This is a genomic window from Micromonospora sp. NPDC048930, from assembly GCF_043197935.1.
GTDB lineage: Bacteria > Actinomycetota > Actinomycetes > Mycobacteriales > Micromonosporaceae > Micromonospora.
Window position 1 is genome coordinate 1 of sequence record NZ_JBICUB010000013.1, and the last position, 111,820, is coordinate 111,820.

Annotated in this window: 105 protein-coding genes (1 of these 105 cut by a window edge); 71 read left to right on the forward strand and 34 right to left on the reverse strand. The window is 73.9% G+C overall.

The window, feature by feature from the left end; translation table 11 throughout:
• Positions 1–227: 227 nt before the first annotated feature.
• The 4 genes from ACGFI9_RS27935 to ACGFI9_RS27950 all read right to left on the reverse strand — a co-directional run bounded on the left by ACGFI9_RS27935 (position 228) and on the right by ACGFI9_RS27950 (position 1,997).
• Positions 228–575 (reverse strand): hypothetical protein, encoded by a 348-nt coding sequence (locus ACGFI9_RS27935; protein WP_393182505.1) that lies wholly within the window; start codon positions 573–575, stop codon positions 228–230.
• Between the two features lie 383 nt (positions 576–958).
• Positions 959–1,336, reverse strand: a complete 378-nt coding sequence (locus tag ACGFI9_RS27940) for a hypothetical protein (RefSeq protein WP_393182507.1) — start codon at positions 1,334–1,336, stop codon at positions 959–961.
• Between the two features lie 23 nt (positions 1,337–1,359).
• Positions 1,360–1,737, reverse strand: coding sequence for a hypothetical protein (locus ACGFI9_RS27945; RefSeq protein ID WP_393182509.1), 378 nt, complete (start codon positions 1,735–1,737; stop codon positions 1,360–1,362).
• On the reverse strand, positions 1,725–1,997 hold the full coding sequence (locus tag ACGFI9_RS27950) for a hypothetical protein (protein ID WP_393182510.1): 273 nt from the start codon (positions 1,995–1,997) through the stop codon (positions 1,725–1,727). Before ACGFI9_RS27950 ends, ACGFI9_RS27945 begins: the two co-directional genes overlap by 13 nt.
• A 193-nt stretch (positions 1,998–2,190) precedes the next feature.
• Here ACGFI9_RS27950 and ACGFI9_RS27955 point away from each other — a divergent pair, with 193 nt between their 5' ends.
• Positions 2,191–2,943, forward strand: a complete 753-nt coding sequence (locus tag ACGFI9_RS27955) for a GntR family transcriptional regulator (protein ID WP_393182817.1) — start codon at positions 2,191–2,193, stop codon at positions 2,941–2,943.
• 1 nt (position 2,944) lies between these two features.
• Here ACGFI9_RS27955 and ACGFI9_RS27960 read toward each other — a convergent pair whose 3' ends face one another.
• A complete protein-coding gene (locus tag ACGFI9_RS27960) occupies positions 2,945–3,184 on the reverse strand; it encodes a hypothetical protein (protein ID WP_393182512.1) in 240 nt (79 codons plus the stop codon).
• Positions 3,185–3,481: 297 nt separating this feature from the next.
• Here ACGFI9_RS27960 and ACGFI9_RS27965 point away from each other — a divergent pair, with 297 nt between their 5' ends.
• Positions 3,482–3,718, forward strand: coding sequence for a winged helix-turn-helix domain-containing protein (locus tag ACGFI9_RS27965; RefSeq protein WP_393182514.1), 237 nt, complete (start codon positions 3,482–3,484; stop codon positions 3,716–3,718).
• A gap of 264 nt (positions 3,719–3,982) precedes the next feature.
• The gene (locus ACGFI9_RS27970) at positions 3,983–4,333 is read left to right on the forward strand and encodes a hypothetical protein (protein WP_393182516.1); all 351 of its coding nucleotides are present in this window, start codon (positions 3,983–3,985) and stop codon (positions 4,331–4,333) included.
• A gap of 75 nt (positions 4,334–4,408) precedes the next feature.
• Here the strand turns inward: ACGFI9_RS27970 and ACGFI9_RS27975 are convergent, their stop codons facing one another.
• From ACGFI9_RS27975 to ACGFI9_RS27985, 3 genes are all read right to left on the reverse strand, one after another.
• On the reverse strand, positions 4,409–5,257 hold the full coding sequence (locus tag ACGFI9_RS27975; protein ID WP_393182518.1) for a tyrosine-type recombinase/integrase: 849 nt from the start codon (positions 5,255–5,257) through the stop codon (positions 4,409–4,411).
• Positions 5,254–5,505, reverse strand: coding sequence for a hypothetical protein (locus tag ACGFI9_RS27980; RefSeq protein ID WP_393182519.1), 252 nt, complete (start codon positions 5,503–5,505; stop codon positions 5,254–5,256). The genes ACGFI9_RS27975 and ACGFI9_RS27980 overlap by 4 nt, the downstream gene beginning before the upstream one ends.
• A 384-nt stretch (positions 5,506–5,889) precedes the next feature.
• Positions 5,890–6,921, reverse strand: coding sequence for a 3-isopropylmalate dehydrogenase (locus tag ACGFI9_RS27985; protein WP_393182521.1), 1,032 nt, complete (start codon positions 6,919–6,921; stop codon positions 5,890–5,892).
• A 224-nt stretch (positions 6,922–7,145) separates the two neighbouring features.
• On the opposite strand from ACGFI9_RS27985, the gene ACGFI9_RS27990 reads away from it, so the two are divergent.
• On the forward strand, positions 7,146–8,021 hold the full coding sequence (locus tag ACGFI9_RS27990) for an FAD:protein FMN transferase (RefSeq protein WP_393182523.1): 876 nt from the start codon (positions 7,146–7,148) through the stop codon (positions 8,019–8,021).
• A 344-nt stretch (positions 8,022–8,365) separates the two neighbouring features.
• Complete coding sequence (locus tag ACGFI9_RS27995) at positions 8,366–8,722, forward strand: hypothetical protein (protein WP_393182525.1); 357 nt, start codon at positions 8,366–8,368, stop codon at positions 8,720–8,722.
• Between the two features lie 60 nt (positions 8,723–8,782).
• Here ACGFI9_RS27995 and serA read toward each other — a convergent pair whose 3' ends face one another.
• The 3 genes from serA to ACGFI9_RS28010 all read right to left on the reverse strand — a co-directional run bounded on the left by serA (position 8,783) and on the right by ACGFI9_RS28010 (position 13,075).
• Positions 8,783–10,381 carry a phosphoglycerate dehydrogenase gene (serA, locus tag ACGFI9_RS28000; protein WP_393182527.1) on the reverse strand — a complete coding sequence of 533 codons (1,599 nt, stop codon included), beginning with the start codon at positions 10,379–10,381 and terminating at the stop codon, positions 8,783–8,785.
• Positions 10,382–10,967: 586 nt separating this feature from the next.
• Positions 10,968–12,356, reverse strand: coding sequence for an ATP-binding protein (locus tag ACGFI9_RS28005; protein ID WP_393182529.1), 1,389 nt, complete (start codon positions 12,354–12,356; stop codon positions 10,968–10,970).
• 29 nt (positions 12,357–12,385) lie between these two features.
• Positions 12,386–13,075 carry a response regulator transcription factor gene (locus ACGFI9_RS28010; RefSeq protein ID WP_393182531.1) on the reverse strand — a complete coding sequence of 230 codons (690 nt, stop codon included), beginning with the start codon at positions 13,073–13,075 and terminating at the stop codon, positions 12,386–12,388.
• A 73-nt stretch (positions 13,076–13,148) separates the two neighbouring features.
• On the opposite strand from ACGFI9_RS28010, the gene ACGFI9_RS28015 reads away from it, so the two are divergent.
• Entirely contained in the window at positions 13,149–14,078 is a 930-nt protein-coding gene (locus tag ACGFI9_RS28015) for an ADP-ribosylglycohydrolase family protein (protein WP_393182533.1), read from the forward strand.
• A 161-nt stretch (positions 14,079–14,239) separates the two neighbouring features.
• Here the strand turns inward: ACGFI9_RS28015 and ACGFI9_RS28020 are convergent, their stop codons facing one another.
• Positions 14,240–15,202, reverse strand: coding sequence for a DUF1775 domain-containing protein (locus ACGFI9_RS28020; RefSeq protein ID WP_393182535.1), 963 nt, complete (start codon positions 15,200–15,202; stop codon positions 14,240–14,242).
• A gap of 211 nt (positions 15,203–15,413) precedes the next feature.
• On the opposite strand from ACGFI9_RS28020, the gene thrS reads away from it, so the two are divergent.
• Together thrS and ACGFI9_RS28030 are read left to right on the forward strand one after the other, a co-directional pair.
• On the forward strand, positions 15,414–17,426 hold the full coding sequence (gene thrS, locus ACGFI9_RS28025) for a threonine--tRNA ligase (protein ID WP_393182537.1): 2,013 nt from the start codon (positions 15,414–15,416) through the stop codon (positions 17,424–17,426).
• Between the two features lie 161 nt (positions 17,427–17,587).
• The gene (locus ACGFI9_RS28030) at positions 17,588–18,145 is read left to right on the forward strand and encodes an HIT family protein (RefSeq protein WP_393182539.1); all 558 of its coding nucleotides are present in this window, start codon (positions 17,588–17,590) and stop codon (positions 18,143–18,145) included.
• Between the two features lie 79 nt (positions 18,146–18,224).
• Here the strand turns inward: ACGFI9_RS28030 and ACGFI9_RS28035 are convergent, their stop codons facing one another.
• On the reverse strand, positions 18,225–18,755 hold the full coding sequence (locus tag ACGFI9_RS28035; RefSeq protein ID WP_393182541.1) for a hypothetical protein: 531 nt from the start codon (positions 18,753–18,755) through the stop codon (positions 18,225–18,227).
• 87 nt (positions 18,756–18,842) lie between these two features.
• Between ACGFI9_RS28035 and ACGFI9_RS28040 the strand changes: the two genes are divergently transcribed.
• Positions 18,843–19,475: a hypothetical protein gene (locus tag ACGFI9_RS28040; RefSeq protein ID WP_393182543.1), complete on the forward strand. Its 633-nt coding sequence runs from the start codon at positions 18,843–18,845 to the stop codon at positions 19,473–19,475.
• A 76-nt stretch (positions 19,476–19,551) separates the two neighbouring features.
• Complete coding sequence (locus ACGFI9_RS28045; RefSeq protein ID WP_393182545.1) at positions 19,552–20,610, forward strand: aldo/keto reductase; 1,059 nt, start codon at positions 19,552–19,554, stop codon at positions 20,608–20,610.
• 208 nt (positions 20,611–20,818) lie between these two features.
• On the opposite strand, the gene ACGFI9_RS28050 is transcribed toward ACGFI9_RS28045, so the two are convergent.
• Complete coding sequence (locus ACGFI9_RS28050) at positions 20,819–22,981, reverse strand: elongation factor G-like protein EF-G2 (protein ID WP_393182547.1); 2,163 nt, start codon at positions 22,979–22,981, stop codon at positions 20,819–20,821.
• A 251-nt stretch (positions 22,982–23,232) separates the two neighbouring features.
• On the opposite strand from ACGFI9_RS28050, the gene pgsA reads away from it, so the two are divergent.
• The 7 genes from pgsA (at position 23,233) to ACGFI9_RS28085 (ending at position 29,299) form a co-directional block, all read left to right on the forward strand.
• Positions 23,233–23,853: a phosphatidylinositol phosphate synthase gene (pgsA, locus tag ACGFI9_RS28055; protein ID WP_393182549.1), complete on the forward strand. Its 621-nt coding sequence runs from the start codon at positions 23,233–23,235 to the stop codon at positions 23,851–23,853.
• Entirely contained in the window at positions 23,850–24,788 is a 939-nt protein-coding gene (locus tag ACGFI9_RS28060; RefSeq protein WP_393182551.1) for a phosphatidylinositol mannoside acyltransferase, read from the forward strand. Before pgsA ends, ACGFI9_RS28060 begins: the two co-directional genes overlap by 4 nt.
• 16 nt (positions 24,789–24,804) lie before the next feature.
• On the forward strand, positions 24,805–25,965 hold the full coding sequence (locus tag ACGFI9_RS28065; protein WP_393182553.1) for a glycosyltransferase family 4 protein: 1,161 nt from the start codon (positions 24,805–24,807) through the stop codon (positions 25,963–25,965).
• Positions 25,966–26,056: 91 nt separating this feature from the next.
• A complete protein-coding gene (locus tag ACGFI9_RS28070; protein ID WP_393182555.1) occupies positions 26,057–26,551 on the forward strand; it encodes a hypothetical protein in 495 nt (164 codons plus the stop codon).
• Between the two features lie 139 nt (positions 26,552–26,690).
• A complete protein-coding gene (pdxS, locus tag ACGFI9_RS28075) occupies positions 26,691–27,608 on the forward strand; it encodes a pyridoxal 5'-phosphate synthase lyase subunit PdxS (protein ID WP_393182557.1) in 918 nt (305 codons plus the stop codon).
• A 61-nt stretch (positions 27,609–27,669) separates the two neighbouring features.
• Entirely contained in the window at positions 27,670–28,275 is a 606-nt protein-coding gene (gene pdxT / locus ACGFI9_RS28080) for a pyridoxal 5'-phosphate synthase glutaminase subunit PdxT (protein WP_393182559.1), read from the forward strand.
• A gap of 274 nt (positions 28,276–28,549) precedes the next feature.
• Positions 28,550–29,299: a YebC/PmpR family DNA-binding transcriptional regulator gene (locus tag ACGFI9_RS28085; RefSeq protein WP_393182561.1), complete on the forward strand. Its 750-nt coding sequence runs from the start codon at positions 28,550–28,552 to the stop codon at positions 29,297–29,299.
• Between the two features lie 60 nt (positions 29,300–29,359).
• On the opposite strand, the gene ACGFI9_RS28090 is transcribed toward ACGFI9_RS28085, so the two are convergent.
• The 3 genes from ACGFI9_RS28090 to ACGFI9_RS28100 all read right to left on the reverse strand — a co-directional run bounded on the left by ACGFI9_RS28090 (position 29,360) and on the right by ACGFI9_RS28100 (position 31,775).
• Positions 29,360–30,355: a hypothetical protein gene (locus tag ACGFI9_RS28090; RefSeq protein WP_393182563.1), complete on the reverse strand. Its 996-nt coding sequence runs from the start codon at positions 30,353–30,355 to the stop codon at positions 29,360–29,362.
• Positions 30,356–30,492: 137 nt separating this feature from the next.
• Positions 30,493–31,437, reverse strand: coding sequence for a permease prefix domain 1-containing protein (locus tag ACGFI9_RS28095; RefSeq protein ID WP_393182565.1), 945 nt, complete (start codon positions 31,435–31,437; stop codon positions 30,493–30,495).
• Positions 31,434–31,775 carry a PadR family transcriptional regulator gene (locus ACGFI9_RS28100; RefSeq protein WP_393182567.1) on the reverse strand — a complete coding sequence of 114 codons (342 nt, stop codon included), beginning with the start codon at positions 31,773–31,775 and terminating at the stop codon, positions 31,434–31,436. The genes ACGFI9_RS28095 and ACGFI9_RS28100 overlap by 4 nt, the downstream gene beginning before the upstream one ends.
• 197 nt (positions 31,776–31,972) lie before the next feature.
• Between ACGFI9_RS28100 and dnaE the strand changes: the two genes are divergently transcribed.
• Positions 31,973–35,506 carry a DNA polymerase III subunit alpha gene (gene dnaE / locus ACGFI9_RS28105; RefSeq protein ID WP_393182569.1) on the forward strand — a complete coding sequence of 1,178 codons (3,534 nt, stop codon included), beginning with the start codon at positions 31,973–31,975 and terminating at the stop codon, positions 35,504–35,506.
• A 149-nt stretch (positions 35,507–35,655) separates the two neighbouring features.
• On the opposite strand, the gene ACGFI9_RS28110 is transcribed toward dnaE, so the two are convergent.
• The 3 genes from ACGFI9_RS28110 to ACGFI9_RS28120 all read right to left on the reverse strand — a co-directional run bounded on the left by ACGFI9_RS28110 (position 35,656) and on the right by ACGFI9_RS28120 (position 38,455).
• Positions 35,656–35,997: an NIPSNAP family protein gene (locus tag ACGFI9_RS28110; RefSeq protein WP_393182571.1), complete on the reverse strand. Its 342-nt coding sequence runs from the start codon at positions 35,995–35,997 to the stop codon at positions 35,656–35,658.
• A gap of 125 nt (positions 35,998–36,122) precedes the next feature.
• Positions 36,123–36,869: a response regulator gene (locus ACGFI9_RS28115; RefSeq protein WP_393182573.1), complete on the reverse strand. Its 747-nt coding sequence runs from the start codon at positions 36,867–36,869 to the stop codon at positions 36,123–36,125.
• Positions 36,866–38,455, reverse strand: a complete 1,590-nt coding sequence (locus tag ACGFI9_RS28120; protein WP_393182575.1) for an ATP-binding protein — start codon at positions 38,453–38,455, stop codon at positions 36,866–36,868. Before ACGFI9_RS28120 ends, ACGFI9_RS28115 begins: the two co-directional genes overlap by 4 nt.
• Positions 38,456–38,589: 134 nt before the next feature.
• On the opposite strand from ACGFI9_RS28120, the gene ACGFI9_RS28125 reads away from it, so the two are divergent.
• Both ACGFI9_RS28125 and ACGFI9_RS28130 read left to right on the forward strand, forming a co-directional pair.
• Positions 38,590–39,966 carry a cation:dicarboxylate symporter family transporter gene (locus ACGFI9_RS28125; protein ID WP_393182577.1) on the forward strand — a complete coding sequence of 459 codons (1,377 nt, stop codon included), beginning with the start codon at positions 38,590–38,592 and terminating at the stop codon, positions 39,964–39,966.
• A 175-nt stretch (positions 39,967–40,141) separates the two neighbouring features.
• On the forward strand, positions 40,142–41,179 hold the full coding sequence (locus ACGFI9_RS28130; protein ID WP_393182579.1) for an aminotransferase class V-fold PLP-dependent enzyme: 1,038 nt from the start codon (positions 40,142–40,144) through the stop codon (positions 41,177–41,179).
• 61 nt (positions 41,180–41,240) lie between these two features.
• Here the strand turns inward: ACGFI9_RS28130 and ACGFI9_RS28135 are convergent, their stop codons facing one another.
• Entirely contained in the window at positions 41,241–42,413 is a 1,173-nt protein-coding gene (locus ACGFI9_RS28135; protein ID WP_393182581.1) for an acyl-CoA dehydrogenase family protein, read from the reverse strand.
• A 162-nt stretch (positions 42,414–42,575) separates the two neighbouring features.
• On the opposite strand from ACGFI9_RS28135, the gene ACGFI9_RS28140 reads away from it, so the two are divergent.
• Genes ACGFI9_RS28140 through ACGFI9_RS28150 form a run of 3 tightly spaced genes read left to right on the forward strand, consistent with a single transcriptional unit; the run spans position 42,576 to position 45,777 of the window.
• A complete protein-coding gene (locus tag ACGFI9_RS28140; RefSeq protein ID WP_393182583.1) occupies positions 42,576–43,229 on the forward strand; it encodes a TetR/AcrR family transcriptional regulator in 654 nt (217 codons plus the stop codon).
• A 32-nt stretch (positions 43,230–43,261) separates the two neighbouring features.
• A complete protein-coding gene (locus ACGFI9_RS28145; RefSeq protein WP_393182585.1) occupies positions 43,262–44,704 on the forward strand; it encodes an aldehyde dehydrogenase family protein in 1,443 nt (480 codons plus the stop codon).
• Positions 44,701–45,777 carry an alcohol dehydrogenase catalytic domain-containing protein gene (locus tag ACGFI9_RS28150; protein ID WP_393182587.1) on the forward strand — a complete coding sequence of 359 codons (1,077 nt, stop codon included), beginning with the start codon at positions 44,701–44,703 and terminating at the stop codon, positions 45,775–45,777. Before ACGFI9_RS28145 ends, ACGFI9_RS28150 begins: the two co-directional genes overlap by 4 nt.
• On the opposite strand, the gene ACGFI9_RS28155 is transcribed toward ACGFI9_RS28150, so the two are convergent.
• On the reverse strand, positions 45,761–46,747 hold the full coding sequence (locus ACGFI9_RS28155; RefSeq protein ID WP_393182588.1) for a TetR/AcrR family transcriptional regulator C-terminal domain-containing protein: 987 nt from the start codon (positions 46,745–46,747) through the stop codon (positions 45,761–45,763). The two genes, ACGFI9_RS28150 and ACGFI9_RS28155, sit on opposite strands and share 17 nt — an antisense overlap.
• A 170-nt stretch (positions 46,748–46,917) precedes the next feature.
• Here ACGFI9_RS28155 and ACGFI9_RS28160 point away from each other — a divergent pair, with 170 nt between their 5' ends.
• From ACGFI9_RS28160 to ACGFI9_RS28185, 6 genes are all read left to right on the forward strand, one after another.
• On the forward strand, positions 46,918–48,117 hold the full coding sequence (locus ACGFI9_RS28160; protein WP_393182590.1) for an FAD-dependent monooxygenase: 1,200 nt from the start codon (positions 46,918–46,920) through the stop codon (positions 48,115–48,117).
• A 226-nt stretch (positions 48,118–48,343) separates the two neighbouring features.
• Positions 48,344–49,105, forward strand: coding sequence for an ABC transporter ATP-binding protein (locus tag ACGFI9_RS28165; RefSeq protein ID WP_393182592.1), 762 nt, complete (start codon positions 48,344–48,346; stop codon positions 49,103–49,105).
• Positions 49,092–49,784: an ABC transporter ATP-binding protein gene (locus tag ACGFI9_RS28170; protein ID WP_393182593.1), complete on the forward strand. Its 693-nt coding sequence runs from the start codon at positions 49,092–49,094 to the stop codon at positions 49,782–49,784. Before ACGFI9_RS28165 ends, ACGFI9_RS28170 begins: the two co-directional genes overlap by 14 nt.
• A gap of 40 nt (positions 49,785–49,824) precedes the next feature.
• Positions 49,825–51,084, forward strand: a complete 1,260-nt coding sequence (locus ACGFI9_RS28175) for an ABC transporter substrate-binding protein (RefSeq protein WP_393182595.1) — start codon at positions 49,825–49,827, stop codon at positions 51,082–51,084.
• 7 nt (positions 51,085–51,091) lie between these two features.
• Entirely contained in the window at positions 51,092–51,973 is an 882-nt protein-coding gene (locus ACGFI9_RS28180) for a branched-chain amino acid ABC transporter permease (protein WP_393182597.1), read from the forward strand.
• The gene (locus ACGFI9_RS28185; RefSeq protein WP_393182599.1) at positions 51,970–52,992 is read left to right on the forward strand and encodes a branched-chain amino acid ABC transporter permease; all 1,023 of its coding nucleotides are present in this window, start codon (positions 51,970–51,972) and stop codon (positions 52,990–52,992) included. The genes ACGFI9_RS28180 and ACGFI9_RS28185 overlap by 4 nt, the downstream gene beginning before the upstream one ends.
• 233 nt (positions 52,993–53,225) lie before the next feature.
• On the opposite strand, the gene ACGFI9_RS28190 is transcribed toward ACGFI9_RS28185, so the two are convergent.
• Positions 53,226–53,783, reverse strand: coding sequence for a TetR/AcrR family transcriptional regulator (locus ACGFI9_RS28190; protein ID WP_393182601.1), 558 nt, complete (start codon positions 53,781–53,783; stop codon positions 53,226–53,228).
• A 54-nt stretch (positions 53,784–53,837) separates the two neighbouring features.
• On the opposite strand from ACGFI9_RS28190, the gene ACGFI9_RS28195 reads away from it, so the two are divergent.
• The 3 genes from ACGFI9_RS28195 (at position 53,838) to ACGFI9_RS28205 (ending at position 57,253) form a co-directional block, all read left to right on the forward strand.
• Positions 53,838–54,899 (forward strand): FAD-dependent monooxygenase, encoded by a 1,062-nt coding sequence (locus ACGFI9_RS28195; RefSeq protein WP_393182603.1) that lies wholly within the window; start codon positions 53,838–53,840, stop codon positions 54,897–54,899.
• A gap of 168 nt (positions 54,900–55,067) precedes the next feature.
• On the forward strand, positions 55,068–56,633 hold the full coding sequence (locus tag ACGFI9_RS28200) for an MFS transporter (protein ID WP_393182605.1): 1,566 nt from the start codon (positions 55,068–55,070) through the stop codon (positions 56,631–56,633).
• An 11-nt stretch (positions 56,634–56,644) separates the two neighbouring features.
• Positions 56,645–57,253: a TetR/AcrR family transcriptional regulator gene (locus ACGFI9_RS28205; protein ID WP_393182607.1), complete on the forward strand. Its 609-nt coding sequence runs from the start codon at positions 56,645–56,647 to the stop codon at positions 57,251–57,253.
• A gap of 58 nt (positions 57,254–57,311) precedes the next feature.
• Here ACGFI9_RS28205 and ACGFI9_RS28210 read toward each other — a convergent pair whose 3' ends face one another.
• Positions 57,312–59,231, reverse strand: a complete 1,920-nt coding sequence (locus tag ACGFI9_RS28210; protein WP_393182609.1) for a helix-turn-helix domain-containing protein — start codon at positions 59,229–59,231, stop codon at positions 57,312–57,314.
• Between the two features lie 14 nt (positions 59,232–59,245).
• Complete coding sequence (locus ACGFI9_RS28215) at positions 59,246–60,028, reverse strand: 3-hydroxybutyrate dehydrogenase (protein ID WP_393182611.1); 783 nt, start codon at positions 60,026–60,028, stop codon at positions 59,246–59,248.
• A gap of 218 nt (positions 60,029–60,246) precedes the next feature.
• Between ACGFI9_RS28215 and ACGFI9_RS28220 the strand changes: the two genes are divergently transcribed.
• From ACGFI9_RS28220 to ACGFI9_RS28260, 9 genes are all read left to right on the forward strand, one after another.
• The gene (locus tag ACGFI9_RS28220) at positions 60,247–60,540 is read left to right on the forward strand and encodes a DUF1905 domain-containing protein (RefSeq protein ID WP_393182613.1); all 294 of its coding nucleotides are present in this window, start codon (positions 60,247–60,249) and stop codon (positions 60,538–60,540) included.
• 104 nt (positions 60,541–60,644) lie between these two features.
• Positions 60,645–61,172 (forward strand): crossover junction endodeoxyribonuclease RuvC, encoded by a 528-nt coding sequence (ruvC, locus tag ACGFI9_RS28225; RefSeq protein WP_393182614.1) that lies wholly within the window; start codon positions 60,645–60,647, stop codon positions 61,170–61,172.
• The gene (gene ruvA, locus ACGFI9_RS28230; RefSeq protein WP_393182616.1) at positions 61,169–61,771 is read left to right on the forward strand and encodes a Holliday junction branch migration protein RuvA; all 603 of its coding nucleotides are present in this window, start codon (positions 61,169–61,171) and stop codon (positions 61,769–61,771) included. The genes ruvC and ruvA overlap by 4 nt, the downstream gene beginning before the upstream one ends.
• Complete coding sequence (gene ruvB / locus ACGFI9_RS28235) at positions 61,768–62,832, forward strand: Holliday junction branch migration DNA helicase RuvB (RefSeq protein ID WP_393182618.1); 1,065 nt, start codon at positions 61,768–61,770, stop codon at positions 62,830–62,832. Before ruvA ends, ruvB begins: the two co-directional genes overlap by 4 nt.
• A gap of 139 nt (positions 62,833–62,971) precedes the next feature.
• Positions 62,972–63,316, forward strand: a complete 345-nt coding sequence (gene yajC, locus ACGFI9_RS28240; protein WP_393182619.1) for a preprotein translocase subunit YajC — start codon at positions 62,972–62,974, stop codon at positions 63,314–63,316.
• 221 nt (positions 63,317–63,537) lie between these two features.
• Positions 63,538–65,463 (forward strand): protein translocase subunit SecD, encoded by a 1,926-nt coding sequence (gene secD, locus ACGFI9_RS28245; RefSeq protein WP_393182621.1) that lies wholly within the window; start codon positions 63,538–63,540, stop codon positions 65,461–65,463.
• Between the two features lies 1 nt (position 65,464).
• Positions 65,465–66,655 (forward strand): protein translocase subunit SecF, encoded by a 1,191-nt coding sequence (gene secF / locus ACGFI9_RS28250; protein ID WP_393182623.1) that lies wholly within the window; start codon positions 65,465–65,467, stop codon positions 66,653–66,655.
• Between the two features lie 104 nt (positions 66,656–66,759).
• Positions 66,760–67,326, forward strand: coding sequence for an adenine phosphoribosyltransferase (locus ACGFI9_RS28255; RefSeq protein WP_393182625.1), 567 nt, complete (start codon positions 66,760–66,762; stop codon positions 67,324–67,326).
• 315 nt (positions 67,327–67,641) lie between these two features.
• The gene (locus ACGFI9_RS28260; protein ID WP_393182818.1) at positions 67,642–70,089 is read left to right on the forward strand and encodes a RelA/SpoT family protein; all 2,448 of its coding nucleotides are present in this window, start codon (positions 67,642–67,644) and stop codon (positions 70,087–70,089) included.
• 68 nt (positions 70,090–70,157) lie between these two features.
• On the opposite strand, the gene ACGFI9_RS28265 is transcribed toward ACGFI9_RS28260, so the two are convergent.
• On the reverse strand, positions 70,158–70,997 hold the full coding sequence (locus ACGFI9_RS28265; RefSeq protein ID WP_393182627.1) for a peptidylprolyl isomerase: 840 nt from the start codon (positions 70,995–70,997) through the stop codon (positions 70,158–70,160).
• A 64-nt stretch (positions 70,998–71,061) separates the two neighbouring features.
• Entirely contained in the window at positions 71,062–71,928 is an 867-nt protein-coding gene (locus ACGFI9_RS28270; RefSeq protein WP_393182629.1) for a peptidylprolyl isomerase, read from the reverse strand.
• 261 nt (positions 71,929–72,189) lie between these two features.
• Between ACGFI9_RS28270 and ACGFI9_RS28275 the strand changes: the two genes are divergently transcribed.
• The 3 genes from ACGFI9_RS28275 to ACGFI9_RS28285 are packed head-to-tail and all read left to right on the forward strand — an operon-like array spanning position 72,190 to position 75,290.
• The gene (locus tag ACGFI9_RS28275) at positions 72,190–72,909 is read left to right on the forward strand and encodes an MBL fold metallo-hydrolase (protein ID WP_393182631.1); all 720 of its coding nucleotides are present in this window, start codon (positions 72,190–72,192) and stop codon (positions 72,907–72,909) included.
• A 53-nt stretch (positions 72,910–72,962) separates the two neighbouring features.
• Positions 72,963–74,303: a histidine--tRNA ligase gene (gene hisS, locus ACGFI9_RS28280; protein WP_393182633.1), complete on the forward strand. Its 1,341-nt coding sequence runs from the start codon at positions 72,963–72,965 to the stop codon at positions 74,301–74,303.
• 51 nt (positions 74,304–74,354) lie between these two features.
• Positions 74,355–75,290 carry an acyl-ACP desaturase gene (locus tag ACGFI9_RS28285; RefSeq protein ID WP_393182634.1) on the forward strand — a complete coding sequence of 312 codons (936 nt, stop codon included), beginning with the start codon at positions 74,355–74,357 and terminating at the stop codon, positions 75,288–75,290.
• A 160-nt stretch (positions 75,291–75,450) separates the two neighbouring features.
• Here the strand turns inward: ACGFI9_RS28285 and ACGFI9_RS28290 are convergent, their stop codons facing one another.
• A complete protein-coding gene (locus ACGFI9_RS28290) occupies positions 75,451–75,960 on the reverse strand; it encodes a PaaI family thioesterase (protein ID WP_393182636.1) in 510 nt (169 codons plus the stop codon).
• 56 nt (positions 75,961–76,016) lie between these two features.
• On the opposite strand from ACGFI9_RS28290, the gene ACGFI9_RS28295 reads away from it, so the two are divergent.
• The gene (locus tag ACGFI9_RS28295) at positions 76,017–76,490 is read left to right on the forward strand and encodes a winged helix-turn-helix transcriptional regulator (RefSeq protein WP_393182638.1); all 474 of its coding nucleotides are present in this window, start codon (positions 76,017–76,019) and stop codon (positions 76,488–76,490) included.
• 57 nt (positions 76,491–76,547) lie between these two features.
• Here the strand turns inward: ACGFI9_RS28295 and ACGFI9_RS28300 are convergent, their stop codons facing one another.
• Complete coding sequence (locus tag ACGFI9_RS28300) at positions 76,548–77,378, reverse strand: SGNH/GDSL hydrolase family protein (RefSeq protein ID WP_393182639.1); 831 nt, start codon at positions 77,376–77,378, stop codon at positions 76,548–76,550.
• A 246-nt stretch (positions 77,379–77,624) separates the two neighbouring features.
• Between ACGFI9_RS28300 and ACGFI9_RS28305 the strand changes: the two genes are divergently transcribed.
• Positions 77,625–78,683, forward strand: coding sequence for a S1 family peptidase (locus tag ACGFI9_RS28305; protein ID WP_393182641.1), 1,059 nt, complete (start codon positions 77,625–77,627; stop codon positions 78,681–78,683).
• A gap of 106 nt (positions 78,684–78,789) precedes the next feature.
• Here the strand turns inward: ACGFI9_RS28305 and ACGFI9_RS28310 are convergent, their stop codons facing one another.
• From ACGFI9_RS28310 to ACGFI9_RS28320, 3 genes are all read right to left on the reverse strand, one after another.
• The gene (locus tag ACGFI9_RS28310) at positions 78,790–79,038 is read right to left on the reverse strand and encodes a S1 RNA-binding domain-containing protein (RefSeq protein ID WP_393182643.1); all 249 of its coding nucleotides are present in this window, start codon (positions 79,036–79,038) and stop codon (positions 78,790–78,792) included.
• Positions 79,039–79,229: 191 nt separating this feature from the next.
• Complete coding sequence (locus ACGFI9_RS28315) at positions 79,230–79,898, reverse strand: DUF998 domain-containing protein (RefSeq protein ID WP_393182644.1); 669 nt, start codon at positions 79,896–79,898, stop codon at positions 79,230–79,232.
• 35 nt (positions 79,899–79,933) lie between these two features.
• Positions 79,934–80,638, reverse strand: coding sequence for a hypothetical protein (locus ACGFI9_RS28320; RefSeq protein ID WP_393182645.1), 705 nt, complete (start codon positions 80,636–80,638; stop codon positions 79,934–79,936).
• A gap of 172 nt (positions 80,639–80,810) precedes the next feature.
• On the opposite strand from ACGFI9_RS28320, the gene ACGFI9_RS28325 reads away from it, so the two are divergent.
• The 5 genes from ACGFI9_RS28325 to ACGFI9_RS28345 all read left to right on the forward strand — a co-directional run bounded on the left by ACGFI9_RS28325 (position 80,811) and on the right by ACGFI9_RS28345 (position 86,555).
• The gene (locus ACGFI9_RS28325) at positions 80,811–81,659 is read left to right on the forward strand and encodes a hypothetical protein (RefSeq protein ID WP_393182647.1); all 849 of its coding nucleotides are present in this window, start codon (positions 80,811–80,813) and stop codon (positions 81,657–81,659) included.
• A gap of 115 nt (positions 81,660–81,774) precedes the next feature.
• Entirely contained in the window at positions 81,775–83,580 is a 1,806-nt protein-coding gene (aspS, locus tag ACGFI9_RS28330) for an aspartate--tRNA ligase (RefSeq protein ID WP_393182649.1), read from the forward strand.
• 67 nt (positions 83,581–83,647) lie between these two features.
• Positions 83,648–84,460: an SDR family oxidoreductase gene (locus ACGFI9_RS28335; protein WP_393182651.1), complete on the forward strand. Its 813-nt coding sequence runs from the start codon at positions 83,648–83,650 to the stop codon at positions 84,458–84,460.
• A gap of 86 nt (positions 84,461–84,546) precedes the next feature.
• Complete coding sequence (locus ACGFI9_RS28340; RefSeq protein WP_393182653.1) at positions 84,547–85,140, forward strand: helix-turn-helix domain-containing protein; 594 nt, start codon at positions 84,547–84,549, stop codon at positions 85,138–85,140.
• Positions 85,137–86,555 (forward strand): MFS transporter, encoded by a 1,419-nt coding sequence (locus ACGFI9_RS28345; protein WP_393182655.1) that lies wholly within the window; start codon positions 85,137–85,139, stop codon positions 86,553–86,555. Before ACGFI9_RS28340 ends, ACGFI9_RS28345 begins: the two co-directional genes overlap by 4 nt.
• A gap of 89 nt (positions 86,556–86,644) precedes the next feature.
• Here the strand turns inward: ACGFI9_RS28345 and ACGFI9_RS28350 are convergent, their stop codons facing one another.
• Positions 86,645–87,385, reverse strand: a complete 741-nt coding sequence (locus ACGFI9_RS28350; protein WP_393182657.1) for a GNAT family N-acetyltransferase — start codon at positions 87,383–87,385, stop codon at positions 86,645–86,647.
• 26 nt (positions 87,386–87,411) lie between these two features.
• On the opposite strand from ACGFI9_RS28350, the gene ACGFI9_RS28355 reads away from it, so the two are divergent.
• The 3 genes from ACGFI9_RS28355 (at position 87,412) to ACGFI9_RS28365 (ending at position 89,854) form a co-directional block, all read left to right on the forward strand.
• Entirely contained in the window at positions 87,412–87,966 is a 555-nt protein-coding gene (locus ACGFI9_RS28355) for a GNAT family N-acetyltransferase (RefSeq protein WP_393182659.1), read from the forward strand.
• 107 nt (positions 87,967–88,073) lie between these two features.
• On the forward strand, positions 88,074–88,277 hold the full coding sequence (locus ACGFI9_RS28360; RefSeq protein ID WP_393182661.1) for a hypothetical protein: 204 nt from the start codon (positions 88,074–88,076) through the stop codon (positions 88,275–88,277).
• A 74-nt stretch (positions 88,278–88,351) separates the two neighbouring features.
• Entirely contained in the window at positions 88,352–89,854 is a 1,503-nt protein-coding gene (locus ACGFI9_RS28365) for a replication-associated recombination protein A (protein WP_393182663.1), read from the forward strand.
• Here the strand turns inward: ACGFI9_RS28365 and ACGFI9_RS28370 are convergent.
• Positions 89,845–91,065 carry a hypothetical protein gene (locus ACGFI9_RS28370; protein WP_393182664.1) on the reverse strand — a complete coding sequence of 407 codons (1,221 nt, stop codon included), beginning with the start codon at positions 91,063–91,065 and terminating at the stop codon, positions 89,845–89,847. The two genes, ACGFI9_RS28365 and ACGFI9_RS28370, sit on opposite strands and share 10 nt — an antisense overlap.
• A 1,443-nt stretch (positions 91,066–92,508) precedes the next feature.
• On the opposite strand from ACGFI9_RS28370, the gene ACGFI9_RS28375 reads away from it, so the two are divergent.
• The 17 genes from ACGFI9_RS28375 to ACGFI9_RS28455 all read left to right on the forward strand — a co-directional run.
• Positions 92,509–93,129 (forward strand): hypothetical protein, encoded by a 621-nt coding sequence (locus tag ACGFI9_RS28375; RefSeq protein ID WP_393182820.1) that lies wholly within the window; start codon positions 92,509–92,511, stop codon positions 93,127–93,129.
• Positions 93,130–93,280: 151 nt separating this feature from the next.
• Entirely contained in the window at positions 93,281–93,742 is a 462-nt protein-coding gene (locus ACGFI9_RS28380) for a DUF948 domain-containing protein (RefSeq protein WP_393182666.1), read from the forward strand.
• A gap of 24 nt (positions 93,743–93,766) precedes the next feature.
• Complete coding sequence (locus tag ACGFI9_RS28385) at positions 93,767–94,069, forward strand: DUF6167 family protein (RefSeq protein WP_393182668.1); 303 nt, start codon at positions 93,767–93,769, stop codon at positions 94,067–94,069.
• Entirely contained in the window at positions 94,066–96,744 is a 2,679-nt protein-coding gene (alaS, locus tag ACGFI9_RS28390; protein WP_393182670.1) for an alanine--tRNA ligase, read from the forward strand. The genes ACGFI9_RS28385 and alaS overlap by 4 nt, the downstream gene beginning before the upstream one ends.
• A 75-nt stretch (positions 96,745–96,819) precedes the next feature.
• On the forward strand, positions 96,820–97,281 hold the full coding sequence (gene ruvX / locus ACGFI9_RS28395) for a Holliday junction resolvase RuvX (protein WP_393182672.1): 462 nt from the start codon (positions 96,820–96,822) through the stop codon (positions 97,279–97,281).
• On the forward strand, positions 97,278–98,498 hold the full coding sequence (gene mltG, locus ACGFI9_RS28400) for an endolytic transglycosylase MltG (RefSeq protein ID WP_393182674.1): 1,221 nt from the start codon (positions 97,278–97,280) through the stop codon (positions 98,496–98,498). Before ruvX ends, mltG begins: the two co-directional genes overlap by 4 nt.
• On the forward strand, positions 98,495–99,304 hold the full coding sequence (locus tag ACGFI9_RS28405) for a shikimate dehydrogenase (RefSeq protein WP_393182676.1): 810 nt from the start codon (positions 98,495–98,497) through the stop codon (positions 99,302–99,304). Before mltG ends, ACGFI9_RS28405 begins: the two co-directional genes overlap by 4 nt.
• A gap of 84 nt (positions 99,305–99,388) precedes the next feature.
• A complete protein-coding gene (locus ACGFI9_RS28410) occupies positions 99,389–100,264 on the forward strand; it encodes a family 16 glycosylhydrolase (RefSeq protein WP_393182678.1) in 876 nt (291 codons plus the stop codon).
• Between the two features lie 76 nt (positions 100,265–100,340).
• Positions 100,341–101,576, forward strand: a complete 1,236-nt coding sequence (locus ACGFI9_RS28415) for a hypothetical protein (RefSeq protein WP_393182679.1) — start codon at positions 100,341–100,343, stop codon at positions 101,574–101,576.
• 258 nt (positions 101,577–101,834) lie between these two features.
• Positions 101,835–102,668: a phosphatase PAP2 family protein gene (locus ACGFI9_RS28420; protein WP_393182681.1), complete on the forward strand. Its 834-nt coding sequence runs from the start codon at positions 101,835–101,837 to the stop codon at positions 102,666–102,668.
• 49 nt (positions 102,669–102,717) lie between these two features.
• Positions 102,718–103,659: a glycosyltransferase gene (locus ACGFI9_RS28425; protein ID WP_393182683.1), complete on the forward strand. Its 942-nt coding sequence runs from the start codon at positions 102,718–102,720 to the stop codon at positions 103,657–103,659.
• Positions 103,660–103,793: 134 nt separating this feature from the next.
• A complete protein-coding gene (locus ACGFI9_RS28430) occupies positions 103,794–105,794 on the forward strand; it encodes a delta-60 repeat domain-containing protein (RefSeq protein ID WP_393182822.1) in 2,001 nt (666 codons plus the stop codon).
• 91 nt (positions 105,795–105,885) lie between these two features.
• Positions 105,886–107,541, forward strand: a complete 1,656-nt coding sequence (locus tag ACGFI9_RS28435; RefSeq protein ID WP_393182685.1) for a Wzz/FepE/Etk N-terminal domain-containing protein — start codon at positions 105,886–105,888, stop codon at positions 107,539–107,541.
• Complete coding sequence (locus tag ACGFI9_RS28440; protein WP_393182687.1) at positions 107,534–108,478, forward strand: glycosyltransferase family 2 protein; 945 nt, start codon at positions 107,534–107,536, stop codon at positions 108,476–108,478. The genes ACGFI9_RS28435 and ACGFI9_RS28440 overlap by 8 nt, the downstream gene beginning before the upstream one ends.
• A 94-nt stretch (positions 108,479–108,572) precedes the next feature.
• Positions 108,573–109,973 carry an O-antigen ligase family protein gene (locus ACGFI9_RS28445; protein WP_393182824.1) on the forward strand — a complete coding sequence of 467 codons (1,401 nt, stop codon included), beginning with the start codon at positions 108,573–108,575 and terminating at the stop codon, positions 109,971–109,973.
• Positions 109,970–111,508: a lipopolysaccharide biosynthesis protein gene (locus tag ACGFI9_RS28450; protein WP_393182688.1), complete on the forward strand. Its 1,539-nt coding sequence runs from the start codon at positions 109,970–109,972 to the stop codon at positions 111,506–111,508. Before ACGFI9_RS28445 ends, ACGFI9_RS28450 begins: the two co-directional genes overlap by 4 nt.
• A 13-nt stretch (positions 111,509–111,521) precedes the next feature.
• Positions 111,522–111,820, forward strand: partial view of a sulfotransferase domain-containing protein gene (locus ACGFI9_RS28455; protein ID WP_393182690.1) — the 5' end (the start) only. 595 nt of this gene lie beyond the right edge of the window; only the first 299 of its 894 coding nucleotides appear in the window; the start codon lies at positions 111,522–111,524; its stop codon lies off the right edge, out of view.

The window sequence follows — 111,820 nt, forward strand, 5'->3', positions numbered from 1 at the left end:
GGCCCGACCGGTCCTGCCCGGTCGACCGGGGCGAGCCGGCGGCACGGGTCGGGGAGGCGCCGGACGGCACCACTCGCCCGGTCTCCGTGCCCCCCCCCCCCCCCCCCCCCCCCCCCCCCCCCCCCCCCCCCCCCCCCCCCCCGCCCCCCCCCCCCCGCCCCCCCCCCCCCCCCCCCCCCCCCGGCGCGGCCCCCCCCGCTTCTCTGTGCCCCGAGTGGGGGTCGGGGTCAGACGTATTCGAGCTGCATGTCGCGGGGGCGGTAGTCGGCCCCGTCGTCGTCAGCGGCGTCCCAGGGGGTGGCTCCGCCGATGGCGTGGATCGCGGTGCGGGTGAGGACGAGGGACTTGTCGACCGCGGCGGCCTCGGTGTCGGCGGTGACGAGCAGCTCCACCAGGATGGTCCCGGCGTCGGCGTCGGTCGCGGTGGTGGAGTCGCACACGTCGTCGTTGCAGGCCTCCAGGTCGAGCAGGGCGTCCATCAGGCGCTCGCCCTCGGCGTGCAGTTCCTCGGCGTTGAGGGGGTGGCCGTCGGCGGTGCGGACATCGAAGTGTCGGCTGATCTGGACTTGGATCATTGACTCTTCCCTCCGTCCTGGTCGTCGTCGTCCTTTGGGTTCCAGCAGGGCAGCTTCTCGGCCCACTTGAGCGCGAGGTTGCCGTGGTACGGGTTCGACGGTGTCAGGTGCAGTTGTCGCTGGTGCTGGCCGCAGGGGCAGCGCAGCGTGTAGTACTTGGGCGGGTTCTTGATCGTGTACCCGTGGCGGTCGAATACACGCAGAACGTTTTCTAGATCCTTTTTTGGATGCCGTTTCCAGTACCCCAATAGTGCCTCCCCACGGGAGCCTCAGGGTAGCGGTTGAAAAACGAAGCGCAAGCCCGCGAGTGACGAATCGGACAGTGAGCAGGAAACCTCTAGACCGTCAACCGGAGGGTGACGGAGGGTCGAAACTCCGGACAGCTACCAAGGACCCGGGCCGAAGAGCGTCCTGCAAACCATCGCCATGTCGCGCTGCGCCTCGATCATGGCAAGCCGGTCAGACGGATCGCTATCGGTGATCGAGGCCTGCCCGGCCGCTGCGGCAAGGCGCGCTCCGGCCTCTGCCATACCCGGAGTCGTGGAGAGAGACGCGCGCCCCCCGATCTTTTGGTTGCGAGCTGGGTCAAGGTCCGCCTCGGTGCCCGGCCGATAGATGTCCCGGCAGATTTCCCGATCATCTGCCCCTGTCCGGGATGGCGTGGGCGGAGAGGTAGTGGGGGTACCGCCGCCGGCGACGGTGCAGCTGGTGGTCGCGAGCACCGCTGCGGCGGCCAGCACGGCGGTGAAGGTCCTATCCATGGCTCCGGACCGTACCGGCGTTGTTACCCCTCGGCGCAGCCGTTGACTGGCTCGGAGGCTCTGGCCGATCGGCGGTTGACGCCATCCGCGCGTGGCGTGCTGGGGCGGGTCGGCTGCGGCCGCGTCGCCTTCGTGCTGGAGCGTCGCGTCGGTGTGGGCCCGGGCCGCGACAGGACCCGCACGCCGGCGGTCGAGTCGATGTAGAGCTCGCGCCGGGCGGTGGCATCGCCGGCGGCGTTGAGGACGTAGCCGGTGACCCAGGTCGCGCCCTCGTAGGTGGGCCGGTCGTCGACGGACACCAGCCGCAGAGTCAGTGCGCGGTCGCCGCCGAACTGGACGCCAGCGTCGCGGCCGATGCGCAGCACGGTGCCCGCGGTCCAGGTGGCGGCTATCGGGTCCATGCCACGAACCGCTCGTGCAGCTCGGCGGAGGGCACGCGGGGAAGGTCGCCGGCGGCGGCGAAGAGCAGCGCACCGACGTAGGCGGCGAGGCCGACTCGGTCGGGCCCGTAGGACTCGGCCAGCTTCGTCTGTGCGGGTGGGCAGGGCCAGGCAGCGTCCCCGCAGGCGGGGCAGGTCCAAGCGGGCAGTTGGGGGACGTGGGCGTCGTCGAGCCGGTGCGGCAGGGCCTCGACGCATCGGGCGACCGTGCGCGGGTTCATGGAGCCTCCCCCTGGTGAGCTGGGCCGCCGTCGCGTCCGGTTGATCAGCCAGTCCGTCACGGCGCAACCCCTCTGTGTTTTGCGTACGCAAATCCTAGGGAGAGTGTGAGCGGGATCCCGCTGTTCCGTCAAGCATTTGCGTACGCATACTGGGGCGGTCAGCGTCCAGCCGAAGGGAGGCCAACCCGTGGCGATGGGATATCGCGAGATCGCTGCCGAGCTGCGCGCGGCGATCGAGTCCGGTGAGTACCCTCCGGGCAGCCAGCTGCCGACCGAGCACGACCTGGCGGCCCGCTTCGACGTCTCTCGCGAGACCGTGCGGCGCGCGCTGGCCAGCCTGAAGGCGGCCGGCCTTGTCGTCACCGCGACCAAGAGCGGCACCACCGTCGCGCAGCCGCCCGTGCGGCTCGCCCTGGCCCACTACGCGGGCGCCGCGGACCCGGGCCGTCCGGGGCGGGAGCTGGGGCCGTGGGAGACAGCCTGCGCCGAGCAGGGCATCCAGGGGCGGGTGGAGGTGCTCGACGTGGCACGCGTGCCAGCGATCGGAGAGCTGGCCACCCGGTTCGGAGTCGCCGCCGGCGTCGAGCTGGTCCGCCGATCGCGGCGGATGTACGCCGGGGAAGACCTGGCCCAAGTGCAGGAGTCGTACGTCCTGGCCGACGTGGCCGCCGGGACGCCGCTCGCCGAGCCGGGCAAGGTAGTCGGCGGGCTGTACGCCGCGCTGACCGCCGCCGGCGTCGACCTGGCCGACGCCACCGAAGAGGTGGCGGCCCGGCTGCCGACCAGCGCGGAGCAGGAGGCGCTCGGCCTGCCGGACGCGGCGTGGGTGCTGGAGACCTGGCGCGCGACCCGGGACCGGTCCGGGCGGGCGGTGGAGGTGCTCCACTCGGTATCCGACGCGCGCCGGGTGGCTCGGGTGTACGGCGACTTGCGGATCGCTGGCTGACCTACCGGGCGGGGAAGGCCGGCGCCCGCCGGATGCGCTCCAGGCCGGCCCCGACCTCGCGCTGCTGCCACTGCTGGAACAGCACTTCGGACAGGTGGTCTGCTTCCCGCTGGCGCTGTTCGTCGTCGTGCTGCCGCTTCTCGTCCTCGGTGGCTGGCCGCCACGACGTGAGCGGCTGCGGCGCAGGCCGGCGCGGCTCCACGGCGAGCAAGACAAAGACCAGGCCAACGATGATCGCCACGACGGCGGCCTGAAGTGCGACCGCTCGCTGTCGATCGCGTCGCATGTCCGAGCCACTCCCCCCTCGCCGCGCCGGGAAGGCAACCGCCCGGCCGGCTGAATGGTGACGGCTGCCGCCAGGGACGGGCCGGCGTGCTCGCGGCCCGGCACCATAACGATCACCCCGTTTACTCATGATCACCAACCCGTCACTATCTGCACCCTAGAAAGCCTAGATATCTAGGGCAACCAAGCTGTTGAAGCAAGGATTTGCACATGGTGTGATCCGGGAGCCCAACCCACCGGAGAACACCGACATATGCCCGCCCGCCGGCTGACGTACGAGCAGATCGCGGAAGACCTCGCAGCCCGTATCGTCGCCGGCGAGTATCCCCCGCACACACCGCTGCCCAGCATGCGTGAGCTGGCGATCCTCTACTCGGTGTCGGTGCCAACGATTCAGAAGGCGCACATCATCCTTCGGGAGCGGCGGCTGACGTACGGTGTGCCGGGAGCGGGCGTTTACGTGGAGGAACGCGGCGAACGCGAATCGTAGCGGTATCGGCGAGAACCGACAGTCGGTTCGCTGCCCTGCGTGACGGTAAACGTCGTACACACCCCACCGTGGGTTACGAGACCAGGGCCACGAACGCCGCTGGCGCTCACCCACCGTCGCGCCATAGCAGGTGCAACTTGCATCTGCCAGCGGATCACCCGGCGTGTTCGAGCCCTCTGGGCAGGGGGCTTCCCTGCGACGGTCGTACGGGTGTTTCATCGGGGCCCCGGTTAAGCCTCCGTTAAGACAAGGAGCTGTTGCCCTATGCCCCACCGCACCGCCCCGACGACCGACCACGCCGTCGTCTACGTTCCCGCCGCCGTCACCGACCCTGCCGACTTCGCCGCCGTTGCCGCTCCGTGCTTGGAGCGGGTGGAGGCGTGCGGGTACGTGTTCGCCGGCATCGTGCGCACCTGGCCGGACGCGTGGGCCCTCATGGTGGAGGGCCGCGCCCAGGTGGTGGTCGTGGCGTCGCGTGGGCAGCTGCCGGCCGATCAGCGGCCTCGGATCGAGGCGGTGACGGAGCCGGTGCGGACGGCCGTCGCGGAGCAGTGCGTGGTGCCGCCGGAGGTGACGGCGCCGCAGCGGGTGCGTCGGCCGCGCCGCGTCCGGTAGCCGCACACGGGAGCGCCCCGGGTTCCACCAGTCGCGGAGGATGGTGGCCCGGGGCGCTTCGTCGTTTATGGGGGGTCAGACCGGCAGCGGCAGCGCGTGCACCGCCGCCGCCTTGGCCCCGCCGATCGTGGCCACGTAGGTGGAGGTGGTGTTCGGGTTGGCGTGGCCCAGCAACTCCTGCGTCACGCGGATGTCTCCCCCGGCCGCCTGATGCACGTACGTGCCGTGCCAGTGCCGCAGCCGGTGCATCGACACCGTCTTGTGGCCCAGCGTCCGCTGCAGGTGGTAGTTCGCCCGCTCCTGCACCTGGACGCGGTCGGCGTGCGACCCGTCGCGGTTGCGGGCGACCGGCCCGGACGGCATGTCCTGCACGGCCGCCCACACGGCCGGGTGCGTCGGCACGATGCGTTCCTTGCCGCCCTTCCCGCGGATCCACGTCGCCTCTTCGGTGACGTCGGCCCGGTCGAGCCGGCTGATCTCGACGCACCGGAGCCCGTTCCCGGCGGCGAGCAGATACCAGGTGCGCATGGGCTCCCGGGCGCGGCGCAGGATGTCGGCCAGCTCTTCGTTGGTGACCGGGCGGGGCCGGCGGGGGCGGACGCTGGCGCGGGGCAGGTGCTGCGCCGGGTTGTAGTCCAGCCGCGGGTCGGCCGGGTTGGTGGCCCACGCGTAGAAGCCGGTTACGGCGGCAGTGATCTTCGCGATGTGCGCGGGGCTGCGCCGCCCTGTGTGGATGCCGTCGCGCAGCTCGTCCGCGCAGGCGTAGACCAGGCCCTCTGGGAGGGTGCGGTCGAGTCGGCAGAGCTCGTCGGCGTAGGTGTCGCGGGTGGTCTCGGCGCGGCCGAGGGCGGTGAGGTGGCGGAGGTAGCCGGCGATGAGGTCGTGGGTGTGCGGGGCGTGGGCGACGTCGACGGGGTAAGTCATCGGATCGCCTCGGCGTAGAGGGCGTCGAGCAGCCGGCGCAGCGCGTCCTTCCGCCGGTTCGCGGCCCGGAACGCCCGATCCGACTTCGCCCAGTCGTTGCCCACGTACCGGGCATTGTCGTACTCCGATGCGGCGATCCGCATCGCCATCTTCTCCACCGCGAACCGGAGGGCGGCGAGACGCTCTCGCCGCTCGTACTGGCGGTCGGCTTCCCGCCAGCGCCGCTCGGTGGCCGTTAGGGTGCTCATAGATCGGACCTCCTGTGTCCGGTCGAGCGCCCGGGTGTGCGGATAGGTCCCGCCCCCGGGCGCGTCACTGTGTTGATGCTGTGACGGGCGTGCGGGTGCGGGCTATCGGCCGGCGGCCCGGTCAATTCGGGCAGGCCGGCGGCTGGTCGGCGGGCCGGAGGATTGCGGCCGCGTCGATGCGTTAACGGGTCGGCCCTTCGGCCGAGTCGGCGCGGTGCGGGCCGGTTTGGGTGCCCGAACGGGTGAGGTGGCCGAACGGTCGTTCAGCGGATAGCTCCGCCCCGACAGATCGAGCCCACCGGATGGCGCTGCGGCCGGCCGGTGGTGCGGTCCCAGGAGGCACGGGTCCGGCGGCCCGTACCCCGGGCCGCTCACGGGCCCGGGTCAGGCTACGGCGTACCCGGCGAGCCGGTCGCCGACCTCCTCGGTGCGCACGGGGGCGCCCGGCGTACGGCCGGCCAGCTCGGTGGCGACGGCGGCGGTGACCCGGGCGGCGGCGTCGGCGTGCCCGAGCTGGTCGAGCAGGAGCGCGGCGGAGAGCACCGCGGCGACCGGGTCGGCGAGGCCCTTGCCGGCGATGTCCGGCGCGGAGCCGTGCACCGGCTCGAACATCGACGGGTAGCGGCCCTCCGGGTTGATGCAGCCGCTCGCGGCCAGCCCGATGCCGCCGGTCACGGCGGCGGCGATGTCGGTGAGGATGTCGCCGAACAGATTGTCGGTGACCACCACGTCGTACCGCTGGGGGTTGGTCACCAGGAACATCGCGGCGGCGTCGACGTGCTGGTACTCGGTGGCGACGTCGGGGTGCTCGGCGGCGACCGCCTCGAAGGCGCGCGACCAGAGCGAGCCGGCGTGGGTCAGCACGTTGGTCTTGTGCACCAGGGTCACCTTCCGCCGCTCCCGGCGGCGGGCCCGGGCGAAGGCGTCCCGGATCACCCGCTCCACGCCGTGCCGGGTGTTCAGGCTCTCCTCGGTGGCCACCTCGGCCGGGGTGTCCCGGTGCAGCGAGCCGCCGGCGCCGGCGTACAGGCCCTCGGTGCCCTCGCGGACCACGACCAGGTCGACCTCGCCCGGCTTGACCGCGGCCAGCGGGCCGCCGACGCCCGGCCAGAGCCGCGACGGGCGGAGGTTGACGTACTGGTCGAAGGCGAAGCGGAGCTTCAGCAGCAGGCCGCGCTCCAGCACGCCCGGCGGCACGGTCGGGTCGCCGACCGCGCCGAGCAGGATGGCGTCGTGCCCGGCCAGCTCGTCCAGGACCGAGTCGGGCAGCACCTCCCCGGTACGGTGGTAGCGGGCCGCGCCGAGGTCGTACTCGGTGGCCTCCACCCCGGGAAGCACGGCGTCGATGACCTTGCGGGCCTGCCCGACCACCTCGGGTCCGATGCCGTCCCCGGCCACCACCGCGATCCGTGCCACCTGGCGCTCCTCACCTCGTCGGTCAGCGCAACGGTACGTCGCCGTCCCGGCTCCCGGTACGCATCTTCCACCATTCGGGAAGCGGGAACACTCAGGATGCTCCCAGGTGACATTCATGGGGCGGTCAACTCCAGCCCCTAGGGTCGCAGGTGAGCGGGTCGACGGGGGCCCGGGACCGGCTTCGCCGCGGCGCTGCGGCGTCGCCAGCGAGGGAAGCAGGTGCCATGCGGATCGACGAGCAGCGACGGGCGGCGTGGACGGACGAGCAGCCCCGGACCCGGTGGATCGACCAGTCGGCCTTCCTCAGCCGCCGTCCCGACCTGCGCCTCGGCGCCCGCAGCCACCGGGTGGACCGGGCCGGCGGGTCCGCCGTCGACCGCATCAGCGTCCAGCACACCGTCCGCACCTCCACCGCCGAGTACTCGCTGCTGCTCAACGCCCCCGAGTGGCTGGGCCGGCGCGGGGTCGGGGAGGCGCTGCGGGACGCGGTCGCCGAGCTGCGCGCCATCGACCTCACCTACGGGCCGAACCGGCCGGACAGCCTGGTGTCGAGGCTGCGGCGGGGGGAGATCAGCCCCGAGTCGTACCCGCCGCTGGCCGACCTGGTGGACCGCTGCGCCGCCATGCGGGCGGCCACCGACGGGTGGTTCGACGCCTGGGCGGTGCCCGGGGGCTTCGACCCGGGCGGCCTGCTCGGCGGCTGGGCGGTGGAACGCGCCGCAACCCGGCTGCGCGCCGCCGGCGTGCACGACTACGCCGTGCTCAGCGGCGCCGACCTGACCGTACGCGGCCACGCCGCGCACGGCGGCCCGTGGCGGGTCGCCGTCCACCACCCGACGGACGCCCGCCGGGCGCCGCTGGTGCTGGAGATGACGGCCGGCGCGGTGGGCACCTCCGGGGTGACCGGGCGGCAGGGGCACGTGGTGGACCCGCACACCGGGGAGCCGGTCGACCAGCTCGACGCCGCCACCGTGGTGGGCCCGGACCTGGCGGTCGCGGACGCCTACGCCACCGCGCTCTACGCGGCCGGGCCGGCCGGGCTGGCCTGGTTCCGCAACGGCTCCGACTACCGGGCGCTCTTCACCCACCGCCGGCGCTGAGCGTCGACCGCCGGCACCCCGCGTCCCGCCTTCGCATCCGGGACGCGGAACGCGATCGGCCCCCACGGTCTCGGCAACGACCGTGGAGGCCGGTCAGCGACGAGTGCGCGTGGCTCGCGCAATCGAGGGGTGCGGGCTGGTGGGCCGGACGGCGACCGCGCCACCCGAAGACGGGCCGGAGTCTCAACTCAGCCAGTGACCGCACGGGTACGCTAGCGAATCGACGCAACTCGACGCAAGAGTCTCCACAGCGGACCGTCGCGGCAGCTCCGCCGGTCAACGCCGGGTTAACCCGTGGCGGGGCAGGGGTGACGAGGCGGACCACAGATGGCACGCTGTCCGCCGTGAGTTTCGATCTGAGCGTGTGGGCCCTCCCGCCCGGGGCCACGCCCGACGACGTACGGGCAGCGGTGCAGCGGTGCCGCGAGGGGCGGCACGGCGAGCAGTACCCGGACCCGAGGGTGGTCGGCTTCTACCGGGCCATCACCGCGGCGTATCCGGACCGGCCGGCCGGTCCGGGCACCCCGTGGGAGGTCGCCCCACTGCACACGGCCGCGGACCACGTGGAGATGAACCTCTTCCCCACCTGCGCGGACCAGGTGCTGCTCGACATCGAGCGGCTGGCCGGCGAGCACGACCTGATGCTCTTCGACGCCCAGGACGGGTCGGTCTACCCACCGCCCGCCCGCGTCACTCCCTGACCCCCGACGCGACGAGGGGCCCGGCCGTCCGGCCGGGCCCCCGATCCGTCCTGTCCGGACCTACTCGTCGCGCAGGTCGGCGGCGCTGGCCGCGACCGCGCCGATCGAGTCGGCGGCCGAGCTGAGCAGGTCCGCGCCGAGCGCCTGGTCGACGGTGAGCGTCATCAGCGTCTCGCCCCCGGCCTCCCGGCGGGCGACCTGCATGGCGGCGATGTTCACGCCGGCCTCGCCGAGCAGGGTGCCGACGGTGCCGACCACGCCCGGCCGGTCGACGTAGCGCAGGAAGACCAGGATGCCCTCGGCGCCGATCTCCACGTCGAAGCCGTCCACCTCGGTGAGCTTGAGGACGTCGCGGGTCCCGGTGTGGGTCACCGTGCCGGAGACGCTGACCGTCCGGCCGTCCGGCAGCGCGCCGCGCACGGTCACCAGGTTGGGGTGCTCCACGGTCTCGGCCTGGGTGGTCAGCGCCACCTCGACGCCACGCTCGGCGGCCAGGTGCGGCGCGTTGACGTAGGTGACCTGCTCCTCCACCACCGAGCTGAACAGCCCCTTGGTGGCGGCGAGCTTGAGCACCGAGACGTCGTGGCTGACGATCTCGCCGCGCACCTCGACGGTGACGCTCGCGGCGACCCCGCCGGCCACCGCGGTGAAGGCCCGGCCGAGCTTCTCGGCCAGCGGCAGCAGCGGCCGGACGTCCTCGGCGACCACGCCGCCGGCCTGCACGTTCACCGCGTCGGGCACGAACTCGCCCTGCAGCGCCAGCTTGACGCTCCTGGCCACCGCCAGGCCGGCCTTGTCCTGCGCCTCGTGGGTGGAGGCGCCCAGGTGCGGGGTGGCCACCACGTTGTCGAAGGCGAACAGCGGCGACGAGGTGCAGGGCTCCTTGGCGTACACGTCGACGCCGGCGCCGGCGACCCGGCCCTCCGCGATCGCGTCCGCGAGGGCCTGCTCGTCGACCAGGCCACCGCGGGCGGCGTTGACGATCCGGACGCCCGGCTTGACGATCGCCAGCTCCTTCTCGCCGATCAGGCCCACGGTCTCCGGGGTCTTGGGCAGGTGGATCGAGATGAAGTCGCTCTCCCGCAGCAGCTCCTCCAGCCCGACCAGGCGGACGCCGAGCTGGGCCGCGCGGGCCGGCTGGATGTACGGGTCGTACGCGATCAGCCGGGTGCCGAAGGCGGCGATGCGCTGGGCGAACAGCACACCGATCCGGCCGAGGCCGACCACGCCGACGGTCTTGCCCTGGATCTCGACGCCGGTGTACTTCGACCGCTTCCACTCCCCCGCCTTCAGCGCGGCGCTGGCGCTGGCGGTGTTCCGGGCGACGGCGAGCAGCAGCGCGACGGCCTGCTCGGCGGCGGAGACGATGTTGGAGGTGGGCGCGTTGACGACCATGACGCCCCGCGCGGTGGCGGCCGGCACCTCGACGTTGTCCAGGCCGACGCCGGCCCGCGCGACCACCTTCAGGCGCGGCGCGGCGGCGATCGCCTCGGCGTCGATCTGGGTGGCGCTGCGTACGATCACCGCGTCGGCCTCGGAGAGGGCGGAGAGCAGGGCCGGGCGGTCGGTGCCGTCGACGTGACGCACGTCGAAGTCGTGCGCGAGCACCTCGATGGCGGCGGGAGCGAGTTCTTCGGCGATCAGTACGACAGGATTCATCGGTCCTCGTAGACGCTCGTATGCGGTCGGCCTGGGGCGTCGGGACGCCGCGCTGCGCCCTGCGCTGATCCGTGCCATGGCCGTCAGGTGCCGGCTGGAGCACCTACAGGCGATCGTAGGGGGCGGTTCGGGCGGCGTGTCGCGGACCGTGGGGTGAGGGCCCTCACACAGCGTCGTCGCACGCTCGTCATGGCCCGTTCACCCGGGCCGCCGGGCCCGAGGCGTCGGTCACCCTTCCCACCAGGTGAGCGGCGCCCGTTCCGGCGCCGGCGGCGGGTTGCCGCATCCCGGGGTGTGCGGGGCCCGGAGACCGCGGGATGCCGCAACCGGAGCGGATCACCACGGCATCCGGCCGGGACATGACGGCGGGCCGGGGGGGGGGGGGGGGGGGGGGGGGGGGGGGGGGGGGGGGGGGGGGCCCCCCCCCCCCCCCCCCCCCACGGCTCCACCGACCGGAGTTGTTACGGGGCGTCCCGGCCGACGGAACTGATGGGTTCGGTTCTGATCCTGACAGCCCGGTCCGGCCGGCCGGCCGTCGTTAACCGTTATCTAAGGAAGACTTGCGTCGGGCCACAGTCAGGGCCGGTCAGCGTGGGCGTGCCCAGCGCCGCGCGCTCTTCTGCTCCCGGGCGTCCCGGGCCATCCGGCCGACCAGCCCGAACCGGCTGACCTGCCGGGGGGTCGCCTCCGGGTCGGCCAGCAGCATCACCACGCTGGCCCCGCCCAGCCGGGCCCGGTCGATGCTGACCGACCCGTTGGCCTGCAACGCGACCCGCTTGGCGATGTCCAGCCCCAGGCCGGTGGAGCCCTGGTCGCTGGTGCCCCGGCGCAGCGCCCGGTCCGGGTTGGCGATGCCCGGGCCGGCGTCGTCGATCCGGATCGCCACCCAGCCGTCCCGCCGGCTGACCGCCACCTCGAACGCGGTGCCCTGCGGGGTGTAGCGGAAGACGTTGCCGATCACCGCGTCCAGCGCGGCGGCCAGCTCGGCCCGGGGCACCGGCACCGGGATGCGCAGCTGGGCGCCGATCACCCGGTGCGGCCGGTTCTGGTCGCCCGCCAGGGCCGACCAGAAGACCATCCGGTCCCGCACCACCTCGCTGACGTCGCAGGACGCCGGGCCGGTCTCCTGGCTGACCGCCTTGCGGGTGGTCTTGATCAGCTGGTCGACCTCGCCCTCCAGGGTGACGATGGCCTGCCGGATCCGCCGGATGCCGCGGCGCCGGTCCAGCTCCGCCTCGCTGAACGTGCCGATGCTGGTGTCGTCCGACTCCAGCGCCTCGGCGTCGAGCCGCAGCGCGGTCAGCGGGGTGCGCAGCCGGTGGGACAGGTCCGCGACCAGCTCCCGCTCGTCGGCGCGGAGCGCCACCAGGCGCTCCGCCATCCGGTTGACGGCGTGACCGACCTCCGCCAGCTCCCGCGGGCCGGTCGGCTCGACCCGTACGCCCAGGTCGCCGTCGCCGATCGCGAGCGCCGCCTTGACCAGTTCCCCGGCGGCGTCGGCCGTGCGGGCGGCGACCCGGTCGACCACGATCACCGCGGCCCCGACCAGCGCCACCGCCACGGTGAGCAGCAGCAGCCACCGGCTGCCGGCGCCCTCGTCGAGCACCCGGTCGGGGACGAACACCTCCACCACGGCCACCTTGTCGCCGAGCACCACCGGGTCCAGCCGGAGCACGCCGCCGGGCACGTCGGTGACCAGGGAGTGCCGCTCCGCCTCGGCCCGCGCCAGCGCCGCCGCGTCGGCCCGGCCGCGCGACTCGTCGGTCCCGATGCCGTGCACGACCGGCCGCAGCGCCGGGTCGTCCCCGCTGGCGGCCACCGCCCGCCCGACGACCGCCGGATCGGTGCTGACCGCGAGGGCGCCGGTGACCAGGGCGGCACGCCGGGCCGCGTCGGCCAGCTTCTCGTCCCGCGACCGGTCGGCCAGGGTGATCCCGAGGGGGACGAGGAAGGCGAGCGCCAGGAGGGTGCACATGCCGGCCGTGAGCCAGGCCAGCGCGGGCCTCAGTCCGGCGCCACCAGCCGGAAGCCGACCCCCCGCACGGTGCGCAGGTAGCGCGGCTTCGCCGCGGACTCGCCCATTTTGCGACGCAGCCAGTAGAGGTGAACGTCGATGGTCTGGTCCTCGCCGACCGATGGCTGCCGCCATACCTCCTCCAAGAGTTCCCGCCGGGACACTACCCGGCCGGGACGTGCGGCGAGATACGCCAGCAGGTCGAATTCCTTCCGGGTCAGCGCCAACGGCTCCCCGTCCAGCACCGCGCTGCGCTCGCCGACGTCCACCCGCAGGCCACCCACCGTGTGCACGGCCGGCTGCACCGCCCGGCTGGCCCGCCCGGCCCGGCGCAGCACCGTGGTGATCCGGGCGTCCAGGTGCGCGCCGGTGAACGGCTTGACCATGTAGTCGTCCGCGCCCGCGCGCAGCAGCCGGACCACGGACTGCTCGTCGTCCCGGGCGGTGGCGATGATGATCGGCACATCGGTGATGCCGCGCAGCATGCGCAGCGCGTCGGAGCCGTCCAGGTCGGGCAGGCCGAGGTCGAGCACGACCAGGTCGGGGGTCTCGGCGGCCACCCGGCGCAGCGCGTCCAGCGCCGTGCCGACGGCGTGCACGGCGTGTCCCCGGTCGGCGAGGGACCGCAGCATCGCGCCGCGTACGACGTGGTCGTCTTCGACCAGGAGGACGGTAGCCACGTCAGCACCGTACTCGGGGTGGCAAGTTGATCGCGTTGCGGCACTCCTGGGAAACGGGCAAGCTGGGACGACGATGGCGTTCACCCTCTTCCCCGACACCCGCCTCACGCTCGCCCGCGACTCGCTGGCCGGCCTCTCGGTCGGCGACGCCCTCGGCTCCCAGTTCTTCGTCCCCGGCCGGCATCCGGCTGAGCTGGCCGCCGGGCGGCTGCCCGCACCGCCCTGGTCGTGGACCGACGACACCGAGATGGCCTGCTCGGTGGTCGCCGAGCTGGACGGGGCGGGGCGGATCGACCGGGACCGGCTGGCGCTCGCCTTCGCCGAGCGCTGCGAGCCCTACCGGGGGTACGGGCCGGGCGCGGTGACCGTTCTGCGGCTGATCCGTACCGGCACGCCGTGGCCGGTGGCCGCCGCCTCGGCCTTCGACGGGCAGGGCTCCTGCGGCAACGGGGCCGCCATGCGGGTCGCCCCGCTCGGCGCCTGGTACGCCGACTCGACCCGGCGCGCCGCCGACCAGGCCCGCGCCTCCGCCGAGGTGACCCACGCCCACCCGGAGGGGATCGCCGGGGCGGTCGCGGTGGCGGTGGCCGCCTCGCTCGCCGCCCGGGCCCGGCTCGACGGGGACCGGCCCGACCCGGCCCGGCTGCTCGGCGCGGTGGCCGGCGCCCTCGACCCGGCCGGTGCGGTGCACCGGGGCGTACGCCGGGCCGCCGCGCTGCTCGGTCACCCGGCCGAGGAGGCCGTCGCCGCGCTCGGCAACGGCGCCCGGGTCACCGCGCAGGACACCGTCCCGTTCACCCTCTGGGCCGCCGCCACCCACCTCGACGACTACCCGACCGCGATCCGGGTCTGCGTCGAGGCCGGCGGGGACGTGGACACCACCGCCGCGATCGTCGGCGGGGTGGTCGCGGCGTACACCGGCGTCGGTACGCCGGGTGGCGTGCCGGACGGCTGGCTCGCCGCCCGCGAGCCCCTCCCCGCCTGGCTGTCCACGCACGCCTGACCGCGTGGACCGTCCGCCCGCCCCGCACCCGCCGTCCGCCACGGGAGATCGTGCTCTATCCAGGATGTAGTGGCCTCGCGGCGGGTCGGACACCACTCGATCCAGGATCGTGCGCGAACCTGCCCCGCCCGCCGGCCCGGGGTCGGCGTGAGCGGGGTCGGTCAGCGGGTGGGGGCTGCGGCGACCGTCGGCCGGTCCTCGGCGGTGAGGACGGGCTCCCCGGTGTCACCGCGGCCCGGGCGGGGCTCGTCGGGGTCGGCCGGCTCCGGGTCGCCGGCGTCCTCGGCGGCAGCCCCGTCGTCGGCGGGAGCGCCGTTGTCGGCGGGAGCGCTGCCGTGGGCGGAAGCGCCGTTGCCGGCGGGAGGCCCGGCGGGCGGGGTGTCGTCGGCGGGGAGCGTCAGGGTGCCGCGCCGCCGGCGGCTGAGCAGCCAGCCGAGCGCCGCGCCGCCGCCGAGCCCGGCGAGCAGGCCGCCACCGAGCAGGAGATCCGCGCTCGGACCGCCGTCGCGGTCCGCCGGCGCCGCCGGGCCGGCCGCGTCGGCGGGTGTCTCGGCGGCCGGCGCGCCGTGGCCACCGTGCCCGCCGCTGTTCGGCAGCGGCGGCAGCAGGGCCACGGTCGGTGCCGGGTGGGTCCCGCCGGCCGGGTCGGCCCACCGCACCACCGTGCCGTCGGCGTACGTCTGGATCACCTGGAAGGTGAGCCGGTCGGTGGCCGGCATCGGGCCCATGCCGAGCGACAGCCGGGCGGGCCCGGCCGCCCCGGGCATGCGGATCCAGGTCACCGCCTCGGTCACCTGGGTCAGCTCGGAGGAGTGGATGCCGGCCACCGGCTGGTCGAGGTCGCGGGTGGTGATGCGCGGCGCCCAGCCGGGCACCGAGAGGGGGTAGACCTCGCCGATCGGCGCGTCCGCCGGCATCCGCAGCTCGATCCGGGTGGTCCGGCTGGCGGCCCGCTCCTCGGGCAGCACCACGGCCAGCTCGATCGCGTCGCCCTGGTGCACCTGCGCCGGGGAGGTGGTGACCGTCACCCCGGCCGCGCTCGCCGCACCGGGCCAGCTCACCGCTCCCACCGTGGCGGCCAGCAGCGCCGCCGCCCACCACCGGCCCCGACGGGTCATCGTCATGGTCGCCCCCATCCGTCCGCACGCGGCCGGCGCCGGCCCCGGCCACACCCGGTAGTTCGGGCCGGAGCCCGGAAAGGTTCAACGGGGGACGGAATTCGCCGGGCCAGCCATCGGGACGACACGGCGTCGCCGACGGTGCGGATCGGGCGACCGATAGCATCGCAGGGGCCGGTACCGGCACATCCGATACCCATCGACGACAGGAGTCACCGTGTCCGCACCCCGTACCCCCGTCGTGGCCGACCCCGTCGTCGTCGCCGCCGGGACGACGGCGGCCGACGCGGTGGCCGCGGCCGGGCTGCCCACCAGCGGCCCGAAGGCCGTCGTGGTGGTCCGCGACCCGCTCGGCCAGCTCCGCGACCTCGACTGGAAGCCGGCCGAGGAGACCAGCGTCGAGCCGGTCTCCCTGGACTCCCCGGACGGGCTCAACGTGCTGCGCCACTCGACCGCGCACGTGCTCGCCCAGGCCGTGCAGGACGTCTTTCCCGAGGCGAAGCTCGGCATCGGCCCGCCGATCGAGAACGGCTTCTACTACGACTTCCAGGTCGACAAGCCGTTCCAGCCGGACGACCTGGCGAAGCTCGAGAAGCGCATGCAGGAGATCATCAAGTCCGGCCAGCGGTTCCGCCGGCGCCGCTTCAGCAGCCTGGACGAGGCGCGGGGCGAGCTGGCCGCCGAGCCGTTCAAGCTGGAGCTGATCGAGGTCAAGGGGGAGGGGCTGGACTCCTCCGAGGTGATGGAGGTGGGCGGCGGCGAGCTGACCATCTACGACAACCTCGCCGCGAACGAGGACAAGGTCTGCTGGTCGGACCTGTGTCGCGGCCCGCACCTGCCGAACACCCGGCTGATCGGCGCGTTCAAGCTGATGCGCTCGGCCGCCGCGTACTGGCGGGGCTCGGAGAAGAACCCGCAGCTCCAGCGGGTGTACGGCACCGCGTGGCCGACCCGGGACGAGCTCAAGGCGTACCTGAAGCTGCTGGAGGAGGCGGCCCGGCGCGACCACCGCAAGCTCGGCGCGGACCTCGACCTGTTCAGCTTCCCGGACGAGATCGGCTCGGGCCTGGTGGTCTTCCACCCCAAGGGTGGCGTGATCAAGCGGGTCATGGAGGACTACGTCCGCACCCGCCACATCGAGGAGGGCTTCCAGTACGTCGGGACCCCGCACATCTCGAAGGAAGGCCTCTTCCACACCTCCGGTCATCTGCCGTACTACGCCGACGGGATGTACCCGCCCATGGAACTCGAGGGCGCGGACTACTACCTCAAGGCGATGAACTGCCCGATGCACAACCTGATCTACCGGTCGCGCGGGCGGTCCTACCGTGAGCTGCCGATGCGGCTGTTCGAGTTCGGATCGGTCTACCGGTACGAGAAGTCGGGCGTGGTCCACGGGCTGACCCGGGTGCGCGGCCTGACCCAGGACGACTCGCACTCCTACTGCACCCGGGAGCAGGCGCCGGCCGAGATCAAGCACCTGCTCAACTTCGTGCTGAGCCTGTTGAAGGACTTCGGCATCGACGACTTCTACCTGGAGCTGTCGACCCGCGACGAGTCCCGGCCCGACAAGTTCGTCGGGTCCGACGAGGACTGGGCGACGGCCACCGCGGTGCTCGAGCAGTGCGCCCGCGAGACCGGGCTGGACCTGGTGCCGGATCCGGGTGGCGCGGCCTTCTACGGCCCGAAGATCTCCGTGCAGGCCAAGGACGCGATCGGCCGCACCTGGCAGCTGTCGACCATCCAGTACGACTTCAACCAGCCGAAGGGCTTCGGGCTGGAGTACCAGGCGGCCGACGGCAGCCGGCAGCAGCCGGTCATGATCCACTGCGCCAAGTTCGGGTCGATCGAGCGCTTCATCGGCGTGCTCACCGAGCACTACGCCGGCGCGTTCCCGGCCTGGCTCGCCCCGGTGCAGGTGGTCGGCATCCCGATCCGCGAGGACCACACCGACTACCTCCAGGACTTCGTCACCACGCTGCGCAAGCAGGGGATCCGGGCCGACGTCGACGCGGGCGACGACCGGATGCAGAAGAAGATCCGCAACGCCCAGCAGCAGAAGATCCCGTTCATGGTGATCGCCGGGGACGACGACGTGGCCGCCGGCACGGTCTCCTTCCGCTACCGGGACGGGTCGCAGCGCAACGGCGTGCCGATCGCCGAGGCGGTCGCCCACGTGGTCGACGTGGTCACCTCGCGGACCAACTCGGGTCCGTCGGCCGAGGGCTGAGCGGCGACCCTGCCGACACGGCGGTGCTCCGGGCGACCGGACTCCGCCGTGTCGCGTCTCCGGGGCCGGTCACCGGTGTCCCGCGCGACCCCGCCACCCGTGTCCCCGGACGCCGGTGTCCGGCCCGGCCGCGACGGTGCGGTGACCGTAGGATCTGCGGTGTGACTGGGGCGGATCGACATTTCGAGGACGGCACCGACAACGGTCTGGCGGACGGGCTGGAACGGCTCTGGACGCCGCACCGGATGACCTACATCTCGGGGGAGGACCGTCCCGAGGGTGGCTACGAGAAGCCCACCGGCTGCCCGTTCTGCCGCGCCCCCGGCCTGCCCCCGGAGGAGAGCCTGATCGTCGCCCGGGGCGAGCACGTCTTCGCGGTGCTCAACCTCTACCCGTACAACCCCGGGCACCTGCTGGTCTGTCCGTACCGGCACGTCGCCGACTACACCGAGCTGGACGCGCCGGAGACCGCGGAGCTGGCCGCGTTCACCAAGGACGCCATGCGGGTGGTCCGCCGGGTCTCCAACGCGCACGGCTTCAACCTGGGCCTGAACCAGGGCGGCGTGGCGGGCGCCGGCATCGCCGCCCACCTGCACCAGCACGTGGTGCCGCGCTGGGGCGGGGACGCCAACTTCATGCCGGTGATCGGCCGGACCAAGGTGCTGCCGCAGCTGCTCGCCGACACCCGGGACCTGTTCGCCAAGGCCTGGCCGGCCTGACCCGCTCCGCCGCCGTCCGCGATGCCGCCGCCGGCCGTCGCGGGCGGGGCCGGCCGGTGCGGCGAGCCCGTCCGTACCGTCAGCGCTGCCGGCCCCGGACGCGGGCCAACTGGCGGCGGGCGCTGGCGGCGGTGCGCTGGGCCGAGTCGGCCCGGTCGGTCGCCAGCTGGGCGCGGGCGGCGAGCTGGCGCAGCCGGCGGGCGACCATCCGGTCGCCGTGCCGGGCGATCCAGACGCAGACCACGGCGAGCGGCAGCTCGACGAGGACGGCCAGCAGCACCGACACCACCAGGTCCGGCCCGGCCGGGGTGGTGACCACGTCGAACCAGGCGTCCACCGCCAGCATCGTCGCCGTGCCGGTGGCGGCCAGCGCCACCTGGCGGTCGCCCCGGTACGCGTACCACGCGGTCAGCGCGAGCAGCGCCACCAGGCCCAGGTCGAAGCCGACCCAGGCCGCCCGGTAGTGCACCGCCACCGCGTGCCGGGGCAGCGTCAGCGCGAGGTAGCCGACCCAGGGCAGGGTGAGCAGGGCCAGCAGCACGAAGGTGGGCGCCACCCAGCGGGGCGCCGGCCGAGCCTCCGTCGGCCGATCGAGCTGTTCCGTGGCCATGCCCCATTGTTCCTCGCGGTCGCGGTGCTGCCGCACCGTCCGGATCGGCGGCCCCCCGGCGTTCCCCCCGACAGTACGATCTTGCGCATGGCTCTGCTGCACCGCGCGGAACTGCGCCCCTCGAAGCTCGACCTGCTCACCGCCTGGCTGCCCGGCCGCCCCTGGTTCGCCGGGACGGCGGGCGTCGCCGTCACCCGGGTGGCGACGTTCCGCTTCGACGACCCGGCCGGCGAGGTCGGGATCGAGACGCTGCTCGTCCGGGCCGGGGACGGGCCGGTCCTGCAGGTGCCGCTCACCTACCGGAGTGCGCCGCTGGCCGGCGCCGACCGCTGGCTGGTCGGCACCACCGAGCACTCCGTGCTGGGCCCGCGCTGGGTGTACGACGCCTGCGCCGACCCGGTCTACCCGCCCGCCCTGGCCGCCGCCCTCTTCGCCGGCGGCGGGCAGGCGGAAGAGTACTTCGAGGTGGACGGGCGGCGGGAGGCCCGCCAGCCGAACATGACCGTCACCGGCGGCCGCGTCGGCGATGGCCGGCCGCCGGTCCTCGGTGATTCCCACGAGGTGGTCGACGGCGACCCGACGCTGATCCGGACCCACCCGGTCGAGTTGGCCGTCGTCCGGCGGCCGGGCTCGGCCGACGCCCCGTCCGACGCCTGCCTGACCGGCGCCTGGCCGGGGCAGGCGACCCCGCTGGTGCTGGCGTACGCCGTGCCCCGCTGACCGTCCGCCGTGGCCGCCCCGGCACCCCGGGTGATGTTCCCGCCCACCGGCGTCGGGCAGGTGGCAGGATGCGGCGATGGCAGTCAGCACGCGGACGTTGGGCCGCAGCGGCATCGAGGTCAGCGCCCTCGGCATGGGGTGCTGGGCGATCGGTGGGCCGTGGGCGGAGGGGACCCGGCCGCTGGGCTGGGGCGCGGTCGACGACGAGGAGTCGGTGCGGGCCGTCCGCCGGGCGCTCGACCTGGGCGTCACCCTCTTCGACACCGCCGACACGTACGGGGCCGGGCACGGCGAGCGGATCCTCGGCCGGGCGCTGGCCGGCCGCCGCGACGAGGCGGTGATCGCCACCAAGTGGGGCTACACGTTCGACGAGGCGGCCCGGCAGGCCACCGGGGAGGACGCCTCCCCCGCCTACCTGCGGCGGGCGGTCACCGACTCGCTGCGCCGGCTGGACACCGACCGGATCGACCTCTACCAGCTGCACCTCGGGGACCTGCCGGTGCCACGCGCCGAGGCGCTGGTCGACACCCTGGAGGAGCTGGTCGCCGACGGGCTGGTCCGGGCGTACGGCTGGAGCACCGACCGGGTCGACCGGGCCGCCGCGTTCGCCCAGGTCGCCCCGGGCGCCACCGGCGTGCAGCACGGCCTGTCGGTGCTCCGCGACGCCCCGGCCATGCTGGCCGTCTGCGACAAGCACGACCTGGCCAGCATCGCCCGGGGGCCGCTCGGGATGGGGCTGCTGACCGGCAAGTACACCCCGGGGTCCACGCTGCCCCGCGACGACGTCCGGGGCACCGCGCCGAACTGGCTGGAGTGGTTCCGCAGCGGCCGGCCCGCACCGGAGTGGCTGCGCCGGGTGGCCGCCGTGCGGGGCGCGCTGACCGCCGACGGCCGGACCCTCGCCCAGGGCGCGCTCGGCTGGATCTGGGCGCGCAGCGGTCGGACGGTGCCGATCCCGGGGGCGCGGACGGTCGCCCAGGTCGAGGAGAACGCCGCGGCGCTGCGCTGGGGCCCGCTCGCCCCCGACCAGTTCGCCGAGGTGGAACGCCAGCTCGCCGCCCTCCGGTCGGCCGCCCTGCGCGACGCCGACCGCCCACACTGGCCGATGCCCCCCGTCCCCGCCGCCCGCCCCTGACGCCCACGCCGTCGCCGCGCCGCCCGCCCAAGATCCGCGCTGATTCACGGAAATAGTGGCCTCCCGCGGTGCGGAGACCACTATTTCCGTGAATCAGTCGCCTCGGGCCCGGGCGGGTCCAGGGGGCGGGCGGGGCATGGGTGGGTCCAGCCGGGCCCGGTCGCGTCCAGGCGGGGCCGGGCGGGCGGGGCGGGCGGGACGGGCGGGGTCAGGAGCGGGTGGCGTGCTCCTTGCGGACCTGCTCGGCGAGGTGGGCGGGCATCGGCTCGTACCGGGCGAACTCGCGCCGGAAGGTGCCCGTGCCGGCGGTCATCGACCGCAGCTCGACCGCGTACCGGAGCAGCTCGGTGGCGGGCACCTCGGCGCGGACCAGGGTGCGCCCCTCGGCGTCCGGGTCCGGCTCGGTGCCGAGCACCCGGCCGCGCCGGCCGGAGAGGTCGCCCATCACCGCGCCCACCGACGAGTCCGGCACCCGGATGGTCACCTCGTCGACGGGCTCCAGCAGCGCCGGCTGGCCCTTCTCGGCGGCGTCCCGTAGCGCCAGGGCGCCGGCGGTCTGGAACGCCGCGTCGGAGGAGTCCACGCTGTGCGCCTTGCCGTCGAAGAGGGTCACCCGCAGGTCCACCACCGGACAGCCGGCGACCAGACCGCGTTCCATCTGCGCCCGGACGCCCTTCTCCACCGACGGGATGTAGTTGTGCGGCACCGCCCCGCCGACCACCTTGTCCACGAACTCGAAGCCGGCGCCGCGCGGCAGCGGCGCCACCTCGATGTCGCAGACGGCGTACTGGCCGTGGCCGCCGGACTGCTTGACGTGCCGGCCGTGCCCCTTGGCGGCGGCGGTGAAGGTCTCCCGCAGCGCCACCCGGACCGGTTCGGTCTCCAGCTCGACGCCGCCGGCCCGCAGCCGGTCCAGCACCACGTCGGCGTGGGCCTCGCCCATGCACCAGAGCACCAACTGGTGGGTCTCGGCGTTGCGCTCCAGCCGCAGCGTCGGGTCGCCGGCCACCAGCCGGGCCAGGTTGCGGGCGAGGGCGTCCTCGTCGGCCCGGCTCTTCGCCACGATGGCCACCGGCAGCAGCGGCTCCGGCATCTCCCAGGGCGCGATGAGCAGCGGCTCCTCCCGGGCGGAGATGGTGTCGCCGGTCTCCGCGCTGCCCGACTTGGTGATCGCGCAGATGTCGCCGGCAACGGCGGCCGGCACCTCGCGCAGCGTCGCGCCGAGCGGGCTGTAGAGGTGGCCGACCCGCTCGTCGGCGTCGTGGTCGGGGTGGCCGCGCTCGGCCATGCCGTGCCCGGACACGTGGATCTGCTGGTCGGGGCGGAGCGTGCCGGAGAAGACCCGGACCAGGGAGACCCGCCCGACGTGCCGGTCCACGGTCGTCTTGACCACCTCGGCGACCAGCGGGCCGTCCGGGTCGCAGGCCAGCGGGGGACGGGGCGAGCCGTCCACCCCGGTGACCGCCGGCAGCTCGTGCTCCAGCGGCGAGGGGAACGCCGACACCAGGCCGTCGAGCAGCGCGTCCAGGCCGACCCCGGTCTCCGCGCAGACCGGCACCACCGGGTAGAAGTGACCCCGGGCGACCGCCTTCTCCAGGTCGGTGATGAGCACCTCGGTGTCGATCTCCTCGCCGCCGAGGTAGCGGTCCATCAGGGTCTCGTCCTCGCTCTCCGCGATGATCCCCTCGATGAGCTCGTTGCGGGACTCCTGGATGGCCGGCAGGTGCTCCGGGTCCGGCTCGCGGACGGCCGGCGGCAGCCCGGTGGAGTAGTCGAAGACCCGCCGGGTGATCAGCCCCATCAGGCCGACCACCGACACGCCGTCGTCACCGAGCATCGGCAGGTAGAGCGGGAGCACGTTGTCGCCGAAGACCCGCTGGCAGAGCGCCACCGCCTCGTCGAAGTCGGCGCGGGGGTGGTCCAGCCGGGAGACCGCGACGGCCCGCGGCATGTCCACCGCGGCGCACTCCTCCCAGAGCGCGGCGGTGGCCGCGTCCATGCCGTCGACGGCGGAGACCACGAACAGCGCCGCGTCGGCGGCCCGCAGCCCGGCGCGCAGCTCGCCGACGAAGTCGCCGTATCCGGGGGTGTCCAGGAGGTTGACCTTGACGTCGCGGTGCAGCAGCGGGGCGCAGGCCAGGCTGACCGAGCGTTGCTGGCGTACGGCGGCGGGGTCGTGGTCGCAGACCGTGGTGCCGTCGGTGACGCTGCCGGCCCGGCCGATCGTGCCACTGGCCGCGAGCAGCGCCTCGACCAGCGTGGTCTTGCCCGCCCCGGAGTGCCCGACGAGCACCACGTTGCGAACCCTGTCGGGTTCGGTCACCACCGGCGCGCCGCCGGTGACCCCCTTCTCCTGATTTTTCTGCGCCATGGCGGCGCACCTCCCTCAGCCGGTGGTGGTGGCGACCGCCGCGCGCGACGGGGAAGCGGCCCGGGCGGGTGCCGCGGCGATATCCTCCGGTGGTCTCCTGGACGACGGGTACGCGGACGGGTGTTCCGGTGAACTGGCTCACCTCCCACGCTCGATCTCACACCCGTTACCGAGTCGACACAAGAGCGGCTGGCGGGTCGGGACGACCAGCTGTGTCCCCGGCCGCTGCCGGCCGTTATCGTGGGACCGCCATGGCGAAGATCTTCCAAGTGACGGCCCGCGCGGGCATGACCCGCGTCGTGGAGCCGGTCGCGCGCGGGCTGCTCCGCGCGGGCGTGTCCCCCAACGCGGTCACCGTGACCGGCACCCTCGGCGTGCTCGTCGGCGCGCTCGGCTTCGGCGCCCGCGGTCACCTGGTCGCCGGAGCGCTGATCGTCACGGTCTTCGCGCTCACCGACCTCCTCGACGGGACGATGGCCCGGATGAGCGGCGGCTCGACGAAATTCGGCGCCTTCCTCGACTCGAGCATGGACCGGATCGCGGACAGCGCCGTCTTCGGCGCGGTCGCGTACTGGCTGGCCACCCAGCACCACTACTCGGGGGTGGCCGCCGCGCTGCTCTGCCTGGCCGCGGGCGGGCTGGTCTCGTACGTCAAGGCCCGCGCCGAGGGGCTGGGCATGACCGCGAACGTGGGCATCGCCGAGCGCACCGAGCGGCTGCTGATCGTCGGGGTGGGCGGCCTGCTCACCGGCCTCGGCCTCGACCCGGCCCTGCCGATCGCGCTCTGGCTGCTCGCCGCCGTCGCGATCTTCACGGTCGGCCAGCGGATGGTCCACGTGTACCGGCAGGCGCAGCTGGTCGGCAAGGAGTGAACCTCACCGAGGCGGGCTACGTCGCGGGCTGGCGGCTGGTCCGCGCGCTGCCCCGGCCCGTGGTCGCCGCCGCCTTCCGGGCGGGCGCCGACCGCGCCCACCGCCGGGGCGGCGGGGGTACGGCCCGGCTGCGCGCCAACCTGCGCCGGGTGGTCGGCCCGGAGGTCCCCGAGGCGGAGCTGGACGACCTGGTGCGGCGCGGCCTGCGGTCGTACGCCCGGTACTGGATGGAGGCGTTCCGGCTGCCCGCGCTGAGCCGCCGGGAGATCCTCGCCGGGTTCCACCTCGACGGCGCGGAGAAGCTCGCCGCCGACGTGGCGGAAGGCCGGGGCGCGGTGGTCGCCCTGCCGCACGCCGGCAACTGGGACGCCGCCGGGGCCTGGGTGGCCGCCACCGGCTGGCCGATCACCACGGTCGCCGAGCGGCTCAAGCCGGAGGGCGTCTACGAGCGCTTCCTCGCCTTCCGGGAGGGCCTCGGCATGGAGATCCTGCCCACCCACGGCGGCGACCGGCCCGTGTTCGACGTGCTGCTGGACCGGCTGCGGGCGGGCACCGTGGTGCCGCTGCTCGCCGACCGGGACCTCTCCGCCCGGGGCGTGGAGGTGGAGTTCTTCGGCGGCCGGACCCGGATGCCGGCCGGCCCGGCCCTGCTGGCGATCCGGTCCGGCGCCCCGCTCTACGTGGCCTCCATGTGGTACGAGCCGGACGTAGCCCGCGCCGCCATCGAGGGCCCGCTGCCGCTGCCCGACCCGGAGAGCGCCGCGCTGGACGAACGGGTCCGGACGGTGACCCAGCGGATTGCCGACGGTCTGGCGGCGGGCATCGCCCGGCATCCGGAAGACTGGCACATGTTGCAGCGGATGTGGCTGGACCAGCGGGCGACGAACGGCGGCGCGGACGCCCCGACCCCGCCGGCCACGACCGGGACGATCTGAGGGAGAGGGCACGAACGTGCGGATCGGCATCGTGTGCCCGTACTCCTTCGACGTCCCGGGCGGCGTGCAGAACCACGTCATGGACCTGGCCGAGGCGCTGATCGGCCTGGGCCACGAGGTGAGCGTGCTGGCCCCGGCCGACGAGGACTCGCCGCTGCCGGCGTACGTGGTGCCGGCCGGGCGGGCGGTGCCGCTGCCGTACAACGGCTCGGTGGCCCGGATCGCGTTCGGCCCGGTCTCCACCGCCCGGGTGCGGCGCTGGATCACCCGGGGCGACTTCGACGTGCTGCACGTGCACGAGCCGCTCACCCCCAGCCTGTCGATGCTGGCGGTGCTCTGCGCCCGCGGCCCGGTGGTGGCCACGTTCCACACCGCGATGACCCGGTCCCGGGTGCTCTCCGCCGCGCAGGGAGTGCTGCAGATCCTGCTGGAGCGGATCACCGCTCGGATCGCGGTGAGCGCGCTGGCCCGCAAGGTGCAGGTCGAGCACATGGACGGCGGCGCGGTGGAGATCCCCAACGGGGTGGCGGTGGCGAAGTTCGCCGGCGTCGAGCCGCTACCCGGCTGGCCGGGGGAGTGCGGCCCGGGCAGCGGCGGGACGCTGGGCTTCCTGGGCCGGTTCACGGAGCCGCGCAAGGGCTTCCCGATCCTGCGGGACGCGTTCGTCGCGCTCGCCCCGGAGCGCCCCGGGCTGCGCCTGCTGGTCGCCGGGCCGGGCGACGCGGAGGACCTGTACGGGCAGTTCCCCGCCGAGCTGCGGGACCGGGTGAGCTTCCTCGGCATGGTCTCCGAGGCGGACAAACCTCGCATGCTACGCAGCCTGCACCTCTACGTCGCGCCGAACACCGGCGGGGAGTCGTTCGGGATGATCCTCACCGAGGCGCTCGCCGCCGGCACCACCGTGGTGGCCAGCGACCTGGACGCGTTCCGCCGGGTGCTGGACGGCGGGCGGGCCGGCCGGCTCTTCCCGACCGGGGACGCCGCGGCGCTGCGTACCGCCCTGGTCGAGCTGCTCGACGACGCCGACCGGCGGGCCGAGCTGACCGCCTGCGGCGACCAGGTAGTGGCGAATTTCGACTGGCCCGTGGTTGCCCGCCGGGTTCTGGAGGTATACGCAGCGGCGATCGAGGCCACCGACGGCCGGGTCATGGACCAGGAGTGGGCGGAGCTGGGCTGACCGCCGGGGTCGGTGGGGCCGCTGTGACGAGGGCGTCGGCCGGGGGCCACGCGGACCGGGCGGGAGGAGGTGCAGCACTACGATGCCGGGCATGTGGTGGGTGGTGGGCGCGGTCCTGGTCGTCGGGCTCTTCGCGGCGTACCTGATCTGGACGGCCGGCCGGGTCCAGCGGCTGCAGACCCGGGCGGAGTCGGCCGCCCGGGCGCTCGACGCCCACCTGCTGCGCCGCGCGGCGGCCGCGGCGGTGCTGGCCGAGCGGCGGTACGGCGTGGAGCTGTACGCGGCGGCCCGGATCGCCCTGGACGCCGTGCCCGAGGAGCGGGAGGCGGCCGAGAACGACCTGACCCGGCAGCTGCGCACGGTCGAGCTGGACCCGGACGACCCGGCCTGCGAGGCGGTGATCGCGGCGAGCCGGCGGCTGGCCCTGGCCCGGCAGGTGCACACCGACCTGGTCCGGGACGCCCGGGCGGCCCGCGGCCGCCCGCTGGTACGGCTGTTCCGGATGGGGCGCGGGCACGAGTGGCCCCGGTACTTCGACATCGACGACCCGACCCTGACCGCCCCGGCGGACGTCCCCACCGGCTGAGCCCGGCGCTGCCCCGGGCCCGGGTGACCCCGACCACAGAGCAGGCCACCGGGGGGCTGATTGGCTGTCGGACCGGCGTTGGACCCGTCGTAGCCTCGTTCGCGAGCCACCCCCGAGCATGCCCAAGGAGCGATGACCCGTGTCCGATTCCACCTCCCCGAACACCAACGCCACCTCCGTCGTCGGCACCGCCCGCGTCAAGCGGGGGATGGCCGAGATGCTCAAGGGTGGCGTGATCATGGACGTGGTCACCCCCGAGCAGGCCAAGATCGCCGAGGACGCGGGCGCCGTCGCGGTCATGGCGCTGGAGCGGGTGCCGGCGGACATCCGCGCGCAGGGCGGCGTGTCCCGGATGAGCGACCCGGACATGATCGACGGCATCATCAACGCCGTCTCGATCCCGGTGATGGCCAAGGCCCGGATCGGTCACTTCGTCGAGGCGCAGATCCTGCAGTCCCTCGGCGTCGACTACATCGACGAGTCCGAGGTGCTGACCCCGGCCGACTACGAGAACCACATCGACAAGTGGGCCTTCACCGTCCCCTTCGTCTGCGGCGCGACCAACCTGGGCGAGGCGCTGCGCCGGATCACCGAGGGCGCCGCCATGATCCGCTCGAAGGGCGAGGCCGGCACCGGTGACGTCTCCAACGCCACCACCCACATGCGCAAGATCCGCAAGGAGATCCGCCGGCTCCAGTCGCTGCCCGAGGACGAGCTGTACGTCGCCGCGAAGGAGCTCCAGGCGCCGTACGAGCTGGTCAAGGAGGTCGCCGCGAGCGGCAAGCTGCCGGTCGTGCTGTTCACCGCGGGCGGCATCGCCACCCCGGCCGACGCGGCCATGATGATGCAGCTCGGCGCCGAGGGCGTCTTCGTCGGCTCGGGCATCTTCAAGTCCGGCAACCCGGCCCAGCGGGCCGCCGCGATCGTGAAGGCCACCACCTTCCACGACGACCCGGACGTGCTGGCCAAGGTCTCCCGCGGCCTGGGCGAGGCGATGGTGGGCATCAACGTCGACGAGATCCCGCAGCCGCACCGGCTGGCCGAGCGCGGCTGGTGACGTGCGAGGAGGGGCCCTTGTCAACAGCAGGGGCCCCCTCCTGAGTCGAGAGGAAACTGACGTGACCGAACCCGTGATCGGGGTGCTCGCCCTGCAGGGGGACGTGCGTGAGCACGTCGCCGCCCTGGCCGGCGCCGGCGCCGACGCCCGCCCGGTCCGCCGGCCGGTCGAGCTGGACGCGGTCGACGGGCTGGTGATCCCGGGCGGCGAGTCCACCACGATCAGCAAGCTCGCCGACATTTTCGAGATGCGCGAGCCGATCGACAAGCGGATCGCCGCCGGCATGCCGGTCTACGGCTCCTGCGCCGGCATGATCATGCTTGCCGCCGAGGTGCTCGACGGCCGCCCCGACCAGCGGGGCTTCCAGGGCATCGAGATGACCGTCCGGCGCAACGCGTTCGGCCGCCAGGTCGACTCGTTCGAGGCCCCCGTGGAGATCGCCGGGGTCCCGGGCGAGCCGTTCCACGCCGTGTTCATCCGCGCGCCGTGGGTGGAGCGGGTCGGCGCCGGTGTCGAGGTGCTGGGCCGGGTCACCGACGGGCCGGCCGCCGACCGGATCGTCGCGGTCCGGCAGGGCAATCTGCTGGCCACCTCGTTCCACCCGGAGCTCACCGGCGACCTGCGGCTGCACCGCTACTTCGTGGACCTCGTCCGGGCCGCGGCCTGAGGCCGGGAGCAGCCCTTTCGTACCCTCGCGGGCATGTTTTCCGGCCCGCGGTTGTTGTCTACCGGCAACGGCCCGGCCACCCGCCGCGCCCCGGCACGGGTGCCGGGTGTGACATGCGGTGACGTCCTCTCGGTAGGATTGCCGCGGTTCGGCAGGGCCATCGCTCGCCGCAGCCGTCCACGCGGAGCCGACCGGCCAGCTCCATCCGTACCGGTTGACCGTGGATTCGGCGCGGGCAGTCGACGCAGGCGTGGATCACTAACGGAGGTATGAGATGTCCGGCCACTCAAAGTGGGCGACCACCAAGCACAAGAAGGCCGTCATCGACGCCAAGCGCGGCAAGATGTTCGCCAAGCTGATCAAGAACGTCGAGGTGGCGGCCCGGACCGGCGGCGGCGACCCGGCCGGCAACCCGACCCTCTACGACGCCATCCAGAAGGCGAAGAAGAACTCGGTCCCGAACGACAACATCGATCGCGCGGTCAAGCGCGGTTCCGGCCTGGAGGCCGGCGGCGCCGACTACCAGACGATCATGTACGAGGGCTACGGCCCGAACGGCGTCGCGCTGCTCATCGAGTGCCTCACCGACAACCGCAACCGCGCCGCCACCGAGGTGCGGACCGCGCTGACCCGCAACGGCGGCTCGTTCGCCGACGCCGGCTCGGTGTCGTACATGTTCTCCCGCAAGGGCGTGGTGATCGTCCCCAAGACGGGCACCACCGAGGACGACGTGATGATGGCGGTCCTCGACGCCGGCGCCGAGGAGGTCAACGACCTCGGTGAGGCGTACGAGGTGGTCTCCGAGCCCGGCGACCTGATCGCGGTGCGGACCGCCCTGCAGGACGCCGGCATCGAGTACGAGTCGGCCGAGTCCTCCCTCATCCCCAGCGTCAACGTGCCGCTGGACGAGGAGGGCGCCCGCAAGATCTTCAAGCTGATCGACGTCCTCGAGGACTGCGACGACGTGCAGAACGTCTACGCCAACTTCGACGTGTCCGACGAGGTCATGGCCGCCGTCGGCTGACCCGTTCCGACCCGGCGTCCAGGCTGCCCCGTACCGGGCGACCTGGACGCTGGTGTCTGTTCACAGCGCGTAGCGGCGCGCCACCGCGTCGAAGGCCGCCTTGCGGCGGACCGAGCCGTCGGGCAGCACCGCGACCAGGCCGTAGCCGGCGGTGTCCAGGTCCCACTCGGGCTCCGGCCGGTGCGGGTAGCTGAACGCCGCGTAGGTGTAGACGAAGGCGCCCTCGACCCCGGCCGTCCCGGCCAGGTCCAGCAGCCGGCCGACCTCCTCGGCCTGTGCCCGCTCGTCGCGCACCACCGGCTCGCGCAGCCGGGGCGGGTCGGCGTCGCGGTCGACCACCGTCCAGGCGAGCGCGCCGCGCGCCTCGGCGCCCGCGTACGTGGCGCAGCCCAGCTCGGTGAGCACCACCGGCCTGCCGTGGCGGCGCCTGCGCCCGAGCGCCTCGGTCCACTCCTGCGGTGACTCCCCGCTGCGATAGTGGTCCACCCCGACGTAGTCGAAGGGCCGCCAGTCCACGCTCTCGAAACCGAGCGCCGCGTACGTCACCGGGCCGTGGAAGCGGGACCGGGCCGTGGCGGCCGCCCGGCGCAGGTGCCGGTTGAGCGCGTACGGGAAGGGGCCGTGCCGCAGGGTGCTCCACAGCAGCCGGCGTGGGCTGGTCATGGTGGCCGTCCGGTCGGCCGCGGTGGCTCCGGCGACGATGCCGCGCAGGAAGAGGGTCGCCTCCCAGCCGGCCACCAGCACCACCTCGGCCCCCCGGACGCGCAGCCGCTCCCCGAGGTCGGCGCAGCTGGCGAGCTGAACCCGGGCGGCGGCCGACGTGGCGTCCGGCAGCGCGGGGGAGAGCCAGACCGCCAGCCCCGCCTCGGCGGCGGCATCGGCGGCCAGGCGCAGCCGCTCCAGGTTCTCCCCGACGAGTCGTACCGCGTTGGCGTGCAGCTCCGTGGCGATCACCCGCAGGTCGTCGCGGACCTGGTCCGGGTCGAACGCCGGCCGGGACGGGCGGCCGGGCAGCATCTCGACACCGGTGTCGTAGACGACCCCCCGGATCCGCATGTCGAACTCCCCTCTACCCATACGTTTGTATCAACAGCGGTTCGACGGCCTCGGCCCGGAAACTCGGGGGGCGCCTGAGCCCGCGTACCCCGGCCCGGCGCGTCCCTGGCCGGCAGGGGCGCGCCGGGCCGGCGGGTTCAGTCGGCGGCCCGGCGGGCCTTGACCGCGCTGTCGATGACGTCCCAGACCACGACGGCGGCGGTGACCACGATGGCGACCCGGGCCACGTCGTCCACCCCGCCCTCGCGCAGCCAGGCGAACCGCTCGACCAGCGCCGGGTTGAGCAGCCGGTCGGTGAGCAGCAGCCAGACCAGCGGCATCGCGAACGCGAGGTCGAGCACGGCGTTGACCCCGACCAGCGGCCAGGTCCACCGGCCGGCCCGGTACTTCGCGACCTCCAGGCCGAGGGTGGCCACCAGCACCGCGATCAGCGCCGGCAGCCAGAAGCTCCACAGCGCCGGGTCGATCATGGGCAGCCGCGAGCCGTCGCCGGAGACCCAGGGCTGGAAGTGCTGCCAGGGCAGGAACGCGATGGCGAGCACCAGGAACGCGATCGCGGCGCAGCTGTCGACCAGCGTCACCTGCCGCTCCCGCGCCGTCTCGGGCAGTTGGTCGACGCTCCACCCGGGCAGGTTCAGCGGCGGGTTCAGCCGTTCGGCGACCGCGAAGACGAGGGTGATCCAGAACGCGGTCTGCACCGCCGTCTGCAGGGCAGCGGCGATCCCGGCCCCGATGGCCGCGCCGGGATCGTTCCCGACGGTCGCCTTGACCACGCCGGTCACCACGCCGGCGATCGCCGGGACGAAGGTGAGCAGCAGCCGGAGCAGCCGCCACCAGACCAGGAAATAGCGCGGGCCGATGAGCTGGAGCGGGCGGTCGGTGTAGCGGGCGGCGAGCTGTTCCGGGTTGCCCAGCTCGGTGAGCACCTCCCGCTCGGCCGCGGCCCGGTCCTGCCCGCCGGTGCTCCGGTCGTCGATCATGTCCTCGATGGAGGCACGCAACTCCTCGGCGAGCTCCGCGCGACGCGGGGCCGGCACCGCCCGCAGGGTGGCGGCGAGGTAGCGGTCGGTCAGGGAGGTCATCGGTCCACTCCTTCGATCAGCCCGGCGACGGAGGCCTGCACCGCGGCCAGGTCGTCGAGGAGGCGGCGCAGCACCGTCTCGCCCTCCTCGCTGGTGCGGTAGAACTTGCGCGGCCGGCTCTCCTCGGTGTTCCACTCACTGGTCAGCAGCCCCTGCTCCTCCAGCCGCCGGAGCAGGGGATAGAGCGTGTTCGCGTCGACCGGGAAGCCGTGCGCGCCCAGCCGTTGCAGCAGCGCGTACCCGTAGTCGGGTTGGCGCAGGGCGACCAGGCTGGCCACCACCACGGTGCCGCGCCGCAACTCCTGGAGATGGGTCCGGAGGACCTCCTCGCTCACCATGTCTCACACCATACTGTGTGGCACACACTATTGTCACCCGCCAGGCCATTGTGTGACACACGCGCTGTCTGAGGGTGATCATCGGGGAGACGGAGACCACCCTCGGCGCGGACGGTGGAGGCCGTCAGATCGCCTCGGTAGGGTAGGTCCCGGTCGACTCCGACCATCTAGATCCACAACGCCGGGGGGCGCCACGCATGGCCGACTCGTTCGCGCATCTGCACGTGCACACCGAGTACTCGATGCTCGACGGGGCGGCCCGGCTCAAGGACCTCTTCGCCGAGGCCGCGCGGCTCGGCATGCCGGCGGTGGCGATCACCGACCACGGCAACATGCACGGCGCGAACGACTTCTACAAGCAGGCCATGGCCGCCGGGGTCAAGCCCATCCTCGGCGTCGAGGCGTACGTGGCGCCGGAGTCGCGCTTCCACAAGCAGCGGGTCAAGTGGGGCCGCCCGGAGCAGAAGAGCGACGACGTCTCCGGTAACGGCGCCATCACCCACATGACCATGTGGGCGGCGAACAAGACCGGCCTGCACAACCTGTTCAAGCTCAACTCGCGCGCCTCGATGGAGGGCCACTACGTCAAGTGGCCGCGGATGGACATGGAGCTGATCGCCGAGCACGCCGAGGGCATCATGGCCACCACCGGCTGCCCGTCGGGCGCGGTGCAGACCCGGCTCCGGCTCGGCCAGTTCGACGAGGCGCTCAAGGCCGCCGCCGCGTACCAGGACATCTTCGGCCGGGAGAACTACTTCCTCGAGATCATGGACCACGGCCTCGAGATCGAGAAGCGGGTCCGCGACGGGCTGATCGAGATCGGCCGGAAGCTCGACATCCCACCTGTGGTCACCAACGACTCGCACTACACCCGGGAAGAGCAGGCGGAGGCGCACGACGTCCTGCTCTGCGTGCAGACCGCCAGCAACATCGACGACCCGAACCGGTTCCGGCTGGAGGGTGGCGGCTACTACATCAAGTCGGCCGACCAGATGCGCGCGGTCAACTCGTCCGAGCTGTGGCAGCTGGGCTGCCGCAACACCCTGCTGGTCGCCGAGAAGGTCGACCCCACCGGGATGTTCGAGTTCCACAACCTGATGCCGCGCTTCCCGATCCCCGACGGGGAGACCGAGGAGTCCTGGTTCCGCAAGGAGACCTTCAAGGGGCTGGCCCGCCGCTTCCCGAACGGCATCCCGGAGGGCCACGTCGCCCAGGCGGAGTACGAGCTGGGCGTCATCGTCCAGATGGGCTTCCCGTCGTACTTCCTCGTGGTCGCCGACTTCATCCAGTGGGCGAAGAGCCAGGGCATCGCGGTCGGTCCGGGCCGTGGCTCCGCCGCCGGCTCGCTGGTCGCGTACGCGCTGGGCATCACCGACCTGGACCCGATCCCGCACGGCCTGATCTTCGAGCGGTTCCTCAACCCCGAGCGCGTCTCCATGCCCGATGTCGACATCGACTTCGACGAGCGCCGGCGCGGCGAGGTGATCAAGTACGTCACCGACAAGTGGGGCGAGGACAAGGTCGCGCAGATCGCGACCTTCGGCACGATCAAGGCGAAGGCCGCGATCAAGGACTCGGCCCGGGTGCTGGGCTACCCGTACGCGGTGGGCGACCGGATCACCAAGGCCATGCCCCCGGCGGTGATGGGCAAGGACATCCCGCTGTCCGGCATCTTCGACCCGAAGCACCCGCGCTACGCCGAGGCGGGCGAGATCCGCGGCCTCTACGAGTCGGACCCGGACGTCAAGAAGGTCATCGAGACCGCCAAGGGCATCGAGGGGCTGATCCGGCAGACCGGCGTGCACGCCGCGGGCGTGATCATGTCCGCCGAGCCGATCATCGAGCACATCCCGCTGATGCGCCGGGACTCCGACGGCGTGATCATCACGCAGTTCGACTACCCGACCTGCGAGTCGCTCGGGCTGCTGAAGATGGACTTCCTCGGCCTGCGCAACCTGACCATCATCGACGACGCGGTCAAGAACATCCAGCTCAACCACGGCAAGGAGCTGGACCTGCTGGCCCTGCCGCTGGACGACAAGGCGGCCTACGAGCTGCTGGCCCGCGGCGACACGCTGGGCGTGTTCCAGCTCGACGGCGGGCCGATGCGATCCCTGCTGCGGCTGATGAAGCCGGACAACTTCGAGGACATCTCCGCGGTGCTGGCCCTCTACCGGCCCGGCCCGATGGGCGTCGACTCGCACACCAACTACGCGCTGCGCAAGAACGGCCTCCAGGAGATCACCCCGATCCACCCGGAGCTGGAGGAGCCGCTGCGGGAGATCCTCGCGCCCACCTACGGCCTGATCGTCTACCAGGAGCAGGTGCAGCGCGCCGCACAGATCCTGGCCGGCTACAGCCTCGGCCAGGCGGACCTGCTGCGCCGGGCGATGGGCAAGAAGAAGAAGGAGATCCTCGACAAGGAGTTCATCCCGTTCCGGGACGGCTGCCGCGAGCGCGGCTACTCCGACGAGGCGATCCAGGCGGTGTGGGACGTGCTCGTCCCGTTCGCCGGCTACGCCTTCAACAAGGCGCACTCGGCCGCGTACGGCCTGGTGTCCTACTGGACGGCGTACCTCAAGGCGCACTACCCGGCCGAGTACATGGCGGCGCTGCTCACCTCCGTCGGCGACGACAAGGACAAGATGGCGCTCTACCTCTCCGAGTGCCGCCGGATGGGCATCCAGGTGCTGCCGCCCGACGTGAACACCTCGGCCGGGCCGTTCACCCCGGTCGGCCGGGACATCCGGTTCGGCCTGGCGGCCATCCGCAACGTCGGCGCGAACGTGGTCACCTCGATCATGCGGTGCCGGGAGGAGAAGGGCGCGTACGCCGACTTCTACGACTTCCTGTCCAAGGTGGACGCGGTGGTCTGCAACAAGAAGACCATCGAATCGCTGATCAAGGCCGGCGCGTTCGACTCGATGGGCCACCCACGCAAGGGCCTGCTCGCCGTGCACGCCGACGCCATCGACGCGTACGCCGACGTCAAGCGCAAGGAGGCCGTCGGCCAGTACGACCTCTTCGGCGCCGGCTTCGGCGACGCGGACAGCGGCGGCAGCACCACGGTCATGCCGACCATCGCCGAGGGGGAGTGGGACAAGCGCGACAAGCTCGCCTTCGAGCGCGAGATGCTCGGCCTGTACGTCTCCGACCACCCGCTCTTCGGCCTGGAGCACGTGCTCGGCGCGGCGGCCGACTGCACCATCGCCGCGCTGTCCGAGGAGGGCACCGTGCCCGACGGCGCGGTGGTCACCCTGGCCGGCATCCTCTCCGGCGTGCAGCGCCGGGTCACCAAGCAGGGCCGGGCCTGGGCCTCGGCCACCCTGGAGGACCTGGCCGGTGGGGTGGAGACCCTCTTCTTCCCCAACACCTACGAGGTGATCGGCCAGTACATCGCCGAGGACGCGATCGTGGTGGTCAAGGGGCGGGTCGACCGGCGCGACGACATTCCCCGGATCATGGCGATGGACATGTCCATGCCGGACATCAGCAGCAACCCGGCGAACAAGCCGGTCACCCTGACCATCCCGGTGCACCGCTGTACGCCGCCGCTGGTGGAGAAGCTCAAGGAGACCCTGGTGCTGCACCCGGGCGACACCGAGGTGCACGTCAAGCTGCTCAACGGCGGCAAGGTCACCACGCTGCGCCTCGGCCCGTTCCGGGTGGCGGCGACCACCGCGCTGATGGGCGACCTCAAGAGCGTCCTCGGCCCGGCCAACGTCAGCTGACCCCGCTGAGCCGCCGCCAAGATCGCGCTCGATCCGGGATGTGGTGGCCTCGCCGTCGGTGCGAGGCCACCACTTCCACGTTCGCGCAGGATGGTTGCGGGCCCACCCCGGCCGGCGTCAGCCGAGCCTCGCGGCGCTCGGCCGGCAGGTCAGGGCCGGTGGCCGCAGAGCACGTCGGCGGCAGCGTCTGAGGTCTCCAGCACCACGGTGTGGTAGCTCTCGATGCAGGACAGGATCGCTTCGCGGGGGCCGTTCCGCCAGGCGTCGCTGCCGTAGAACGCCGCCTCCTGCTCGTCCCGCACCGCCAGCGACGGGAAACCCCGGATCAGGTACGCCTCCTCGTGGCCGTCCTCGCGGACCAGGGACGCCCCGGCGGCCACCACGCGGATACCGAAGCGGCCGAGCAGCGGCGCGGCCTCCTCCCGCATCACCCGGACGAACTCGTCCACCGTGCCGGGCTTCAGCCGGTAGGTGCGGATCTCGAGAAACATCGGCGGCCTCCGCAGCGGGTGAGAATTTGACGCTATCGGCCGCGCCGGCACCGCACCACCCGGTTCGGCCGCGTCGGGATCCCGCCAGGGGGGCGTGCCGCGCGACCGTCGTCCGACCGGAGCGCCTACACCGGGCGGTACTCGACCTCCGGGCGGCCGGGGGTGCCGTAGCGGGGCGCGCGGACCGCACGGTCGGCCGAGACCAGGTATTCCAGGTAGCGGCGGGCGGTCACCCGGGAGATCCCGGTCCGTTGGCTGACCTCGTTGGCGGAGAGCGGGCCGCCGTCGCCCAGCGCGGCCAGCACGGTGTGCAGCGTCTGCTCGTCGAGCCCCTTCGGCAGGGTGTGCCGGGCCGCGCCGCGCAGCGTGGCGAACATCCGGTCCACCTCGTGCTGGGCGGCCACCTCGCCCTCGGCGAGCGCCTGTCGCCGGTACTCGGCGTACCGCTCCAGCTTGTCGCGGAACGCGGCGAAAGTGAACGGCTTGAGCAGGTAGTGGGTGACCCCGAGGGAGACCGCGGTGCGGACCACCGCCAGGTCCCGCGCCGAGGTCACCGCCAGCACGTCGACGCTGCTGCCGGCGGCCCGCAACGCCCGGCAGACGTCCAGCCCGGGCAGGTCGGGCAGGCGGAAGTCGAGCAGCACCAGGTCCACGTCGGCGCCGCCGCGGTGCCGCAGCGCCGCCATCGCCTCCCGCGCGGTGTGCGCCACCCCGACCACCACGAACCCCGGCACCCGCTCGGTGTACGCCTTGTGCGCCTCCGCCAGCAGCGGCTCGTCCTCCACCACCAGCACCCGGATGTCGCCCGTGCCGGCACTCCGCTGCGGGCCGTCAGCAGACTCCACCGGGCCGCGCCTGGTCCGCTCGCTCATCGGGGCTCCCGGGGGATCGGCAGCCGGATGGTGAAGACGGTCTCCCCGTCGTCGGTGCGCCCGACGTCGGAGCTGCCGCCGTGCCGGCGGACCACCTGACCGACCAGGGCCAGGCCCAGCCCGCGGCCGGTGCTCTTGGTGGACCAGCCGCGGCGGAACGCGTCCGCCACCCGCTCCGGCTCCAGCCCGGGGCCGGTGTCGGCGACCCGGACCACGAGCTGGTCGGCGTCGGTGCCGACCAGGACGCGGACCCGGCGGGGCGGGGCGGTGCCGGCGACCGCCTCCAGGGCGTTGTCGACCAGGTTCCCGACCACGGTGAGCAGGTCGGTGGTGGGCAGCGGGCTGTCGTCGAGGCGGCAGTCCGGGTCGATGACCAGGTCCACGCCGCGCTCGCCGGCCCGGGCCGACTTGCCGAGCAGCAGCGCCGCCAGCGCCGGCTCGGTCACCGCCCCGACCACCCGGTCGGTGAGCTGCTGGGCCAGCTCCAGGTCCCGGGTGGCGAGCCGGACCGCCTCGTCGGTGCGGCCCAGCTCCACCAGGGTGAGCACGGTGTGCAGCCGGTTCGCCGACTCGTGGGTCTGCGCCTGCAACGCCTCGGTGAGCGCGCGGACCGAGTCCAGCTCGCTGGCCAGGTTGCGCAGCTCGGTCTGGTCGCGCAGGGTCAGCACGGTGCCGAGCACGGCCCCCTCGAAGCGGGTGGTCCGCTGGTTGACCACCAGCACCCGGTCGCCGGCGAGGATCGGCTCGTCGTGCGTGTCCCGCCCGGAGGCGAGCAGTTCCGCCACCGCCGGGGGCAGGTCGACGTCGCGCACCGGCCGGTCGGTCACCGTGGCGTCCTCGTCCAGCCCGAGCAGGCGGCGGCCCTCGTCGTTGACCAGCGCCACCCGCCGGTCCCGGGTCAGCACCAGCAGCCCCTCGCGTACGGAGTGCAGGACGGCGTCGTAGTACTCGTACATCCGGGTCATCTGGGCCGGACCGAGGCCGTGGGTCTGCCGCCGCAGCCGCCGGCTGAGCAGCCAGGACCCGGTGGCCGCGAGGGCCAGGGCGGGTACGGCGGCGTAGAGCAGCACCGGCGCCTGGGCGAGCAGCTTCCGGTTGATCGCCTTGGTGGTGATGCCCACCGAGACCAGGCCGATGATCCGGTGCCCGTCGCCGTACACCGGGACGACCGCGCGCACCGACTCGCCGAGGGTGCCGACGTTGGTGGTGGTGAAGGAGGCCTCGCCGGCCAGCGCGGGGCCGATGTCGCCGATGAACGGCTGCCCGATGCGCTTCGGGTCGGGGTGCGAGTAGCGGGTCCGGTCCGGGGCCATCACCACCACGAAGTCCGTTCCGGTCGCCTTCCGGATCGACTCCGCGTACGGCTGGAGGGCGGCCGAGGGGTCGGGGGTGGCCAGGGCGGTGCGGACCTCGGGGGAGTGCGCCACGGTCTGCGCCACGGCGAGCACCTCCTCCTTCGCCGCCTGCTGGGAGTCGCTGCGGGCGAGCACCGCCGCGCCGGCCGCGCCGGCCAGCACGAGCAGCGTCACCACCACGGCCTGGAGGGCGAACAGCTGTCCCGCGATGCTCCACTGCCGTCGGGTCACGTCCCCCTCCTTCCGCCCCTGGTCGTCCCGCAAGTCTGGCGCACCGGCCCGGTGCGGTTTCGACCGTGCTTCGCGCGGGTGAACAGAATGAACGCAAGCGTGCCCTGTGCTGAGACGCGCTTCACATTGTGGGCATGGACACCACCACCTCAACCCCCGTGGCCGCCCGGCCCGCCCGCCGGGACCGGACCCGGTACCTCTATCTGGCGGTCATCGTGGCCGTCGTCGCCGGCATCCTTGTCGGCCTCGTCGCGCCCGAGGTCGGCAAGGAGCTGAAGCCGCTCGGCACCGGCTTCGTCAACCTGATCAAGATGATGATCAGCCCGGTCATCTTCTGCACGATCGTCCTCGGTGTCGGGTCCGTGCGGCAGGCGGCCCGGGTCGGCAAGGTCGGCGGCCTCGCGCTCGGCTACTTCCTGATCATGTCGACGGTCGCGCTGGCCATCGGCCTGGTGGTCGGCAACATCATCCACCCCGGCTCCGGACTGGACCTCGGCGCGGACCTGTCCGGCGCGGGCCAGAAGGCGGCGGGCGACGAGACCGGCGGCACCGTCGACTTCCTGCTCGGGGTCATCCCGACCTCCCTCTTCTCCGCCCTGACCGAGGGCTCGGTGCTGCAGACGCTGCTGGTCGCGCTCCTGGTCGGCTTCGCCGTGCAGGCGATGGGCAGCCGCGGCGAGCCGGTGCTGCGCGCGGTCGGCGTGCTCCAGCGCCTGGTCTTCAAGGTGCTCGCGATGATCATGTGGGTGGCGCCGATCGGCGCGTTCGGCGCGATGGCCGCCGTGGTCGGCGCGACCGGCATGGACGCGCTGACCAGCCTGGCCCAGATCATGCTCGGCTTCTACGCCACCTGCCTGATCTTCGTGCTGGTGGTGCTCGGCGCGTTGCTCTGGCTCGTCGCCCGGATCTCGATCTTCTCGCTGCTGCGCTACCTGGGCCGCGAGTTCCTGCTGATCCTGTCGACCTCGTCGTCGGAGTCGGCGCTGCCCCGCCTGATCGCCAAGATGGAGCACTTCGGCGTCGGCAAGCCGGTCGTCGGCATCACCGTGCCGACCGGCTACTCCTTCAACCTCGACGGCACCGCGATCTACCTGACCATGGCCTCGCTGTTCATCGCCGACGCGCTCGGCAAGCCGATGGCGATCGGCGAGCAGATCGGTCTGCTGGCCTTCATGATCATTGCCTCGAAGGGCGCCGCCGGGGTCACCGGCGCCGGCCTGGCCACCCTGGCCGGCGGCCTCCAGTCGCACCGGCCGGACCTGGTCGACGGCGTCGGGCTGATCGTCGGCATCGACCGGTTCATGTCCGAGGCCCGCGCGCTCACCAACTTCGCCGGCAACGCGGTCGCCACCGTGCTGGTCGGCACCTGGACCGGCGAGTTCGACCGCGACCAGGCCCAGGCGGTCCTGGCCGGGCAGCGCCCGTTCGACGAGGCCACCATGCTCGACGACGAGCCGGCCGACGATCGCCCCGCCGAGGACACAGCCCCGTTCGCCGGCGCCACCGCCTGACGCGCCGGCGCCCGGCAGGTCACTGCCCCTGTTTCCCGGAAAGAGTGGCCATCCAGGCGCGGATGGCCACTCTTTCCGGGAATCTGCGGGGATCCCGGCGCCGCGAGGCCGGGCGGTCCACGGGTGGGGAATTGGCGGTGCCGGGCCGACGCCGGCCAGCACTAGCGTCGCGGGCATGGAACTCGAGCAGGCGCAGAAGCTGTGGCAGCCGGAGCCCGGGTGGCTGAACACCGCCACGTACGGGCTGCCGCCCGAACCGGCCTGGACGGCGGTGCAGGACGTGCTCGCCGACTGGCGGACGGGGCGGGTCTCCTGGGAGGGCTGGGCCGAGTCGGTCGGCCGGGCGCGAACCACGTTCGCCGGCCTGGTCGGGGTGGAGTCGGCCGACGTGGCGATCGGCAGCACCGCCTCGCAACTGCTGGCCCCGGTCGCGGCGGCGCTGCCGCCCGGGGCGACGGTGGTGGTGCCGGAGATCGAGTTCACCTCGAACCTGTTCCCCTGGCTGGTCCAGGAGGAGCGCGGCGTCCGGGTCCGCACGGTGCCCCTGGCCGGCCTGGTCGACGCGATCGACGCGGACACCGACCTGGTGGCGTTCAGCCTGGTGCAGTCCGCCGACGGCACGGTCGCCCCGTACGACGAGATCGTCGCGGCGGCCCGGGCGCACGGCGCCCTCGTTGCGGTGGACGCCACCCAGGGGTGCGGCTGGCTGCCCTTCGACGCGGGCCGGGCGGACGCGGTGGTGGTGTCGGCGTACAAGTGGCTGATGGCGCCGCGCGGGGTGGCCTTCGCCTACCTGGCCCCCGCGCTGCGCGACCGGATGCGTCCCGACGCCGCCAACTGGTACGCGGGCGCGGACCCGCACGCCTCCTACTACGGCCCGCCGCTGCGACTGGCCGACGACGCCCGCCGCTTCGACATCTCCCCGGCCTGGTTCTGCTGGGTCGGCGCCGCGCCGGCCCTGGACCTGCTCGCCGAGATCGGGCTGCCCGCCGTCCACGCGCACGACGTGGCGCTGGCCAACCGGTTCCTCACCGGGTTGGGCCGGCCGCCCGGCGACAGCGCGATCGTGGCCGTGGAGGTGCCCGGCGCGCAGGAGAAGCTGGCCCGGGCCGGGGTGCGCGCGGCGGTCCGGGCCGGCCGGGTCCGGGCCTCGTTCCACCTCTACACCACCGAGGCGGACGTCGACCTGGCCCTGGACGCGCTGACCGGGTGACGAGCCGAGCGGCTGCTCCCACCCGGGACCGGTGGGAGCAGCCGCCGGAGCCGGCGCCGCCTCAGGCCAGGTGGCCGCCGATCTTCGTGTAGCCGCGCAGCAGGTCGCGGGAGATGATCAGCCGCTGCATCTCGTCGGTTCCCTCGAAGATCCGGTACAGCCGGACCTGCCGGTACCAGCGCTCGATCGGCAGCTCGCGGGTGTACCCCATGCCGCCGTGTATCTGGAGCACCCGGTCCACCACCCGGTTCACCATGCCGGCGCCGTAGAGCTTGCCCATCGAGGAGGCGTGCCGGGCGTCCAGGCCCTGGTCGACCGTCCACGCGGAGCGCAGCACCAGCCAGCGGGCCGCCTCCAGCTCGGTCTCCGAGTCGGCGATCATCCACTGGATGGCCTGGTTGGTGCCGATCTTCGCGCCGAAGGTCTCCCGGGTGTTGGCGTACTCGATCGCCATCTGCAACGCCCGCTCGGCGATGCCGATGGCGTGCGAGGGGATGGTGTAGCGGCCCTTGCCGATCCACTCCATGCCGAGCGTGAAGCCCTGCCCCTCCGCGCCGAGGATGTTGCGGTGCGGCACCCGTACGCCGTCGAAGACCAGCGAGGCCGGGCCGCCCTCGCCCATGGTCTGGATGAACTCCGACCGCCAGCCCATCGCCCGGTCCACCAGGAACGCGGTCGCGCCGCCGTGGCGGGCGCCCTTCTCCGGGTCGGTCACCGCGACCACGATGGCGAAGTCGGCGTCGTTGCCGTTGGTGATGAAGGTCTTCTCCCCGTCGAGCACCCAGTCGTCGCCGTCGCGGCGGGCGCGCAGCCGGATGTTCGCCGCGTCGGAGCCGGCGCCCGGCTCGGTGATCGCGAAGCAGGAGATGCGTTCCCCCTCGATGGTCGGGATGAGGAACTCCCGCTTCTGCTCCTCGGTGGCGTGGAAGAGGATGTTGTCCGCCTCGCCGCCGAACCGGAACGGCACGAACGTACGCCCCAGCTCGGTCCAGATCAGCGACTGCAGGACCGCCGGCAGGTCCATCCCGCCGTACTCCTCCGGGGTGGCCAACCCCCAGAAGCCGAACTTCTTCGCCTTGAGCTGGAGTTCGCGCAGCTCGGAGCGGTCCAGGCCGGGCCGGTGGGCGCGCTCGCGGCGCAGCACCTCCTGCTCCAGCGGCATCACCTCGCGGGTGATGAAGGCGCGCACGGTGTCCCGGACGGCGCGTTCCTCGTCGGACAGTGCGAAGTCCATGGTGCCCCCTCGGCGTCGGCGCTGCGGTGGATCATGCTCAAACTAGCGGTGTAAGTTTTCATCCGTCCAGACCCCGCCTTCCACCGTCGAGGTGAGGTCCCACCACCCTGGGTTGGTTAGGGTGCGTGCGCAGGTGGTTTCCGACGGGGAGGATGGGATGACGTGCCGCGACCCCGACAGGCACTGCTGAGCCGGGAGCGGATCGTCACCACCGCGCTGGCGCTGATCGACGCCGACGGGCTGGCCGCGCTCTCCACCCGGCGGCTGGCCGCCGCGCTCGGCGTGCAGGGCCCCTCGCTCTACAACCACTTCGCCACCAAGGACGACATCCTCGACGCGGTGGCCGACAGCGTCACCGGCACCGTCGACGTGAGCGCCTTCGGCCGGTACGACTGGTGCGAGGCGCTGCGGCGCTGGGCCCGCTCCTACCGGGCGGCGCTCGCCGCGCACCCGAACATCGTCCCGTACCTGGCCCAGGGCCCGGGCCGGCGGCCCGCCGCCCTGGCCATGGCCGACGCGGTCTACGGCGGCCTGGTCCGGGCCGGCTGGCCGCCGGCGCGGGCCACCCACATCGGCGCCGCGCTGCGCTACTACGTCGCGGGCTCCGCGCTCGGCTCGTTCGCCCGGGGCTTCGTCGAGGACCCGGCGCTGTACGCCGCGCACCCGCACCTCGGCCAGGCGCACCGGCTCGCCGGCCACCAGCGCAGCGTCGACGAGGGCGCGTTCCTGCTCGGCCTGGACGCGCTGCTGCACGGGCTGGCCGCCGAGTACGAGCGGACCGTCGCCGGGCTGGAGCCGGCCGCCGGCAGGGAGTAGCGTCCGACACGCGCCCCTTCCGGAAGGACGACATGGATCTCGCCGCCGCGCCGCCCGTCCCACTGGTCCGCCGTCACCTGCACGTCGCCGGGGAGTGGGTCGACCCCGCGGACGGGGCGTCGATCCCGGTCGAGAACCCGGCCACGGGCGAGATCGTCGGGCAGGTGCCCGCCGGCAACCCGGCCGACGTCGACCGGGCCGTCGCCGCCGCCCGGGCCGCCTTCCCCGGCTGGGCGGCCACCGCCCCCGCCGAGCGGGCCGCCCACCTCGACCGGCTGCACGCCGCGCTGGCCGCCCGCGCCGACCAGATCGCCCGTACCGTGGCGCTGGAACTCGGCACCCCGCTCAAGCTCGCCACCCGGGTGCAGGCCGGCCTGCCGCTGACCGTGCTGCGCGGCATGGTCGACCTCGCCGCCCGCCCGCCGGCCGAGGAGACGGTGGGCAACTCGCTGGTGGTCCGCGAACCGGTCGGCGTGGTCGGCGCGATCACCCCGTGGAACTACCCGCTCCATCAGGTGGTGGCCAAGGTGGCCCCGGCCCTGGCGGCCGGCTGCACCGTGGTGCTCAAGCCCAGCGAGCTCACCCCGCTGACCGCGTACCTGCTCTTCGACGCGGTGGCCGAGGCCGGGCTGCCCGCCGGCGTGGTCAACCTGGTGCCCGGCACCGGGCCGGTGGCCGGGGAGGCGCTCGCCGCCCACCCGGACGTCGACCTGGTCTCGTTCACCGGCTCCACCGCCACCGGCCGCCGGATCGCCCACCTCGCCGCCGACCGGATCGCCCGGGTGGCGCTGGAACTCGGCGGCAAGTCGGCCAACCTGATCCTCGCCGACGCCGACCTGCCCACCGCGGTCAAGGTCGGCGTCGGCAACGCCCTGCTCAACTCCGGGCAGACCTGCACCGCCTGGACCCGGATGCTGGTGCACCGGGACCGCTACGCCGAGGCGCTCGACCTGGTCGCGGCGGCCGTGGCCGGGTACCGGCTCGGTGACCCGTTCGACCCGGCCACCCGGCTCGGCCCGCTGGTCTCCGCCGCCCAGGCCGAGCGGGTCCGCGGCCACGTCGCCCAGGCCCTCGCCGACGGGGCCCGGCTGGTCGCCGGTGGCCCGGACGCGCCACTGCCACCACGCGGTCACTTCGTCGCGCCCACCGTCTTCGCCGACGTGCACCCGGACAGCGCCCTCGCCCAGGAGGAGGTCTTCGGCCCGGTGCTCGCGGTCATCCCGTTCGACGACACCGACCAGGCCGTCGCCATCGCCAACAACTCCCGGTACGGGCTGGCCGGCGCGGTCTGGTCCGCCGACGAGGACCAGGCCCTCGCCGTCGCCCGGCGGCTGCGCACCGGCCAGGTGGACGTCAACGGCGCCGCCTTCAACCCCCTCGCCCCGTTCGGCGGGTACCGGCAGTCCGGCCTCGGCCGGGAACTGGGCGCCCATGGGATCGCGGAGTTCACCGAGCTCAAGGCGATCCAGCGGTGAGGGCCCTGGTGGTGCGCGGCCGGGACGCCGCCCCGGCCGTCGAGGAGGTACGCCTGCCCGACCCCGGCCCCGGCGAGCTGCGCGTCCGGATCCGCGCCGCGGGCATCTGCCACTCCGACCTGTCCATGGTGAACGGCACGCTCGCGCCGGCGTACCCGCTGGTGCTCGGGCACGAGGCGACCGGCGTGGTCGCCGAGGCGGGCCCGGGCGCCCGGCTGGCGGCCGGCACGCCGGTGGTGCTCAACTGGGCCCCCGCCTGCCGTGCCTGCTGGCACTGCCGGCACGGCGAGCCCTGGCTCTGCACCGCCAACACCGCCCCGGCGGTGGCCCGGGGCGAGACCGCCGACGGCACCCCGCTGCACGTCACCCTCGGCCTCGGCGCGCTCGCCGAGGAGGTGGTGGTGCCCGAGCACGCCGCCGTGCCGATCCCCGCCGGCCTGCCCCCGGAGCAGGCCGCCCTGCTCGGCTGCGCGGTGCTCACCGGCACCGGCGCGGTCCGCAACACCGCCCGGGTGGCCGCCGGCGAGTCGGTCGCCGTCATCGGGCTCGGCGGGGTGGGGCTCGCCGTGCTCACCGCCGCCCGCCGGGCCGGCGCCGGGCCGATCCTCGCCGTGGACGTCGCCGAGGCCAAGCGGGAACTCGCCCTGGCCGCCGGCGCCACCGACTTCCTGCTCGCCGACGACCGGCTGTCCAGGGAGGTGCGGGCCCGGACCGAGGGACGCGGCGTCGACCACGCGTTCGAGTGCGTCGGCCGGGCCGCCACCATCCGCGCCGCCTGGCGGCTGACCCGGCGCGGGGGAGCGGTCACCGTGGTCGGCATGGGCGCCAACGACGACCTGCTCACCCTCTCCGCGCTGGACGTCTTCCACTCCGCCCGCACCCTGCGCTCCTCCGTGTACGGGTCGTCCGACCCGGACCGCGAGGTGCCGGAGCTGGCCGCCGCGCTCGCCGACCGCACGCTGGACCTGCGTCCCCTGGTCAGCGGCACCGTCGGGCTGGCCGAGGCGCCGGCGGCGTTCGGCCGGCTGGCCCGGGGCGAGGGCGCCCGCTGGGTGGTCACCTTCCCGGACTGAGCCTGCCCTCGACCAGCGTCGCGTAGCCGTCCAGCAGCCGGCGCAGGCCGAACTCGAAGACGGTCTCCAGGTCGAGGTCGATCTGGCCCTCGCCGGTCAGCGCCGCCATGGTGGCGAGCCCGCCGCCGGCGAAGATCCGCTGGAACGTGGCCTGGTGGCGGTCCACCCACTGCTCGTCGCTGAGGCCGGTGTCCTGCACCGCCTGCGCGCCCATCTCCAGGTTCGTGGCGATGCCCCGCACGTACGCCATCAGGGTGACCGCCACGTGCCAGCGCACGTGCCGGTCCAGGCCCAGCCCGTCGGTGGCCCGCAGCGCCCACTCGGTGTGCGCCATGCCGTGCGGCAGCGGCTGCGGGCGGGCCATCGAGATGACGTGCGGCAGCCAGCGGTGCCGCCGGTAGACCGCCCACTGCGCCCGGGCCAGCAGGTCCAGGCGGGCCCGCCAGCCGGCCGGCGGCGTGGCGGGCAGGGGCGCGTCGGCCAGCGCCGCGTCGGCCATCGCGAGCACCAGGTCGTCCCGGCCGCGTACGTGCCGGTAGAGCGACATGGTGGCCACGCCCAGGTCGGCGGCGAGCTGCCGCATGGAGACGGCGGGGAGGCCGCCCGCGTCGGCGAGGGCGATCGCGGTGCGGACCAGCCGGTCGCGGCCCAGCTCGGGATCGCCGCCGTCCGGGCCGCGCCGCGGGCCGGGCGCCGCCGCTGTCCGGGGTCGCGGCGCGGCGGCGGACGCGCCGAGCCCGGACGGCCGTAGGGCCGGGGCGACCACGGTGCCCGCCCCGGGCCGGGTCAGCACGAGGCCCTCGTCCCGGAGCAGGGCGAGGACCTTGGTGGCGGTGGCGATGGCCACCCCGTGCTCGCGGGTGAGCCGGCGGGCCGAGGGCACCGGGTCGCCGGGGCGCAACTCCCCGAGGTCGATGCGGCGGCGGATCTCCGCGGCGATCCGCCGGTACGGCGGCTCCGAGCCGGTCATGGTGGCGGTCCCTCCGGCGCAGCGTACTAGTACGAGCGGCCCTGGCGGGCCCTCGCGGACGGAGCGTACTAGGTCGCGGCGGGCGGGTGGAACGTCGTGGGCCTACCGTCCGTCGCGGACCCCGGCGCGGACCGGGTTGACGGTGTACGCACGAACTCGGGAGCGTTGCGATGGACGACAGGACCGTACTCATCTCCGGCGCCGGCATCGCCGGCCCCGCCCTCGCCTTCTGGCTGCGCCGGTACGGCTTCGCCGTCACCGTCGTGGAGCGCTCGCCCGGGCCGCGTCCCGGCGGGCAGGCGGTCGACGTGCGGGGGACCGCCCGCGAGGTGGTCGACCGGATGGGGCTGACCGCCCGGATCCGCGCCGAGTGCGTCCGCGAGCAGGGCATGGCGTACGTCGACGGGCGGGGCGACGTGCGCGCCCGGATGCCGGTGGACGCCTTCGCCGGTGAGGGGATCGTCGCCGACATCGAGATCGAGCGCGGCGACCTGGCCCGGCTGCTGTACGAGGAGACCCGGGCCGAGGTGGAGTACGTCTTCGACGACTCGATCGAGACGCTCACCCAGACCGACGACGGGGTGCGCCTCACCTTCACCCGCTCCGCCCCGCGCACCGTCGACCTGGTGATCGGCGCGGACGGCTCGCACTCCCGCACCCGGGCCCTCGCCTTCGGCCCCGAGTCGGCGTACGTCCGGCCGCTCGGCGCGTACCTGGCCTACTTCACCACCCCGTACCCGGACGAGACCGGCTGGTTCCTGCTGCACAACGCCCCGGGCGGCCGGGTGGTCGGCACCCGCCCGAACCGGCACGGCCGGTCCAGCGCCTTCTTCAGCTTCGCCTCGCCGGCCCTGGACGTGGACCGCCGGGACCGGGCGGCCCAGCAGCGCCTGCTCGCCGAACGCTTCGCCGACGTCGGCTGGCGCGCCGCCGAGCTGCTGGCCGCGATGGGCGATGCCCCGGACTTCTATTTCGACCGGTACGGGCAGGTGCGGATGGACTCCTGGAGCGCCGGGCGGGTGGCGCTGCTCGGCGACGCCGCCTGGTGCCCGTCCCCGCTGACCGGGCAGGGCACCAGCCTCTCGCTGGTCGGCGCGTACCTGCTGGCCGGGGAGCTGGCGGCGGCCGGCGGCGACCACCGGGTGGCGTACCGCCGCTACGAGGAGGTGCTGCGGGCGCACGTGACGAAGGGCCAGGAGCTGCCGGGCGGGGGGATCGGCGGATTCCTGCCGGCCAGCCGGACCGCGATCCGGATGCGCGACGCCACCATGCGGGCGATGGCCTCCCGCCCGCTGCGCGGGCTGGCCACCCGGCTCTTCTTCAGCCACGCCGACGGCCTCACCCTGCCGGAGTACGCCGCCACCCGGTGACGGTGGCGGCACCACATGTCGACGCGTGCCGATCCGCGCGGAAGGTGGTCGGCGAGGGTGCGCGGGCCCGTCCCTATAGGGGGCGGGCCCGTACGGCATCGGACGAATGTGTGGGTAATCGACATGGCTCGACCAACTCGGCGCGCCGTAGGTTTCCTGCACGCGACGGCCCTGTGACCCCGGTCACCGACCTGGTCGTCGCTGCGGACCTGCGGAGGGCGAGGCGATGGCCGGGCAAGCGATCCTGTCGGCCCGTGGGCTGACCCGGGACTTCCGGGGCTTCCGGGCGGTCGACGGGGTCGACCTCGACGTGGCACCGGAGACCGTGCACGCCCTGGTGGGGCCGAACGGTGCCGGCAAGACCACCCTGTTCAACCTGCTCACCGGCTTCCTGGCGCCCAGCGCCGGCCGGATCGAGCTGGCCGGTCGGGACGTCACCGGCCTGCCCCCGGAACGGGTCGCCCGGCTGGGGGTGGCCCGCTCCTTCCAGATCACCAGCCTCTTCCCGCAGCTGTCCGCCCGGGAACACGTGCAGCTCGCCCTCCAGTCGCCCAGCGGCCTGGGCTGGCGGTTCTGGCGCTCGGCGAAGCTGATGCGCCGCTACCACGACCGGGCCGACGAACTGCTCGCCATGGTCGACCTCGCCGAGCTGGCCGAGGCGCCCGCCGAGGCCCTGGCGTACGGGCGCAAGCGGGCCCTGGAGCTGGCCATCGCCCTCGCCCTCGACCCGAAGGTGCTGCTCCTCGACGAGCCCACCGCCGGGATGGGGCTGGAGGACGTCGACCGCACCGTCGACCTGATCGCCGCCGTCCGCAAGGGCCGGACCGTGGTCATGGTCGAGCACAACATGAGCGTCGTCGGCCGGCTCGCCGACACCGTCACCGTCCTGCAGGCCGGCAAGGTGCTGGTCGAGGGGCCGTACGAGCAGGTCCGCGCCGACGAGCGGGTCATCACCGCCTACCTGGGAGCCGCCGATGCTGCGCATTGAGAACCTCTCCGCCTGGTACGGCGAGGCGCAGGTGCTGCGGGAGGTGAGCCTGGAGGTGGCCGCCGGCGAGGTGGTCACCCTGGTCGGCCGCAACGGCGCCGGCAAGTCCACCCTGCTGCGCAGCGTGATGGGGCTGCACCCGGGCCAGCGGGGCACTGTCAGCCTCGACGGCCGGGACATCACGCGGCTGCCGGCGTACAAGCGGGCGCGGGCCGGGCTCGGCTGGGTCCCCGACGACCGGGGCGCGTACGCCACGCTGACCGTCACCGAGAACCTGACCCTGCCGCCCCGGGTCGGCCCCGACCCGTGGCCGCTGGAGCGGATCTACGAGGCGTTCCCCGCCCTGTACACCCGGCGCGAGTCGGCGGCCACCATGCTCTCCGGCGGCGAGCAGCAGATGCTCGCCCTGGCCCGGGTGCTGCGGATGGGCGCCCGGCTGCTGCTCTGCGACGAGCCCACCGAGGGGCTGTCGCCGCTGCTCGTGCAGCAGGTCGGTGACCTGCTGCGGGAGGCCAAGCAGCACGGCGTGACCGTGCTGCTGGTCGAGCAGAACCTGCACTTCGCCACCGGCGTCGCCGACCGGCACTACCTGCTGGCCGAGGGACGGATCGCGGAGGCGATGGACAACTCCGAGGTGCGCTCGCGGGAGCGCGAGCTGCTGGCGTACCTCGGCATCTGAAACGACGGCTGACCCGCGCGGACCGCGCGGTACGAAGGGGATGGACATGCGTGCAAGCGTGGGTGTGGCCGCCGCCTCGGCGGCGGCGATGGTGCTGCTCGCCGGCTGCGGCGGCGGTGGGCCCCAGTCCGGCGGCGACTCGAAGCCGACCGGCGACAAGATCGTGCTGGGCGTGCTGAACGACCAGTCCGGGGCCTACTCGGAGCTGTCCGGGAAGAACTCGGTGAAGGCCGTGGAGATGGCCATCGCCGACTTCAAGGCCAAGTACGGCGACAAGGCGATCACCAAGAACATCAGCGTGGAGACCGCCGACCACCAGAACAAGCCGGACGTGGCCAACAGCAAGGCCCAGGAGATGTACGACCGCAAGGGCGTCGACGCCATCCTCGACGTGCCGACCTCCTCGGCCGCCCTGAAGGTCGCCGACGTGGCCAAGGAGAAGAAGAAGCTCTACTTCAACATCGGCGCGGCGACCACCGACCTGACCGGCAAGAGCTGCAACAAGTACACGTTCCACTACGCGTACGACACCTACATGCTGGCCCACGGCACCGGCACGGTGACCACCCAGCAGGTCGGCAAGAACTGGTACATCCTCTACCCGAACTACGCCTTCGGGCAGGACATGGAGAAGAGCTTCTCCGCCGCGATCACCGCCGCCGGCGGCCAGGTGGTCGGCAAGGACGGCGCACCGTTCCCGAACACCAGCGGCGACTACTCGTCCTTCCTGCTGAAGGCGCCCACGCTGAACCCGAAGCCGCAGGTGCTCGGCACCATGCAGGCCGGCGCCGAACTGGTCAACGTGGTCAAGCAGTACAACGAGTTCAAGCTGCGGGACAAGGGCGTCGGGCTGGCCGTGGGCCTGATGTTCATCACCGACATCCACTCGCTCACCCCGGCCGCGCTGGCCGGCACCACCTACACCGACGCCTGGTACTGGAACTTCGACCAGCAGAACCGGGAGTGGGCCGACCGGTTCCAGAAGGAGACCGGCACCCGGCCGTCCTTCGCCCACGCCGCCAACTACTCCGCGGCGATGCAGTACCTGGAGGCGGTGCAGGCCGCCGGCACCGACGACGCCGACACCGTGGTGAAGAACCTCGAGGGCAAGGACATCAACGACCTCTTCCTGCGCAACGGCAAGATCCGCGCCGAGGACCACCGGGTCATCCACGACGCGTACCTGGCCCAGGTGAAGCCGCAGGCCGAGGTCTCCGAGCCCTGGGACTACGTGAAGATCCTCAAGACCATCCCGGCGGCCGAGGCGTTCCGCGCCCCGTCCCCGGACTGCAAGATGTGACGGGCCGATGTCGGGCTTCCTGCAGAACACGTTCAACGGGTTGGTGAGCGGGGCGTTCTACGCCCTGCTCGCCCTCGGGCTCGCGGTCATCTTCGGCATGCTCCGGGTGGTGAACTTCGCCCACGGCGCCTTCTACATGCTCGGCGCCTTCGGGGCGTACGTGCTGCTGTCCGAGGCGGGCGTGCCGTTCTGGGCGGCACTGGTGATCATGCCGGTCGCGCTGGGCCTGCTCGGCATGGTGCTGGAGCGGGCGGTGATCCACCGGCTGACCCGGCTCGACCCGCTCTACAACTTCCTGCTCACCTTCGGGCTGACGCTGATCCTCCAGGACCTGGTCAAGTCCCGGTACGGCATCCAGTCCAGCCCGTACGCCACCCCGGCCGAGCTGAGCGGGTCGGTCGACTTCGGGCTCTTCGACTTCCCCACCTACCGGGTCTTCATCCTCGGCTTCACCGTCCTGCTCTGCGTGGCGGTTTGGTGGGTGCTCGGCCGGACCCGGGTCGGCATGGTGGTCCGGGCCGCCACCGAGCGGCCCGAGCTCACCCGCGCCTTCGGCATCGACGTGGGCAAGTGGGTCACCCCGGTGTTCGGCTTCGGCATCGCCCTGGCCGGGCTGGCCGGGGTCCTCGCCGCCCCGATGCGCGCGGTGAACCCGCTGATGGGCGCCGACCTGATCATCGTGGTCTTCGCGGTGGTGGTGATCGGCGGCCTCGGCTCGATCTTCGGCTCGGTCGCCGCCGGCTTCGGCATCGGCCTGATCCAGGCGTGGGGCGAGGCGTACCTGTCGGAATTCCCGATCGTGTCGCAGACCGTCGTCTTCGTGGTGATGGCCGTGGTGCTGCTCTGGCGCCCGGCCGGCCTGTTCGGCCGTGAGGAGGCCCCGGCATGACGAGCGCCCGCGTCGACACCCCCGCCGACAAGTTGGCCCCCGCCGCCGTGCCGTCCGGGCTGCTCACCGTCGCCCGGGCACCCGGCTGGGTCCGGTACGCGCTGCTCGCGGTCGGCCTGCTCGTGGCGCTCTGGCTGCCCAACGGGCTCTACCCGGCCGTCGCGGTGGACATCCTGTGCTGGGCGCTCTTCGCCGTCTCGGTGGACCTGCTGCTCGGCTTCACCGGGCTGATGTCCTTCGGCCACGCCGCCTTCTGGGGCACCTCGGCGTACGTCACCGGCCTGGTGGCGATCCACGCCGGCCTGCCCTTCCCGGCGGCCGTACTGGTCGGGGCCCTCGCGGCGGCGCTGCTCGCGCTGCCGATCGGCTACCTGGCGGTCAAGCGGACCGGCATCTACTTCGCGATGGTCACCCTGGCCTTCGCGCAGATGGTCTACTACGTGGCCAACGAGTGGCGGTCGGTCACCCAGGGCGAGAACGGCCTCCAGGGCGTGCCCCGCTCGTTCTTCGGCGTCGACCTCTCCGACGACTACTACTTCTACTACGCGGTGCTGCCGATCGTGCTGCTCGGCCTGCTCGCCGCCTGGCGGATCGTGCACTCGCCGTTCGGCCGGGTGCTGGTCGGCATCCGGGACAACCCGGCCCGGGCCCGCGCCCTCGGCTACCCGGTGCACCGGTACAAGCTGACCGCGTTCGTCCTCTCCGGATTCCTCGCCGGGCTCGGTGGCGGGCTCTTCGCGGTCGGCCACCGGTTCGTCTCCCTCGACGTGCTGCACTGGACCACCTCCGGCAAGGCCGTCATCGTGGTGGTGCTCGGCGGGATCGGCACCCTCTGGGGCGGGGTGCTCGGCGCGGCCCTGGTGGTCCGCCTGGAGGACTGGCTGTCGTTCTCCGGGTTCGAGGCCATCGGCCTGGTCACCGGCGGCATCTTCGTCCTCGTCGTGCTGCTGTTCCGGCGCGGGATCTGGGGTACGGTCGCCCACCTGGCCCTGCGTCGGGGAGCCGCCCGACGCCGATGAATCTCCCCGGCGGCGCAATCCGGCCGCCGCCCCGACGTACCCCGGGTAGTGGATCACTACCCGGGGTACGTCTGGTGCTGACCGAACCGATGCCGGCCGAGGCCGTCGTGGCCGCCTGCGGGCGGCTCTCCGCCGCTGCCGACAACCTGGTCGCCGCGCTGGTGCACGATCTCGCCGCCGAGGTCGGCGTGGTGCCGGCGGGGGAGCAGGTCCGCCGGCCGCTGCTCCGGGACTCAGCCCGGCAGGATGCCCCGGAGCAGCGCGGCGACCGCCGACTCCGGGTCGAAGTCGTCCTCCGGGCCGGCGAGCTGGTTGGTGAGCAGCCCGTCCACCAGTGCGAGCAGCATGGGGAAGTGGGCCGGCGGGTCGGCCGAGCCGAGCGCGGCGAGCACCGGCAGGCCCCACTCGGCCAGCCGCCGCCGGCCGGCGGAGACCTCGGCGCGCAGCGCAGGCTGGACGGCCGCCTCGGCGAAGAGCGCGTACCGGGCCAGGGTGAGCACCCGCCCCTCGGTGGTGAGCTGCCGGATCAGCCCGCCGAGCACCGCCGCGAACGCGGCCGGGTCGCCCGGGGGCAGCTGCCGGGCGAGCTGGTCCCAGGCCGCCGTCTCCACCTCGACCAGGCGGCTGAAGACGGCGGTGACCAGCGCCTCCCGGGTCCGGAAGGCGTTCGACGCGGAGCCCTCCGGCAGGCCAGCCTCGGCGTCGACCGCGCGGTGGGTGAGCTGCCGCAGGCCCCGGGTGCCGAGCACCCGGATGGCCGCGTCGAGGAGGAGCTGCCGGCGATCCGTCACGCCGACAGACTACAGGCGTAGTGCGGGACACTACATCTGTAGTACGGTGTCGCCATGGGTATGCGTGCGGCGGTGGTCGGCGGGGGCGTCGGTGGTCTGGCGGCGGCGATCGGGCTGCGGGCCGCCGGCTGGGAGGTGACCGTCCTGGAACGGTCCGCGGCGCTGCCGGAGACCGGCACCGGGCTCGGCATCTGGCCCGGCGCGATGCGTGCGCTGGACGCCCTCGGCGTGGGCGAGGAGGTGCGACGGCGGGGGCGCCGGCAGGCCGCCGGGGCCATCCTGCGCCCGGACGGCAGCCGCATCGTCACCATCGACGTGGACCGGCTGGAGCGCCGGCACGGCGAACCGGTGCACCTGGTCACCCGCCCCGTGCTGCTCGCCGTCCTGGCCGGCGCGCTGCCCCCTCCGGTGCTGCGCCTCGCCACGCCGGTCACCGACGCGCGTGACCTCGTCGAGGCGTACGACCTGGTGGTCGGGGCGGACGGGATCGGCAGCGTGGTCCGGGCCGCCCTGTACGGCGACCGCTACCCGCTGCGGTACGCCGGCACCGTGGCCTGGCGCGGGGTGGCCGACATCGAGGTCCCGGTCGGCGGGGAGACCTGGGGCCGGGGCCGCAAGTTCGGCCTCACGCCGGAGGGCTCCGGGCGGACCAACTGGTATGCGGCCGTGGCGCTCCCCGCCGGCCACCCGCCGCCCGCCGACGACCGGACCGAGCTGCGTCGCCTCTTCGGCGACTGGCACCAGCCGATCCCGCGCCTGCTGGACGCGCTGACCCCGGACGGCATCCTCCGCCACGAGGTGCACGACCTCACCCCGCTGCCGCGCTACGTGTCCGGTCGGGTGGCGCTGCTCGGCGACGCCGCCCACGCCATGACCCCGGACCTCGGGCAGGGCGCCTGCCAGGCGCTGATCGACGCGGTGGCGCTGGCCGGCTGCCTCCGCGACACCACCGACGTCCCCGCCGCGCTGCGCGCGTACGACCGGCTCCGGCGCCGGCCGACCCAGCGGATCGCCGCGGCGGCCCGGTGGGCGGGCCGGCTCTCCCAGGCCCGCCGGCTGCTGCCGGCGCGGGACGTGGCGCTCCGGCTGGCCCTGGCGGCCGGACCGCCCGCCTGAGTCGTCCGGGCGAGGCCGGCACCCGGCGGGCTCACCCGGACAGGGTGACCTGACACACAAACAATACGAACCGGTTCCGTATCGAAACTCTCTCACCTAGGCTCGGCAGCGTTACGAGTCTGCCCCGTTTCGTATTTCGACGCGGGAGAGCCGGGGGGAGAACCGGACATGGAACCGCACGAGAACACCGGACACCCGAGGAGGTGGGCGATCCTGGGGGTGCTGGTGATCAGCCTCCTCGTGGTCGTCCTCGACAACACGATCCTCAACGTCGCCCTGCGTACCCTCGCCGACCCGGTGCACGGCCTCGGGGCCAGCCAGGGCGAGCTGGAATGGGCGATCAACTCCTACACGCTGGTCTTCGCCGGGCTGCTGTTCACCTTCGGCGTCCTCGGCGACCGGCTCGGTCGCAAGCGCTTCCTGATGGTCGGGCTGGCCCTGTTCGGGCTGGCCTCGCTGCTGTCCGCGTACGCCCAGGACCCGGGCCAGCTCATCGCCACTCGCGCGCTGATGGGGGTCGGCGGCGCGGCCATCATGCCGGTGACCCTGTCGATCATCTCCAACGTCTTCGACCCCCGCGAGCGGGCCAAGGCGATCGGCATCTGGGCCGGCGCGGTCGGGCTCGCCGTGGCGATCGGCCCGGTGCTCGGCGGCGCCCTGCTGGAGCACTACTGGTGGGGCTCCGTCTTCCTGATCAACGTGCCGGTGGTGGTGCTCGGCGTGGTCCTGGTCGCCGCGCTCGTGCCGGAGTCCCGCGACCCGAAGCCCGGCCGGGTGGACCTGCTCGGCGTGCTGCTCTCGGTGGTCGGCCTGGTCGCCCTCACCTACGGCATCATCGACGGTGGCGAGCACGGCTTCGGCCGGCTGCCGGTCTGGGCCGCGATCGGTGGCGGCCTCGCTGTGCTGGCCTGGTTCGTCGCCCACGAGCTGCGCAGCGACCACCCGTCGCTGGACGTCCGGCTGTTCCGGGTGCCCCGGTTCGCCGCCCCGGTGGCGCTGGTCGGGCTGGTCTTCTTCGCCGCGATGGGCGTGATGTTCTTCGGCGCGTTCTACCTCCAGCTGGTCCGCGGCTACAGCCCGCTGGAGAGCGGCCTGCTCTTCCTGCCCTTCGCGGCCGCCCAGCTGATCTTCGCGCCGCGCAGCGCCGCCATGGTGCGTCGCTACGGCGGCCGGGCCGTCGCCGCGGTCGGGTTGCTGCTCACCGCCGCCGCGCTCGGCGCGTTCGTCCTCATCGACGCGGACACGCCGATCTGGATCTTCTCGGCGCTGGGCTTCGTCCAGGGCGCCGGGATGGCCAACATCATGCCGCCGGCGACCGAGTCGATCATGTCGGCGCTGCCCCGGGAGAAGGCCGGTGTCGGCTCGGCGGTCAGCAACACCGTCCGCCAGGTGGCCGGGGCGCTCGGGGTGGCGGTGCTCGGTTCGGTGCTCTCCGCGGTCTATCGCGACCACGTGACGCCGACGCTGGCCGGCCTGCCCACGCCGGCGCACGAGGCGGCCCGCGAGTCGATCTCCGGCGCGTACGCGGTCGCCGAGCGGCTCGGGCCGGCGGCGCCCCGGCTGATCGCCGCGGCCAACGACTCCTTCGTCGTGGCGATGCACTGGGCGGCGGGGATCTCCGCCCTGGTGGCCGCCCTCGGCATCGTCATCGTGCTCCGCTGGATGCCGGGCCGCCCGGTGCTCGTGACCGAGACTCGGCCGGCCACCGAGCGGGAGTTGGCCGGGACCCCGTAAGTTCAGCGACAATGTCCGACATGAGTACGCACGCCGACGCTCCGCGGTCGCCCGGTCGACCGCGGAGCGTCCGCGCGGACGAGGCGATCATCGAGGCCACCCTCGACCTGCTGGCCGAGGGCAGCACCATCGAGGCGCTCTCCATCGAGGCGATCGCGGCCCGCGCCGGGGTCGGCAAGGCCACCATCTACCGCCGCTGGTCCGGCAAGGACGCCCTGCTGCTCGACGCGCTGCGCCGGCTCAAGGGCGTCATGCCGCAGCCGGCCGGCCACTCCGTCCGCGACGACCTGGTGCTGCTGGTCGGCGCGGTCGGCCACAACATCGACCCGCGGGCCGCCAAGATCATGCCGTGCCTGGTGCCCGAGGTGAACCGCAGCCCGGACCACTACCAGCTCTACCAGAACATCGTCGAGCCCCGCCGGAAGCTGATGCGGGAGGTGCTCCAGCGCGGGGTACGCACCGGCGAGCTCCGCGCCGACCTGGACATCGAGCTGGCCATCGCGCTGCTGAGCGGGCCGATCCTGATGCAACGGGTGCTGCGCTGGCAGCCGGAACTGGACGACACGATCCTGCCGGCGCAGGTCGTCGACGCCGTCCTGGACGGCCTCCGCGCCCGCTGACCGCCCCCATCCCCGAGCCCGGGGAGGTCGGGTCCGAAGCGATCGGCCGGGCCAGCGGTCAGCTGCTGGGCGTACGGAGGCGGTGCAGGCGCAGCGCGAGCTGCACCTCCAGGGCCCGCTCCGGCTTCTGCCAGTCCGCGCCGAGCAGCTGCCCCACCCGCTCCAGCCGCTGGGTCACCGTGTTGACGTGCACGTGCAGCAGCTCCGCCGCCCGGGCCAGGCTGCCGCCCACCCCGAAGTACGCCTCCAGCGTCTTCACCAGCGCGGTGCCCCGCCGGGCGTCGTAGTCCACCACCGGCCCGACGGTCGCGGTGAGGAACCGGGCCACGTCCCGGTCGCCCGAGTCACCGACCGCGCCCAGCAGCAGCCCCACGAAGCCCAGCTCGGCGGTGCTCGCCCCCTGCCCGGCGCGGCCCAGCGCGCCCAGCGCGGTCAGGCAGCGCTCCGCCTCCGCGAACGTGGTGGCCAGCGACGCGGGGCCGCTCGACGGCCCGCTCGCCCCCGCCGTCACCGGCCGGCCGGTCACCCGGGACAGGTCCCGGGCCACGGCCCGGGCCGCCCCGCCCGCGTCGCCGCCGGGCAGCATCAGCACCACCCGGCCGTCCCGCGCCGCCGCCAGGCCACCCCGGGTCGAGGCGTACGTGGTGGCCCAGGAGAGCACCCGCTGCCGGGCCGAGCCGGTCGACGCGATCGCGTCGTCGCCGACCGCCACCAGCACGTGCGGCGCGTCCAGGTCCACGCCGAGCCGCCGGGCCCGGCTGCGCAGCGCGTCGGCGTCCCGCAGCGGCCGGGCGATCAGGTCGTCCAGCAGCTCGCCCCGGACCCGTCCCTCGGCCTCGGCCACGGTCCGCCGGAACAGCAGCAGCAACGCGGTGACCAGCGCGGCCCGCTCCAGGATCCGCTGGTCGGCGTCGACCAGTTCGCCGTCCGGGCGCAACACCAGCGCGCCCAGGTTCTCCGCGCCGGCCACCACCGCGGCGTACCAGAGCGGACCCCGGCGTACGCTGCGTCCCTCGGTCCTGGACGCGGCTACCGCCTCCACGATGTCCGCCCGGTCCGGCTCCTCGATCTCGCCCACCCGGGCCAGCCGCCGCCCCTCGGCGTCCAGTGCCAGCAGCGCCCCGCCCAGCACCTCGGTGACCGCCGCCGCCACGTCCTCCATCCCGCCGCCGCGCACCACCAGGGCGGTCATCCGGTCGTGGGCGGCCGCGGCCCGCTCCACCGAGCTGCTGTGCGCCCGGATCGTGCTGTTCGCCGCCGACAGCTCCTCCAGCGCCGAGCGGGTCTCCGCCAGCAGCCGGGCGGTGTCGATCGCCACCGCCGCGTGCGCCGCGAGGGAGACCAGCAGCGACACCTCCTCCCGGGCGAACGGCCGGGCCGACCGGTTCGCCGCGTAGAGGACGCCGATCGACGTCGAGCCCAGCCGCAGCGGCACGCCGAGGATCGCCACCAGGCCCTCCTCGCCCACCCCGGCGTCGATCTCCCCGGTGTGCCGGAAGCGCTCGTCCTCGGGATAGTTGGCGGTGACGTACGGGGTGCCGGTCTGGGCCACCAGCCCGCCCAGGCCGGCGCCCATCGGCAGCCGCAGCCGCTGGAACCGGGCCGAGATCGAGCCGTCGGTGACCCGCATGTAGGTGTCGCCGCGCTCGTCGTCGTTCAGCGTCATGTACGCCACGTCGGTGCCGAGCAGGATCCGGGCCCGGTGCACGATCGCCCGCAGCACGTCGTCCAGGTCGCGCAGCCCGGCCAGGTCGCTGGCCGTGTCGTACAGGCCGGACAGCTCGATCTCCCGGCGGCGCCGGCGCTCCAGCAGCGCGCGGACCCGCAGCGCCACCATCTTCGCCTGCTCCAGCTCGGCCAGCCGCTCGGCGGGCAGGCCGGCGGCCCGGGCCGCCACCAGCGGACCCTCGAACTCGACCGCGGCGGCCTCACGGGCCAGCAGTTCCAGGAACTCGACCGGCGACGACATGACCGACATTGTGCGCGGCCCCACTAGTTGGCCGTCCAGCCCCCGTCGAGGGCGATCGAGGCGCCGGTGATGAACGCGGCCGGCGGCGAGCAGAGGTACGCGACCAGCTCCGCCACCTCCTCCGGCTCGATCAGCCGCTTGATCGCCGCCCGGGCCAGCATGATCTTCTCGACCACCTCGTCCTCGCCGATGCCGTGGGTGGCCGCCTGGTCGGCGATCTGGCTCTCCACCAGCGCCGTCCGCACGTACGCCGGGTTGATGCAGTTGGCGGTCACCCCGTGCGCGGCGCCCTCCAGCGCGACCACCTTCGACAGCCCCTCCAGGGCGTGCTTGGCCGAGACGTAGGCCGCCTTGTACGGCGAGGCGCGCAGCCCGTGCACCGAGGAGATGTTGACGATCCGGCCCCAGCCGTTGGCGTACATGCGCGGCAGCGCCCGGCGGATCAGCAGGAACGGCGCCTCCACCATCACCCGCTGGATGTACTCGAAGCGCTCGACCGGGAAGTCCTGCACCGGCGCGACGTGCTGCAGGCCCGCGTTGTTGACGACGATGTCCACGTCGACGTCGAGTCGGTCCAGCGCGGCCGCGTCGGCCAGGTCGATCCCCTCGGCCCGGCCGCCGGCCTCGGCGGCCACCGCCTTCGCCGCCTCCACGTTCCGGTCCACCACCAGCACCGCCGCGCCGGCCTCCGCCAGGCGCAGGGCGCAGGCCCGTCCGATGCCGCTGCCACCACCGGTCACCAGCGCGCTACGACCGGAGAGGTCGACGTGCACGACGTGGGGGACCGCCACGGGTTCTGCCGTCATGGCGCACAAAGCTACGAGCTGTGTGGCCGGCGGCACATGGGGCGACGACACATACTCGACCGCTTCAGTGTGTGGCGCGCACCGCCTCCGCTCGGCCCGGCGCTCCCGGCCGGCCCGGCCGGTTTGTCGGAGGGTGGTGACAACCTGTTCCCGGCCGCCGCGACCGGCCCCGGGGCGGGGGCGCGGCGCGTCGCCGGACCGACGTGCGGGAGGTGGACATGACGGGCGTGGAGCCGAGCGGGGCGCCGTCCTTCGACGCGACGCTGATCCGCTGGTCGGGCGCGGGTGGCTGGGTGTTCGCCCCGGTGCCGCAGGAGCACGCGCCGGACGCCGCGGGCCCGTTCGGCCGGGTGCCGGTGACCGCCACCGTCGACGGCCGCACCTGGTCGACCAGCGTCTGGCGGGACCGGCGGGCCGGCTGGCTGCTGCCGGTGCCGGCCCGGATCCGCGCCGGCAAGGACGACGGCGACCGGGTCACCGTCACGGTCGAGGTCGATCCGACGCGGCGGTGACCACGTCGGCCGCGAGGCGTGGGCGTGTCCCGCCCGGCGGTCGTCGGGCGGCACCAGTAGGGTGTCGAACACACGTACTGCTGGCGGCTGGGGGAGGAGGCGGCGTGCGCGTGCTGGGCGTCGACCCGGGGCTGACCCGGTGCGGGGTCGGCGTGGTCGAGGGCGTGCCGGGCCGGCCCTGCACGCTGGTCGCCTACTACGTCGTCTACACCGACCCGACCGACGAGCTGCCGCTGCGCCTGCTGCACCTGGACCGTTCGCTGACCGACCTGGTCGCCGAGCACAAGCCGGACGCGGTCGCCGTGGAGCGGGTGTTCACCCAGCACAACGTCCGCACGGTGATGGGCACCGCCCAGGCCAGCGGGATCGCCGTGCTGGCCGGGGCGCGGGCCGGCCTGCCGGTGCAGACGTACACGCCGAGCGAGGTCAAGGCGGCGGTGACCGGATCCGGCCAGGCCGACAAGGCGCAGATGACGACGATGGTCACCCGGCTGCTGCGGCTGCCCGAGCCGCCCCGGCCGGCCGACGCCGCGGACGCCCTGGCCCTGGCCATCTGCCACGTCTGGCGCGGCGGCACCCGGTCCAAGCTGGCCCTGGCGGCCGAACGGGCACGACGAGGAGGACAGCGATGATCGCCAGCGTACGCGGCACGGTGACCGCGACCGGTCCGGATCACGCGGTGGTGGAGGTGGGCGGCATCGGCCTGGCGGTGCAGTGCGCCCCGGGCACCCTCGCCGAGCTGCGGGTCGGCCAGCCGGCCCGGCTGGCCACCAGCCTGGTGGTCCGGGAGGACTCGCTCACCCTCTACGGCTTCGCCGACGACGACGCCAAGCAGCTGTTCGAGCTGCTCCAGACCGCCAGCGGGGTCGGCCCCCGGCTGGCCCAGGCGGTGCTCGCCGTGCACACCCCCGACGCGGTCCGCAAGGCCATCGCCAACGCCGACACCGCCGCGCTGACCCGGGTGCCGGGCATCGGCAAGAAGGGCGCCGAGCGCCTCGTCCTCGAACTGCGCGACCGGATCGGCCCGGTGCCGGTCGGCGTGGACGGCGCCGCCGGGGTGACCGCCGGCGCCTGGCCGGAGCAGGTCCGCCAGGCCCTGGTCGGGCTGGGCTGGACGGCCGGCCAGGCCGAGCAGGCGGTGGCCGCGGTCGCGGAGACCGTCGACGGGGACGTCCCGCCCGTGCCGGTCCTGCTCAAGCAGGCCATCCGCCTCCTGGGCCGCACCCGATGACGGGCGACAACCTCGTCTCGGCGTACGTCAGCGACGCGGAACGGGACGCGGAGGCCAGCGTCCGGCCGAAGCGCCTGGAGGAGTTCATCGCCCAGCACCGGGTCCGCGACCAGCTCGACCTGCTGCTCCAGGGGGCGATGCGCCGCGGCTCCCCACCCGACCACATTCTCCTCTCGGGGCCGCCCGGCCTCGGGAAAACGACGTTGGCCAATATCGTGGCCGCCGAGCTGGGTTCCGGGATCCGGGTGACCAGCGGCCCGGCCATCGAGCGCTCCGGCGACCTGGCCGCCATCCTGACCAGCCTCACCGAGGGCGACGTCCTCTTCATCGACGAGATCCACCGGATCGCCAAGCCGGCCGAGGAACTGCTCTACAGCGCGATGGAGGACTTCCGGGTCGACGTGGTGGTCGGCAAGGGGCCGGGCGCCACCGCCATCCCGCTCGACGTCGAGCCGTTCACCCTGGTCGGCGCGACCACCAGGTCCGGGCTGCTCACCGGTCCGATGCGGGACCGGTTCGGCTTCGTGGCCCACCTCGACTTCTACGCCCCGGCCGACCTGGAGGCGCTGCTGCGCCGGTCGGCGCGGATCCTCGGGGTGCCGATCACCGACGACGGCGCGGCGGAGATCGCCGGCCGGTCCCGGGGCACGCCCCGGATCGCCAACCGGCTGCTGCGCCGGGTCCGCGACTTCGCCGAGGTCCGGGCCGACGGGGTGGTCACCCTGGAGACCGCCCGGGCCGCCCTCACCGTGTACGACGTCGACGCCCTCGGGCTGGACCGGCTGGACCGGGCGGTGCTCACCGCGCTGGTCGACTCGTTCCGGGGCGGCCCGGTCGGGCTCTCCACCCTCGCGGTGGCGGTGGGGGAGCAGCCGGACACGGTGGAGGAGGTCTGCGAGCCCTTCCTGGTCCGGGCCGGGCTGCTCGCCCGTACGCCCCGCGGTCGCGTGGCCACCGAGGCCGCCTGGCACCACCTGGGCCGTACGCCGCCGAATGGTACATTTGGCACGGATGCCCCTCCGGCGCCCGATCTGTTCTCGGTGCAGACCGATCAGCCGTGATCCGAACGTGATCTGTGCCGCATTCGGTGTTCCCAGGAGCAGGGATTAGACTTCGCCGCGGTCTGTACAGGACGTGAGAATCCGCCTCCGCTCCGGCGCCCTCGGGGCCGGGCGGGGGCCAATGGGAAGGTCGACAACCGTGCTTTACGCAGCAGCGAGTGGCGGGGGAGCCGGCGGTCTGACGCCGATCCTCATGATCGCTCTGCTCTTCGGCGTCATGTACTTCATGATGATCCGCCCCCAGCAGAAGCGGCGCCGCGAGGCCGAGCAGATGCAGTCCGCGCTCTCCCCGGGCGACGAGGTGGTCACCATCGGCGGGCTCTACGGCACGGTCACCGACGTCGAGGACGAGACCGTCCTGCTCGAGGTGGCCCCGGGCGTGCAGACCCGGTACGCCCGCCCGGCCATCGCCCGGGTGGTCACCCGGGCCGAGCGCCCGGAGGCCGAGACGATCACCGAGGAAGCCGAGCCGGTCAAGGAGTGACCGCCGGCCCCGGACGGGGCAGCGGATTCACCGATACAAGTGGATAGTTGGGTCGGCGTCCGACGCCGACACGCGTACCACCCGCCCGACGCCGCCGCGTCGTGGGCCGGGTGGCGTGTCGGCCGGTGACGTCGACCCGCCAGAGCAGTCGGGCGGACACCCCCGGCCCGACTTCGTCGCCGCTGCCCAGCGGCGCGACCGTACAGGGAGACAAGACAGCCGTGGCACCACCTCAGGGACAGATGCGCCCCGGACGGCAGCTCGCCGTGCTCGGGCTCATCTTCGTCGTCCTCTATCTCTTGGTGTTCTTCTCGGGCGGCGCCAGCGGTGGCTGGAAGGACCGGCTGGAGCCCCGGCTCGGCCTGGACCTGATCGGCGGCACCCGGCTGACGCTCGAGGCCACCAACACCGTGGACGGCAAGCCCCCGACGGCCGCCAACCTCGAGGAGGCGCGCCAGATCATCGAGAGCCGGGTCAACGCGTACGGCGTGGCCGAGGCCGAGGTGGTCACCGAGGGCAACCGGAACATCGTCATCTCCCTGCCCGGTCAGAACCGGGACCTGACGAACGTCGGTGAAGCCGCGGAGCTGCGCTTCCGCAAGGTCCTCAAGGCCACCGACGGCAGCGGCGCGGCCGCCGCCCCGGCCCCGAGCCCGAGCGCCAGCGCCACCCCGGCCCCGTCCGGCAGCGCGACGCCGCAGCCGTCCGGCAGCGCCTCGCCGAAGGCCAGCAGCAGCGCCAAGGCCACCGCGTCGCCGAGCGCCGGCGGCCAGGGCGGGATGGCTCCCACCCCGACGCCGAGCGCCAGCGCCGCCGCGCCGACGCCGTCGGCCTCGGCGAGCGCGTCCCCGAGCGCCAGCCCCAGCGCCGCGCCGGTGCCGCAGAGCATCGAGCAGCAGCGCAAGGCCGTCGAGCAGAAGGTCGGCGCGGCCGCCTGGGCCGCCGCCTCCGGCCTGTCGGCCCCGGCCGACCTCACCACCGACCCGTCGCTGGCCGAGAAGCTCAAGCCGTTCGGCACCCTCTCCCCGCAGGAGATCGCGGTGCTGCCGGTCCAGATGCAGTTCAACGTCCCGACCATCACCTGCGCCCAGCTCGACAAGCGGCCGCCGGCGTCGATCAAGGACGAGAAGCAGCAGGCGGTGGCCTGCGAGGCCGGCGCCAAGTACCTGCTCGACGTGGCGAAGGTGCTCGGCACCGACGTCGACGACGCCAACGCGGTGCTCGACCAGACCAGCTCCTGGGTGGTCAGCCTGAACTTCACCGGCAAGGGCCAGGAGAAGTGGACCGCGCTGACCCGGGAGGCGTTCAACAACGAGGGCGGGGCCTGCGACCAGACCGCGCTCGGCCAGGACGGCAAGTGCCGGGTCGCGGTGGTGCTGGACAACGAGATCGTCTCCTCGCCGGAGATCCAGGGCGTGCTCACCGGTGACTCGCAGATCACCGGCAGCTTCGACAACAAGAGCGCGAACGCGCTGGCCAGCCAGCTGCGCTACGGCGCGCTGCCGGTGACCTTCGTCCCGCAGGAGCAGCAGAACGTCACCGCGACCCTGGGCGACAGCCACCTGAAGGCGGGTCTGCTGGCGGCCGGCATCGGCATGCTGCTGGTCATCATCTACTCGTTCTTCTACTACCGGCTGCTCGGCTCGGTCATCTTCCTCAGCCTGGTGCTGTCCGGCCTGCTGGTCTTCGGCGCGCTGGTGGTGCTCGGCCGGTCGATCGGCTTCACCCTCACCCTCGCCGGCATCGCCGGCATGATCGTGTCACTCGGTGTGGCGGCGGACTCGTTCGTCATCTACTTCGAGCGGCTCAAGGACGAGATCCGCGAGGGACGCAGCCCACGCAGCGCGGTGCCGCGGGCGTGGGTCCGGGCCCGCCGGACGATCATCTCGGCGAACGCCATCACGCTGATGTCCGCCGTGGTGCTCTACATCGTCTCGGTCGGCGCGGTGAAGGGCTTCGCCTTCGCGCTGGGCCTGGCGACCGTCCTGGACCTGGTCGTCGTCTTCCTCTTCCGTCACCCGATCATGACGATGTTCGCCCGGACCCGGGCGTTCCTGTCCCCGCGGGTCAGCGGTCTCGGCCGGGCCCTGCCGGCCCGGTCGGCCGAGCAGGGCGCCGCCCGCAACCCGCGCGTCAAGGAGGCCTGAGATGGCTAAGAGTGGTCTGGCCGCCCGGCTCTACCGGGGCGAGGCCGATCTCAACATCGTCGGCAAGCGCAAGCTGTGGTTCACCGTCGCCGGCGTGCTGGTGCTGATCGCCGTGCTCAGCTTCGCGATCCGGGGCTTCAGCCTCGGCATCGAGTTCGCCGGCGGCAACTCGTTCCAGGTGCCGGCCAGCGTCGGCACCCTCACCCAGGCCGAGGACAAGGTCAACGCGGCGCTCGCGTCCGACGGCGGCGGCGCCGAGGTGGTCACCGCGCAGAAGGTCGGCAGCACCAGCGGCGAGTACTACGAGCTGCGCACCTCGCAGCTCAGCGCCGACCAGGCCACCGCGGTCAAGGCCAAGATGGCCCAGGAGTTCGGCATCCAGCCGGACCAGATCAGCGGCAGCCAGGTCTCCGAGGCCTGGGGCAGCCAGGTCACCTCGCGGGCGCTGCTCGGTCTGCTGATCTTCATCGCGGTGGTGGCGATCTACCTGGTCCTGCGCTTCGAGTGGCGGATGGCGGTCGCCTCGATCGCCTCGCTGCTGACCAACCTGGTCCTCACCGCCGGCATCTACTCGCTGGTCGGCTTCGAGGTCACCCCGTCGACGATCATCGGTTTCCTCACCATCCTGGGCTTCGCGCTCTACGACGTGGTGGTGGTCTTCGACAAGGTCCAGGAGAACACCCGGGGCATCACCGCGAACAACAACATGACCTACGGCGAGGCGGCCAACCTGGCGCTCAACCAGAGCCTCATGCGGTCGCTGAACACCTCCGTGGTCGCCCTGCTGCCGGTCGGTGGTCTGCTCTTCATCGGTGCGGGCCTGCTCGGCGCCGGCACGCTCAAGGACCTCGGTCTGGTGCTCTTCGTCGGTATGGCCGTCGCGTTCCTGACCTCGATCCTGCTGGCCACCCCGCTGCTGGTGCTGCTGAAGAACCAGGACCCGCGGATCAGCGCCCACAACAAGCGGGTGCTGGCCCGGCGCGGCGCCATCGCCCGGGGCGAGGTCACCCCGAAGGGGGCGCCGAAGGCCGCGCAGGCCGCCGACGAGACCATCGACCCGGAGACGGCGGCGCTCGCCGGCGCCGCCCCGAAGGTCGGCGCGCGGCCGGCCGGCAAGCGTCCCACCGGCGCCCGGGGCGGCCGCCCCAGCGGGGGCGGGGGCAACCGGCCGGGCGGCGCGAAACGCCGCTGACCGGGCCGGGGGAGACCCGGTAGGAATCGACCGGACGGCGTCCGCCATGCTGTGCGAGCAGCATGACGGACGCCGTCGTCGTTCGAAGGGACATGGGACGTACCGTGACGGAGACGCACACGACCGGGGTACGGGGAGACAGCGGCCCGGAGGTCGCCCAGCTGGTCGCCAGCCGGGTGCTGGACGTGCCGGACTTCCCCAAGCCCGGGGTCATGTTCAAGGACCTGATGCCGCTCTTCGCCGACGGCGACGTGTTCCGTGAGGTGATCGACGGGATCGTCGCGTACCACGGGCGTGACTCGTTCGACGCCGTGGCCGGCATCGAGGCGCGCGGCTTCGTGCTGGCCGCGGCCATCGCGTACGCCACCGGGGTCGGCGTGGTGCCGGTGCGCAAGGCGGGCAAGCTGCCCCGGGCCACGCACACCGCCTCCTACGCGCTGGAGTACGGCGAGGCGACCCTGGAGGTGCACCAGGACGCGTTCACCGCGGGCCACCGGGTCCTCGTGGTGGACGACGTGCTGGCCACCGGCGGCACCGCCGAGGCCACCCTCGACCTGGTCGAGCGGGCCGGCGGCACGGTGGCCGGCTTCACCGTCCTGCTGGAGCTGGGCTTCCTGAAGGGCCGGCAGCGGCTCGCCCCGCGTCCGGTCCATGCCCTGTTGACCGTTTGACGTTCCGGCCCGTCGGACCGACCCGGCGCGGTCCGTCCGGCGGAGCGGCGACGTACCCTGCGTGCGGGTAGCATTGCCCTTTGCCGACCGGGCGGGTGACCGTCCGGTGGCGCGGCGACCGGCCGCACGGCCGGCACGGCGCGGGGCCGCCGGGACCGCGAGGTCCCCGGTGGCCGGAAGCGGGCCACGTCGGCCGGGGCGGTCGACGTGGAACAACGCCGGCCCCTCGGCCGGTTGTACAGGACGTCGGCCGGACGGCCGGCGCATCCCCGGCGAGCGGTGAGGAGGCCGGTGTCCCACGATGTCGTCCCTCCGGTGGAGGGCACGGTGCACCCGACAGGCGACGCGGACGGCTCGGTGACCGAGCGGAGCGGCAACCCGCCGGCCCGGGTGACCGGCGCCTCCGGCGGCGGGCCCGACGCGACGGCGGACGGCGGGGCGGTCGTGGTGCCGTTCCGGGCCGAGGCCGCGGGCGAGCCCTCGCCCAGCGGCGGCTTCGCCCTCTCCAACGCGCCGACCGGCCGGCGGGTGCGCGCCCGGCTGGCCCGGTTCAACGCGCCGTGGCAGACCTCCCAGGTCAGCGAGGTCCTGGAGCCGCTGATCGCCACCCACCGGGAGAACCACCCCAAGGCCGACGCCCGGCTGCTCCAGCGGGCCTTCGACACGGCCGCGCGCTGGCACTCGGGTCAGTACCGCAAGTCCGGTGACCCGTACATCACCCACCCCCTCGCGGTGGCGACCATCCTGGCCAACCTGGGGATGGACACCACCACCCTGGTCGCCGCGCTGCTGCACGACACGATCGAGGACACCGAGTACACCCTCGACCAGATGCGCGCCGACTTCGGCGGCGAGGTGGCCCTGCTGGTCGACGGCGTGACCAAGCTCGACAAGGTCAAGCTGGGTGACGCGGCCAAGGCGGAGACGATCCGCAAGATGGTCGTGGCCATGGCGAAGGACCCGCGGGTCCTGGTGATCAAGCTGGCCGACCGGCTGCACAACATGCGTACCCTGACCTTCCTGCCCCGCCCGAAGCAGGAGCAGAAGGCCAAGGAGACGCTGGAGATCCTGGCCCCGCTCGCGCACCGCCTCGGTATGAACACGATCAAGTGGGAGCTGGAGGACCTCGCCTTCGGCACCCTGTTCCCGAAGCGGTACGAGGAGATCAACCGGCTGATCGGGGAGCACCAGCCGCAGCGGGAGGCGCTGCTGCGCCAGGTGACCCAGAAGGTGTCGACCGACCTGAAGGCCGCCAAGATCAAGGCGGAGACCACCGGGCGGCCGAAGCACCTCTACTCGATCTACCAGAAGATGATCGTGCGGGGGCGCGACTTCAACGACATCTACGACCTGGTCGGGGTGCGGATCCTGGTCGACACGGTGCGCGACTGCTACGCGGCGCTGGGGGTCATCCACGCCAACTGGCAGCCGGTGCCGGGCCGGTTCAAGGACTACATCGCCATGCCCAAGTTCAACATGTACCAGTCGCTGCACACGACGGTCATCGGGCCCACCGGCAAGCCGGTGGAGATGCAGATCCGCACGTACGCGATGCACCGCACCGCCGAGTTCGGCATCGCGGCGCACTGGAAGTACAAGGAGCACAAGGGCACCCCGGTGGTCGGTCCGCCGGCGCACATCGACGAGATGACCTGGCTGCGCCAGCTGCTCGACTGGCAGCGCGAGGCGGCCGACCCGAGCGAGTTCCTCGACGCGCTCCGGTTCGACCTGTCCAGCCAGGAGGTGTACGTCTTCACCCCGAAGGGTGACGTCATCCCGCTGCCGACCGGGTCGACGCCGGTGGACTTCGCGTACGCGGTGCACACCGAGGTCGGGCACAAGTGCATCGGGGCGCGGGTCAACGGCAAGCTGGTGCCGCTGGAGTCGACGCTCTCCAACGGCGACGTGATCGAGATCTTCACCTCGAAGTCCGACACGGCCGGCCCGACGCAGGACTGGCTCGGCTTCGTCAAGAGCCCGCGCGCCCGCACCAAGATCCGCCAGTACTTCAACAAGGAGCGGCGCGAGGAGGCGATCGAGGCCGGCAAGGACTCGATCGTCAAGGCGATGCGCAAGCAGGGCATGCCCCTGCAGCGGATGCTCACCTCCGACAACCTGATGGCGATCGCCCGGGACCTGCACCTGGCCGACGTGGCCTCGCTCTACGCGGCGGTCGGGGACAGCCAGGTCTCCGCCCAGTCGGTGGTGCAGAAGCTGATGGCCACGTACGGCGGCGAGGAGGGCGCGGCGGAGGACATCGCCGAGACCGCCGTCGCCACCCGGCCGCCGCGCAGCCGGGCCAGCAGCCACGACCCGGGAGTGGTGGTCCGCGGGGTCAGCGACGTCTGGATCAAGCTGGCGCGCTGCTGCACGCCGGTGCCGCCGGACGCCGTGTTCGGCTTCGTCACCCGCTCCGGCGGGGTGAGCGTGCACCGGGACGACTGCGCGAACGCCGAGGACCTCAAGGCGCAGAGCGAGCGGGTGGTCGAGGTGAGCTGGAAGCTGACCTCCGCCTCCACCTTCCTGGTCGCCATCCAGGTGGAGGCCCTCGACCGGCACAAGCTGCTGGCCGACGTCACCCGGGTGCTCTCCGACGAGCGGGTCAACATCCTCTCCGCGACCGTCACCACCACCCGGGACCGGGTGGCGGTGAGCCGGTTCAGCTTCGAGATGGCCGACCCGAAGCACCTGGGGCACCTGCTGGCCGCGGTCCGCAAGGTCGACGGGGTCTTCGACGCGTACCGGGTCACCTCGGGGGCCTGACCGGCCCCGACGTACGGAAAAGCGCCCGCCGGCTCAGCCGGCGGGCGCTTCCGCGTGGTACGGGCGGGTCAGCCGCCCTGGATGGCGCTCATCGTCAGCTTGTTGATGACCATCTCCTTCTTCGGGTGACCGCCGCCGGCCTGCTGGGCGAAGGCGCCGTCGTCACCGGCCGCCGCCACCTGCTTCACCAGGTCCATGCCGCCGGTGATGGTGCCCACCACCGTGTAGTTCGGGTCGAGCTGCGAATCGCCGTAGACGATGAAGAACTGGCTGCCCGTGCTGCCCTGCTGGCCGGAGTTGGCCATCGCGATGACGCCCTCCGGGTACGGCGGCCGCTCGTCGGTCGGCAGGTTCTCCTCGGGCATGTTGAAGCTCGGGCCGCCGGTGCCGTCGGTCTCCCGCCAGCCCTTGCCGGTCGCGCTCGGGTCACCGCACTGGAGCACCTTGATGCCCTGGGTGACCAGCCGGTGGCATTTGGTGTTGTCGAAGAAGTTCTTGCTGGCCAGGTAGGTGAAGCTGCCCGCCGTGCACGGCACCTCGGCCCGGTTGACCGTCGCGGTGATCGGCCCCAGGTTGGTGTCGATCGTCATGGTCTGGGTGCCCTTGTTGTCCTGCTGGTTCGGCGGGACGCCCACGTCCTTGATCTGCTTGGAGCGGGCGTCCTTCGGCACCTCGACGTAGGTGCACTGCGAGAAGCCGGCCGTGCTGGCCGTGGTGCCCTTCTTCTCGTCGCCGCCGAGCGAGGTGACCAGCCAGACCGTCCCGGCGACCACGAGCACCAGCACGGCGGCGGCCCCGACGATGGCCTGCGTCTGCCGGCGCTTGCGGGCCCTGGTGGCGCGCTCGGCCATCTCCCGCTCGAGTCGGGCCCGCGCCGCCGCGCGCTGCCGCTCTCTCGTGGACGTCACGGTCACTCCTCCGGATATCTCGGGTGCGGCGCTGCCGCTGCTGTTCAGGGGCGGTCGGGCCGGGTCAGCCGGCGCTCGGGCTGGCCGACGGCGCGCCGGTGGCGGCCGGGGCGGCGTTCACCTCGCCGACGGTGAGGCTCTGGATCACCACGTCCGTCTTCGGCTTGACCTTGGCTCCGCTCCCATTGTCCACGGTCGGGAGGGCCCCGATCTTCGCCAGCACGTCCAGGCCGCCGGTGACCTTGCCGATGATCGGGTACTTCGGCTGGGCCGGGTTGAAGTCCTTGAAGAAGATCAGGAACTGGCTGCCGTTGGCGCCCGGCGGGTTCGCGATCATCGCGACCGTGCCCTTCGGGTACGCCGGGGCCTGGCCCGGGGCCGGCGAGCCGGACGGGCTCGGCGCCGGGGTGGGGACGTTCTCGTCGTAGAACGAGTACGCCGGGCCGCCGATCCCGGTGCCACTCGGGTCGCCGCAGCGCAGCGCGCCCTCGGTGGTGATCTCGTGGCACTTGGTGTTGTCGTAGAACGACTTGCCGGCCAGGAACGAGATGCTGGCCCCCGCGCACGGCGCCGAGGCGAGGTCGAGCTCGGCGGTGATCGGTGCGCCCTGGTTGGTGGTGACCGTCATCGCCCGGGTGCCGGAGGTCGGCAGGCCGGTGGTCGGCGGGGTGCCGACGTCCTTGAGGTTGGTGTTCGCGCCGGCGTCCTGCGGGGTCCAGAGGCAGACGTCCTCGGCGGCCTTCTTCTCCGGCTTCGAGTCGAACGCGCCGAGCGCCCAGGCCGAGCCGACCACGATCAGCGCGAGCACCACCGCGGCGCCGACACCGGCCTGGATCTGCCGGCGGCGCTTGGCGGCCGCCGCCCGCCGGGCGAGCTGCCGGTCGAGCTTGGCCCGCGCCAGTTTGCGCTGCCGGTCCCTGCTGGAAGCCACCCGTGCTCCCCTTCCTCTACCCTGGTCCTCGCCGGCGCCCGGGCGCGGTCCGCCCGTCGGTGCGCAGGTGCGCCACGCCACACGCCCGCCAGAGTGTACGGCTACCGGCTGGGAAAGTGGTGTACGAGGTCGGGCCTCGGTTTATCGGGCGTTGTCACTGTGGTTCCCGGGACGGCCGGGACCAGTGGGTCGGCGGAAAGCGGTGGCCGGTGCGACTAGGCTGCTGAGCGGGACGACGACAGCAACGGAAGGGGAGCGGACGTGCTCGTGGCCGGCTTTCCCGCGGACGCCTTCGGCACCAACTGCTACGTGGTGGCGACCGCGCCGGGGGAGCAGTGCGTGGTGGTCGACCCCGGCATCGGGGTCCTCGACCGGCTCGACGCCGTGCTCGCCGAGCACCGCCTGCACCCGGTCGCCGTGCTGCTCACCCACGGCCACCTCGACCACACCTTCTCGGTGGCTCCGGTCTGCGGCGCGCGGGGCATCCCCGCGTACGTCCACCCGGAGGACCGGGAGCTGCTGGCCGACCCGGCCAAGGCGCTCTCGATGGACCCCGCCCAGCTCTTCGGTGGTCGGCTGCCGTACGCCGAGCCGGATGACGTGGCCGAGCTGACCGACGGCGGCACGCTGTCCCTCGCCGGCCTGGAGATCACCGTCGACCACGCCCCCGGCCATACCGGCGGGTCGGTGCTGTTCCGGATGCCCGGCGCCGGCTCGCCCTGGGAGGCCGAGCAGCTCTGCCTCTCCGGTGACGTGCTCTTCGCCGGCTCGATCGGCCGCACCGACCTGCCGGGCGGCAGCATGCCCCGGATGCTGGACAGCCTGCGGGACAAGGTCCTCCCGCTGGCCGACGACACGGTCGTCCTGCCCGGCCACGGCCCCGCGACCACCATCGGCCGCGAGCGCGCGACCAACCCGTACCTCCTCGAGGTGGCGGGGACCGGCGGCGCGCGCCCGGCCGCGCCCACCCGCGGCCTGTAGCCGCCGCGACCACGACGTCCCCGCGCGGTCCGCGCGGGATCAAGGAGTACGCCATGAGCAAGCCCACGCCCATCTCCGGCTTCCCGGAGTGGACGCCCGCCCAGCGGATGATCGAGCAGTTCGTGCTCGACCGGATCCGCGGCACCTTCGAGCTGTACGGCTTCGCCCCGCTGGAGACCCGGTCGGTCGAGCCGCTCGACCAGCTGCTGCGCAAGGGGGAGACCTCGAAGGAGGTCTACGTGCTGCGCCGGTTGCAGGCCGACACCGACGGTCCGGCCGGTGACGACGCGCTCGGCCTGCACTTCGACCTGACCGTGCCGTTCGCCCGGTACGTGCTGGAGAACGCCGGCAAGCTGCAGTTCCCGTTCCGCCGCTACCAGATCCAGAAGGTGTGGCGGGGCGAGCGCCCGCAGGAGGGGCGCTACCGGGAGTTCCTCCAGGCCGACATCGACATCGTCGACCGGGACACCCTGCCGGCGCACTACGAGGCGGAGATGCCGCTGGTCATCGGCGACGCGCTGCGCTCGCTGCCGATCCCGCCGGTGCGGATCCAGGTGAACAACCGCAAGATCTGCGAGGGCTTCTACCGGGGCATCGGGCTCACCGACCCGGAGGCGGCGCTGCGCGCGGTCGACAAGCTCGACAAGATCGGCCCGGCGAAGGTGGCCGAGCTGCTGGCGGAGACGGCCGGGGCGAGCGAGGCGCAGGCCAAGGCGTGCCTGGCGCTGGCGGAGATCTCCGCGCCGGACGCCTCCTTCGCCGACGCGGTGCGCGCCCTCGGGGTGAGCGACCCGCTGCTCGACGAGGGCATCGCGGAGCTGGTCGCGGTGGTGGAGACGGCCGCCGCGCACTCGCCCGGCCTCTGCGTCGCCGACCTGCGGATCGCCCGGGGCCTGGACTACTACACCGGCACCGTCTACGAGACGCAGATGGTCGGCTACGAGCGGTTCGGCTCGATCTGCTCCGGCGGCCGCTACGACAACCTGGCCAGTTCGGGGAACGTCCGCTTCCCCGGCGTCGGCATCTCGATCGGGGTGACCCGGCTGCTCGGCCTGCTCTTCGGCGCGGGCACGCTGTCGGTCTCCCGGGACGTGCCGACCTGCGTGCTGGTCGCGGTGACCAACGAGGAGGAGCGGGCGGCCAGCAACAAGGTCGCCGAGGCGCTGCGCTCCCGGGGCATCCCCGCCGAGGTGTCGCCGAGCGCGGCCAAGTTCGGCAAGCAGATCCGGTACGCGGAGCGGCGCGGGATCCCGTACGTCTGGTTCCCCGGGGCCGAGGGCGACGCGGTGAAGGACATCCGCTCGGGCGAGCAGGTGGCCGCGGCGGCGGGGGAGTGGACCCCGCCCCGGGCGGACCTGAAGCCGCTGGTCGGGCCGGCGCCGACTGGCGCCTGACGACGATTCGACCTACGGTGGCGTAACTTACGCCACCGTAGGGAGAACGTCGTGACCGTGCTCAGCCAGACCGCCCTGCTCCACGAACTCGAACCCGTCGTCGAGAAGAACCTCGACCGGCACCTGTCGCTGGCCAAGGAGTGGTTCCCGCACGAGTACGTGCCGTGGGGCGAGGGGCGCACCTTCGACGGCCCGCTCGGGGGCGAGCCCTGGTCCGAGGCGGACAGCACCCTGCCCGAGGTGGCCCGGACCGCGCTGATCGTCAACCTGCTCACCGAGGACAACCTGCCCTCGTACCACCACGAGATCGCCACCCTCTTCGGTCGCGACGGGGCGTGGGGGACCTGGGTGCACCGGTGGACCGCCGAGGAGGGGCGGCACGGCACCGCCATCCGGGACTACCTGACGGTGACCCGGGCGGTCGACCCGGTCGCCCTGGAGCGGGCCCGGATGGTGCACATGTCCACCGGGTACCGCAACGCGCACGACGACGAGGTGCTGCACTCCCTGGCGTACGTCTCGTTCCAGGAGTTGGCCACCCGCATCTCGCACCGCAACACCGGCCGGGCCACCGGCGACCCCACCTGCGAGGCGCTGTTGGCCCGGGTGGCCGCCGACGAGAACCTGCACATGGTCTTCTACCGCAACCTGCTCGGCGCGGCGTTCGAGCTGGCCCCGAGCCAGGCGATGCGGGCGGTGGCCGACGTCCTCGCCGACTTCCAGATGCCCGGGGCCGGCATCGAGGGCTTCGCCCGCAAGTCGGTGGCCATCGCCCTGGCCGGCATCTACGACCTGCGCCAGCACCGCGACGAGGTGGTCGTCCCGGTGCTGCGCCAGTGGAACCTCTTCGAGGCGACCGGGCTGGACGCCGACGGCGAGGCCGCCCGCGACCAGATCGCCGCCCACCTCGACACCCTGGAGACCCAGGCCGCCCGCTTCGAGGAGAAGCGGGCCACCCGCACCGCCCGCCTCGCCGCCGCCCGCTGACCCCTTCCGCCACCCCCACCCCACCCCGCCCCGCCGCGCCCCGCCCCGGCGATCTTGCGCTTTGGGTGCCGGCAAATGCCGCGAATGCCCCTGTTTCCGCAACCGCAAGTGCAAGATCGCCCCGGGCGGGGAGGGCGGGCGGGGAGGGGGAGGGGGTGGGTCAGGCGGGGGCGTCGAGGGGGAAGAGGAGGCAGGTCGAGGTGGCGTGGGCGATGAGGCGGTTCCGGGTGTCCGTCAGGCGGGCCTCGGCGAGCGCGGTACGGCGGCCGCGCTGGAGGACGGTGCCCTCGCAGCGGAGGGTGCCGCTGGCGACGGTGACCGGGCGGAGGAACTTCACGTTCAGGTCCAGCGAGGTGTAGCCGACGCCGACCGGCAGCGTGGTGTGCACCGCGCACCCGGCGGCGGTGTCCAGCAGCGTGGAGATGATGCCGCCGTGCACGGTGCCGAGCGGGTTGTAGTGGAACTCCTGCGGCACCAGCTCGACGGCGACGCGACCCTCGTCCGCCTCCATCCGGGCCATGTCGATCAGGTGCATCACCGGCGGGGCGGCCAGCTCGCCGGCGATCATCGCGCGCAGCAGCTCCAGGCCGCTGCGGCGGCCGATGTGCGCGGCCCCGGCCACCGGGTCGGACCAGGAGAACGTACGGCTGCGGTCCTGCGTCTGGGTCATGGACTCAGCCTCGCAGCGCGTTGCTGAGTCTGTCAATCAGACCTAGCCTGGTCGGCATGAGACCCGCGGCACTGGACTGGTCGGTGGAGAACTGCACCATCGCCCGCGCCATGGAGATCCTCGGCGAGCGGTGGACCCTGGTCGTGCTCCGCGAGGTCTTCAACGGCGTACGCCGCTTCGACGACATGCGGGTCCGCACCGGCATCCCCCGGCAGGTGCTCACCAACCGGCTCGCCATGCTGGTCGAGCGGGGGGTGCTGCGCCGGGAGCCGTACCGGGAGCCGGGCAGCCGGGCGCGGCACGAGTACCGGCTCACCGACAAGGGGCTCGACCTGTGGCCGGTGCTGGTGGCGGTGCTCGGCTGGGGCGACCGCTACCTGGCCGACCCGGACGGCTCCCCGCTCGCCGTCAGCCACCGCGACTGCGGGGCCGAGGTCCGGGTCGCGCTGCGCTGCACGGAGGGGCACGAGGTGACCGACCCGCGCGACGTGCTGCCCCGACCGGGGCCCGGGGCCCGGCGCCGGGTCTGAGGCACTCCGCCGGCGTGCGGACGTCCGAGCGCGTCCGCACGCCGCAGGGGGAGGGGCCTACCAGCCGAAGCCGTTGGCGTACGAGACGCTGGCGAGCACCGCCTGTCCGCTGGTGTTCGGGTGGAAGTAGTCCCAGGTGGAGACCTGGCTCAGCACGAACGGGTAGTTGAACACGGCGTTGTCGTCGAAGTCGCAGTTCGCCCCGTACGCGGTGCAGGCCTGGGCGAGCTGGGTGTTGAAGTCGACCACCCGCTGCCGGACCCGGGCCCGGCGGTCCACGTCTGCCTGGCTGGTCGAGGTCGGGTTGGCCAGCATGGACTGGCAGATACCGAAGAGCGACCAGGCACTGCGGGCGCTGCCACTGTCCTTGCCCACGTACCAGAGGCGGTAGATGTCCGGGATGCTGATCACGGCCACCCGGGCGTTGGGCAGCCCCGCCTTGATCCGGTTGAGCGCGCTGTCGATGTTCGCCCGGAAGGTGGCCACCGAGGTCATGGTGGATTCCGAGCTGGTGCAGGCGTCGTTGGCGCCGATCAGCATGGTGACGTACTCGACGCCCTGGCTGACCGCGCTGCCCGCCTGGCCGTACATGTCGGCGGACTTGGCGCCGGTCTTCGCGTCGTTGTAGTTGCGGCCCTGGATGGTCGGGTTGACCGCCCGGATCCGCAGGTAGTGGCTGTTGACGCTGGAGTAGTCGCCGGTGCTGAACGACCGCGAGGTGCAGTCGGAGTACCAGCCGCAGGCGTTGAAGCCGCGGGTGATGGAGTCGCCCATGCTGGCCATCGAGTTGGGCGGTGGGGTGGCGGCGGCGACGGCCGGACTGGCGGCGAGCAGGACGAGGGCGGTGGCGCCGGCGAGGGCGGCCAGCGCGCGGTGGGTGAGGGTCATGGTGGCCTCCGGAGCACGGGTGCCGGCGTAACTGCGGTGGCCAGATCGTATAGACGTCTGTCTGTGTCCACAATGTTGCGTCGTGGTTACCGCTGGCGGCGGGCGAATTCGGGCAAAGCGATGTCTTGCTTACGATCTTAAATATGTGAATACTTGGGTCGCTCGGCCGGTTTCCCCAGGTCGGCCGGGTTGTCCTCGGGCGCGTCGCTGTGACGCCGCCCGTCACCCCCATCCGGAGGTTGTTACATGCGACCCACGAGGTCCTCGCTGCGCCGCGCCGCGGCGATCGCCGTGGCCGGCACCCTGGTCACCGGCTCGCTCCTCGGCGCACCCGCCCAGGCCGCCCCCGCCTCGCCCGCGTCCCCCGACGCCGCCGCCGCCCTGGCCGCCCAGCTGGGCGACCGCGCCGCCGGCACGTACGCCGACGCCAGCGGCAAGATGGTCGTCGCGGTGACCGACGCCGCGGCCGCCCGCCAGGTGCGCGCCGCCGGCGCGACCCCGAAGCTCGTCACCCGCGGCGCCGACGAGCTGAAGGCGGCCACCGCCGAACTGCAGCGGTCGGCCCGCATCCCAGGCACCGCCTGGTGGACCGACCCGGTCACCAACCAGGTCGTCATCTCCGTCGACAGCACCGTCACCGGGGCCAAGCTCGACCAGGTCAAGGCCGCCGTGGCCCGGACCAACGGCGCGGTCCGGCTCATCTCCGAGCCCGGTGTGCTGAGCACCCGGATCAACGGCGGCCAGGCCATCTACGCCGGTGGGGGCGGTCGCTGCTCACTCGGCTTCAACGTGCGCAACAGCGCCGGCACGTACTACTTCCTGACCGCCGGCCACTGCACCAACATCTCGGCGAGCTGGTACACCAACTCCAGCCTGACCACCTACATCGGCCCGCGCGTCGGCACCAGCTTCCCGGGCAACGACTACGGCATCGTCCGGTACGACAACACCGGCCTGTCGCACCCGGGCACCGTCTACCTCTACAACGGCACCTCGCAGGACATCACCGGTGCGGGTAACGCCTACGTCGGCCAGTCCGTCAAGCGCAGCGGCAGCACCACCGGCGTGCACAGCGGCTCGGTGACGGCCACGAACGCCACGGTGACCTACGCCGAGGGCAGCGTCTACGGCCTGATCAAGACCACCGTCTGCGCCGAGCCCGGGGACAGCGGCGGCTCGCTCTTCGCCGGCAGCACCGCGCTGGGTCTCACCTCCGGCGGCAGCGGCAACTGCTCCTCCGGCGGCACCACCTACTTCCAGCCGGTCACCGAGGCGCTCAGCGTCTACGGCGTCAGCGTCTACTGATCGACCCTCGCGAGCGGGCCGCCGGGCGACCGGCGGCCCGTTCCGCGTACCGGCCGGCGGCCGCGCCGGGCCCGGGCGGGCGTAACCGCCCGCCCGGGCCCTGCGGTCAGGCCGCGACGAGACTCACCCGCCGCCGGTCGCCGTCGAACTCCCGGACCCGGGCCGCGACCCGGGCACCGGCCGCCGGCCGGTCCCCGGTACGCAGCAGGCCCGGGATCCCGCCGGGCAGTTCGACGAGAGCGCCGAACGGCACCACGCGGGTGACCCGGACGCTCACCACGTCGCCGACGTCGTGCCGCGCCCGGAACCGCGCCCACGCGTCGTCGCGCGGATCGGGCTGAGCTGAGCTGGTCATGTGTGTCACCTCCTTCCTCCGCAGGCTCCTCATCGGGCGGCGGAGGAAGGCGGGCCCCGGGCCCGCGCGGTGGTCAAGCGGTGGCCGGGCGCTTCTTCCACTCACGGCACACGGCCGACCCGGCAGTCATGCCACCACCGTACGGGCCCGTTACGCCGGCGCGGAAGAGTTCGCCGAGGACGACGTACGGGTCAGTCACCTGCGGCCGGCCGACCCGAACCGACCGACGGGCGGGGTGGCGCCGCCTCGGCGCCGGACCAGCGCCGGTGGGCCCGGCGCGCGGAGAGCAGCGCGAGCAGTGGCCAGAGGGCGACCGCCACCGCCGTCACCCGTTCCGCCAGACCGGTCCGGGACCCGCCGGTCACCTCCAGCACGAACCAGCCGAAGAGCACCAGCAGCAGCGCCGTCGCGGTCAGCGCCACCGGCCGCCGGAACGCCCACGGTGGCTCGGCCGGTACCGCCGCCCCGGGCAGCCGCAGGGCCGCCCCGGCCGGCCAGAGCACCAGGGCGAGGACGGCGACGGTCGCCACGGTGCCGTGCGCCAGCGAGCCACCGACCTGCGGGCGGGGGAAGGCGATCAGCGCGACGGTGGCCGTGCCGCCGACGGCGAGCAGGAACCGGGCGGGCAGCCCCGCGGCGTGCAGCACGGCGGCGGTGGCGAGGTAGCAGCAGCCGAGCAGCACCAGGCAGCCGGTCATGATCCACGGATCGACGGCGCCCGGCGCGGCCAGCTCGCTGAGGGTGTCCCGGACCGGGTCGTACCCGCTGGGTTGCCGGGCGGCGGCCACCGTCCAGCCGGTCACCAGCAGGACCGGGGCCGCTGCGGCCGTGACCACGGCCCAGAGCGGTACGGCACGCATCCGGCCACGGTAACCGCCGTCCGCCCGGTCTTGGGTCAGGCCGGCGTGATCCGGGCGCCGGTTAGCACCACGATGGACCCGGGGTACTCGCACGTGACGGACAGGATGAGGTCGTCGGCGCCGGACAGGTCGGCGGACAGCGTGCCTGGCTTGCCCTCCTGGGCTTCCGCTGACGCCCGCTTCAGCCGGTCCACGCCGCTGTCGTCCGGCCGGCGGACGGCGACGTACACGGTGACCCGTACCCGGGCCTGCGGGTCGTCCGGCGAGTACGCCCGCACCCCGAGCGTGAGGTCCTGGTAGCGGCGCAACAGCTCGTACGTCACCTCGCGCTGCTTGTCCTGGGCGACGTTCTCCGGGCACCGGATTGCGATCGCCCGATCCAGACCGTCCTGACCAGTCAGCGCCCGGGGCAGTGGGACCTTGTTGGCGTCGCCGGCCTTCAGCTGCAGGTTGTCCACGTGCACGCTGGCCGGCCCGGAGGTCGGGGGAGCGGCGGTGGACGTCCCGGTCGTCAGGGCGGTCGCCCCACCCGGGCTCGGCGCGCCGGTCACGCCGGCCGGGGTCCGGCCGGCGCCCGGGTCGGTCTTCTCCCAACCGAAGTAGTCCCGCAGCAGGGCGCCCCCGCCGAGGAGGACGCTGAGCACCGCGGTCACCGTGGTGATCCACACGACCCAGTTCGGGCCGTCCCGGCCCTCGGCCCGACCGGCCTCGACGGACTGCTCCTTGTCGACGGTCGCCACGTCTCTCCCCGGTCCGTTTGTGGTCGACGGGATTGCGCCCGTGTTTCTATCATCACGTCCATCCACAAGCGACTCCGCGTACCTTTGCTGTCCGCTTGGTGACAGCGCAAGCCCCGCGATCCTGCGATAACCGCACTTTCCTCCGACCGTCACCTGTTCAGGAGAACCGCCCATGAGCGAGTCCCGCGGGCCGAACGACGCCCAGCCGACCTTCCCGGGAGCGAACCCGCCTGCCGCCGGTGGCGCCGCTCCGCCCGGCGCCCCCGGCCGGCCTGCCGCGCCCCCGCCCGCCGGTGGCGTCCCCGGTCGGCCCGCCTCCGCCCGTCCAGCCGGGCAGGGGCTGACCCTGCTCGCCCTGGGCGTCGCCGGGCTCGCCCTGCTGCTGGCGTTCGGTTCGGCGATCTTCGCCTGGCGGGCCATCGACCAGGCGAAGGATGCGAAGGAGATCGCGCTGCGGCCCGCGGCGGCGGGCACGGCGGCGACCGGTGGGCCGGATGGCGGGCAGCCGACCACCAGCGCACCCACCGAAACGGAGAGCACCGCCCCCGACGACACGCCCCAGTCTCCGGGGGAGGCGCCCGCACTCAACGAGCGGACGGTCTACCGGCCCCGGTACGAGAAGGAGCCGCTGCTCGTCAAGGCGTCCTGCAGCTACTCGATGTACGCCGACCTGGACGAGCCGCGGGCGAAGAACGACGAGGACGGGGCCGACGTCAGGTTCACCATGGGCTGTGGCAACGACGCGTCGACGCTCCGGCTGGAGGACGGGGTCGAGGGCACCGACGCGGCCAGCGCGGGCATGACGCCGCAGGAGTGCGCCGACAAGATCCGGACTGCCCCGATCAGCGACAACCAGCCGGTCCCGGTGCGCAAGGGCACGGCGATCTGCATCACCACCGACTACGGCGACGCCAAGGCGCACGGCAGGCCGTGGCGGATGGCGCTGATCGAGGTGGTGGGGGTGGCCAACAGCGGCGCGGCGACCCTCCAGGTGACCGGCTGGGACATCCCCGACGCCTGAACCGGTTCGGTCGCCCGGGTGACCGGGTGACCGGGTTGCCGGGTGGCGCGGGGCGCGCTCCGCCAAGCTGACAGAATGCGGGGGCAGCCCGTTCAGCGATGAGGAGACGCAAGCCGTGATCCGTACCCACAATGCCGGAAGCCTGCGCGCCGCGGACGCCGGCTCGACGGTGACGCTCGCCGGGTGGGTGGCCCGCCGGCGCGACCACGGCGGTGTCATCTTCGTCGACCTGCGCGACGCCTCGGGCGTCGTGCAGGTCGTGTTCCGCGAGGAGGACGCGCACGCGCTGCGCAACGAGTTCTGCGTGAAGGTCACCGGCGAGGTGACCCGCCGCCCCGAGGGCAACGAGAACCCGGACCTGCCGACCGGTGAGATCGAGGTGACCGCGACCGCGCTGGAGGTGCTCTCCGAGGCCGCCCCGCTGCCGCTGCCGGTCGACGACCAGGTGGAGGCCGGCGACGACATCCGGCTCAAGTACCGCTACCTCGACCTGCGCCGCAGCGGCCCGGCGAAGGCGATGCGGCTCCGCTCGCGGGCCAACCAGCTCGCCCGCACCGTGCTGCACGAGCGGGACTTCCTGGAGATCGAGACCCCGACGCTGACCCGGTCCACCCCGGAGGGCGCCCGCGACTTCCTGGTCCCGGTCCGGCTCCAGCCGGGCAGCTGGTACGCGCTGCCGCAGTCGCCACAGCTGTTCAAGCAGCTGCTCATGGTCGGCGGCATGGAGCGCTACTACCAGATCGCCCGCTGCTACCGGGACGAGGACTTCCGCGCCGACCGGCAGCCGGAGTTCACCCAGCTCGACATCGAGATGTCCTTCGTCACCGAGGACGACGTGATCGACCTCGGTGAGGCGATCGTCGCGGCGCTCTGGTCCGACCTGGCCGGTCACGAGATCCCCCGGCCGATCCCCCGGATCACCTGGCACGACGCGATGTCCCGGTACGGCTCGGACAAGCCGGACCTGCGCTACGGCGTCGAGCTGACCGAGCTGACCGACTACCTGCGCGGCACCGAGTTCCGGGTGTTCGCCGGCGCGATCGACGCCGGCGGGTACGTCGGCGCGGTGGTCATGCCGGGCGGCGCCGGCCAGACCCGCAAGGAGCTGGACGGCTGGCAGGACTGGGCCAAGGCGCGCGGCGCGCGGGGCCTGGCGTACGTGGTGCTGGACGCGGAGACCGGGGAGGCGCGCGGCCCGGTGGCCAAGAACCTCTCCGAGGCGCACCTGGCCGGGCTGGCCGACGCGGTCGGCGCCAAGCCGGGTGACGCCATCTTCTTCGCCGCCAGCACCAACACCCGGGAGGCGCAGGAGCTGCTCGGCGCGGCCCGGATCGAGATCGCCAAGCGGGCCAACCTGGTCGACGAGAGCGCCTGGGCGTTCTGCTGGGTGGTCGACGCGCCGATGTTCGAGCGCACCGACGAGGGCGGCTGGACGGCCGTGCACCACCCGTTCACCTCGCCGAACGCCGAGTGGGTCGACCGGTTCGAGGAGGCCCCGGACCAGGCCCTGGCCTACGCGTACGACATCGTCTGCAACGGCAACGAGATCGGCGGCGGCTCGATCCGTATCCACCGCGGCGACGTGCAGCAGCGGGTCTTCGACCTGCTCGGCATCACCCCCGAGGAGGCGCAGGACAAGTTCGGCTTCCTGCTCGAGGCGTTCAAGTACGGCCCCCCGCCGCACGGCGGCATCGCTTTCGGCTGGGACCGGGTCTGCATGCTGCTCGCCGGTGCCGACTCGATCCGCGAGGTCATCGCCTTCCCGAAGACCCGTGGCGGCTTCGACCCGCTGACCGGCGCGCCCACGCCGATCACCGCGCAGCAGCGCGCCGAGGCCGGCGTCGACGCCAAGCCCAAGGCGCCGACCGGCCCGCACGCCGGCACCGCCGGCCCGGTCGCCCCGGTGGCCGACCCGACCTGATCGCGCTCGTGACCGAAGGGTCTCCGCCATGATGGCGGGGACCTTTCGAGCTTTCTGGGGGTACGGGATGACACTGCTCGTGGTGGGGGCCAGCGGCTTCCTCGGCGCCGAGGTGTGCCGGCAGGCGGTCGCGGCGGGACAGCGGGTGGTCGGCACGTACCACTCGGCCGCCGTCGCGGTGCCGGGCGTCGCGGCCCGCCGGCTCGACGTCACGGACCGCGCCGCCGTGCGCGCGCTGCTGGCCGAGGTACGCCCCGACGCCGTGGTCAGCACCCCCTACCGGTACGACGACTGGACGGTCACCGCGGACGGGGCGGCCCACGTCGCGTACGCCTCGGCCGAGGTGGGGGCCCGGTTGGTGCACCTCTCCAGCGACGCCCTGCACGCCGGCCGCCCGGAGCCGTACCGCGACGACGACGTGCCGTCCCCGATCTTCCCGTACGGGGCGGCGAAGGCGGCGGCGGAGACCGCGGTGCGGGCGGCCGACCCGGGCGCGGTGCTGGTGCGCACCTCGCTGATCGTGGGAGAGGGGAGCAAGCAGATCCAGCTCTGCCGGGACGCCCTGGCCGGCCGGATGTCCCTCTTCACCGACGAGGTCCGCTGCCCGGTGGACGTGACCGACCTCGCCGCCGCCGTGCTGGAACTGGTGCCGTCGGACTACGCGGGCCCGCTCAACGTGGCCGGACCCGACGGGGTGAGCCGCGCGGAGATGGGACTCCTCGTGGCCCGACGATTCGGCCTGGACCCGGCCGGCCTGAAGACCACCACCAGCGCGGCGGCCGGCCTGCACCGCCCGGCCGAGGTACGCCTCGACTCCGCCCGCGCCGCCGGCCTGCTCCGGACCCGGCTGCGCGGGATCACCGAACTCCTGGCTGCCTGACCCGTCGGGGGTCGTCTGTCGGATCATGCACACTTTCTATGCACAAGTCTTGTGCATAGAAAGTGTGCACAGTTATTGTGCAAGGCATGGAGAACGAAGGGGCCCGTCCCGCGCCACGGGCCGTGCGGCTGGATCACCGGCAGGTGCGGGTGCTGGCGCACCCGCTGCGGATGCGCCTGCTGGGCGCGCTGCGGGTCAAGGGGCCGTCGACCGCCACCCGCCTCGCCGAGCTGCTCGGCACCAACACCGGGGCGACCAGCTACCACCTGCGCCAGCTCGCCGAGGTGGGCCTGGTCGCCGAGGACCCGGACCGGGGCACCGGCCGGCAGCGGTTCTGGCGGTCCGCGCACGACGTGACCAACTGGGAGCCCACCGACTTCGACGACGACCCGGACGCCCGGGCCGCCATCGAGTGGATCCAGAGCGACCAGGTGCGCCACCTGGCGGAACACGCCGAGCAGTGGTTCGCCACCCAGCACGAGTGGTCGCCGGCCTGGCGGGACGCCTTCGGCATGGGCGACATCTTCATGGCCATCCCGCCGGCCCGGCTGGAAGCGCTCAAGGCCGAGCTGTGGCAGCTCCTCGACCGCTACCGCAACGAGGCCGACCCGGCCGAGCCCGGCGCCGAGCAGGTGCAGATCTACCTCGCCGCCTACCCGCTGCTGAAGGAGTTCCGGTGAGCACACTGTCCGTACGCCAGGTCCGCTTCCGCTACCTCACCCTCTACGGCCTGCGCTGGCTGCCCGCCGGTCTGATGATCCCGGTGATGATCCTGCTGATGCAGGAGCGTGGCCTGTCGCTGTCCCAGATCGGCCTGGTCGCCACCGCCCAGGGGCTGGTGGTCCTCGCGCTGGAACTGCCCACCGGCGGCCTCGCCGACGCGCTCGGCCGCAAACCGGTCCTCGCCGTCGCCTGGGTGGTCTGCCTGGTCTCGCTGGTGCTCTTCGCGGTGGCCGACTCGTTCTGGCTCTTCGCCCTGGTCTGGGCCCTCCAGGGTGTCTACCGGGCCCTCGACAGCGGCCCGCTGGAGTCCTGGTACGTCGACGCCACCCTGGCCGCCGATCCCGAGGCCGAGTACGAGCGCGGCCTCGGCTGGGCCGGCACGGTCATCGGCATCGCCATCGGCGCCGGCGCGCTGCTCAGCGGCGGGCTGGTCGCGCTCGGCCCGATCGGCCCGGTCAGCGCGCTGACCCTGCCGGTGCTGGTGGCGATCGCCCTGCAGGCGGTCTCGATCGTGGCGCTGGTGGTCCTGCTGGTCGAGCACCGGTCGGCCAAGGGCCTGCCCGCGCTGCGCGCCTCGGTGGTCGAGGCGCCCCGGATGGTCGGCCAGGCGGTCGGCCTGCTCCGCCGCTCCCGGGTGCTGCTGGCGCTGGTCGCGGTCGAACTGTTCTGGGGCTTCGGCATGGTCACCTTCGAGTCCCTGCTGCCGGTCCGGCTCTCCGAAGTGGTCGGCGACGCGGACCGCGCCGCGGCCCTGCTCGGGCCGGCCGGCTCGGCGGCCTGGCTGGCCAACGCCGCCGGTGCCGCGCTCACCCCGTTCCTGCTGCGCCGGCTGGGCGCCGCGCCCGCCGCCGCGCTGATGCGGATCCTCCAGGGCGTGACGGTGGTCGGCATGGGCCTGCTCGCCGGCCCGGTCGGCGTGCTCGTCGCCTACCTGGCCTGCTACACCGTGCACGGCGCGTCCAACCCGCTGCACATGGGGCTGCTGCACCGGCAGGTCGACGGGCCGTACCGGACCAGCGTGCTCTCGCTGAACTCGATGATGGGCCAGCCGGCCGGTGCGCTCGGCGCGGTCGTGCTGACCGCCCTCGCGGACCGTGCCAGCGTCAGCCTCGCCATGCTGGTCGGCGCCGTGGTGCTCGCCCTGGGCGCCCCGCTCTACCTGCCGGCCTGGCGGGCGAGCCGGGCCGCCGGGTCCGGCGCCGACGAGCCGGCCACACCGGGGGAGAAGGCGCCGGAGGCGGCCGAAGTGGTTCCGTCCGGGACGAGTCCCGCGGCGACCGGTCCCGACGGCAGCCTCGCCGGCCCCGCGCCGGTGGCCGTCCCGACCTCGGTGCCGGCGCCCGCAGCCGGTGCCGGCACCCGGTCCGCCTGACCGTGCCGGCCGGGACGCCCGACGCCGGGGTGGACAAGGCTGGCCGGACGCATCTGCCCGGGCCGGCACGGCCGGGCGGGGCGGGGCGGTCAGGCCAGGTGGACGGAGCTGCGGGGCTCGGTGCCGGTGAAACCGAGGCGACGGTAGAGGCGGATGGCGCCGACATTGTCCGTGTAGACGCCGAGCGCGACGTGGTCGTACCGGCCGAGCAGGGCCCGGGTCATCCCGGCGGTCAGCGCCGCGCCGAGGCCCCGGCCCCGCTGGCCGGGCGCCACGGTGAGGCCGGCGAGGAAGCCGACGTCCCCCCGGCTGCGGTCCGCCCCGCAGGCGACCAGGCGGTCACCGTCGCGGATGCCGTACCAGTCGACGATGCGCGGGTCGCCCGGGCGGGAGGTCGTGGTGGGGAAGGAGCGCTCGACCAGGGCGTCGAGGGCCGGGTGGTCGGCCTCGGTGAGGCGGACCACCCGCTCCTCCCCGTCCTGCGATGGCGGGGCGACCGTGGTCCAGAGGAAGTCCCACTCGTCGAGCCGGGCGACGGTGAACCGCTCGGCCACCTCTTCCCGAGTGGTTCGGGGCAGGTGCAGCCACTGGCCGGCGTGCAGCGTCCCGTCCGCGACCAGGCCGGCGAAGACGTCCAGCGCCGGCCCGGCCGGCCCCAGCGCCCCGCCGGCCGGCCCCTGCTCGGGCGGGAGCAGCCAGCCCACCGCGCCGTCGCGCCGCCAGCCCCGCGGCTCGTGGTCCCGCCAGAGCGCGTGCCGGGCGTACGGGTGGTGGTCGGCGGCGGCGAGCAGGGCGTCCCGACCCACCAGGACCTGGTCGGTAGTGATCATGCCGCCAGCCTACGAGAGGAGAACCCGTGACCCCCATCCGCTCCGTACGACCGGTACGCCTGCCCGGCCCCCGCTGCCTGCTGCGCGAACTGGACGAGGCCGACGTCGCGCCGATGTACGCGCTGATGACCGAGCCGCGGGTCTTCGACCGGGTGCTGGACGAGCAGCCGCCCTCCCTCGACGAGGTCCGGGACGCCGTGTCGGTGTGGCGGGCCGAGGCCGACGGTGAGCCGCGGCCGGTGTACCGGTTGGCCGCGGTGGCGGGGGACCGGCTGGTCGGGATGGGCACCCTGACCGTGGAGAGCCCGCAGCACCGGCGCGGGGAGATCGGCTACGTGGTGCACGCCGACCACTGGGGCCGGGGTCTCGGCACCGAGATCGCCGGCCTGCTGCTGCGGCTGGCCTTCGAGCAGGTGGGCCTGCACCGCGTCGAGGCCACCACCCGGCCCGACCACGTCGCCTCGTACCGGGTGCTGGAGAAGATCGGGATGCGGCGGGAGGGAATCAGCCGGGACCACCTCCTGGTCCGCGGGCAGTGGTGGGACTCGGTCCGCTACGCGATCCTCGCCACCGACCGCTAGCGCCCGGCCCGGCCGGCGGGCCGGCCCGGTCCAGGGTGGAGATTGACGAACAGACCGATTGGGTACATCCCACGCCGACCCACTGGGACCCCCACCGGAGGAACGACATGCTCGCCATTCTCGCGGCCATCGTGTTCGGGTTCGCGTTGCTGATCGATTTCCTGAACACCAACCTCGGCGCGCCCGATCTCTTCAACACCCACACCCTCATGCTGATCGGTTTCCTGCTGCTCTCCCTCTACCTGGCCGGTGTCGGCCGCGGTGGCGGCGGCGGCCGCTGGTACCGGGGTCGGCGGCCGGGACGCGGCTGACCGGAACAGATCACCCGGGCGCGGCCCACGGCGCGATTCCAGCGTCGTCGGCCGCGCCCGGTACTGTTCTCGTGATGGAGTCCGACGCCCTCTTCACCCTCGGCGAGCCCGCCGGAGCGCCCAGCGCCCCCGCGGGTTCCGGTGGTGTCGACGCGTTCACCGCCGCCCGCGCGGATTCACCCCTGCCCGTCCGGATGCGGCCGGCCAGCATCGACGAGCTGGTCGGGCAGGACCACCTGCTCGCCCCGGGCGCCCCGCTGCGCCAGCTCGTCGAGGGCGCCGCGCCGATGTCGGTGATCCTCTGGGGGCCGCCCGGCAGCGGCAAGACCACCATCGCGCACCTGGTCGCCCGGGCCACCGACCGCCGCTTCGTCGCCATGTCCGCGCTGACCGCCGGGGTGAAGGACGTCCGGGCCGTGATCGACACCGCGCGGCGGCAGCGCCGGGCGGGCGGCCCGCAGACCGTGCTCTTCATCGACGAGGTGCACCGGTTCAGCAAGACCCAGCAGGACTCGCTGCTCGCCGCGGTCGAGGACCGGACCGTCACGCTGCTCGCGGCGACCACCGAAAATCCATACTTCTCGGTCATCTCGCCGCTGCTGTCCCGCTGCGTGCTGCTCACCCTCCAGCCGCTGGACGACGACGCCGTGCGCGGCCTGCTGCGCCGCGCGGTCGCCGACGAGCGCGGGCTGGGCGGGGCGCTCACCCTGGAGACCGGCGCGGAGGACCACCTCGTACGCCTGGCCGGCGGTGACGTCCGCAAGGCGCTGACCGCCCTGGAGGCCGCGGCGGCCACCGCCACCGCGCTCGGCACCGGGCGGATCGACCTGGCCACCGCCGAGCAGGCCGTCGACGTCGCCGCCGTCCGGTACGACCGCGACGGCGACGCCCACTACGACGTGACCAGCGCCTTCATCAAGAGCATGCGCGGCTCGGACGTGGACGCGGCGCTGCACTGGCTGGCCCGCATGCTGGTGGCCGGCGAGGACGCCCGGTTCATCGCCCGGCGCCTGGTCATCTTCGCCAGCGAGGACGTGGGCATGGCCGATCCCACCGCGCTGACCGTCGCCACCGCCGCCGCGCACGCCGTCGAGTACGTGGGCCTGCCCGAGGCGCAGCTCAACCTGGCCCAGGCGGTGATCCACCTGGCCACCGCGCCGAAGTCCAACTCCGCCACCACGGCGATCGGCGCGGCCATCGCCGACGTACGCGCCGGCCGGGGCGGGGCGGTGCCGCGCGCGCTCCGGGACGCCCACTACGCCGGCGCCCGGGGCCTGGGCCACGGCGCCGGTTACCGCTACCCGCACGACGACCACCGTGGGGTGGTCACCCAGCAGTATGCTCCCGACGATCTCGTCGGGACCGACTACTACCGGCCCAGCGGCCACGGCGCGGAGCGGGCGGTGGCCGGCCGGCTGCCGCTGCTGCGCCGGATCGTCCGGGGCCTGCCGGCGCCGGCCGCCCGCGCGGAGACCGACGTGCCGGCCGTCGTGAACGGCGGCCGCCCGGCGGGCCCGGAGCAGGTCAACGGGGCGAACGAGGGCGGCAGCGACGCCGTCGAGGAGGGTCAGCAGTGATGGCGCGTGGTCCGGAGCGGCCCGAGGACGACCCCGAGGAGCGGCGCGACCGGAGTGCCAAGGGTCGCCGGTGGGGCCGCGGCAGGGCCGACGCCGAGCCGGACGAGGCGACCGTCGGCGAGGAGTTCGGCTGGATCGACGACCTGAGGACGGCGAAGCAGCAGCGGGGCGAGCTCGGCCCGGACGGCGACGAGTCGGGTCCGCGTACCGGCGGGGCGCCGCCGGCACCGGCTGGCCTGCCGCCCGCCGGCCGCGGCGAGCCCGCTCCCGAACCGCCCCGCGGGCCTCGTCCCGGTGCCGTGCCGCCGCCCGCCGGCCGGCCCGGGCCGGATGCTCCGCCGCGCCGTGGTTCGACTGCCGGCCCGGCCACGCCCCCGGTACGCCCCGACGGCCCCGACCCGGCCGCCGGCCGGCGTCGCCCGGTCGACGGCCCCTGGCCCGGTACGCCCGGCCCCGGGCGCCAGCCCGCCGAGCCGCCGCGCCGCGGCGGGGAAGCGGGCTCCGGTCAGCTTTCCCCGGTCCCGCCGAGCGGCGGCCGGCCCGGCGGCCCCGCCGGCCAGCCCGGTCGGGTGTCTCCGCCGGCCGGTCCCGCCGGTGCCCGTGGTGGCCCGGTGCCGCCCGCCGGCCCCGCGCCCGACCCTGCCCGGGGCGGCCCCGCCCGGCCCGGGCAGGCCTCCGGTGTCGGCTTTCAGGCCGGCCCGAACGTGCCACCGGGCGGGCCGCGCGGCGCGGTTCCGCCGAGCCCGCGCGGTCGGCACGGAGCCGACGGCCCGGGCGGGGCCGACCCGGCGCTCCGGCCCGTCTCGGGCGCCGGGCGTCGCGGCGTGCCCGGTGCCGCCGACACCGGCGCCCACCCGGTCTCCGGCGCCGGCCGGCGGTCCCTTCCTGACGGTGCGGAACCGGGCGTCCGCCCGGTCTCGGGCGCCGGCCGGCGGTCCCTCCCCGAGGGTGCCGAGCCGGGCGTCCGCCCGGTGTCCGGCGGCGGCCGGCGGTCGGCCGAGCCCGGGACCGGCCGGCGCGCGGTGCCCTCGGCGCGGGCCGCGGCCGCACCGCCCGGCACCGATCACCCGGTGGTCGACCCGGCTGCTGCCGCCCCGCGCCCGGCGGACGCCGATCCGCGCCGCCGCGAGCGACCCGACCCGTCCGGCACCGCGGGTCCCCGGGTGGACGGTCCGGTCGGCGGTCGCCGCCGCGCCGCGGAACCGGACCAACCGGTCGTCGTGCCGCCCAGCGGGAACGCCCCGCCGGTGCCCGGCGTCCCGTCCGGCGGTCCCCGAAGCGGCGGTCCGGCCGCGCCTTCCGGGCGTCGCTCCGTGCCGGACGCCCCGGCCGGTCATCGGGCCGCCCCGGACCCGGCGACCACCTCCGCCGGCCGTCGCGCGGCTCCCGACGAGGCGCCCACGGCCGCCGGTCGTCGGGCCGTCCCCGACGACGCGCCCACGTCGACCGGTCGCCGGACCGCTCCCGGGGACGCCGCGCCACCGGCCGGTCGCCGGGCGGCTCCCGAGGACACCGCGTCACCCGGTCGCCGATCGGCTCCCGACGGTGCGGCGATGCCCGCCGGGCGTCGGTCCGCCGGCGAACCCACGACCCGCGCCGGCCGGCGCGGCGTCGCGGACGACGACGCGCGGCCGTCCGGTCGTCGGGCGGCGCCGGACGAGGCGCCGAGGCGCGCCGGCGCCCGGGGCGCGGCCGAGGGCGCGGGAGCGCCGGCCGGTGGCCCGCCGCCGGCGCCGGACGGTCGCCGGTCCGCGGGGGCCGCCCCGGGCCCACGCCGGACCCGCGACGACGCCGACGAGCCGCGTCCGCAGCGCCCCGAGCGGCCGGCCGACTGGCTCCGTCAGGCCGGGCGCACCCCGCACACCGATCCCGCCTTGCCGACGATCGCCCGGCCCACCGGTTCGCCGGTCGGGGAGTCGACCGCCGGCCGGCCCACCGTGCCCGGTGGCGCCGACCGGGCCCCGACCGGGCGGGCCGCCGCCGCGGCCGTGCCGCCGGTGCAGGCCGACCGGCCGGGTCCGGCCCGGGGCGCCGCGCGCCCCGGCGGCCCGGCTCCGGCCGGCGGCGCTCCGCGTGGCGGTGCCCCTGCGGCCGGCGTCCCGCGCGGTGGTGACGTGGGTGGGGGTGACCCGCGCGGCGGCGCACCGGCCGGTGGACCGCGTGGTGGCGGTCCGGCCGGCGGCGGCTCCCGTGGTGACGGTCCGGTCGGCGACCCCCGTGGTGCCGGGCCGGCCCGCGGTGCGGCTCGACCGGGCCCGGAGGGTCCGGTCCCGCCGCGTACCCCGGGCGACGAAGGGCACGGTCCGCAACCCGGTGGCGAGCCGGGCGCGCTGGCCGGGGGACCGGCGGTGGCCCGGGCGGCCGCCTCGGTGCCCCGACCCGGCGGACCCGACGAGCGACCGGCCGGGCGGGCCACCCCGGCCGGGCCGGAGGCGCACCGGCCGGGTCCGGGTGGCCCGGTCGCCGTACCCCCGCCGGGGGCCGGCGGGCCGGCGGTGGCCCGGGCGGCCGCGGTCGTACCGCCGGGGGAGCCGGCCGGGCCACGACCCGGAGCGGCCGACGGGCCCGCGCTGCGCCGGCCCGACGCCGAGCCAGCGGAGGACGCCGGTGCCGGCGGCGGCCTGCGGGGCGCCCGGTCCGAGCTGCGCCGGCAGATGCGCGAGCGGCGGCGGCTGCGGATGGGCATCCTCGCCCTGGTCAGCCTGGTGCTGCTGGGTGCGGTCCCGCTCTACTTCGGGCTGCGTACGCTCAGCCACGACCCGGTCTTCGACACCCTCGACCAGCTCGAGGTGCCGTCCTGGGCGGCGGAGAAGACCGTCGACAACGTCAGCGGCAGCCGCTGGTGCCTGCAGGACTGCCGGCTGCGGGAGCGCACCGTCGAGTCGCAGCAGCCGTGGAAGGAGACCGCCCAGGTCTACGAGCAGGCCCTGACCAGGGACGGCTGGCGGCGCTGGAAGGTCGACCGCTGCCCGGAGCAGGCGGACGTCAAGGGCAGCTACACCTGCTGGCGACGGGACGAGCTCACCCTCGACCTCTGGGTACGCGACCCCACCTGCGTGCCGCCGCCGGTGGACGGGGAGCCCGCGCCGTCCCCGGCGCCCTCGCCCGCAGCGGGACAGTGCACCGGGTCGTTGGTCTCGGTGAAGGTCCGCAACGCGATCGACGACGAACGGACCGGACCACAGCCGAGCACTGATCCGTCACTCACCGGTGAGGATCCGTTCCCGACCCTCACCGAGGATCCGCTCGGCGAGCTGACCCCCTCACCGTCGTGAGCAGCGCTCCATCACGGACGGTAGGGTCTGGGGCTGGCGGGCCGGTTCGCGCCCGCTGACCGGTGACGGGTCAGCGGGGCGTGGACCGGGTAGGACGGTCGCGCGTTCCGGGGCGTCGGGCTCCGGGACACTGCTTGAGGAGGACATGGGCGTGAGTGGTGGAGAGATCGCTGCGCTGATCGCGGCCGGCGCGTTCCTGATGCTGGTGCTCGTGCTGGCGGTGCCGATCCTGCGGCTGCGGCACACCGTGGACGCGACGACCCGCATGATCACCGAGCTGAACGAGCGCACCACCCCGCTGATCGGCGACGTCAACACCACGGTGAAGAACGTCAACACCGCCCTGGAGCAGGTGCAGACCTCCCTCGACGGGGTCAACCTCCAGCTCGCCAAGGTGGACACCATGACCACCCACGCGCAGAACGTCACCGCCAACGTGGCGAACCTCGCCGCCGTGGTCTCCGCCGCCGCGGCGAACCCGCTGGTCAAGGTGGCCGCCTTCGGCTACGGCGTACGTAAGGCCGCCGCCGCCCGCCGGCACGCGGAGGACGAGCGCGCGGCCCGCGACATCATCAAGCAGCGGCGCCGCGCTGAGAAGCGCGCCAACCGGTGACCCGGCCGAGCGGAGGGATGTGACATGAAGCGGTTGTTCTGGCTCGGTGTCGGGCTGGCCGTGGGGGTGCTGGTGGTGCGCAAGGCCACCCGCACGGCGCAGGCGTACACGCCGGCCGGCATCGCCAGCGGCCTGTCCGAGTCCGCCGGGAGCCTCGTCGAATCGGTGCGCGGCTTCGTCGACGACGTCCGGGCCGGGATGGCCGAGCGCGAGCAGGAGATCCACGAGGCCTTCGCCCGCGGCGAGTTGTACGACGACGAGTTCGCCGAGCTGCGGGAGGACCCGCGGATCGGCGATCGAGAGATTTTTGGAGAGGACCACCGGTGAAGACAGCGGAGATCAAGCGGCGCTTCCTGGCGCACTTCGAGGCGAACGGCCACGCCGTCGTGCCGTCGGCTCCGCTGCCCGCTATCAACGACCCGAACCTGCTGTTCATCAACGCCGGCATGGTGCAGTTCGTGCCGTACTTCCTCGGGCAGCAGACCCCGCCGTACCGGCGGGCCACCAGCGTGCAGAAGTGCATCCGTACGCCGGACATCGACGAGGTCGGCAAGACCAGCCGGCACGGCACGTTCTTCCAGATGAACGGCAACTTCTCCTTCGGCGACTACTTCAAGGAGGGGGCGATCCCGCTCGCCTGGGACCTGGCCACCAAGCCGGTCGAGGCGGGCGGCTTCGGGCTGGACCCGGAGCGGATCTGGGCGACGGTCTACCTCGACGACGACGAGGCGTACGACATCTGGCGGCGGACCGGCGTGCCGGCCGAGCGGATCGTGCGGCGCGGCAAGGCGGACAACTTCTGGTCGATGGGCATCCCCGGCCCGTGCGGCCCGTGCTCCGAGCTCTACTACGACCGCGGGCCGGAGTACGGCCGGGAGGGCGGCCCGGAGGTCGACGAGGACCGCTACCTGGAGTTCTGGAACCTCGTCTTCATGCAGTTCGAGCGGGGTCCGGGCGTCGGCAAGGAGGACTTCCCGATCCTCGGTGAGCTGCCGGCGAAGAACATCGACACCGGCATGGGCCTGGAGCGGATGGCCTCCATCCTGCAGGGCGTCGACAACCTCTACGAGATCGACGAGGTCCGGCCGATCCTGGACAAGGCCGCCGAGCTGACCGGCAAGCGGTACGGCGCGCACTCCGGCCACGCGGCCAGCGAGTCGCACCCGGACGACGTGCGGCTGCGGGTGATCGCCGACCACGTGCGCACCGCGCTGATGCTGATCGGCGACGGGGTGACCCCGTCGAACGAGGGCCGTGGCTACGTGCTGCGGCGGATCATGCGCCGGGCCATCCGGGCGGTCCGCCTCCTCGGCTACCAGGAGCGGGCGCTGCCCGAGCTGCTCCCGGTGGCCCGGGACTGCATGGCCCCGTCGTACCCGGAGCTGGCCGAGGACTTCGGCCGGATCTCGCAGTACGCGTACGCCGAGGAGGACGCCTTCCTCGCCACGCTGCGCGCCGGCACCACGATCCTGGACACCGCGATCGCGGAGACCAAGTCGGCCGGGCAGACGTCGATCTCCGGGGACAAGGCGTTCCAGCTGCACGACACGTACGGCTTCCCGATCGACCTGACCCTGGAGATCGCGGCCGAGCAGGGCCTCCAGGTCGACGCGGAGGGCTTCCGCCGGCTGATGGCCGACCAGCGCAGCCGGGCCAAGGCGGACGCGCAGGCGCGCAAGACCGGCCACACCGACGTGTCGGCGTACCGGTCGGTGCTCGACGGCGGCGGTCCGGTGGAGTTCACCGGCTACACCGAGCTGAACCGGGAGTCCCGGGTGCGCGCGCTGCTCGCCGGCGGGGCGCAGGTGAACGCGGCGGTCGAGGGGGACACGATCGAGCTGGTGCTCGACACCACCCCGTTCTACGCCGAGGGCGGCGGCCAGCAGCCCGACCAGGGCCTCATCACGGTCGGCGGCGGCCAGCTCGAGGTCTTCGACGTGCAGCAGCCGGTGCCGGGGCTGATCGTGCACCGGGCCAAGGTGGTCCGGGGCGAGGTGCGGGCCGGGGAGACCGGGTACGCCGAGATCGACGTGTCCCGGCGGCGGGCGATCTCCCGCTCGCACACCGCCACCCACCTGGTGCACCAGACCATGCGAAACTTCCTCGGCGAGTCGGCGACCCAGGCGGGTTCGCTGAACGCGCCGGGCCGGCTGCGGTTCGACTTCAACACCCCGACCGGGGTGGCGCCGAGCGTGCTGCACGACGTGGAGCAGCAGGTCAACGAGGTGCTCCTGGCCGACCTGGAGGTGCACGCCTTCATCACCAGCCAGGAGGAGGCCCGCCGGATCGGCGCGATGGCGCTGTTCGGCGAGAAGTACGGCGAGCGGGTCCGGGTCGTCGAGGTCGGCGACTACGCCCGGGAGCTGTGCGGCGGCACGCACGTGGCCCGCTCGGCGCAGCTCGGCCTGGTGAAGATCCTCTCCGAGGCCTCGGTCGGCTCCGGCGTGCGCCGGATCGAGGCGCTGGTCGGCATGGACGCGTTCGGCTTCCTGGCCCGCGAGCACCTGCTGGTGTCCCGGCTGGCCGAGCTGTTCCGGGTCCCCGGCGAGCAGGTCGCGGACCGGGTGGAGCAGACCGTCACCCAGCTCCGCGACGCGGAGAAGGAGCTGGAGAAGCTCCGCGCCCAGCTGGTGCTGGGCGGCGCCGCGAGCCTCGCGGCCGGGGCGAAGGACGTGCGGGGCGTCGCGTACGTCGGCACCGAGGCGCCGGAGGGCGCGGCCGCCAACGACGTGCGGACCCTGGCCCAGGAGATCCGGGGCCGGATCGACCCGGCCCGGCCGGCGGTGGTCGCGGTGGCGGCCCGGTCGAACGGCAAGGCGTCCCTCGTGGTGGCGGTCAACCCGGCCGCCCGCGGTCGGGGGCTGAGCGCCAAGGACCTGGTGAAGGCGGCCTTCTCCGGCCGGGGCGGCGGCAGCGACGACCTCGCCCAGGGCGGTGGCCTGCCGGCCGCGGAGGCCCCGAACCTGTTGTTGACCGTCGAGAAGGCCATCGCCGAGGCGTGATGGCCGGCACCGATCGACGCCAGGGCGGACCATCCGGTCCGCCCTGGCCCGTACCGGAGGGGAAGTGTCCGGTAGATGGCTGAACCGTCCCGAGGGGTGCGTCTCGGAGTCGATGTCGGGCAGGTCCGGGTCGGGGTGGCCCGCTCCGATCCGCACGGCATCCTGGCCACCCCGCTGGTCACCCTCGCCCGCGACCTGACCGCGGCGCCGGACGCGGTGCCCACCGACATGGCCGAGCTGGTCCGGCTGGCCGCCGAGCACGAGGCGGTGGAGATCGTCGTCGGCCTGCCGGTCAACCTCGCCGGAAAGCACGGCCCGGCGGCGGCGAACGTATCGGCGTACGCTGCCCGGTTGGCCGATGTAATGGGGCCAATTCCGGTGACGCTCACGGACGAGAGGATGTCGACCGTGGTCGCGAGTCGTAGGCTGGCCGAACGGGGCGTCCGGGGAAAGCGCCAACGGGCGGTGGTCGACCAGGCCGCCGCGGTGGAGATTCTGCAGAGCTGGCTGGACGCACAGCGGAGGCGGACGCAATGATCGACGATCTTGACCTGGGGTTCGAAGAGTCGGAGAGGGGGGAGAAGGGCCGGCACCGGCGCGGCGCGGTACGCAAGCGGCAGGGCAAGTCCGGCGGCGGCCGGGGCAAGACGATCTTCGCCCTCCTGATGGCGCTCGTGCTGCTGGGCGGTATCGGCGGCGGGGCGTACATCGGCTTCGACCGGATCCGTAACCACTTCGTCACCCCCGACTACAGCGGGCCGGGCACCGGCGAGGCGCTGGTCGAGGTCAAGGCGGGCGACACCCTCACCGACATCGGGAACACCCTCTACGACGCCGGTGTGGTGAAGAGCACCAAGGCGTTCATCGAGGCCGCCGACGCCAACTCCCGCAGCAAGAACATCCAGGTCGGCCGGTACAAGGTCCGCAAGCAGATGAAGGCCGCCGACGCGGTGAACCTGCTGCTGGACCCGAAGAGCCGGGTGGTCAACGGGGTCACCATCCCCGAGGGCACGATCAGCTTGAACATCTACGCGATCCTGTCCAAGCAGACCAAGATCCCGGTCGCCGAGTTCAAGGAGGCGGCGAAGGATCCGGTCAAGCTGGGCGTGCCGGCCTTCTGGTTCAACCGGCAGGACGGCAAGAAGGGCCCCAAGAGCATCGAGGGCTTCCTCTACCCGGCCACCTACGAGATCCCGCCGAAGGCCACCGCCGAACAGATCCTGTCGATGATGGTGGACGAGTTCCTCCGCGTCACCAAGGAGATCGACTTCGTCGACAAGGCGCAGAAGGAGCGGAACATCTCGCCGTACGAGGCGCTGATCACCGCCTCCATCGCCCAGGCCGAGTCGGTCGACCCGAAGGACTTCCCGAAGGTCTCCCGGGTGATCTACAACCGGGTCTACGCCGGCAAGATCGGCTGCAAGTGCCTCGGCATCGACAGCGGCATCAACTACTGGTTCCGGCTGCAGGGGAAGGACCCGAAGGACTCCAACGACCTGCTGCAGAGCGAGATCAACGACCTGAAGAACCCGTACAACACGCACAACGTGGCGGGCCTGCCGATCACCCCGATCAGCAACCCGGGCGAGGGCGCGCTCAAGGGCGCGCTGAATCCGCCGCCGGGGGACTGGATCTTCTTCATGACCATCGACAAGAAGGGCACGATGGGCTACGGCTCCAACGACGCCGAGTACCGCAGGCTCATCAAGACGATGTGCGACAACAAGGTGCTGACGGGAACCAACTGCGCGTGAGGGCCGCCGTCGTGGGCAAGCCGATCGCCCACTCGCTCTCCCCGGTCATCCACCAGGCCGGGTACGCGGCGGCCGGGCTGGTCGGCTGGTCTTACACCCGGATCGAGTGCGCGGCCGACGAGCTGGCCGGCCTGGTCGCGGGCCTGGGCCCGGAGTGGGCCGGGCTGTCGGTGACCATGCCGGGCAAGGAGGCGGCGCTCGCGGTGGCCGACGAGGTGTCGCCGGTCGCCGCCGCCGTCGGCGCCGCCAACACGCTGGTACGCCGGCCGGACGGCACCTGGTACGCCGACAACACCGACGTCACCGGCATGGTCGACGTGCTCACCGCCGCCGGTTGCGTGGCGGGTGCCGTGGTGACGGTGCTCGGCGCCGGCGGCACCGCCCGGGCCGCCCTCGCGGCGGCGGCCCGGATCGGCGCGGCCGAGGTGACCGTGGTGGCCCGCCGCCCCGCGGCGATCGACGAGCTGCGCCCGGTGGCCGCGGCGGTCGGCGTGCCGCTCGCCGGCGCCGACTGGGACGGCGCCCCGGCGCACGCCCGCGCCGACCTGGTGATCTCGACGGTGCCGAAGGGGGTGGCCGACCCCCTCGCCGACAACTTCGACTGGCGTCCGGGGTCGGTCTTCTTCGACGCCCTCTACGATCCCTGGCCCACCCCGCTCGCGGCCTCGGCGCTCACCGCCGGCTGCCGGGTGATCTCCGGGCTGGACCTGCTGCTGGCCCAGGCGGTCGGCCAGTTCGCGCAGTTCACCGGGGTGCCCGCCCCGGTCGACGCGATGCGCGCGGCGCTGGCGGCGGCGCGCGCCTGATCCGGCCCGGTCGCTCGCGTCCCACCGGCGGTGCCCCCGGTCGATACGCTGCCGACGGGACTCGTCGCCGACCGAGGGAGTTCCGTGACCGGGCACCCGCCACTCCCGTCCGACCGTCCGGCCGCCGGGCGCCGCCGGCGGCCCCTGCTGCTCGGCGTCCTGGCCGTGCCCCTGATCGCCGCCACCGCCGTGGCGCTGCCCCGGGTCGCCGCCGAGGCGCCCCCGACCGAGCGCCCCGGCACGCACGTCCCGGGCTGGCGGCTGGTCTGGTCGGACGAGTTCGACGGCACGGCGGTCGACCGGTCGAAGTGGACCGTGCGCGACGGCGAGCCGCGCGACGTCGACCTCGGGTGCAACGTGGACGATCCGGAGAACGTGCTCGTCGCCGGCGGGGTGCTGACCCTGCGGGCGCAGCGGCGGAGCATCGTCTGCGCCGGGCAGCCGCGGCAGTACACCGAGGGCTACCTCGACACCATCGGCAAGGCGTCGTTCCGCTACGGCCGGTTCGAGATCCGGGCCGAGTCGCCCAACGGGCCGACCGGCTCGCAGGGCCTGTGGCCGGCGTTCTGGCTGCGGCCGGACGACGGCGGCAAGGGCGAGATCGACGTGGTCGAGCTGCCCGGTGGAGCGGCGCACCACCGGGCCGCCACCCAGGCCGTCTTCTACGACTACAGCCCGGTCAAGCAGGACCAGCGCTGGGCGTTCCCGACCGGGCACCCGGGCGACGGCTTCCACACGTACACCACCGAGTGGGAGCCCGGCGTGATCCGCTGGTACGTCGACGGCCGGCAGGTCTGGCAGCGGGACCGCGGCACCACCCCGTGGTTCGACGAGGTCTTCACCAAGCCGTACAACCTGCGGCTGAACTTCCAGGTCGGGGGCTGGCTCGGCGCGCCCGACCCGGCCACCGCCTTCCCCGCCGACTTCCGGATCGACCACGTCCGCGTCTGGCAACGCTGACCGGGCGGCCGGCGCTGGCCGGTGGCACCTATCGTGGCCGCCACGGGGCGCGACCGGGACAGGGGAGGGCACGGACGTGATCGAGGATCCACGGGACCGCCGGGACGGCATCGGCTGGGTGAGCCGGGCGATCTTCGGTGACCAGCGGCTGTGGCTCGGGGTCGCCCCGGGCCCCGCCGCCCCGCCGCCCGGTCACCACACCGTCGCCCGGTACGCGGTGGTCCCCTCGCTGGCGCGGGCGAAGTTCCTGCTCCCGCTGGCGTCCCGGCGGGTCGGCGCGGCGTCGACGCTGGCGTACAACGCGCTGCGGCCACCCCGGGTGCGGGCCAACCGGGTCGCCGTCGGCGTGCTGGCCGGACTCGGGGCGACCCGGCTGGCCCGGATGCCGGTGCTCACCGTGGCCGTCCCGGCCGCCGCCGAGCCCGCCGAACTGCTGCTCACCGCCCACCTGGCCCGCGTGGCGGGCCGGCCGTTGCACGCCGCCGTCGGCATCCGGCCGCCCGACCCGCACCACAAGCCGACGTTGCAGCTCTTCGACGAGCGGGGCGCCGCGTGGGCGTACGCGAAGGTCGGCTGGAACGACGCGACGCGGGCGATGGTCCGCGCGGAGGCCGAGGCGCTGCGCGAACTGCCCCGCGACGTCGGCGACCTGCCGGCGGTGCCCCGCCTGCTGCGCGAGTTCGGCTGGGGTGACCTGGCGGTCACCCTGGTCGAGCCGATGCCCGCCGGGGTGCGCCGGCTGCCCCGGCCGGACCGGCCGGAGGTGGCCGCGATGCTCGCGGTCGCCCGGCGCGGTGGCCGGCCGGCCCCGCCCCGGCCGCTCGCCGGCTCCCCGTTCCTGGCCGACCTCACCGCCCGCGCGGGCCGCGTCGGCGGCCCGGTCGGCGTCGCGCTGGCCGCCCTCGCCGACCGGGACGGCACGACCACACTGGAGTTCGGCCACTGGCACGGCGACTGGGTGCCGTGGAACCTCGGCATCCACCGGGGGGGCCTCGTCGCCTGGGACTGGGAGAACAGCGGTCCCGGGCGGCCGGTCGGCTTCGATCTCGCGCACCACGCGTTCCAGAGTGCCCTGTCGCTGCGCGGGCGGCCGGCGGCCGAGGCGGCCGGGGAGATGACCGCGGTGCTGGCGCGGTACGGCGACACCCTCGGCCTCGACCCGGCGCGTCGGCGCCTCGTCGCCGACGCCTACCTCGCCGAGCTGTGGTTGCGGACCGCGGAACTCGCCGCGGGCGGCGGGGGCTGGAGCGACAAGCTGCACCCCGCGCTGCTGCACCTGCTCGCCGACCGGCTGGGGTCGCCCCGCGGGTAGGCCGGCCGGCTGTCGGGAAGGCGACCGGCAAACCCGGGAAAATGCCGCAGAGCGCTGTCTTGGCTACCCACTGCGAGGAATGCTCCACTAGGGTGTCACCACTCGATCACCGTTCGTCGGCGGTGACGGGTTCGATCCGGCCCGGGAGGCGCGTGGGGCACCGCCCGGGACCCCATGGTGCGGGGAGGTCCGGCCGGTGGCTGGCATGGCAAGAGAACCGACGCGCGTCGCGCCGCCCGGGACGGGCGGTGGGCGGCGGTGACCCTCATCTACGCGTGCGGGGCGTTCGCCGTGCTCGTGCCGGCGGTGCTGGTCCCGTGGCTGGCCGTCCGGTGGGCGCCGGCGGTGGCGGCGAGCCGGAGCGCCGACCGGCTGCGGGTCGCCGTCGCCGGGCTCACCGCCGCCGTCGGCCGGCTCGGCGCCGCCGGGGCCGTGCTGCTCGCCGGCTCCGCGGCGGTCGTCGCCCTCTGCTGGCCCCTCGGCGAGGCCCTGTCCCGGCTCGAACCCCACGTCGACCACCCGGTCTTCGACTACGTGCACGCGCGCCGGGCCGAGCCGTGGGCCGGGATCAACTCCTTCGTCACCGCGATCGGCGACCGGTACCCGCTCAAGTGGGTGACCGTGGTCGCCGCCGTCGCGCTGGCCGTGGCCTGGCGCCGCCGGCGTTGGTGGCTCCCGCTGGTCGCGCTGCCGCTGCAGTTCGTCGTCGAGCAGTACACCCAGGAGATCCTGGCGCGGGTGGTCGACCGGGGCCACCCCCCGACGGACCTGGGCACCTACCCGTCCGGCGGCTGTGCCCGGGTGGCGATGACCTTCGGCACCATCCTGGTGTTCGTCGCGCTCACCGGGCGGATCCCCCGTCGCGTGCGGATCGGCCTGGTCACCGGGCTGTCCGTGCTGGTCTGCGTGGAGGGATACACCCGCGTCTACGCCGAGAAGCACTGGTTCACCGACGTGATCGGGGGCTGGATCTTCGGCACCCTGCTCACCGGCGTCATGGTGCTCGCCGTGCTGGTCGCCGAGGGTCGGGTCCGGCCCGCGACGGACCGGCCCACCGCCGCCCCGCGGGAGCGGGCGACCGCCGGCACCTGACGGCCGTGACCCGCCCGTCCCCCCCCTCGAACGGAAGTCGGACAACGACGTGACGACCCTTCTCGTGGCCTCCACCGGCGGGCACCTCGCCGAGCTGTACGACCTGCACCCCCGGCTCGGCCTGCCCGGCGACTGCGTCTGGGCGACCTTCGACTCGCCGCAGAGCCGCTCCCTGCTGGACGGTCAGGAGGTCATCCACGTCCCGCCCGCGACCACCCGGGACGCCGTCGGCGCGGTCCGCGACCTGCTCGCCGCCCGCCGGGTGCTGCGCGGCGGGCGGTTCACCCGGGTGGTCAGCACCGGTGCCAGCGTGGCCATGTCGTTCTTCGTTCCGGCCAGCCGGCGGGGGCTGGACTGCCACTACATCGAGAGCGCGACCCGTACCGAGGGACCCTCGCTCACCGGCCGGCTGGTCGCCCGGGTGCCGCGGACCCGGCTCTACACGCAGTACCCGGGCTGGGCCGACGCGCGGTGGCGCTACGGCGGCACCGTCTTCGACGGCTACCGGGCCACCCGGGTGCCCCGGCCGCGACCGGTGTCCCGGATCGTCGTGGCCCTCGGGACCCACGGGCGGTTCGGCTTCCCCCGGCTGCTGTCCCGTCTCGTCGAGGTGCTGCCACCGGAGGCGGAGGTGCTCTGGCAGGTCGGCTCGACCCGGATCCCCCGGCTGCCGGCCGACGCCCGCGCGCAGGTCCCGTACGCGGAGATGCAGCAGGCGATGCGGGAGGCGGACGTCGTGGTGACCCACGCCGGGGTGGGCTCGGCGCTGGCCGCGATGCGGGCCGGCCGCCGGGCCGTCTTCGTGCCGCGCCGCCGGCGGCACGCCGAGCACGTCGACGACCACCAGGTCGAACTGGCCCGGCAACTGGACCGCCGGGGGCTGGTCCTGGCCCGGGAGGCCGACGCCGTGACGGCCGAGGACCTGGCGGAGGCGGCCGCCTGGACGGTGGCCGCCGGCGCCGTCGCGCCGTTCCAGTGGACGGCGGCATGAGGACGGGCCAGGGTGGACGGTCCGGCAGCCGGCCACCCCGGTCGACAGCGGACCGTCGCCCGCACTGGAGGCACGGGCCGCGACCCGTACGGCCGGGCCGGACCGAGCCGCCGATGGCGCGGACCGGTCGGTTGATGGTGCTGAATGTCCGTTCCGAGCAAGCTACCCGTGAGTTAACTACCTCTTTGGGGGCGCCAGTGCTTCACAGAACGTCTCGGCCGGGGCGGTGGCTCGCCGCGCTCGCCGCGCCCGTGCTCGCCGTCGGGCTGCTCGCCGCGCCGGCCCGCGCGGCGGACCTCACGCCGGTCACCAGCACGCTCACCTCGGCGAACCCGGCGGACAACATCCCGCACGCGCAGAACGGCGACACCAAGGCGTTCGCCGAGATCGGTGGCACCGTCTACGTCGGCGGGTCGTTCACCTCGGTGAAGGCGGCGGCCGACGCGGGCTGGACCACCCGCAACTACCTCTTCGCGTACGACCGGGCCACCGGCGCGCTGAAGACGGGCTTCGCCCCGGTGCTGGACGGCGCGGTGCACGCCCTCGCGGTCAGCCCCGACGGCAAGCTCATCGTCGGCGGCGCGTTCGTGACCGTGAACGGGGTCAGCCGCAAGAACCTGGTCGAGCTGGACCCGACCACCGGCGCCACCGTGACCAGCTGGGTCGGGCGCAGCGACGGCGGCCTGGTCCGGCGCACCATCGTGGTCGGCAACCAGCTCTACATCGGCGGCGCGTTCCACTGGGTCAACGGCACCCAGCACTCGCTGCTCGCCCGGCTGGACGCCACCACCGGCGCGATCGACCCGAGCTTCCAGATCGACGCCAGCGTCGCCCGGGACAGCAGCGAGCTGGTCTGGGGCCTCGCGGTCGCGCCGGACAACCGGACGCTGGTGGCGGTCGGCAACTTCACGCAGGTCAACGGGCAGGCCCGCAACCAGGTCGTGGTGGTCGACCTGGCCGGCACCCCGGCGGTGGCGAACTGGAGCACCCAGCGGTACGTCGCGCCCTGCTACAACTGGGCCTTCCCGTTCTACGCCCGGGACGTCGACTTCTCCGACGACGGCACGTACTTCGTCATCATCGCCGACGGCGGCCGGGGCGCCGGGGCGTACTGCGACGCGGTCGCCCGGTTCGAGACCGCCGACCGGGGCGCCGGCATCGACGCCACCTGGGTCGACTACACCGGCACCGACTCGGTGACCTCGGTCGAGGCCGCCGACAACGTGGTCTACGTCGGCGGCCACTTCCGTTGGCTGAACAACGCCAACGGCGACGACTCGGCCGGCGCGGGCGCGATCAACCGGTTCGGCCTCGGCGCCCTCGACCCGATCAACGGCCTGCCGCTGGTCTGGAACCCGGGCCGCTCGGGCGCGCCGTCGGGCACCACCACCTGGGGCCCGATCATGTGGGAGCTGTGGCGCGGCAGCACCGGCCTGTACGCCGGCTTCGACTCCGACGGCCTGGGCAACGAGTACCACGGCCGGATGGGCCTGTTCCCGCTCTCCGGCGGGCGTACGGTCGCGGCCACCAACGCGCCGTCCGCCGCGTCCGGCTACCTCTACGTCTCCGCCACCGCCGGGCAGGCGACCAAGGTGCCGTTCGACGGTACGACCCTCGGCACCCCGGTCGGCACCAGCCAGCCGAACCTCACCGCCGCCGGGGCGTCCTTCTCGGTCGGCAACAAGCTCTACTGGTCCAAGACCGACGCGAGCGCGCCGAACGGCAGCTACCTGGAGGTGTCGATCTTCTCGGGCGGCTCGGTCGGCGCGCCCTGGATCAGCAGCGGCTACAACGACTGGTTCAAGCCGGCGACGATGACCGGCGCGTTCTACCTCGACGGCAGGATGTACTACACCCGGTCCGGCACGAACAGCCTGTTCTACCGGTACCTGGAGCCGGACGGCTACATCGTCGGCTGCACCGAGTTCACCCTGCCCAGCACCGGCCTGGCCTGGGGCAGCGTGCGGGGCATGGCCTGGGTCAACGGCAAGATCGTGTACGGCTGGTCGGACGGCTCGTTGCGTACCGTGCCGTTCACCGGGTCGGCGGTGGACGGTGCCGCCGCGGTCCAGCTCGCACCGGCCGGCGGTGCGGTGAACTGGTCCAGCCGGACGCTCTTCTTCGCCACCTCCTGACGGTCCGGCCCGGTGGTCCGCCGGCGTCCCGCTGGACGCCGGCGGACCGTCCGCCCGGACACCCACCCCTCATCGTGCAAGGACCTGACTGATGGACGTGACCGACGTCGCCGCTCGGCAACACCCGGTCGGCCTGGCCGAGCTGGCGCGCATCCCGGTACGGCGGTGGCGGACCGTGCTCGCCACGGCCGCGTCGGTGCTGGCGGCCGTGCTGGTCTACCTGTTCGTGCTGCCGGCCAGCTACACCGCGACCACCGCCGTGGTGGTCCGCCCGGTGGTCACCGACCCGTTCTCGGTGCCCTCCGGGGGCGCCGACCGGGCGGTGAACATGACGGCCGAGAGCGGCATCGCGACCAGCAACGAGGTCATCGACAAGGTCGCCGCCATCACCGGGCGGGACACCGAGGAGGTGGCCGACGCGCTCCAGGTGGAGACCCCGGTCGGCGGTCAGGTGATGCGCTTCGCGTACGCCGCGCACAGCGAGCGGGAGGCCGTCGACGGCGCCAACGGGGCGGCCCGGGCGTACCTGGACCTGCGCCGGGGCATCTACGAGAACCAGCGCGCGGCGGTGCTGAAGTCCTACGACGACACCATCGCGGTGGTGACCGCCCAGCGCACCACCACGCAGAAGTCGCTGCCCGCCAACCAGTCGGCGGAGAGCCCGTCGCCGCGTACCAGCGCCCTGCTGGACCAGTTGCGGGCGCTCAACGACCAGCTCGCCACGCTGGCCGAGCAACGCTCCAAGATCGCCTCCGCGGATCTCAGTCCCGGTTCGATCACCAGCGCCGCCCGCGCGCCCGTACCGTCCAGCCGGGACGGCGCCCCGCTGATCCTCGTCGGCGGCCTGCTCGGCGGGCTGCTGCTCGGCGGGCTGCTGGCCTTCGTGCGGGAGTCCCTGGACCGGCGGCTGCGGACCACGGCGGAGGCGGTGTCGGCGATCGGCGCGCCGCTGCTCGGCACGGTCCGCCGGCTGCGGGGCGGGCAGCCCGACGAGGCCGACCTGCGTTACCTGGCGCTGGCGCTGGCCCGCTGGGTGGACGGCCCGCAGCGCGGCCCGCTGGTGGTGCTCTCCTCGGCCGCGGACGAGGGGCGTGAGCAGGTGACCGCCGGGCTGGCCGCGGTGCTCGCCGGCGGCGGCCACGAGGTCCGGCTCGGGGTCACCCCGGAGAGCCTGGAGCGGATCCGCCCGCTGATGCTGGAGGCCCAGCGCCGCAACCCGCCGGTCGAGCCGACGCCGGCCCCGCTGCCCCGGCAGCGGCCGGTGCCGACGGCCGCGCCGGTCGCCGCCGGTGGCCCGGCCGTCGCGGCCGGCGGTGGCGACCCGGACGAGACCGCGGTGATCCCCGCCGTCCGCAAGCCGCGTCCGTTCCCCACCCCGGACGCGAAGAACGGCGCGGTGTACCGGTCCACCCCCAACGAGGAGCAGACCCAGGTGATCCCGCCGCCCCGCCCCGCCACGGCGGGCGTCGCGCCCGGCCGGACCGACGGGCAGGAGCTGCGGATCGGGCCGGGCAGCGTCATGCTCGTCCCGCTCGACGCCCCGCCGGCCGACGGACTCACCCTGCTGGACGGGCCGCCCGCGCTGCACGACGAGCGGGGCGTACGGGCCGCCCGGGAGGGCCGGGCGGTGCTGGTCGCCGCCCGGGACCGGACCCGGCTGTCCCAGCTGACCCAGCTGGTGGAACGGCTGCGCTCGGTCGGCGTGGAGCCGTTCGGATTCGTGCTGACCGGAGCCGACCGTGGCTGACCACGACCGGCCGGACGTCGCCGCGCAGGCGTTCCCGCCGGTGACCGTGGTGGTGGCCACCCGGGACCGTCCGGGACTGCTGGAACGCGCCGTCGGCGCGGTGCTCGACCAGGACTACCCCGGTTCGGTGGAGTGCCTGGTCGTCTACGACCACACCGAGGTCCGGCCGCTGGACCTCCCGGTGCCGGCCGGCCGGACGCTGCGCCACGTCACCAACAGCCACTCGCGGGGGCTGCCGGGGGGCCGCAACACCGGTGCCGCCGAGGCGTCCCACGACCTGCTCGCCTTCTGCGACGACGACGACCGCTGGTTGCCGGGCAAGCTGCGCCGCCAGGTGGAGCTGTTGACCGCCCGCCCGGACGCCGCCGCGGTCAGCTGCGGCATCCGTCTGGAGGGCCCGGGCATCGCCAAGGAGCGGCGGCTCGACGCCACCGAGGTGACCCTCGCCGACTTCGTCGAGGACCGGATCATGGAGGTGCACTCGAGCACCATCCTGCTGCCCCGGGCCACCTGGGACGCGGTCGGTCCGGTCGACGAGGAACTGCCCGGCGGATACGGCGAGGACTACGAGTGGCTGCTGCGGATCGCCGCCCGTGGGCCGGTGGTCATCGTGCCCGAGGTGCTGGTGGTGGTGGACTGGCACGGCGGGTCGTTCTTCTTCGGCCGGTGGGCGATGATCGTCGAGGCCACCCGGTACCTGATCGACAAGCACCCCGAGCTGGCCGGCAGCCGCACCGGGCTGGCCCGGCTGCACGGGCAGATCGCCTTCGCCCTCGCCTCCGGGCGGCGGCGCCGGGAGGCGGTGCGGGAGCTGGGCCGGGTGCTCCGGCTCAACCCGCGGGAGAAGCGGGTCCTGGTGACCGTGCCCGTGGTGCTCGGGCTGCTCTCCGGGGAACGGGTGCTCCGGCTGGCCCAGCGGACGGGGCGGGGTGTCTGACCGAGGGGCCGGGACGGCCGCGCGGCCGGTCACCGGCGGCCGCGCGCGACCCGCGTGCGCGCCGCCGCCGCTGCCCGTCTGGCCGTTGACGGTCATGTTCGCGCTGGTGCCGCTCTGGTGGGCGCTCGGCGCGTTCTACCTTGGCTGGTCGGTGTTCGGCGTTGCCCTGCTCGCCCTGCTGGTGACCCGGGGCCGGGTCCCGCTGCCCGCCGGCACCGCCTGCTGGCTGGTCTTCCTGATCCTGGTGCTGCTCAGCGCCACCCGGTTGGACCGGGCCACCGCGTACCTCACCTTCGGGCTGCGCTACGGCTTCCTGGTGACCGCCCTGGTGGTCTGCGTGTACGTCTACACCCTGGTCCGGGAGGGCACCCCCTGGGACCGGGTGCTGCGCCCGCTCGGCTGGTACTGGCTGGGCGTCGTGGCGTTGGGCTGGCTGGCCGTGCTGATGCCCACCCTCGCCCTGACCACGCCGGTGGAGCTGGCCCTGCCCGGCGGGGTGGCCGGCGAGCGGTACATCCAGGCGCTGACCCACGTCCACGCCAACGAGTTCAACTCGCTGTCCCGGGCGCCGATCTACCGCACCGCCGCCCCGTACCCGTACACCAACAACTGGGGGACGGCGTACGCGCTGCTGGTCCCGTGCGTGCTGGCGTACCTGACGTCGGTGCGGACCGGGCGGTTCCGGGCGGCGCTGTGGGTGTCGCTGCCGCTGTCGGTGGTGCCGGCGTTCCTGACGCTGAACCGGGGCATGTTCCTCGGCCTCGGCGCCGGGCTGCTGTACCTGGCGCTGCGCGCCCTGGTCCGGGGCAACGCGCGGCTGATCCTGTCCATCGGCGGGCTGGTCCTGCTGGTCTGGGTCGTCAGCCTGGTCGTCCCGGTGCAGGAGATGATCAACGCGCGGGTCAGCAGCACCGACACCAACGTCGACCGGATGGACCTGTACGTGCGTACCTGGCAGGCGGTGGAACGGTCGCCGCTGCTCGGCTACGGCGCGCCGAAGAGCGTCGACACCACCCTCGCGGAGGAGCCGCTGGGCACCCAGGGACTGGTCTGGCAGATTCTCTACAGCCACGGCATCCCGGCGCTGCTGGTCTTCCTGGCCTGGCTGGTGCTGGTCGCCCGGCGGCTGGCCGCCGCGGTCTCGCCGGCCGGGCACTGGCTGAGCACGGTGCCGGTGATCGCGCTGGTGGTCATCCCGGTCTACGCCTACATCGACCCGAACCTGTCGCTGATCTTCTTCGCGGTCGGGGCCGGGCTGGCGGCCGTCGCCGGGCCGGTGAACCGGGCCGCGCTCGGCCCGTCCCGCCTGGCCCGGCCGGCGCCGCTGGCGCCGTGGCGGATCCGGGGCTTCGGCCGGGCCGCCGTGCCGGACCGCCCGCCCGGCGCGACGACCGGCGTCGCGGCCGTCCCGCTGCGCACCGCCGCCGTGGACCGCCCGCCCGCCGCGCCGCAGCCGCCGTCGACGGATACGACGCCGGGGGAGGGGACGACATGACCGTCTCGGGTACGCCGATCGTGGCGACCGCCACCAGCGGCGAGCGGGAGGTACGCCGCAGCACCCGCAGCGGGATGATCGGCCTGGCCGGGGCGGCCGTCAACGGACTGCTCGGCTTCGTGCTGACCGTGGTGATCGTCCGGGGGCTCGGGCCGGCCGGCTCCGGCGCCATGTTCACCGCCATCGGCGTGGTGGCCATCATGGGCGTGCTCTGCGGCGCCGGCGCGGACACCGCGCTGGTCTGGGCGCTGCCCCGGCGTACCCCCGGTCGGGACGGCGACGCGGCCCGGCTGCTGCCGGTGGCGCTGGGGCCGGCGCTGCTGTTCAGCGTCGCCGTGGCGGCGACCGGCGTCGCGCTCTCCGGAGCGCTCGCCCCGGTGCTCTTCGATCCCGGCACCACCGACGGGGACGACCTGCTCCGGCTGGCCTTCGCCGGGCTGCCGTTCGTGGTGGCGATGACCGTGCTGCTCGCCGCGGTCCGGGCGGTCCGCCCGGTCGCCGCGCTGGTGGCGGTCCAGTACGTGCTGGTGCCGGCCGCCCGCCCGGCGCTGGTGGCCGCCGCGCTGGTCGCCGGCGCCGGGGTGACCGTCGCCTTCGCCGGCTGGCTCACCCCGGTGGCCCTGGCCGTGCTGGCCTGCGTGGCGTTGCTGGTCCGCCCGCTCGGCCTGGGGCCCGGGGCGGCGCTGCGCCCGGCGCGGGCGGACTGGCGCACCTTCTGGGGCTTCGCCCTGCCCCGGGCCGCGTCCGCGACCATCGACGCCAGCAGCATGTGGCTGACCGTGCTGCTCACCGCGGCCCTCGCCGACCAGGCCGAGGCCGGGGTGATCGGCGCGGTCGGCCGGTACGCGCTGGCCGGCCTGCTCGTCATGCAGGGCCTGCGGGTGGCCGTCGCGCCGCAACTGTCCCGGCTGCTCGGGCAGGGCCGGACCGTCGAGGCGGCGGCGGTCTACCGGCGGATCACCGCGGTGATCATCGCGCTGTCCTGGCCCGGGTACCTGCTGCTGGCCGTCTTCGCGCCCGGCTTCCTGCGGCTGTTCGGGGCGGAGTTCACCGCCGGGAGCGGGGCCATGGCGGTCCTCGCCGGGGCGATGCTGGTCAACTCCGGCACCGGCATCGTGCAGACCCTGCTGTTGATGAGCGGCAGCAGCGGCCGGCACCTGCTGGCCGCGGCCACCGGCCTGGTGCTCAACGTGGGGCTGGCCCTGCTGCTGATCCCGCCGCACGGCGCGCTCGGCGCCGCCGTGGCCTGGACCGTCGGCATCGTGGCGGAGAACCTCATCGCCACCGCCGCCGCCCGCCGGATGGTCGGCGAGCCGCTGGTCACCCGTACCGTGCTGCGGGCCGCGGTGTTGGCCGCCGCCGGCACCGCCGTGGTGGCCGGCGCGGGCGCGGCCGTCGCCGGCCGCGACGTGGCCGGGCTGCTCCTCACCCTGGGGGTCGCGGCGCTGCTCGCCGTCGCGCTGCTGCTGCATCCCCGGGTACGCCGACGGGCGCGGGCGGCCGTGCCCACCCTGCCGGGACGGGGACCGCGATGACGAGGAGGACGCGATGACGACGCTGCGGGACCGGGTCAAGGCGCTGGTGCCGGCGCCGGTGCTGACCGGGGTGCGCGAGTCCCTGGTGCGGTACGGGGAACGCACCAGCGACCGGCGGCCGCTGCCGGACTTCCTCATCATCGGCACCAAGCGCGGCGGCACCACCTCGCTCTGGCGCTACCTGCTGGAGCACCCGCTGGTGCCCCGGCTCTTCCCGGCCTGGAACACCAAGACCTCGCACTACTTCGAGGACACCTTCGCCCGGGGCGAGGCGTGGTACCGGTCGCACTTCCCCACGCGACGGCAGCGGGA

Excerpts from the sequence above, each read along its gene's own strand:
- ACGFI9_RS28450 (WP_393182688.1), top strand. The coding sequence starts at position 109,970 with ATGACCGTCTCGGGTACGCCGATCGTGGCGACCGCCACCAGCGGCGAG.
- ACGFI9_RS27980 (WP_393182519.1), bottom strand. The coding sequence starts at position 5,505 with ATGAGCACCCTAACGGCCACCGAGCGGCGCTGGCGGGAAGCCGACCGC.
- ACGFI9_RS28205 (WP_393182607.1), top strand. The coding sequence starts at position 56,645 with ATGTCCGACATGAGTACGCACGCCGACGCTCCGCGGTCGCCCGGTCGA.
- ACGFI9_RS28430 (WP_393182822.1), top strand. The coding sequence starts at position 103,794 with ATGGTGCTGAATGTCCGTTCCGAGCAAGCTACCCGTGAGTTAACTACC.
- ACGFI9_RS27950 (WP_393182510.1), bottom strand. The coding sequence starts at position 1,997 with ATGAACCCGCGCACGGTCGCCCGATGCGTCGAGGCCCTGCCGCACCGG.
- ACGFI9_RS28340 (WP_393182653.1), top strand. The coding sequence starts at position 84,547 with ATGGAGAACGAAGGGGCCCGTCCCGCGCCACGGGCCGTGCGGCTGGAT.
- ACGFI9_RS28005 (WP_393182529.1), bottom strand. The coding sequence starts at position 12,356 with ATGTGCACCCTCCTGGCGCTCGCCTTCCTCGTCCCCCTCGGGATCACC.
- ACGFI9_RS27935 (WP_393182505.1), bottom strand. The coding sequence starts at position 575 with ATGATCCAAGTCCAGATCAGCCGACACTTCGATGTCCGCACCGCCGAC.
- ACGFI9_RS28305 (WP_393182641.1), top strand. The coding sequence starts at position 77,625 with ATGCGACCCACGAGGTCCTCGCTGCGCCGCGCCGCGGCGATCGCCGTG.
- ACGFI9_RS28185 (WP_393182599.1), top strand. The coding sequence starts at position 51,970 with ATGACGAGCGCCCGCGTCGACACCCCCGCCGACAAGTTGGCCCCCGCC.
- ACGFI9_RS28360 (WP_393182661.1), top strand. The coding sequence starts at position 88,074 with ATGCTCGCCATTCTCGCGGCCATCGTGTTCGGGTTCGCGTTGCTGATC.
- ACGFI9_RS28045 (WP_393182545.1), top strand. The coding sequence starts at position 19,552 with ATGGCAGTCAGCACGCGGACGTTGGGCCGCAGCGGCATCGAGGTCAGC.
- ACGFI9_RS28180 (WP_393182597.1), top strand. The coding sequence starts at position 51,092 with ATGTCGGGCTTCCTGCAGAACACGTTCAACGGGTTGGTGAGCGGGGCG.
- ACGFI9_RS28310 (WP_393182643.1), bottom strand. The coding sequence starts at position 79,038 with ATGACCAGCTCAGCTCAGCCCGATCCGCGCGACGACGCGTGGGCGCGG.
- ACGFI9_RS28220 (WP_393182613.1), top strand. The coding sequence starts at position 60,247 with ATGACGGGCGTGGAGCCGAGCGGGGCGCCGTCCTTCGACGCGACGCTG.
- ACGFI9_RS28445 (WP_393182824.1), top strand. The coding sequence starts at position 108,573 with ATGTTCGCGCTGGTGCCGCTCTGGTGGGCGCTCGGCGCGTTCTACCTT.
- ACGFI9_RS28015 (WP_393182533.1), top strand. The coding sequence starts at position 13,149 with ATGGCGTTCACCCTCTTCCCCGACACCCGCCTCACGCTCGCCCGCGAC.
- serA (WP_393182527.1), bottom strand. The coding sequence starts at position 10,381 with ATGAATCCTGTCGTACTGATCGCCGAAGAACTCGCTCCCGCCGCCATC.
- ACGFI9_RS27990 (WP_393182523.1), top strand. The coding sequence starts at position 7,146 with ATGCGGATCGACGAGCAGCGACGGGCGGCGTGGACGGACGAGCAGCCC.
- ACGFI9_RS28020 (WP_393182535.1), bottom strand. The coding sequence starts at position 15,202 with ATGACGATGACCCGTCGGGGCCGGTGGTGGGCGGCGGCGCTGCTGGCC.
- hisS (WP_393182633.1), top strand. The coding sequence starts at position 72,963 with ATGAGCAAGCCCACGCCCATCTCCGGCTTCCCGGAGTGGACGCCCGCC.
- ACGFI9_RS28295 (WP_393182638.1), top strand. The coding sequence starts at position 76,017 with ATGAGACCCGCGGCACTGGACTGGTCGGTGGAGAACTGCACCATCGCC.
- ACGFI9_RS28035 (WP_393182541.1), bottom strand. The coding sequence starts at position 18,755 with ATGGCCACGGAACAGCTCGATCGGCCGACGGAGGCTCGGCCGGCGCCC.
- ACGFI9_RS28335 (WP_393182651.1), top strand. The coding sequence starts at position 83,648 with ATGACACTGCTCGTGGTGGGGGCCAGCGGCTTCCTCGGCGCCGAGGTG.
- ACGFI9_RS28135 (WP_393182581.1), bottom strand. The coding sequence starts at position 42,413 with ATGGACTTCGCACTGTCCGACGAGGAACGCGCCGTCCGGGACACCGTG.
- ACGFI9_RS28200 (WP_393182605.1), top strand. The coding sequence starts at position 55,068 with ATGGAACCGCACGAGAACACCGGACACCCGAGGAGGTGGGCGATCCTG.
- ACGFI9_RS28050 (WP_393182547.1), bottom strand. The coding sequence starts at position 22,981 with ATGGCGCAGAAAAATCAGGAGAAGGGGGTCACCGGCGGCGCGCCGGTG.
- ACGFI9_RS28195 (WP_393182603.1), top strand. The coding sequence starts at position 53,838 with ATGGGTATGCGTGCGGCGGTGGTCGGCGGGGGCGTCGGTGGTCTGGCG.
- ACGFI9_RS28095 (WP_393182565.1), bottom strand. The coding sequence starts at position 31,437 with ATGACCTCCCTGACCGACCGCTACCTCGCCGCCACCCTGCGGGCGGTG.
- ACGFI9_RS27945 (WP_393182509.1), bottom strand. The coding sequence starts at position 1,737 with ATGGACCCGATAGCCGCCACCTGGACCGCGGGCACCGTGCTGCGCATC.
- secF (WP_393182623.1), top strand. The coding sequence starts at position 65,465 with ATGGCTAAGAGTGGTCTGGCCGCCCGGCTCTACCGGGGCGAGGCCGAT.
- ACGFI9_RS28215 (WP_393182611.1), bottom strand. The coding sequence starts at position 60,028 with ATGACGGCAGAACCCGTGGCGGTCCCCCACGTCGTGCACGTCGACCTC.
- ACGFI9_RS27970 (WP_393182516.1), top strand. The coding sequence starts at position 3,983 with ATGCCCCACCGCACCGCCCCGACGACCGACCACGCCGTCGTCTACGTT.
- ACGFI9_RS28325 (WP_393182647.1), top strand. The coding sequence starts at position 80,811 with ATGAGCGAGTCCCGCGGGCCGAACGACGCCCAGCCGACCTTCCCGGGA.
- ACGFI9_RS28160 (WP_393182590.1), top strand. The coding sequence starts at position 46,918 with ATGGACGACAGGACCGTACTCATCTCCGGCGCCGGCATCGCCGGCCCC.
- ACGFI9_RS27965 (WP_393182514.1), top strand. The coding sequence starts at position 3,482 with ATGCCCGCCCGCCGGCTGACGTACGAGCAGATCGCGGAAGACCTCGCA.
- ACGFI9_RS27955 (WP_393182817.1), top strand. The coding sequence starts at position 2,191 with ATGGGATATCGCGAGATCGCTGCCGAGCTGCGCGCGGCGATCGAGTCC.
- ACGFI9_RS28110 (WP_393182571.1), bottom strand. The coding sequence starts at position 35,997 with ATGTTTCTCGAGATCCGCACCTACCGGCTGAAGCCCGGCACGGTGGAC.
- ACGFI9_RS28040 (WP_393182543.1), top strand. The coding sequence starts at position 18,843 with ATGGCTCTGCTGCACCGCGCGGAACTGCGCCCCTCGAAGCTCGACCTG.
- ACGFI9_RS28315 (WP_393182644.1), bottom strand. The coding sequence starts at position 79,898 with ATGCGTGCCGTACCGCTCTGGGCCGTGGTCACGGCCGCAGCGGCCCCG.
- ACGFI9_RS28070 (WP_393182555.1), top strand. The coding sequence starts at position 26,057 with ATGTGGTGGGTGGTGGGCGCGGTCCTGGTCGTCGGGCTCTTCGCGGCG.
- ACGFI9_RS28175 (WP_393182595.1), top strand. The coding sequence starts at position 49,825 with ATGGACATGCGTGCAAGCGTGGGTGTGGCCGCCGCCTCGGCGGCGGCG.
- ACGFI9_RS28115 (WP_393182573.1), bottom strand. The coding sequence starts at position 36,869 with ATGAGCGAGCGGACCAGGCGCGGCCCGGTGGAGTCTGCTGACGGCCCG.
- ACGFI9_RS28385 (WP_393182668.1), top strand. The coding sequence starts at position 93,767 with ATGAAGCGGTTGTTCTGGCTCGGTGTCGGGCTGGCCGTGGGGGTGCTG.
- ACGFI9_RS27975 (WP_393182518.1), bottom strand. The coding sequence starts at position 5,257 with ATGACTTACCCCGTCGACGTCGCCCACGCCCCGCACACCCACGACCTC.
- ACGFI9_RS28300 (WP_393182639.1), bottom strand. The coding sequence starts at position 77,378 with ATGACCCTCACCCACCGCGCGCTGGCCGCCCTCGCCGGCGCCACCGCC.
- dnaE (WP_393182569.1), top strand. The coding sequence starts at position 31,973 with ATGGCCGACTCGTTCGCGCATCTGCACGTGCACACCGAGTACTCGATG.
- ACGFI9_RS28145 (WP_393182585.1), top strand. The coding sequence starts at position 43,262 with ATGGATCTCGCCGCCGCGCCGCCCGTCCCACTGGTCCGCCGTCACCTG.
- ACGFI9_RS28375 (WP_393182820.1), top strand. The coding sequence starts at position 92,509 with ATGCGCGAGCGGCGGCGGCTGCGGATGGGCATCCTCGCCCTGGTCAGC.
- ACGFI9_RS28170 (WP_393182593.1), top strand. The coding sequence starts at position 49,092 with ATGCTGCGCATTGAGAACCTCTCCGCCTGGTACGGCGAGGCGCAGGTG.
- ACGFI9_RS28435 (WP_393182685.1), top strand. The coding sequence starts at position 105,886 with ATGGACGTGACCGACGTCGCCGCTCGGCAACACCCGGTCGGCCTGGCC.
- mltG (WP_393182674.1), top strand. The coding sequence starts at position 97,278 with ATGATCGACGATCTTGACCTGGGGTTCGAAGAGTCGGAGAGGGGGGAG.
- ACGFI9_RS28085 (WP_393182561.1), top strand. The coding sequence starts at position 28,550 with ATGTCCGGCCACTCAAAGTGGGCGACCACCAAGCACAAGAAGGCCGTC.
- ACGFI9_RS28210 (WP_393182609.1), bottom strand. The coding sequence starts at position 59,231 with ATGTCGGTCATGTCGTCGCCGGTCGAGTTCCTGGAACTGCTGGCCCGT.
- ACGFI9_RS28165 (WP_393182592.1), top strand. The coding sequence starts at position 48,344 with ATGGCCGGGCAAGCGATCCTGTCGGCCCGTGGGCTGACCCGGGACTTC.
- ACGFI9_RS28290 (WP_393182636.1), bottom strand. The coding sequence starts at position 75,960 with ATGACCCAGACGCAGGACCGCAGCCGTACGTTCTCCTGGTCCGACCCG.
- ACGFI9_RS28155 (WP_393182588.1), bottom strand. The coding sequence starts at position 46,747 with ATGACCGGCTCGGAGCCGCCGTACCGGCGGATCGCCGCGGAGATCCGC.
- pgsA (WP_393182549.1), top strand. The coding sequence starts at position 23,233 with ATGGCGAAGATCTTCCAAGTGACGGCCCGCGCGGGCATGACCCGCGTC.
- ACGFI9_RS28125 (WP_393182577.1), top strand. The coding sequence starts at position 38,590 with ATGGACACCACCACCTCAACCCCCGTGGCCGCCCGGCCCGCCCGCCGG.
- ruvA (WP_393182616.1), top strand. The coding sequence starts at position 61,169 with ATGATCGCCAGCGTACGCGGCACGGTGACCGCGACCGGTCCGGATCAC.
- ACGFI9_RS28365 (WP_393182663.1), top strand. The coding sequence starts at position 88,352 with ATGGAGTCCGACGCCCTCTTCACCCTCGGCGAGCCCGCCGGAGCGCCC.
- ACGFI9_RS28090 (WP_393182563.1), bottom strand. The coding sequence starts at position 30,355 with ATGCGGATCCGGGGGGTCGTCTACGACACCGGTGTCGAGATGCTGCCC.
- ACGFI9_RS28100 (WP_393182567.1), bottom strand. The coding sequence starts at position 31,775 with ATGGTGAGCGAGGAGGTCCTCCGGACCCATCTCCAGGAGTTGCGGCGC.
- ACGFI9_RS28130 (WP_393182579.1), top strand. The coding sequence starts at position 40,142 with ATGGAACTCGAGCAGGCGCAGAAGCTGTGGCAGCCGGAGCCCGGGTGG.
- ACGFI9_RS27940 (WP_393182507.1), bottom strand. The coding sequence starts at position 1,336 with ATGGATAGGACCTTCACCGCCGTGCTGGCCGCCGCAGCGGTGCTCGCG.
- ruvB (WP_393182618.1), top strand. The coding sequence starts at position 61,768 with ATGACGGGCGACAACCTCGTCTCGGCGTACGTCAGCGACGCGGAACGG.
- ruvX (WP_393182672.1), top strand. The coding sequence starts at position 96,820 with ATGGCTGAACCGTCCCGAGGGGTGCGTCTCGGAGTCGATGTCGGGCAG.
- ACGFI9_RS28350 (WP_393182657.1), bottom strand. The coding sequence starts at position 87,385 with ATGATCACTACCGACCAGGTCCTGGTGGGTCGGGACGCCCTGCTCGCC.